100 protein-coding genes and 3 tRNA genes (1 of these 103 cut by a window edge) are annotated in these 107,708 nt (G+C 73.3%); 33 read left to right on the top strand and 70 right to left on the bottom strand.

Features of this window, described 5'->3' with window-relative positions; all coding sequences use genetic code 11:
* Positions 1–214: 214 nt before the first annotated feature.
* The 4 genes from ACILRH_RS10020 to ACILRH_RS10005 all read right to left on the bottom strand — a co-directional run bounded on the left by ACILRH_RS10020 (position 215) and on the right by ACILRH_RS10005 (position 2,563).
* A tRNA-Ile gene (locus ACILRH_RS10020) sits at positions 215–288 on the bottom strand.
* Positions 289–304: 16 nt separating this feature from the next.
* Positions 305–1,129, bottom strand: a complete 825-nt coding sequence (locus ACILRH_RS10015) for a DUF72 domain-containing protein (RefSeq protein ID WP_395692894.1) — start codon at positions 1,127–1,129, stop codon at positions 305–307.
* Between the two features lie 12 nt (positions 1,130–1,141).
* Positions 1,142–1,510 carry a hypothetical protein gene (locus ACILRH_RS10010; RefSeq protein WP_395692892.1) on the bottom strand — a complete coding sequence of 123 codons (369 nt, stop codon included), beginning with the start codon at positions 1,508–1,510 and terminating at the stop codon, positions 1,142–1,144.
* 51 nt (positions 1,511–1,561) lie between these two features.
* Entirely contained in the window at positions 1,562–2,563 is a 1,002-nt protein-coding gene (locus ACILRH_RS10005) for a hypothetical protein (RefSeq protein WP_395692891.1), read from the bottom strand.
* Positions 2,564–2,673: 110 nt separating this feature from the next.
* Here ACILRH_RS10005 and ACILRH_RS10000 point away from each other — a divergent pair, with 110 nt between their 5' ends.
* A complete protein-coding gene (locus ACILRH_RS10000; protein ID WP_395692889.1) occupies positions 2,674–3,360 on the top strand; it encodes a Type 1 glutamine amidotransferase-like domain-containing protein in 687 nt (228 codons plus the stop codon).
* Positions 3,361–3,451: 91 nt separating this feature from the next.
* Positions 3,452–3,865, top strand: a complete 414-nt coding sequence (locus ACILRH_RS09995; RefSeq protein ID WP_395692887.1) for an SPFH domain-containing protein — start codon at positions 3,452–3,454, stop codon at positions 3,863–3,865.
* A 75-nt stretch (positions 3,866–3,940) separates the two neighbouring features.
* On the opposite strand, the gene ACILRH_RS09990 is transcribed toward ACILRH_RS09995, so the two are convergent.
* The 5 genes from ACILRH_RS09990 to ACILRH_RS09970 all read right to left on the bottom strand — a co-directional run bounded on the left by ACILRH_RS09990 (position 3,941) and on the right by ACILRH_RS09970 (position 9,196).
* A tRNA-Asn gene (locus ACILRH_RS09990) sits at positions 3,941–4,013 on the bottom strand.
* Positions 4,014–4,069: 56 nt separating this feature from the next.
* Positions 4,070–4,585: a hypothetical protein gene (locus ACILRH_RS09985; RefSeq protein WP_395692885.1), complete on the bottom strand. Its 516-nt coding sequence runs from the start codon at positions 4,583–4,585 to the stop codon at positions 4,070–4,072.
* Positions 4,582–6,996, bottom strand: coding sequence for a DNA primase (gene dnaG / locus ACILRH_RS09980; RefSeq protein WP_395692883.1), 2,415 nt, complete (start codon positions 6,994–6,996; stop codon positions 4,582–4,584). Before dnaG ends, ACILRH_RS09985 begins: the two co-directional genes overlap by 4 nt.
* Positions 6,997–7,016: 20 nt before the next feature.
* Positions 7,017–7,943, bottom strand: coding sequence for a 2-hydroxyacid dehydrogenase (locus ACILRH_RS09975; RefSeq protein ID WP_395692882.1), 927 nt, complete (start codon positions 7,941–7,943; stop codon positions 7,017–7,019).
* Positions 7,940–9,196: a deoxyguanosinetriphosphate triphosphohydrolase gene (locus ACILRH_RS09970; RefSeq protein WP_395692881.1), complete on the bottom strand. Its 1,257-nt coding sequence runs from the start codon at positions 9,194–9,196 to the stop codon at positions 7,940–7,942. Before ACILRH_RS09970 ends, ACILRH_RS09975 begins: the two co-directional genes overlap by 4 nt.
* 74 nt (positions 9,197–9,270) lie before the next feature.
* Between ACILRH_RS09970 and ACILRH_RS09965 the strand changes: the two genes are divergently transcribed.
* Positions 9,271–9,957 (top strand): HEAT repeat domain-containing protein, encoded by a 687-nt coding sequence (locus tag ACILRH_RS09965; RefSeq protein ID WP_395692879.1) that lies wholly within the window; start codon positions 9,271–9,273, stop codon positions 9,955–9,957.
* Between the two features lie 99 nt (positions 9,958–10,056).
* On the opposite strand, the gene ACILRH_RS09960 is transcribed toward ACILRH_RS09965, so the two are convergent.
* From ACILRH_RS09960 to ACILRH_RS09940, 5 genes are all read right to left on the bottom strand, one after another.
* Positions 10,057–10,929, bottom strand: coding sequence for a mucin-2 protein (locus ACILRH_RS09960; RefSeq protein WP_395692877.1), 873 nt, complete (start codon positions 10,927–10,929; stop codon positions 10,057–10,059).
* Between the two features lie 156 nt (positions 10,930–11,085).
* Positions 11,086–12,228 carry a tRNA dihydrouridine synthase DusB gene (dusB, locus tag ACILRH_RS09955; protein ID WP_395692875.1) on the bottom strand — a complete coding sequence of 381 codons (1,143 nt, stop codon included), beginning with the start codon at positions 12,226–12,228 and terminating at the stop codon, positions 11,086–11,088.
* 12 nt (positions 12,229–12,240) lie between these two features.
* On the bottom strand, positions 12,241–12,930 hold the full coding sequence (locus tag ACILRH_RS09950) for a hypothetical protein (protein ID WP_395692874.1): 690 nt from the start codon (positions 12,928–12,930) through the stop codon (positions 12,241–12,243).
* Positions 12,931–12,956: 26 nt separating this feature from the next.
* Entirely contained in the window at positions 12,957–14,372 is a 1,416-nt protein-coding gene (locus ACILRH_RS09945; RefSeq protein ID WP_395692872.1) for a glycine--tRNA ligase, read from the bottom strand.
* A 54-nt stretch (positions 14,373–14,426) separates the two neighbouring features.
* Positions 14,427–14,747 carry an antibiotic biosynthesis monooxygenase family protein gene (locus ACILRH_RS09940; RefSeq protein ID WP_395692870.1) on the bottom strand — a complete coding sequence of 107 codons (321 nt, stop codon included), beginning with the start codon at positions 14,745–14,747 and terminating at the stop codon, positions 14,427–14,429.
* A gap of 63 nt (positions 14,748–14,810) precedes the next feature.
* Here ACILRH_RS09940 and ACILRH_RS09935 point away from each other — a divergent pair, with 63 nt between their 5' ends.
* The 5 genes from ACILRH_RS09935 to ACILRH_RS09915 are packed head-to-tail and all read left to right on the top strand — an operon-like array spanning position 14,811 to position 19,028.
* Positions 14,811–15,707 carry a metal ABC transporter substrate-binding protein gene (locus ACILRH_RS09935; RefSeq protein WP_395692868.1) on the top strand — a complete coding sequence of 299 codons (897 nt, stop codon included), beginning with the start codon at positions 14,811–14,813 and terminating at the stop codon, positions 15,705–15,707.
* On the top strand, positions 15,704–16,507 hold the full coding sequence (locus tag ACILRH_RS09930; protein ID WP_395692866.1) for a metal ABC transporter ATP-binding protein: 804 nt from the start codon (positions 15,704–15,706) through the stop codon (positions 16,505–16,507). The genes ACILRH_RS09935 and ACILRH_RS09930 overlap by 4 nt, the downstream gene beginning before the upstream one ends.
* A complete protein-coding gene (locus tag ACILRH_RS09925) occupies positions 16,504–17,511 on the top strand; it encodes a metal ABC transporter permease (RefSeq protein WP_395692865.1) in 1,008 nt (335 codons plus the stop codon). Before ACILRH_RS09930 ends, ACILRH_RS09925 begins: the two co-directional genes overlap by 4 nt.
* The gene (locus ACILRH_RS09920) at positions 17,498–17,911 is read left to right on the top strand and encodes a Fur family transcriptional regulator (RefSeq protein WP_395692863.1); all 414 of its coding nucleotides are present in this window, start codon (positions 17,498–17,500) and stop codon (positions 17,909–17,911) included. Before ACILRH_RS09925 ends, ACILRH_RS09920 begins: the two co-directional genes overlap by 14 nt.
* Positions 17,912–17,939: 28 nt before the next feature.
* Positions 17,940–19,028, top strand: a complete 1,089-nt coding sequence (locus ACILRH_RS09915) for a hypothetical protein (protein ID WP_395692862.1) — start codon at positions 17,940–17,942, stop codon at positions 19,026–19,028.
* A 4-nt stretch (positions 19,029–19,032) separates the two neighbouring features.
* Here the strand turns inward: ACILRH_RS09915 and ACILRH_RS09910 are convergent, their stop codons facing one another.
* Complete coding sequence (locus ACILRH_RS09910; RefSeq protein WP_395692861.1) at positions 19,033–19,323, bottom strand: YiaA/YiaB family inner membrane protein; 291 nt, start codon at positions 19,321–19,323, stop codon at positions 19,033–19,035.
* An 86-nt stretch (positions 19,324–19,409) separates the two neighbouring features.
* Between ACILRH_RS09910 and macS the strand changes: the two genes are divergently transcribed.
* Both macS and ACILRH_RS09900 read left to right on the top strand, forming a co-directional pair.
* Complete coding sequence (gene macS / locus ACILRH_RS09905) at positions 19,410–20,564, top strand: MacS family sensor histidine kinase (protein WP_395692859.1); 1,155 nt, start codon at positions 19,410–19,412, stop codon at positions 20,562–20,564.
* Complete coding sequence (locus tag ACILRH_RS09900) at positions 20,561–21,202, top strand: response regulator (protein ID WP_395692857.1); 642 nt, start codon at positions 20,561–20,563, stop codon at positions 21,200–21,202. Before macS ends, ACILRH_RS09900 begins: the two co-directional genes overlap by 4 nt.
* Positions 21,203–21,205: 3 nt before the next feature.
* On the opposite strand, the gene ACILRH_RS09895 is transcribed toward ACILRH_RS09900, so the two are convergent.
* From ACILRH_RS09895 to ACILRH_RS09885, 3 genes are read right to left on the bottom strand one after another with little or no spacing between them, the layout of a single operon-like run.
* Positions 21,206–21,976: an isoprenyl transferase gene (locus tag ACILRH_RS09895; RefSeq protein ID WP_395692856.1), complete on the bottom strand. Its 771-nt coding sequence runs from the start codon at positions 21,974–21,976 to the stop codon at positions 21,206–21,208.
* Positions 21,977–22,001: 25 nt separating this feature from the next.
* On the bottom strand, positions 22,002–22,727 hold the full coding sequence (gene recO, locus ACILRH_RS09890; RefSeq protein ID WP_395692854.1) for a DNA repair protein RecO: 726 nt from the start codon (positions 22,725–22,727) through the stop codon (positions 22,002–22,004).
* Between the two features lie 29 nt (positions 22,728–22,756).
* Complete coding sequence (locus tag ACILRH_RS09885; RefSeq protein WP_395692852.1) at positions 22,757–23,614, bottom strand: alpha/beta fold hydrolase; 858 nt, start codon at positions 23,612–23,614, stop codon at positions 22,757–22,759.
* A gap of 23 nt (positions 23,615–23,637) precedes the next feature.
* On the opposite strand from ACILRH_RS09885, the gene ACILRH_RS09880 reads away from it, so the two are divergent.
* The gene (locus tag ACILRH_RS09880; protein WP_395692850.1) at positions 23,638–26,382 is read left to right on the top strand and encodes an ATP-binding protein; all 2,745 of its coding nucleotides are present in this window, start codon (positions 23,638–23,640) and stop codon (positions 26,380–26,382) included.
* Here the strand turns inward: ACILRH_RS09880 and leuA are convergent.
* Together leuA and ACILRH_RS09870 are read right to left on the bottom strand one after the other, a co-directional pair.
* Positions 26,357–28,075, bottom strand: a complete 1,719-nt coding sequence (leuA, locus tag ACILRH_RS09875) for a 2-isopropylmalate synthase (RefSeq protein WP_395692848.1) — start codon at positions 28,073–28,075, stop codon at positions 26,357–26,359. The genes ACILRH_RS09880 and leuA overlap by 26 nt on opposite strands.
* 168 nt (positions 28,076–28,243) lie before the next feature.
* Positions 28,244–29,425, bottom strand: a complete 1,182-nt coding sequence (locus ACILRH_RS09870) for a zinc-dependent alcohol dehydrogenase (RefSeq protein ID WP_395692846.1) — start codon at positions 29,423–29,425, stop codon at positions 28,244–28,246.
* A gap of 230 nt (positions 29,426–29,655) precedes the next feature.
* Between ACILRH_RS09870 and ACILRH_RS09865 the strand changes: the two genes are divergently transcribed.
* The 3 genes from ACILRH_RS09865 to ACILRH_RS09855 are packed head-to-tail and all read left to right on the top strand — an operon-like array spanning position 29,656 to position 31,674.
* Complete coding sequence (locus tag ACILRH_RS09865) at positions 29,656–30,462, top strand: sigma-70 family RNA polymerase sigma factor (RefSeq protein WP_395692844.1); 807 nt, start codon at positions 29,656–29,658, stop codon at positions 30,460–30,462.
* Positions 30,459–31,160 (top strand): GAF and ANTAR domain-containing protein, encoded by a 702-nt coding sequence (locus ACILRH_RS09860; protein ID WP_395692843.1) that lies wholly within the window; start codon positions 30,459–30,461, stop codon positions 31,158–31,160. The genes ACILRH_RS09865 and ACILRH_RS09860 overlap by 4 nt, the downstream gene beginning before the upstream one ends.
* 13 nt (positions 31,161–31,173) lie before the next feature.
* Positions 31,174–31,674 (top strand): flavodoxin family protein, encoded by a 501-nt coding sequence (locus ACILRH_RS09855; RefSeq protein ID WP_395692841.1) that lies wholly within the window; start codon positions 31,174–31,176, stop codon positions 31,672–31,674.
* A gap of 30 nt (positions 31,675–31,704) precedes the next feature.
* Here ACILRH_RS09855 and ACILRH_RS09850 read toward each other — a convergent pair whose 3' ends face one another.
* Positions 31,705–32,931 (bottom strand): glucose-1-phosphate adenylyltransferase family protein, encoded by a 1,227-nt coding sequence (locus ACILRH_RS09850; RefSeq protein ID WP_395692839.1) that lies wholly within the window; start codon positions 32,929–32,931, stop codon positions 31,705–31,707.
* Positions 32,932–33,027: 96 nt separating this feature from the next.
* Between ACILRH_RS09850 and ACILRH_RS09845 the strand changes: the two genes are divergently transcribed.
* The 5 genes from ACILRH_RS09845 to ACILRH_RS09825 all read left to right on the top strand — a co-directional run bounded on the left by ACILRH_RS09845 (position 33,028) and on the right by ACILRH_RS09825 (position 38,418).
* Positions 33,028–33,795, top strand: a complete 768-nt coding sequence (locus ACILRH_RS09845; protein WP_395692837.1) for a septum formation family protein — start codon at positions 33,028–33,030, stop codon at positions 33,793–33,795.
* Positions 33,792–34,646, top strand: coding sequence for a septum formation family protein (locus ACILRH_RS09840; protein ID WP_395692836.1), 855 nt, complete (start codon positions 33,792–33,794; stop codon positions 34,644–34,646). Before ACILRH_RS09845 ends, ACILRH_RS09840 begins: the two co-directional genes overlap by 4 nt.
* Positions 34,647–34,668: 22 nt before the next feature.
* The gene (locus tag ACILRH_RS09835; RefSeq protein WP_395692834.1) at positions 34,669–35,562 is read left to right on the top strand and encodes a zinc-binding alcohol dehydrogenase family protein; all 894 of its coding nucleotides are present in this window, start codon (positions 34,669–34,671) and stop codon (positions 35,560–35,562) included.
* Positions 35,563–35,960: 398 nt separating this feature from the next.
* Complete coding sequence (locus tag ACILRH_RS09830; protein WP_407077014.1) at positions 35,961–37,037, top strand: IS30 family transposase; 1,077 nt, start codon at positions 35,961–35,963, stop codon at positions 37,035–37,037.
* A gap of 133 nt (positions 37,038–37,170) precedes the next feature.
* Positions 37,171–38,418 carry an HNH endonuclease signature motif containing protein gene (locus ACILRH_RS09825; RefSeq protein WP_395692830.1) on the top strand — a complete coding sequence of 416 codons (1,248 nt, stop codon included), beginning with the start codon at positions 37,171–37,173 and terminating at the stop codon, positions 38,416–38,418.
* A gap of 238 nt (positions 38,419–38,656) precedes the next feature.
* Here the strand turns inward: ACILRH_RS09825 and ACILRH_RS09820 are convergent, their stop codons facing one another.
* From ACILRH_RS09820 to ACILRH_RS09770, 11 genes are all read right to left on the bottom strand, one after another.
* On the bottom strand, positions 38,657–39,394 hold the full coding sequence (locus ACILRH_RS09820; protein WP_395692828.1) for an N-acetyltransferase: 738 nt from the start codon (positions 39,392–39,394) through the stop codon (positions 38,657–38,659).
* Between the two features lie 12 nt (positions 39,395–39,406).
* Positions 39,407–39,790 carry a nuclear transport factor 2 family protein gene (locus ACILRH_RS09815; RefSeq protein ID WP_395692826.1) on the bottom strand — a complete coding sequence of 128 codons (384 nt, stop codon included), beginning with the start codon at positions 39,788–39,790 and terminating at the stop codon, positions 39,407–39,409.
* The gene (gene era / locus ACILRH_RS09810) at positions 39,790–40,719 is read right to left on the bottom strand and encodes a GTPase Era (RefSeq protein ID WP_395692824.1); all 930 of its coding nucleotides are present in this window, start codon (positions 40,717–40,719) and stop codon (positions 39,790–39,792) included. Before era ends, ACILRH_RS09815 begins: the two co-directional genes overlap by 1 nt.
* The gene (locus ACILRH_RS09805) at positions 40,716–41,483 is read right to left on the bottom strand and encodes a siderophore-interacting protein (protein ID WP_395692822.1); all 768 of its coding nucleotides are present in this window, start codon (positions 41,481–41,483) and stop codon (positions 40,716–40,718) included. The genes era and ACILRH_RS09805 overlap by 4 nt, the downstream gene beginning before the upstream one ends.
* Before the next feature lie 139 nt (positions 41,484–41,622).
* Positions 41,623–42,885, bottom strand: a complete 1,263-nt coding sequence (locus ACILRH_RS09800) for a class I SAM-dependent methyltransferase (protein ID WP_395692820.1) — start codon at positions 42,883–42,885, stop codon at positions 41,623–41,625.
* Positions 42,886–42,887: 2 nt separating this feature from the next.
* The gene (locus ACILRH_RS09795) at positions 42,888–44,258 is read right to left on the bottom strand and encodes an FAD-binding oxidoreductase (protein ID WP_395692818.1); all 1,371 of its coding nucleotides are present in this window, start codon (positions 44,256–44,258) and stop codon (positions 42,888–42,890) included.
* Between the two features lie 35 nt (positions 44,259–44,293).
* On the bottom strand, positions 44,294–44,887 hold the full coding sequence (locus tag ACILRH_RS09790; protein WP_395692816.1) for a TMEM175 family protein: 594 nt from the start codon (positions 44,885–44,887) through the stop codon (positions 44,294–44,296).
* 38 nt (positions 44,888–44,925) lie between these two features.
* Positions 44,926–45,276, bottom strand: a complete 351-nt coding sequence (locus ACILRH_RS09785; RefSeq protein WP_395692814.1) for a cytidine deaminase — start codon at positions 45,274–45,276, stop codon at positions 44,926–44,928.
* On the bottom strand, positions 45,269–46,552 hold the full coding sequence (locus ACILRH_RS09780) for a hemolysin family protein (protein WP_395692812.1): 1,284 nt from the start codon (positions 46,550–46,552) through the stop codon (positions 45,269–45,271). Before ACILRH_RS09780 ends, ACILRH_RS09785 begins: the two co-directional genes overlap by 8 nt.
* Entirely contained in the window at positions 46,549–47,010 is a 462-nt protein-coding gene (gene ybeY / locus ACILRH_RS09775; protein WP_395692810.1) for an rRNA maturation RNase YbeY, read from the bottom strand. The genes ACILRH_RS09780 and ybeY overlap by 4 nt, the downstream gene beginning before the upstream one ends.
* 7 nt (positions 47,011–47,017) lie before the next feature.
* The gene (locus ACILRH_RS09770) at positions 47,018–48,028 is read right to left on the bottom strand and encodes a PhoH family protein (protein WP_395692808.1); all 1,011 of its coding nucleotides are present in this window, start codon (positions 48,026–48,028) and stop codon (positions 47,018–47,020) included.
* Between the two features lie 117 nt (positions 48,029–48,145).
* Between ACILRH_RS09770 and ACILRH_RS09765 the strand changes: the two genes are divergently transcribed.
* Positions 48,146–48,406, top strand: coding sequence for a hypothetical protein (locus ACILRH_RS09765; protein WP_395692807.1), 261 nt, complete (start codon positions 48,146–48,148; stop codon positions 48,404–48,406).
* A gap of 90 nt (positions 48,407–48,496) precedes the next feature.
* Here ACILRH_RS09765 and ACILRH_RS09760 read toward each other — a convergent pair whose 3' ends face one another.
* Positions 48,497–49,711: a hypothetical protein gene (locus tag ACILRH_RS09760; RefSeq protein WP_395692805.1), complete on the bottom strand. Its 1,215-nt coding sequence runs from the start codon at positions 49,709–49,711 to the stop codon at positions 48,497–48,499.
* On the bottom strand, positions 49,708–50,046 hold the full coding sequence (locus ACILRH_RS09755) for a histidine triad nucleotide-binding protein (protein ID WP_395692804.1): 339 nt from the start codon (positions 50,044–50,046) through the stop codon (positions 49,708–49,710). The genes ACILRH_RS09760 and ACILRH_RS09755 overlap by 4 nt, the downstream gene beginning before the upstream one ends.
* Before the next feature lie 135 nt (positions 50,047–50,181).
* Between ACILRH_RS09755 and ACILRH_RS09750 the strand changes: the two genes are divergently transcribed.
* Together ACILRH_RS09750 and ACILRH_RS09745 are read left to right on the top strand one after the other, a co-directional pair.
* On the top strand, positions 50,182–51,060 hold the full coding sequence (locus ACILRH_RS09750) for a Gmad2 immunoglobulin-like domain-containing protein (RefSeq protein ID WP_395692802.1): 879 nt from the start codon (positions 50,182–50,184) through the stop codon (positions 51,058–51,060).
* Positions 51,061–51,070: 10 nt separating this feature from the next.
* Positions 51,071–51,976 carry a winged helix DNA-binding domain-containing protein gene (locus ACILRH_RS09745; protein ID WP_395692800.1) on the top strand — a complete coding sequence of 302 codons (906 nt, stop codon included), beginning with the start codon at positions 51,071–51,073 and terminating at the stop codon, positions 51,974–51,976.
* Positions 51,977–52,053: 77 nt separating this feature from the next.
* On the opposite strand, the gene ACILRH_RS09740 is transcribed toward ACILRH_RS09745, so the two are convergent.
* From ACILRH_RS09740 to hrcA, 3 genes are all read right to left on the bottom strand, one after another.
* Complete coding sequence (locus ACILRH_RS09740) at positions 52,054–52,833, bottom strand: 16S rRNA (uracil(1498)-N(3))-methyltransferase (protein ID WP_395692799.1); 780 nt, start codon at positions 52,831–52,833, stop codon at positions 52,054–52,056.
* An 11-nt stretch (positions 52,834–52,844) separates the two neighbouring features.
* Positions 52,845–54,014, bottom strand: coding sequence for a molecular chaperone DnaJ (gene dnaJ / locus ACILRH_RS09735; RefSeq protein ID WP_395692798.1), 1,170 nt, complete (start codon positions 54,012–54,014; stop codon positions 52,845–52,847).
* Between the two features lie 69 nt (positions 54,015–54,083).
* Positions 54,084–55,112, bottom strand: coding sequence for a heat-inducible transcriptional repressor HrcA (gene hrcA / locus ACILRH_RS09730; RefSeq protein WP_395692796.1), 1,029 nt, complete (start codon positions 55,110–55,112; stop codon positions 54,084–54,086).
* 88 nt (positions 55,113–55,200) lie between these two features.
* Here hrcA and ACILRH_RS09725 point away from each other — a divergent pair, with 88 nt between their 5' ends.
* From ACILRH_RS09725 to ACILRH_RS09715, 3 genes are all read left to right on the top strand, one after another.
* Positions 55,201–56,049, top strand: a complete 849-nt coding sequence (locus ACILRH_RS09725; RefSeq protein WP_395692794.1) for an MBL fold metallo-hydrolase — start codon at positions 55,201–55,203, stop codon at positions 56,047–56,049.
* Positions 56,050–56,166: 117 nt separating this feature from the next.
* Entirely contained in the window at positions 56,167–56,364 is a 198-nt protein-coding gene (locus ACILRH_RS09720) for a hypothetical protein (RefSeq protein WP_395692793.1), read from the top strand.
* A gap of 48 nt (positions 56,365–56,412) precedes the next feature.
* On the top strand, positions 56,413–57,270 hold the full coding sequence (locus ACILRH_RS09715) for a DUF3097 domain-containing protein (protein ID WP_395692791.1): 858 nt from the start codon (positions 56,413–56,415) through the stop codon (positions 57,268–57,270).
* A 15-nt stretch (positions 57,271–57,285) separates the two neighbouring features.
* Here ACILRH_RS09715 and ACILRH_RS09710 read toward each other — a convergent pair whose 3' ends face one another.
* From ACILRH_RS09710 to ACILRH_RS09680, 7 genes are all read right to left on the bottom strand, one after another.
* A complete protein-coding gene (locus tag ACILRH_RS09710; RefSeq protein WP_395692789.1) occupies positions 57,286–57,747 on the bottom strand; it encodes a TM2 domain-containing protein in 462 nt (153 codons plus the stop codon).
* Between the two features lie 27 nt (positions 57,748–57,774).
* Positions 57,775–58,986, bottom strand: coding sequence for a radical SAM family heme chaperone HemW (gene hemW / locus ACILRH_RS09705; protein ID WP_395692787.1), 1,212 nt, complete (start codon positions 58,984–58,986; stop codon positions 57,775–57,777).
* Between the two features lie 29 nt (positions 58,987–59,015).
* Complete coding sequence (locus tag ACILRH_RS09700) at positions 59,016–62,423, bottom strand: error-prone DNA polymerase (RefSeq protein ID WP_395692786.1); 3,408 nt, start codon at positions 62,421–62,423, stop codon at positions 59,016–59,018.
* A gap of 96 nt (positions 62,424–62,519) precedes the next feature.
* Complete coding sequence (locus tag ACILRH_RS09695) at positions 62,520–64,052, bottom strand: DNA polymerase Y family protein (RefSeq protein WP_395692901.1); 1,533 nt, start codon at positions 64,050–64,052, stop codon at positions 62,520–62,522.
* A gap of 10 nt (positions 64,053–64,062) precedes the next feature.
* On the bottom strand, positions 64,063–64,731 hold the full coding sequence (locus ACILRH_RS09690; protein ID WP_395692784.1) for a hypothetical protein: 669 nt from the start codon (positions 64,729–64,731) through the stop codon (positions 64,063–64,065).
* A gap of 136 nt (positions 64,732–64,867) precedes the next feature.
* Entirely contained in the window at positions 64,868–66,703 is a 1,836-nt protein-coding gene (locus ACILRH_RS09685; RefSeq protein WP_395692782.1) for an AMP-dependent synthetase/ligase, read from the bottom strand.
* Between the two features lie 116 nt (positions 66,704–66,819).
* Positions 66,820–67,476 carry an MOSC domain-containing protein gene (locus ACILRH_RS09680; protein WP_395692780.1) on the bottom strand — a complete coding sequence of 219 codons (657 nt, stop codon included), beginning with the start codon at positions 67,474–67,476 and terminating at the stop codon, positions 66,820–66,822.
* A gap of 111 nt (positions 67,477–67,587) precedes the next feature.
* On the opposite strand from ACILRH_RS09680, the gene ACILRH_RS09675 reads away from it, so the two are divergent.
* The gene (locus ACILRH_RS09675) at positions 67,588–70,332 is read left to right on the top strand and encodes an exopolysaccharide biosynthesis polyprenyl glycosylphosphotransferase (protein WP_395692778.1); all 2,745 of its coding nucleotides are present in this window, start codon (positions 67,588–67,590) and stop codon (positions 70,330–70,332) included.
* Between the two features lie 233 nt (positions 70,333–70,565).
* On the opposite strand, the gene ACILRH_RS09670 is transcribed toward ACILRH_RS09675, so the two are convergent.
* From ACILRH_RS09670 to ACILRH_RS09645, 6 genes are all read right to left on the bottom strand, one after another.
* On the bottom strand, positions 70,566–71,834 hold the full coding sequence (locus ACILRH_RS09670) for a hypothetical protein (protein ID WP_395692776.1): 1,269 nt from the start codon (positions 71,832–71,834) through the stop codon (positions 70,566–70,568).
* A gap of 119 nt (positions 71,835–71,953) precedes the next feature.
* A complete protein-coding gene (locus ACILRH_RS09665; RefSeq protein WP_395692775.1) occupies positions 71,954–73,054 on the bottom strand; it encodes a glycosyltransferase in 1,101 nt (366 codons plus the stop codon).
* 3 nt (positions 73,055–73,057) lie between these two features.
* Positions 73,058–74,188, bottom strand: a complete 1,131-nt coding sequence (locus ACILRH_RS09660; protein ID WP_395692773.1) for a glycosyltransferase family 4 protein — start codon at positions 74,186–74,188, stop codon at positions 73,058–73,060.
* Positions 74,185–75,570, bottom strand: a complete 1,386-nt coding sequence (locus tag ACILRH_RS09655) for an O-antigen ligase family protein (RefSeq protein ID WP_395692771.1) — start codon at positions 75,568–75,570, stop codon at positions 74,185–74,187. The genes ACILRH_RS09660 and ACILRH_RS09655 overlap by 4 nt, the downstream gene beginning before the upstream one ends.
* Positions 75,564–76,385, bottom strand: a complete 822-nt coding sequence (locus tag ACILRH_RS09650; RefSeq protein WP_395692769.1) for a polysaccharide deacetylase family protein — start codon at positions 76,383–76,385, stop codon at positions 75,564–75,566. Before ACILRH_RS09650 ends, ACILRH_RS09655 begins: the two co-directional genes overlap by 7 nt.
* On the bottom strand, positions 76,382–79,258 hold the full coding sequence (locus ACILRH_RS09645; RefSeq protein ID WP_395692768.1) for an oligosaccharide flippase family protein: 2,877 nt from the start codon (positions 79,256–79,258) through the stop codon (positions 76,382–76,384). The genes ACILRH_RS09650 and ACILRH_RS09645 overlap by 4 nt, the downstream gene beginning before the upstream one ends.
* 80 nt (positions 79,259–79,338) lie before the next feature.
* Here ACILRH_RS09645 and ACILRH_RS09640 point away from each other — a divergent pair, with 80 nt between their 5' ends.
* Positions 79,339–80,085 (top strand): hypothetical protein, encoded by a 747-nt coding sequence (locus ACILRH_RS09640; RefSeq protein ID WP_395692767.1) that lies wholly within the window; start codon positions 79,339–79,341, stop codon positions 80,083–80,085.
* Between the two features lie 37 nt (positions 80,086–80,122).
* On the opposite strand, the gene ACILRH_RS09635 is transcribed toward ACILRH_RS09640, so the two are convergent.
* The gene (locus ACILRH_RS09635) at positions 80,123–80,968 is read right to left on the bottom strand and encodes a hypothetical protein (RefSeq protein WP_395692766.1); all 846 of its coding nucleotides are present in this window, start codon (positions 80,966–80,968) and stop codon (positions 80,123–80,125) included.
* A gap of 165 nt (positions 80,969–81,133) precedes the next feature.
* On the opposite strand from ACILRH_RS09635, the gene ACILRH_RS09630 reads away from it, so the two are divergent.
* On the top strand, positions 81,134–82,189 hold the full coding sequence (locus tag ACILRH_RS09630) for a GNAT family N-acetyltransferase (RefSeq protein ID WP_395692764.1): 1,056 nt from the start codon (positions 81,134–81,136) through the stop codon (positions 82,187–82,189).
* On the opposite strand, the gene ACILRH_RS09625 is transcribed toward ACILRH_RS09630, so the two are convergent.
* From ACILRH_RS09625 to lepA, 4 genes are all read right to left on the bottom strand, one after another.
* Positions 82,149–83,015 carry a JmjC domain-containing protein gene (locus tag ACILRH_RS09625; RefSeq protein WP_395692762.1) on the bottom strand — a complete coding sequence of 289 codons (867 nt, stop codon included), beginning with the start codon at positions 83,013–83,015 and terminating at the stop codon, positions 82,149–82,151. The genes ACILRH_RS09630 and ACILRH_RS09625 overlap by 41 nt on opposite strands.
* 76 nt (positions 83,016–83,091) lie before the next feature.
* Positions 83,092–84,012: an aminoglycoside phosphotransferase family protein gene (locus ACILRH_RS09620; protein WP_395692760.1), complete on the bottom strand. Its 921-nt coding sequence runs from the start codon at positions 84,010–84,012 to the stop codon at positions 83,092–83,094.
* A 59-nt stretch (positions 84,013–84,071) separates the two neighbouring features.
* Positions 84,072–85,274 (bottom strand): NAD(P)/FAD-dependent oxidoreductase, encoded by a 1,203-nt coding sequence (locus ACILRH_RS09615; protein ID WP_395692758.1) that lies wholly within the window; start codon positions 85,272–85,274, stop codon positions 84,072–84,074.
* Positions 85,275–85,647: 373 nt separating this feature from the next.
* Complete coding sequence (gene lepA, locus ACILRH_RS09610; RefSeq protein ID WP_395692756.1) at positions 85,648–87,513, bottom strand: translation elongation factor 4; 1,866 nt, start codon at positions 87,511–87,513, stop codon at positions 85,648–85,650.
* 237 nt (positions 87,514–87,750) lie between these two features.
* On the opposite strand from lepA, the gene ACILRH_RS09605 reads away from it, so the two are divergent.
* Both ACILRH_RS09605 and rpsT read left to right on the top strand, forming a co-directional pair.
* Positions 87,751–88,716, top strand: a complete 966-nt coding sequence (locus ACILRH_RS09605) for a phosphotransferase family protein (protein WP_395692754.1) — start codon at positions 87,751–87,753, stop codon at positions 88,714–88,716.
* A gap of 141 nt (positions 88,717–88,857) precedes the next feature.
* Positions 88,858–89,118 carry a 30S ribosomal protein S20 gene (gene rpsT, locus ACILRH_RS09600; protein WP_395692752.1) on the top strand — a complete coding sequence of 87 codons (261 nt, stop codon included), beginning with the start codon at positions 88,858–88,860 and terminating at the stop codon, positions 89,116–89,118.
* 170 nt (positions 89,119–89,288) lie between these two features.
* On the opposite strand, the gene holA is transcribed toward rpsT, so the two are convergent.
* The 5 genes from holA to leuS all read right to left on the bottom strand — a co-directional run bounded on the left by holA (position 89,289) and on the right by leuS (position 97,109).
* A complete protein-coding gene (gene holA, locus ACILRH_RS09595) occupies positions 89,289–90,281 on the bottom strand; it encodes a DNA polymerase III subunit delta (protein ID WP_395692750.1) in 993 nt (330 codons plus the stop codon).
* 12 nt (positions 90,282–90,293) lie between these two features.
* Positions 90,294–92,639 carry a ComEC/Rec2 family competence protein gene (locus tag ACILRH_RS09590; protein ID WP_395692748.1) on the bottom strand — a complete coding sequence of 782 codons (2,346 nt, stop codon included), beginning with the start codon at positions 92,637–92,639 and terminating at the stop codon, positions 90,294–90,296.
* Between the two features lie 5 nt (positions 92,640–92,644).
* Positions 92,645–93,658, bottom strand: coding sequence for a helix-hairpin-helix domain-containing protein (locus ACILRH_RS09585; protein ID WP_395692747.1), 1,014 nt, complete (start codon positions 93,656–93,658; stop codon positions 92,645–92,647).
* Positions 93,659–93,775: 117 nt separating this feature from the next.
* On the bottom strand, positions 93,776–94,630 hold the full coding sequence (locus ACILRH_RS09580; protein WP_395692745.1) for a DegV family protein: 855 nt from the start codon (positions 94,628–94,630) through the stop codon (positions 93,776–93,778).
* 19 nt (positions 94,631–94,649) lie between these two features.
* Positions 94,650–97,109 (bottom strand): leucine--tRNA ligase, encoded by a 2,460-nt coding sequence (gene leuS / locus ACILRH_RS09575; RefSeq protein ID WP_395692743.1) that lies wholly within the window; start codon positions 97,107–97,109, stop codon positions 94,650–94,652.
* A 184-nt stretch (positions 97,110–97,293) separates the two neighbouring features.
* Between leuS and ACILRH_RS09570 the strand changes: the two genes are divergently transcribed.
* The gene (locus tag ACILRH_RS09570) at positions 97,294–98,055 is read left to right on the top strand and encodes an SDR family NAD(P)-dependent oxidoreductase (RefSeq protein ID WP_395692741.1); all 762 of its coding nucleotides are present in this window, start codon (positions 97,294–97,296) and stop codon (positions 98,053–98,055) included.
* 136 nt (positions 98,056–98,191) lie between these two features.
* Here ACILRH_RS09570 and phoA read toward each other — a convergent pair whose 3' ends face one another.
* Positions 98,192–99,874, bottom strand: a complete 1,683-nt coding sequence (phoA, locus tag ACILRH_RS09565) for an alkaline phosphatase (protein WP_395692739.1) — start codon at positions 99,872–99,874, stop codon at positions 98,192–98,194.
* A gap of 137 nt (positions 99,875–100,011) precedes the next feature.
* Between phoA and ACILRH_RS09560 the strand changes: the two genes are divergently transcribed.
* Positions 100,012–101,484 carry a flavin-containing monooxygenase gene (locus ACILRH_RS09560; RefSeq protein ID WP_395692738.1) on the top strand — a complete coding sequence of 491 codons (1,473 nt, stop codon included), beginning with the start codon at positions 100,012–100,014 and terminating at the stop codon, positions 101,482–101,484.
* On the opposite strand, the gene ACILRH_RS09555 is transcribed toward ACILRH_RS09560, so the two are convergent.
* The 6 genes from ACILRH_RS09555 to ACILRH_RS09530 form a co-directional block, all read right to left on the bottom strand.
* Positions 101,453–101,875 carry a VOC family protein gene (locus tag ACILRH_RS09555; RefSeq protein WP_395692737.1) on the bottom strand — a complete coding sequence of 141 codons (423 nt, stop codon included), beginning with the start codon at positions 101,873–101,875 and terminating at the stop codon, positions 101,453–101,455. The two genes, ACILRH_RS09560 and ACILRH_RS09555, sit on opposite strands and share 32 nt — an antisense overlap.
* Before the next feature lie 61 nt (positions 101,876–101,936).
* Positions 101,937–102,611, bottom strand: coding sequence for an HAD family hydrolase (locus ACILRH_RS09550; protein ID WP_395692735.1), 675 nt, complete (start codon positions 102,609–102,611; stop codon positions 101,937–101,939).
* Positions 102,612–102,654: 43 nt separating this feature from the next.
* Positions 102,655–104,325 (bottom strand): acyl-CoA synthetase, encoded by a 1,671-nt coding sequence (locus ACILRH_RS09545; RefSeq protein WP_395692734.1) that lies wholly within the window; start codon positions 104,323–104,325, stop codon positions 102,655–102,657.
* 56 nt (positions 104,326–104,381) lie between these two features.
* Positions 104,382–104,762 carry a hypothetical protein gene (locus ACILRH_RS09540; RefSeq protein ID WP_395692732.1) on the bottom strand — a complete coding sequence of 127 codons (381 nt, stop codon included), beginning with the start codon at positions 104,760–104,762 and terminating at the stop codon, positions 104,382–104,384.
* A gap of 101 nt (positions 104,763–104,863) precedes the next feature.
* A complete protein-coding gene (locus ACILRH_RS09535; protein ID WP_395692730.1) occupies positions 104,864–105,058 on the bottom strand; it encodes a hypothetical protein in 195 nt (64 codons plus the stop codon).
* Positions 105,055–105,360 (bottom strand): hypothetical protein, encoded by a 306-nt coding sequence (locus ACILRH_RS09530; RefSeq protein ID WP_395692728.1) that lies wholly within the window; start codon positions 105,358–105,360, stop codon positions 105,055–105,057. The genes ACILRH_RS09535 and ACILRH_RS09530 overlap by 4 nt, the downstream gene beginning before the upstream one ends.
* Positions 105,361–105,618: 258 nt before the next feature.
* Between ACILRH_RS09530 and ACILRH_RS09525 the strand changes: the two genes are divergently transcribed.
* Positions 105,619–106,320 (top strand): ANTAR domain-containing protein, encoded by a 702-nt coding sequence (locus ACILRH_RS09525; RefSeq protein ID WP_395692726.1) that lies wholly within the window; start codon positions 105,619–105,621, stop codon positions 106,318–106,320.
* Positions 106,321–106,527: 207 nt separating this feature from the next.
* Here ACILRH_RS09525 and ACILRH_RS09520 read toward each other — a convergent pair.
* The 3 genes from ACILRH_RS09520 to rsfS form a co-directional block, all read right to left on the bottom strand.
* Positions 106,528–106,603: transfer RNA gene (locus ACILRH_RS09520), tRNA-Ala, on the bottom strand.
* A gap of 201 nt (positions 106,604–106,804) precedes the next feature.
* Entirely contained in the window at positions 106,805–107,437 is a 633-nt protein-coding gene (locus tag ACILRH_RS09515) for a histidine phosphatase family protein (protein WP_395692724.1), read from the bottom strand.
* Positions 107,427–107,708 carry the 3' portion of a ribosome silencing factor gene (rsfS, locus tag ACILRH_RS09510; protein ID WP_395692722.1) on the bottom strand. Its footprint extends 96 nt past the window's final position, so the window shows 282 of its 378 coding nt (coding positions 97–378); the start codon falls outside the window, past its right edge; it ends in the stop codon at positions 107,427–107,429. The genes ACILRH_RS09515 and rsfS overlap by 11 nt, the downstream gene beginning before the upstream one ends.

The raw sequence follows: 107,708 nt of genomic DNA, 5'->3' as shown, positions 1-107,708 counted from the left end.
ACACCCCACCGCTGAGCGACCTCACTGACCGACACACCATCAGCCAGCACCGCCAACACCGCTTGGTACTTCTGCTCCTGCACGCTGAGCTCCCTGATCATGAGGGAGTGTCAAGGAGGAACCGGAGCCACCGTCAAGCAACAACCGAACCCGTGTAAAGCAGGAGCCCGAGCCACTCCGTCAAGGAGGACCCGGGCTCTTACATGGGGCTGGGTGGGGCGGGTGGGGCTCGAACCCACGACCCAAGGATTATGAGTCCTCTGCTCTGACCGACTGAGCTACCGCCCCGCGTGCTCGGGACACCCTACTGACGCAGCCGACCCTGCAGACGCAGGGCGTCGTGGGGGGCGTGACCCAAAGCGTCATTGTCGAAGTAGACGACGACGTCCGCGGCCGTCGACCACTGCCAGCAGCGGTCGGCCCAGCGGTCGAGGGCGGCATCGGAGTAGCCGCTGGCGTAGAGCTCGGTGTCGCCGTGGAGGCGGACGTACACCAGGTCGCTGGTGACCGCGGTGGCCATCGGCCACCGCCCGGCGGTGTCGGCGACCACGCACGCGACGTCGTGCTCGCGCAGGAGCGCGAACGCCTCGTCCGTGCAGTACGACGGGCTGCGGAACTCCAGCGCGTGGCGGACCCGGTGCCCGGAGAGGCCCCGCGGACAGGTCGTGAGCGCGCGGTCGTCGGCGAGCTTGGCGTCGTGGCCGCGAGCGAGGGCGGCGACCTCACCCATCGTGCGCGGGAGCAGGTCGAAGAAGGACGCGAGCAGGCCGGCGTCGTACTCGAGCCGCTCCGGCAGCTGCCACAGCACCGGGCCGAGCTTGGGCCCGAGCGCGAGCACCCCGGAGGCGAAGAAGTTGGCCAGCGGCGCCTCGACGTCGCGCAGCCGCTTCATGTGGGTGACGAAGCGGCCGCCCTTGACCGCGAACACGAAGTCGTCCGGCGTCTGCTCGCGCCAGCTGCGGTAGGACGAGGGCCGCTGCAGCGAGTAGAACGAGCCGTTGACCTCGACGCTGCCCATCCGCTCGGCGGCGTACGCGAGCTCGCTGCGGTGCGGCAGGCCACGCGGGTAGAAGTCGCCGCGCCAGCCGGCGTAGGTCCAGCCAGAGATCCCGACGCGGATGTCACCCATCGGGCGTCCCGCCTAGCGCTCCCGGACGCTGTCGACCGCGAGGGCGAGCGCGTTGAGGCCGGCCCAGCCGAGGGTGACCGCCAGCACCTTGGTGCGGACCTCCTCGTCCTCGGTCCGGGTGGCCAGCAGCGCCGCGTCGCCGAGGTCCATCGCGACCCGCAGCAGCATCGCGGTCCGGATCGTCGCGGGCCGCCGCCCGAGCACACCCGCCGCGCTGATGGCCAGGTCGCGGATGCCGTAGGTCCGCGCGAGCAGCTCGAGACCCTCCCGGTCCTTGCGGTCGGCCCGCAGCGCCTGCCAGAGGTGGGCCGGCTGGGCGAGCGCGTAGCCGCCGTACGCGGCGGTGGCGGCCGACAGGAGCCGGCTCAGCGGGTAGCTCATGGCCGGCCCGTACCCGACCTCGCCCGCACTCACGCCGCACTCACGCCGCACTCACGCCGCACTCACGACCGGTGGGTGGGTCAGCGAGCCCAGCCAGTACGCCGCGGCATCGCCCCACTCGGCGAGCTCCGGCTCGGACATCGCGGCCGTGCAGCGCACCCACGACTCCACCCGCGCGAGCCGGGCCAGCTGCAGCGCCGCGGGCAGCGCGGCACGCAGGTCGGTCATCGAGGCATGCTCGCTCCAGACCTCCAAGGCGGCGTCCGCGACCCGGCGGAGCCGCTCGTCGTCGGGCCCCGCCTCCAGCCGGTGGGCGAGCAGGTTGAGCGGGATGAGCAGCGCCGCCAGCGGCTCCATCACGAGGGCGTCGGCGAAGTCGAAGAACCGCAGCTCGCCGCCGAGGTCGAAGACGTTGCCGCCGTGCAGGTCGTTGTGGCACAGCGTCAGGGGCAGTCCGAGCGCGGCGACCTCCTCGGCCCACCGCCCGACCTGCGGCAGCAGGGCGCGTACGGCGTCGCGCCGGTCCGGCGGCAGCGCCCGGGGGTCGCCGCCGGGGAGCCGGGCGAACGTGTCGAGCTGGTGCTCCACGTAGACCTGGCACTCGGCCGGCGCCAGGACGCTCAGGCCGGAGCCGACCAGCCGGCCGGCGTACCGGGCGACCTCGAGCTGGAGCTGGGCGCCCGCCGCTACCACCCGGCACCAGTCGTCCACCTCGCCGTCCCCGAGGGGCTCCCCGAGGTCCGGGGTGAGGAAGAAGCCGCGGCCAGGGTCGGCCGCGGTCAACGGCACGACGTGCCGGGCGGCGAGGTCGTTGAGCGTCGAGACCACCGCCGCCTCGTAGGACTGGGCCGCGCAGTTCTGCTTGGCGTAGAACACGCCCCCGTCGGTCTCCGCGCGCCACACCGTCGCCCACGGTCGCGTCTTGCGGACCTCGAGCACGCGCGGGTCGCCCACCGCCTCGGCCACCCAGCGGCGCAGCTCGGCCCGGAACGCGTCGCCGGCCCAGCGCTCGCTCGCCGAGGGCAGGCGCACGGTGATGTCGGCGTACGTCATGCCCGGCCCTCCATGTCCGCAGCCTGCCACGGCGGGCGATGAGTCCGGCTACGGTCACGGGTCTGTCGACTCATCCAGGACGACCCGACCACCCCACACACGGAGCCCGCATGAAGCTGCTGCTGACGTCTGCCGGCGTGACCAACCCGAGCATCGAGGACGCGCTGGTCGCGATGCTCGGCAAGCCGATCGCCGAGTCGAGCGCGCTGTGCATCCCCACGGCGCAGTACGGGCACCCGATGGTCGGCCCCGGCGAGAAGCCCTGGAGGTTCATCACGGGCACCGAGGGCCTGCCGATGGTCGACCTCGGCTGGCGGTCGATGGGGGTCCTCGAGCTCACCGCGCTGCCCAGCATCGACGACCACCTCTGGGTGCCGCTGGTGCGCGAGACCGACGCACTGCTGGTCGCGGGTGGGGATGCGCTCTACCTGTGCCACTGGATGCGCGAGTCCGGGCTCGCCGACCTGCTGCCGGAGCTCACCGACTCGGTCTGGGTGGGGCTCAGCGCCGGCAGCATGGTGCTGACCCCCGAGATCGGCGAGGACTTCATGCAGTGGCGCCCGCCGACCGGCGACCTGAGCACGCTCGGCGTCGTGGACTTCTCGATCTGCCCGCACCTCGCCCCCGACGGGATGCCGGGCAACTCGATGGCCGAGGCCGAGGCCTGGGCGGCCACGATCTCCTCCCCGGCGTACGTCATCGACGACCAGACGGCGATCACGGTCGTCGACGGGGCTGTCGAGGTCGTGTCCGAGGGGCAGTGGCGCCACCTGCCGGGCCCGCGCACCCGGGTCTGACGCGGGGGGCCGGGCCGCAGAGGGTCGGCGGCGCCGTCGCTGCCGACAGGCGACGGGGCTGGACGTCTCTCGAGTGGGAACGATGGCCGGCATGGGACTGTTCTCTCGCCACCCGACTCTGGCCGTCGACCTGCGTGACCGCGACTACCTGCTCCAGGGATGTCCCCTGGTGACCCAGGACGAGCTGGTCGTCATCGCCGACCTCGTCGTCCGCCTGGCCGTGCGCCGGCCCGCCGACGGGGAGACCCCCGTGCTGGGGTACCGATCCGCGGACGAGCCCGCGATGCACGCGGTCTGTGTCACCGTGCTGCGCCTGATGGCGGCGGGACTGTCGGCCGAGGAGCTGCTGGTCGGGCGCGCGGGCGTGACCGAGGCCGTCGAGCGGGCGCTCTCGTTCGCGCCGGTCGGCGCCGGTGTCGATGCCCACGTGCTCAGGGTCGAGGTCCGTCCCCACGACCCCACTCTGATGACCCTCGGACACGAGTTCCGGGTCGTCACCTCGTGAGGGGGAGTCGCTCGCGCTCCCCGGACGGCAAGAGGGCCCGACCCGCGTCCGGCGCGGGTCAGGCCCTCTTCTCTGCTCCCCCGGTTGGACTCGAACCAACAACCCTCCGGTTAACAGCCGAATGCTCTGCCAGTTGAGCTACAGGGGATCGGGTGCAGCCCGCACAGGTTAGCAATGCCGGTGCGGCAGGAAAAATTCGGATCGTCAGTCGATGCCGACGTCCGTGCGAGCCGTGGCCAGCGCGTCGTCGGCGGCGCGCTGCACCTCCGGGTCGTCGGGGTCGACGCCCTCGTCGTACTCGAACACCCAGGTGATCGGCTGGTCTCCGCGGGGGGCGCGCCGGGCGACGACCCGGACGCCCCGGCGGCCGCGGATCGGGACGTGGCGCTGCAGCACGACGCTCGCGGTGACCCGCTCGCGCACGAGCTCGAGGAGCCGACCCGGCTCCTCGAGGGTGAAGGTGTGGACCGGCCGGGCGATCCCCCACGATCCGACCTCGCTCACCCGCAGGGTCGAGGTCTCGGAGTCCCAGTCGGCCGCCTCCACCTCCTCCCAGGGGATGCGCTCGGTCTCGGCGAGCGACAGGGCGCCGCTGCCGAGCGGACGGACGACGTACAGCGCGTCGCGGGTGCCCCCGAGGTGGCCCTCGGCGGCGACCGCCTCGGCGAGGAGCCGCTCCCCGCGCTCCACGCGCACCGGCGAGCGGTGCCGGCGCCTCATGCCGGCCCCACGAGCTGGTCGAGCAGCGCTCGGCGGTGGTTCTCGAGGCGCGCGAGCTCACCGAACAGTGCGTTGAACGCGTCGGTGTCGGTGGGGTCCGCGCGCTGCAGGCGCGACCGGACGTCGGCGATCCGACGCGAGGTGGTCAGCTCCTGGAGACGGACCAGGTAGCCGGTGAAGTAGGCCGCGTCCGGCTGCTTCTTCAGCGGCGCCACCGCGAGCGCGCTGAGCGCCGCCGCGACGGCCGGGTCGGAGGCGGAGTCGCGCAGCCGAGCGGCCCAGCCCGGGTCACCGACGCCGGCAGCCACTCCCCCGGCCGCGGCCACGAGGTCCCAGACCGCCCGCAGCACGGGGTGGGTGAAGTCGTCGGCGCTCAGGTCGGCGCTGAGCCGGCCGATCGTCATCGGGTGCTGCACGACGATCATCAGGGTCTCGCGCTCCACCGCGAACCGCGGGTCGCCGATGCTCGGCACCTCCCGGGCGGGCGGCAGCGAGTGCGTCGTCGGCGTCGAGGTCGCGGGCTCGGCACCGTGCCGGCGGTGGGACGCCCGGCGCACCTCGGCCCGCGCCTCGTCCACGTCGAGGCCCACCATCCCGGCGAGCTCGCGGGAGAAGGCGTCGACCTTGGACCGGTCGCGGATGCTCGACACCAGCCGGGCCCCTTCGCGCAGGGCGTCGACCCGGCCGTCGGCGCGGTCGAGGTCGTACTTGCCGACCACGTTGGAGAGCACGAAGCGGTAGAGCGGCACCCGCCCCTCCACCAGGGACCGCACCGCCTCGTCGCCCTTCTTGATCCGCAGGTCGCACGGGTCGAGGCCGTCGGGCTCGACGGCGACGTAGGTCTGGGCGACGAAGTTCTGGTCGCCGCCGAAGGCGCGCAGGGCCGCCTTCTGCCCGGCGGCGTCGCCGTCGAAGGTGAAGATGACCTCGCCCCGGGAGCCGTCGTGGTCGTCGAGGAAGCGCCGCAGCACCCGCGCGTGGTCGTCGCCGAACGCCGTGCCGCAGGTCGCGACCGCCGTGGTGATGCCGGCCAGGTGGCAGGCCATCACGTCGGTGTAGCCCTCGACGATGACCGCCTGGGAGCTGCGGCCGATCTCGCGCCGGGCCAGGTCGATGCCGTAGAGCACCTGGCTCTTCTTGTAGATCCGCGTCTCGGGCGTGTTGAGGTACTTGGCCTCGATCCGGTCGTCGTCGAAGATCCGCCGCGCCCCGAACCCGATGGTGTCGCCACTGGCGTCACGGATCGGCCAGAGCAGCCGGCCGCGGAAGCGGTCGTACGCCGACCTGCCGACCGCCACGAGCCCGGCCTCGACGGCCTCCTCCTGGGTGAACCCGCGACCGCGGAGGTGCTTGAGCAGGGCCTCCCCGTCGCGCGGGGCGAACCCGATGCCGAAGTGGCTCGCCGCGGCCTGGTCGAACCCGCGCTCGGACAGGAACTGGCGGGCTGCCAAGGCGTCGGCCGTGGCCAGCTGCTCGGCGTAGTAGGCCTGGGCGACCTTGTGCGCCTCGACCAGCCGCGTGCGCTGCGGACCCTTCGGGCGCTCCTCACGACCGCGGCCGTCGTCCTCGCGGCGCAGCACCACCCCGGTCTTGTCGGCCAGCCGCTCGACCGCCTCGCCGAAGGTGAGCCCGTCGATCTTCATGAGGAAGGCGATGACGTCGCCACCCTCCCCGCAGCCGAAGCAGTTCCCCGTCAGGATGTTGTCCTCGAGTACGAACGCGTGCCCGTCCTCCACCTCTGCACAGAAGACTTCCTCGACGCGGTCGGTGGACTCGACGGACTGCACGACCCAGTCGACCACCGGGTCCGACGGCCGATCGAGCACGGCTGTGCGCTCGCCCGTGAACCGGTCGAGGCCCTGAGCCGATCGGGCCGGCGGAGAAATCGGAGTCTTCCCGGCACCTGGTGCCGACAGGACTCCGTTTTCTGCGGGGTGCTGCGAGACGAGGACGTCGCCGGTCTGGAGCTCCGCCGTCACCACCTCACGGCGGCTGCGACGGTCGCTGCCGGAGCGAAGGAACCAGCGATGCCCGTCGGTTGCGAAGATCTCCTTGCGCTGCCGGTCACGTGTCAGCACGATCCGGTGCAAGGTCTGGGTCCCGTAGGACTTGAACGGCGCATCTAGCCAGTCGCCACGGGCACCCAGGATGCGATGGGTCCCACCTACCAGCTCTCGGATCTCCCGCGGACCGTCCCAAGTCAGGACCCGCGTCTCACCGGCCAGGCAGTGGAAGAACCCCCGGCCCGGGTTGACGTTGAACGACGGCGACTTCTCGTCGTGGAAGGGGCACAGGCCCTTCAGCGAGCCCCCGCCGGCCTTGCGGAGGGTGACGTACTGCGAGACGACGTCGTCGATGCGCGCCTTCTCGCGCACCTCGGCGATGTCCTCCTCGCGGATCCGTCCGGCCACGTGCGGAGTCTAGGTGGACGCTAGTAGGGGCCGGACATGATGTTCACAAGGTCCTCGCCGGCGGCGTAGCGGTGCAGCTGGTCGCGCACGAGTCGGTGGGCGCGCGGCCACATCGCGCTGCTGGCGCCGCCGACGTGCGGGCTGACGAGCAGGTTCGGCGCGTCCCACAGCGGGTGGTCGGCGGGCAGCGGCTCCTCCGCCGCCACGTCGGTCGCGTAGTGCAGCCGGCCGGCGTGCAGGGCGGTGACCACCGCGTCGGTGTCGACGACCGCCCCGCGGGCGACGTTGACCAGCAGCGCCCCGTCCTTCATCGCCGCGAGGAACTCCGCGTCCACGAGCCCGCGGGTCTCGTCGGTGAGTGGCAGGGTGAGCACCACGACGTCGGCGTCCGGCAGCAGTCGCGGCAGGTCGGCGATCGGGTGGACGCCGTCGCGGGCGCGGCGCGCCACCCGCACGACCTCGACCTCGAACGGCACCAGGCGCCGTTCCACGGCCTCCCCCACGGCGCCGTACCCCACGACCAGCACCCGCCGGTCCGCGAGTGCCGGGTGCCATCCGGTGCGCCAGACGCGCCGGTCCTGGTCGCGCACGAAGCCGGGCACGCCCCGCAGGCTCGCGAGCACCAGGGTGAGCGCGAGCTCGGCGGTCGAGGTGTCGTGGATGCCGCGCCCGTTGCAGAGCAGGACGCCGTCGGGCACCCGGCCGCGCACGTTGTCGACGCCCGCGGTGAGCGTCTGCACGACCTCCAGGCTCGTCATCCGCGGCAGGACGTCCCCGACCCGCGGCCCGACCTGGTACGGCGGCACGTAGAACCGCACCTCGCCGACGCTGTCCGGCACGTGCTCGGTGGGGTCGACGACCTCGTAGCGCAGGTCGTCCGGCGGATCGCCCCCCTCATCACTGAGCTCGGCGGGATCGAAGGGCAGCCAGACCAGCCGGTCGCTCATGTCCGGCCCGTCAGGGCCGCGTGGCGGGCGACCGCGCTGCCGTCGGTCAGCGAGGCGACCTGGTCGACCACCACGCGGAGCCGGGCGGCGTCGTCGGGTGCGGCCGCCCAGTCGTCGGCGAACGGTCGCTCGAGGGCGTCGGGCCCGCGCTCGACGAGCACCGCGACCAGCTCGGCCAGCAGCTCGCGCTGCCTCTCCATCAGGGCGACCCGGTCGTCGGCCCGCATCACGTAGTGGGCGGCGATGCCCTTGAGCACGGCGATCTCGAGCCGGGTCTGCTCGGGCACCACGAGGTCCGCGGCATACCGGACGAACGGGCCGTCACCGGCCTCGAACGTCGCGTGCTGGACCGCGCCGCAGAACCGGCCGATCAGATCGCTGGTGAGGTTCTTCAGCGCCGCGAGCGACCGGCGGCTGCCGTCGTACGGCGCCTCCGGCCAGCCACCCACCGTGCGCAGCCGCGCCAGGGTCTTGTCGAGCACCTCGTCGTCGGCGTCGGGGAGGTACCAGTCGCGCACGGTCTGCCAGACCGCGGCCTGGTCCACCCGGATCAGGTCGACCCGCCCGGCCACCACCCCGTCCTCGACGTCGTGCACCGAGTAGGCCACGTCGTCGGCGAGGTCCATCACCTGCGCCTCGAGGCACCGGCGGGTGCCGTCGGCGCCCCGGCGCATCCAGTCGAACACCGGCCGGTCGTCGTCGTAGACCCCGAACTTCACGACGAAGCGGGGCGACCCGTCGGCGTGCACGCCGTGCGGGGCGTCGGCCGCGGACCGGGGCCAGGGGTACTTGGTGCAGGCATCGAGCGTCGCGCGGGTCAGGTTGAGCCCGGCACCGTCGGTCTTCGCCTCCAGGCGGGTGAGCAGCCGCAGGGTCTGCGCGTTGCCCTCGAACCCGCCGCACGACTCCCCCAGCTCCGCCAGCACCCGCTCGCCGTTGTGGCCGAAGGGCGGGTGGCCGAGGTCGTGCGCCAGCGCCGCGGTCTCGGCGATGTCCGGCTGGCTGCCCAGCGCCCGGGACAGGTCGCGCGCCACCTGCGCCACCTCGAGGCTGTGGGTCAGCCGGTTGCGCACGAAGTCGTCGGACTGGGGGCCCATCACCTGGGTCTTGGCCGCCAGCCGGCGCGAGGCGGCCGCATGCACCACGCGCGCCCGGTCGCGCTCGAACGGCGTGCGCACGGGCGCGTCCACCCGCTTGGGCGGCTCCTCGACGAGGCGCTCGCGGGCGGCGGCGTCGTACCGGTCCTCGGTCATCGGTGCCGACTCTAGGCGGGGCCCGGGACATTCGCCCCTGCCACCCGGCCACCGGGCGTCCTAGCGTGCTGGGAGTGGGCCGGGCCGAGGAGCACCGCGCAGCGCTGCAGGCGCTGGGGACCGACGCCTGGCCGGCGTACCTCGACGCGCACTCCGGACTGCCCGGTCCGCGCGGCAACATCGAGCTCGCGCTGGTCCTGGCCGACCTCGCGCCGGCGGCCCTGGCCGACGAGCTGATCGCGAGCGGCGACGAGTACCGCACGTTCTGCGGGGTGGTGGCCCTCGGGAGGCGCGCCCACGACCCGGCGGTGCTGGCGCGGTTGCACGCCCACGCTGCCGACGAGCGCTGGCGGGTGCGGGAAGCCGTCGCGATGGCCCTGCAGCGGCTCGGGGACGACGACCTGCCGGCCCTGCAGGACACCGTGCTCGCCTGGGCCGACGACCCGGACCCGCTCGTGCAGCGGGCCGCGGCCGCAGCGGTCTGCGAGCCGCGCCTGCTGCGTACGCCGGCAGCCGCCGCCGTCGCGGTCGAGGTGTGCCGGCGGGCGACCGCCGCGCTGGCCGCCCGGCCCGCCGACGCGCGCCGCCACGCCGACGTCCGCACCCTGCGGCAGGGGCTGGGCTACTGCTGGAGCGTCGCCGTCGCGGCCGACCCGGAGCCCGGTCTCGTGGCCTTCGAGGCCCTCGACGACTCCGACCCGGACGTGGCGTGGGTGGTGCGGGAGAACCTGCGCAAGAAGCGGCTCGCGCGGCTGGTGTGACTGCTCCCGCTCACCGTCCGCCCGAGCTCGCTCCGCTCACCGGGCTCGTGGGCGCGTCTCTCATTCCCTGGGACCGCCTCGTCAGCGCTGCGCGCTTCCTCAGTTGGTCGAGACGTGCACGTGGTCCATGTGGTCGGCCGTGGGGGAACCGTGGTTGCCGTAGTCGCGCCAGCCCTCGGAGGCGCGCTCGGGGGTCCAGATCCGGTCCCACCAGATGACGTCGTAGAGGTTGAGCTCGGAGGCGTGGGACTGCAGGAAGGACGCGATCGCGTCGCCCAGCGCCTTGTCGGTGGTCATGATGTCCAGCGCCTTGCCCGACGCGTGCTCGCCGTGGGCGTCCCAGCCGCCGTACGAGGTGATCTGCGGGAAGGCGTGGCACACCGAGCGGTAGACGTACACCGCGTCCTGCACCAGCCCGTCCTCCACGCCCGGGTCCGGGCACGGCGCCATCGAGAGGCCGGCAGCGGCGGCGACCGGCTTGTCCTCGGAGAGGTAACCGGAGGTGACCCAGCGCGACGCGCCGTCGACGACGACCTCGGTGCGGCCGGCGGCCTCCCGGCCGGTCACCAGGACCTGCTTGCCGGCGGCGATCTCACCGAGCTGCGTGGCGCTGTCGGCGGAGTCCGACCAGAGGTTGAGGTCCGTGGTCGTCCAGAGCTTGTCCTGCGCCTGCTTGACCGCGCGCTGCGTGGCCACCCGGGCCTCGTAGGCCCGGTCGGCCTTCGCCAGCCGGCGGGCGGGGAGCCGCTCGGAGCTCCGCGAGATCGTGGAGCGCTGGCGCACCCCGGTGAACGCGCCCCCGAGGTCGGCGGACGCGCCGGTCGCGACGATCGAGGTGGTGGCCGGGGAGGTGGCGAGCACGCCGACGGTCACGGCGGAAGCGGTCGCCAGGAGGGCCAGCGGGCCGGCCACCAGGGCGGCGCGGGGCTTGCGGCGGGCATCGGTGTCCCGCTTGTGGCGATGGTCTGCCACAGCGCTGATCCTTTGCTGTTGCGAGTCTGGGCGGTGCCGCACCCTCCGCGACCCGGTCCCCCGAGAAGGTCACGAAACGGCAACGACGAGCCCCCACTCAACCACACGGCCGTCACGAGCCCGAATCGAGCACCCCCGGGAGCGTCGTGTTCCCGGTCACCCTCCGGTGGTCTCGCCCGCGTCCTCGCGCAGGTGGCACCCGCTGCCGTCGGCGTCGTCGAGCCAGCCCTCGGGGACGACCACCCGGCCGCGCGGCGACCCCTGGCGACCGCGCGGCGCACCCAGCTCGGCGACGGGGAACGGCTCATCCGGGTCCAGCTCGGCCAGCAGCCGGTCGAGGGCGGCCAGGCTGTCGACCAGGCCCAGGGACCGGCGCATCTCGCCGCCGGCGGCGAACCCCTTGAGGTACCACGACACGTGCTTGCGGAACTCCTTGCAGCCCCGCTCCTCCCCCAGGTGCTGGCACAGGAGCTCGGCGTGGCGGCGCATCATCGCCGCCACCTCGCCCAGGGTCGGCAGCACGGCGACCTGCTCGCCGGCGAAGGCCGCTGCGAGGTCGCGGAAGAGCCACGGCCGCCCGAGGCAGCCCCGCCCGACCACGACACCGGCGGCGCCGGTCCGCTCGACCATGCGCACCGCGTCCGCGGCCTCCCAGATGTCCCCGTTGCCGAGCACCGGGATGTCGACGTGGTCGACCAGGGCCGCGATCGCGTCCCAGTCGGCCGCTCCGGAGTAGGCCTGGGCGACGGTGCGGCCGTGCAGCGCGATGGCCGCGCAGCCGGTCTCCTGCGCGATGCGGCCGGCGTCGAGGTAGGTCAGGTGGTCGTCGTCGATGCCCTTGCGGGTCTTCATCGTGACCGGCACGTCGTACGGCGCGGCCGCGGCCACGGCGTGCTCGAGGATCTCGGCCAGCAGCCCGCGCTTCCACGGCAGCACGCCGCCGCCGCCCTTGCGGGTCACCTTGGGGACCGGACAGCCGAAGTTGAGGTCGATGTGGGCCACGCCGTGCTCGGCGCACAGGATCTCGGCCGCCTTGCCGACGTAGACCGGGTCGGTGCCGTAGAGCTGGACCGAGCGCGTGGTCTCGAGCTCGTCGAAGACCAGCATGTCCAGGGTGTGCTGGTCACCTTCGACCAGGCCCCGGCTGGTGATCATCTCGCAGACGTAGAGACCGGCACCCTGCTCGGCGCACAGCCGGCGGTACGCCGCGTTGGTGATGCCCGCCATCGGCGCGAGGACGACGGGCGTGTCGACGCGCAGGGACCCCAGGGTGAGGCCGGACGGCAGCGGGGCGGACATGCCGCCCATTGTCTACTGGCCGTTGCCCTTCTTCGAATTCTTGGCCTTGCCGGACTTCGAGGGCTTGGGCGGCTTCGGCGCCTCGTAGGGCACCACGTCACCGGTCCAGGTGATCGGGTTGAAGGACTCGTCGGGCCGGAAGCTGACCGCGGTGAGCTGGCCGTGGTCCGGCGCGAGGTAGACCAGGCATGCCTTGGTCGACGCACCGGTCGGGAACTTGTCCGGCAGCGGGGTGCTCGGGCAGGGCTCGAAGGAGCTCGCGAAGGGCGTGGCCTCCAGCAGGACGTTCTTCTCGTTCACGACGTAGAGCGGGACCGGACGGCCACCGAGGTCGGTGTCGCCGACGTTCTTCACCGTCGCACGCACGTAGTAGGGCGTCGACGCCTTCTGCTCCGGCGAGAGCTGCCAGGCCGAGAGGTCCTTGACCGAGGCCTTCTGCAGCTCGGTGACCTGGAGGTCCAGGACGCCGACCTGGTCCTGCCGCGGGTGGTAGGCCACGACCGCGTGGTCGCCCACCGAGAGCTGGCTGCCCTGCTCGGTCAGCTCGACCCCGTCGGGCACCGGCAGGTACGGCGTCGCGCTGGTGCCCGACCCGCCGGAGCCGGAGCCCCCGTCGCTGGACCCGCCGGAGTCACTGCCGGAGCAGGCCGCGGTGCCGAGCAGGCCGGCGAGCGCGAGGGCGACGAGTGCGGTCCGCTTCATGGTCGAAGTGTGCACGAGCCCCACGGTCAGCAGCCGACGAAACGCTCGGCGAACCACGAGGTGACCGCGTCGAGCGAGATCCGCTCCTGACGCATCGTGTCGCGCTCGCGCACGGTGACCGCCTGGTCCTCGAGGGTCTCGAAGTCGACCGTGACGCAGTAGGGCGTGCCGATCTCGTCCTGACGGCGGTAGCGACGCCCGATCGCGCCCGAGTCGTCGAAGTCGACGTTCCACCCGGCTCGACGCAGCTCCATGGCGAGGTCGCGCGCCTTCGGCGACAGGTCGGCGTTGCGGCTCAGCGGCAGCACCGCGACCTTCACCGGCGCCAGCCGCGGGTCGAGCCGGAGCACCGTGCGCTTGTCGACCCCGCCCTTGGTGTTGGGCGCCTCGTCCTCGGTGTAGGCGTCGACGAGGAAGGTCATCAGGCTGCGGGACAGCCCGGCCGCCGGCTCGATGACGTAGGGCACGTGGCGCTCGTTGTTGGCCTGGTCGAAGTAGGACAGGTCCTGGCCGGAGTGCTTGGAGTGCGTGGTGAGATCGAAGTCGGTGCGGTTCGCGATGCCCTCGAGCTCGCCCCACTCCGAGCCGGCGAAGCGGAACCGGTACTCGATGTCGACGGTGCGGGTCGAGTAGTGGCTGAGCTTCTCCTGCGGGTGCTCGTAGTGGCGCAGGTTGTCGGGGTCGATGCCGAGGTCGACGTACCAGCGGGTGCGCTCGTCGATCCAGTACTGGTGCCACTCGGCGTCCTCGCCCGGCTTGACGAAGAACTCCATCTCCATCTGCTCGAACTCGCGGGTGCGGAAGATGAAGTTGCCCGGCGTGATCTCGTTGCGGAAGCTCTTGCCGATCTGGGCGATGCCGAACGGCGGCTTCTGCCGGCTCGAGGTGACGACGTTGGCGAAGTTGACGAAGATGCCCTGGGCGGTCTCGGGCCGCAGGTAGTGCAGGCCCTCCTCGTTCTCCAGGACACCGAGGTAGGTCTTGAGCAGGCCGGAGAACTGGCGCGGCTCGGTCCACGCACCGCGGGTGCCGCAGTTGGGGCACGGGACCGTGGCCAGGTCGATCGTGTCGGGGTCGACCTCGTGACCCTCGGACTTGGCCTTGCGCTCCGCGACCTCCTCCTGGAGGTGGTCGGCGCGGAAGCGCTTGTGGCACGACTGGCACTCGGTCAGCGGGTCGGTGAACGTGTCGACGTGGCCGCTGGCCTCCCACACCTGCCGGGGCAGGATGATCGAGGAGTCGAGGCCGACCATGTCGTCGCGCATGGTGACCATGGACTTCCACCACTGGCGCTTGATGTTCTCCTTCAGCTCCACGCCGAGCGGGCCGTAGTCCCAGGCCGAGCGGGTGCCGCCGTAGATCTCGCCGCAGGGGTAGACGAACCCCCGGCGCTTGGCGAGCGAGACGACGTTGTCGACGACGGTCGGCGGCGGCTTGGCCACGGTGGCTCCTATGGTCAGCGCTGGATCAGCGGTGCTGCGGGTGGGACGGAGGAATCAGCCTAACGACCTCGGCGCACCGGTATTGAGGGTGGTGCCGGGCTCGGCGGACTCGTAGGCCGACGGTTCCTCGAGGGCGCCCACCAGCACCGGCCAGGCATGCAGCTTCGCATCGTACGACGACAGCGCGCGACGGTAGCTGCCGACGTTCTCCCAGCGGGTGGTGAGCACCCACAGCTCGGGGTCGTCCACGTTGCGGCCGATCTCGCCGCCGACGTACCCCGGGCAGGCCGCGAGCACGTCTCGCGCGGCGGCGAGGCCGACCCGGAACGTCTCCCCCTCCTCGAGCGGGACGCGGAACCTGTTCACGACGAGCACGGACCCAGCCTAGAGGCCGGGTGGAGTTGACAACCATTCTCAAGTGAGGTGAGAATCGTTCTCATGAAGCGCGTCGCCCTCCCTGCCCTGCTGGTGAGCGCGTCGCTGGTGAGCGGCTGCGCGGCGTTCACCGACGACTCGGTCGGGCTGGACAACGGCGTGCAGGTCGCCGCGGCGTTCTACCCCCTCGCGTTCGTGGCGGAGCGGGTGGGCGGCGACCACGTGGAGGTCGAGAACCTGACCGCACCCGGCGGCGAGCCGCACGACCTCGAGCCGACGGTCCGGGAGACCGCCGAGGTGGCGCAGGCAGACCTGGTGCTCTACGAGCGCGGGTTCCAGCCGGCCGTCGACGACACCGTCGACGAGAACGCCGAGGGCGAGGTCCTCGACGCCGCCGACGTCGTCTCGCTCGTCCCGTTCCGCGAGCACGGGGTCGACTCCCCCGAGGACGACCCGCACTTCTGGCAGGACCCGCTCCTCCTGGCCGACGTCGCCGACGCGGTCGCCGAGCGGCTCGCCGACGTCGACCCGTCGAACGCGGCCGACTACCGGGCGAACGCCGCCGACCTGCGCGGCGACCTCGAGGCCCTCGACCGGTCGTACGCCTCGGGGCTGGCCGGCTGCGAGCGCGACACGGTCGTCGTGAGCCACGACGCGTTCGGCTACCTGCAGCGCTACGGGTTGCGGATGGAGACCATCCTCGGCCTCTCCCCGGACTCCGAGCCGACGCCGGCCGACCTCCAGCACCTGCAGGAGCTGATCCGCACCGAGGGGGTCACGACCGTGTTCTCCGAGTCCCTGGTCAGCCCGGCGGTCGCCGAGCAGCTGGCCCACGACACCGGGGCTCGCAGCGCCGTGCTCGACCCGATCGAGGGTCTGACCGACGAGACGGCCGACGAGGACTACCTCTCGCTGATGCGGGCGAACCTCGCGGCCCTGGAGGAGGCGAACGGCTGTTGACCGAGCACCCGAACGACCCGGTCGTGGAGATGACCAACGCGGCGGTGGCGATCGCCGGCCGGCCGGTCCTGCGCACCGTCGACCTCCGGGTCGACGCGGGCGAGTTCGTCGCGCTGATGGGCGCCAACGGTTCGGGCAAGTCCACGCTCGTGCGCGCGCTCACCGGGCTCCGCCCCCTCGCCACCGGCTCCGTCCGGCTCTTCGGCACCCCTCTCGCGGACTTCGACGACTGGCAGCGGGTGGGGTTCGTCCCGCAGCGCGGCGGCGCCGGGTCCGGCGTACCGGCCTCGGTGTGGGAGGTCGTCGCCTCCGGGCGGCTCCCCCGGCGCCGCCTGCTGCGCCCCCTGGGTCGCCAGGACCGGCGGGCGATCGACGCGGCCCTCGAGGTCGTCGGCCTCGCCGACCGGGCGCGTGACGGCGTCTCATCGCTCTCCGGCGGTCAGCAGCAGCGCGTGCTGATCGCCCGGGCGCTCGCCGGGGAGCCCGAGCTGTTCTTCCTCGACGAGCCGACCGCGGGCGTCGACCTCCCCAACCAACAGGTCCTGGCCGACACCCTGGCCACCCTCTCGTCGCGGGGCGCGACGATCGTGCTGGTCGCCCACGAGCTCGGCCCGATGGCGCCGCTGATCGACCGGGCCGTGGTCATGCGCGACGGTCGCGTGGCGTACGACGGGCCACCCCTGGCCAGCGAGGAGGTGGCGACCGCCCACCTCGACGGCCACCAGCACCACCACCCCGAGCCCGCGCGCCACGACCATGCGCCCCATATCGCGTCGGTCATCGAGGGGGACGGCCGATGAGCGACTACCTCGACCTGCTCCGGCTGCCCTTCATGCAGCGGGCCCTGCTCGCCGCGGTGTTCACCGGCATCGCCGCCCCCGCCGTCGGCACCTACCTGGTGCAGCGACGCCTGGCCCTGATGGGTGACGGGATCGGTCACGTGGCCGTGACCGGTGTCGCGATCGGCCTGCTCACCGGCCTCTCCCCCACCTGGACCGCGGTCGGGGTCGCCGTCGTGGGTGCCGTGGTGATCGAGGTGATCCGTGAGCGCGGCCACGCCAACGGCGACGTCGCGCTCGCCCTGCTCTTCTACGGCGGCCTGGCCGGGGGCGTGCTCATCACCGGCCTGGCCGGGCAGAGCGGGGCGCGGCTTCAGCAGTACCTCTTCGGCTCCATCACGACGATCTCCGCCAGCGACGTGGTCGTGACGATGGTGCTGGCCGCGGTCGTCGTGGTCGTCTGCGTCGGGCTGGCCCCGCAGCTCTTCGCGGTCGCGCACGACCAGGAGTTCGCCCAGGTCGCCGGGCTGCGGATCCGCGTCTACAACCTGCTGGTCGCGGTGCTCGCCGCGGTCAGCGTCACGGTCGCGATGCGTACGGTCGGCCTGCTGCTGGTCTCCGCGCTGATGGTCGTCCCCGTGGCGACCGCCCAGCAGGTGAGCCGGACGTTCCGCACGACGCTCGCTGCCGCGATGGTGCTGGGCACGCTGGCGTCCATCGGCGGGCTGCTGCTCTCGGCGGGAGCACCGGCCGGCACCCGCGTCGCACCGGGTCCGACCATCGTGCTGCTGGCGCTCGCCGGCTTCGTGGTGGCGTGGCCGCTCGGCGTGTGGCTGCGGTCGCGACGGCGGCTGCGGGAGCCGTTCCCGGTGGTCGACGCGGTCGCCCACCACGAGAGCGGCGACCACCCGCACCAGCACGGCGCCGACTGCGGCCACGTGGCCGTGCCGCACGGCGACCACGTCGACTACGTGCACGACGGGCACCGCCATGCCGAGCACGGGAGGCACTATGACGAGCACTGACCCCTCGTCCGCCGGCCCGGGCATGCGGCCCACCCGTCAGCGGCGCGCCGTCGCGGACGCGCTCGCGTCGTTCGACGACTTCCGGTCCGCCCAGGAGATCCACGACCTGCTCAGCCGCCGGGGCGACCCGGTCGGGCTCGCGACCGTCTACCGCACGCTCCAACGGCTCGCGGACGCCGGCGAGGTCGACGTCCTGCGCACCGAGGACGGCGAGGCGATCTACCGCCGCTGCTCCGACACGCACCACCACCACCTGGTCTGCCGCGGCTGCGGCCGCACCGTGGAGGTCGAGGGTCCGGCGGTCGAGCGCTGGACCCGCTCGATCGCCGCGGAGCACGGCTACGACGACGTCAGCCACACGCTGGAGATCTTCGGGACCTGCGCGGAGTGCCGGAGCTGACCGACCGACCTGCGCTAGCGTGCTGGACGTGCCGGCAGGCCCCACCGTCGTACGCCGTCGTCCGCGCGCCTCGATCCCGGTGCGGGCCGGCCTGGCCGCGCTCCTCACCGCCGTCCTCACCGTCGTCGCGATGCCGATCGGCCGGGCCGCCCCCGCACCGCCGCAGCAGCCACCGGCACCCACCAGCGGTCCCGGCGGCACCGCGACGCGCTACGCCGAGATGCGGGTCGGCCGGGGCGGTGCGGGGGTGGACGGGTTCTACGTCTTCGCCCCGGCCGGGTCCGAGCGCGGCCCGATGCCGCGCAGCCTCCCGCTGGTGATCGTGATGCACGGGTACTTCGAGTACTGGGGCTACCGGCAGCTGGCCGCGCTGGTCCGGCACACCGTGCTCGCCGGCAACGTGGTGATCTACCCGCGCTGGCAGACCGACGTCGCGACCCCGTGCCCGGGGCCCTACGACATCGCCCCCTGCCTGGACTCGGCGACCGCCGGGATCCGCGGCGGCCTGCGGTTCCTCGCGGCCCACCCGGCCTGGGTCCAGCCCCGGCTGGGCCAGGCGAGCTGGTTCGGCTTCTCCTTCGGCGGGATCATCACCGCGGACCTGGCGAACCGCTGGCGCGAGCTGTCCCTGCCGCGACCGCGGGCGATCTTCCTCGACGACCCGCACGACGGCGGGCTGGCCGGCGCGGGCGAGCCGGCCCTCGACGACGACCTCGCGGGCATCCCCCGCAGCACCCGGTTCGTGTGCCACTCCGGGGCCGACGGCGTCATCAGCGAGCCCGGCAAGGCCCGGTCCAGCTGCAACGCGGTGTTCCCGCGGCTGACGAGCATCCCCCGCGCGCAGAAGGTCCTGGTCCTCACCCGGACCGACACCCACGGCGCCCCGCTCCTGTCGTCGGCGCACGGGGTCTGCGCGGCCGGTCCGGGCCAGGCCGACGCCTACGACTGGAACTTCTGCTGGCGAGTGTGGGACGCGACCCGCTCCGACGCGCTCCACGGCACCCGGTCGCCCTGGGGACCCGCGCGGCTGGCCGGCCACCGCGGCCTGGGTCGCTGGAGCGACGGCGTGCCGGTCCTGCCGCTCGTCGTGCGGCACTCCGCCCCGATCGCGGGCTGAGCCGTCAGCCGGCCTGCTTCCAGGGGTCGTGGTCGGCGAGGATGCGGTCGACGCGCGCCTGGTCGAGCCGCGAGACGACGTACTGGCTCTCCTGGGCGTCGCGCACGCACTTGGCGAGACTGAACGCCGAGGTCGTGAGGAAGAGCGTGCCGAGGGCGAGGAACGCCTTGGGCCAGCCGTCGGCAGGCAGGTAGTAGATCGCGATCAGCAGCGTGAGCAGCGCGAGCCCGAAGGCGGCGGCGGACTGCGCGTAGAAGGCGGTCGTGGTCTTCGAGGTGGGAGCCTGGGATTCCATGCCTCGAGCCTCGGGGCTCGCGGACACGACGGCATCCGCACGCGTACTCAGGTGGTCGGTGCGGAGCGTTTGCGAGACTCCTCCTCGTGAGGCGGGAGCTGAGTCGGGGCATGGGCTCGTGGACCTCGCCCGCGTCGATCGCGATCAAGGACCAGCTCTTCCGTGCGCTGGCCGTCCTCCGCGTCGTCCTCCTGGTCAACGCGGTGGTGCTCACCGCCGTGCGGCACGAGGAGCTCGCGCGGCCCGCGGCCGCCGCGGGCTGCCTGGTGGTGATGGCCGTGTGGACCGGCGTCGCCACCTGGGCGTACGCCGACCAGCGGCGTCGTGGCCTGCCGCTGCTCGTCGCGGACCTGGCGGTCGCCGTGGCGCTGCTGGCCGTCACCCCGTGGGTCGCCGGCCCGGACGCGCCGAGCGTGCCCGGTTTCTGGGTGATGGGCGCCCTGTTCGCCTGGGCGGTGCAGTACCGGCTGCCGGGCGGGCTGGTCGCCGGCCTGATGCTCGCCGGCGCCGACCTGCAGCGCCAGAGCATCGACCCGTCGGACTACGGCAACGCGTTCCTCCTCGTCCTCGGCGGCTCGATCGTGGGCTTCATGTGCGACTCGCTGCAGCGGATGGCGACCGAGCGCGACGTCGCCGAGCGGGAGGCCGTGGCCGCCGCCGAGCGCGCCCGGCTGGCGAGGGTCGTCCACGACGGCGTGCTCCAGGTGCTGGCCCTGGTGCAGCGCCGCGGCCAGGAGCTGGGGGGTGACGCGGCCGAGCTCGGGCGCCTGGCCGGCGAGCAGGAGCGCGAGCTGCGCAGCCTGATCCGCGCCCAGGACGCGGTGACCGCCGACCCGGGGCCCTGGGTCGACCTCGGCGCGGAGCTCGCGCTCCTCGAGCACGGAGCCGTGACGGTGTCCGGGCCGGGTGCTCCGGTCCGGCTGCCGGCCGCGACCGCGCGGGAGGTCGTCGCCGCCACTCGCGCCTGCCTGGACAACGTCCGCCGGCACGTGGGAGAGGACGCGCCCGCCTGGGTGCTGCTCCAGGACCTGCCCGACCGCGTCGAGGTGTCCGTCCGCGACGAGGGGCCCGGGATCCCGGCCGGCCGGCTCACGGAGGCGCAGCGCCAGGGCCGGCTCGGCGTCGCGGAGTCCATCCGGGGCCGCATCCACGACCTGGGAGGCAGCGCCGAGCTCGTCAGCAGCACGGTCGGCACCGAGTGGGAGCTCGTCGTCCCGAAGACCGAGGAGGCACCGTCATGACCGAGCCGACCGGCGCGCCCGTCCGGGTCATGGTCGTCGACGACCACCCGATGTGGCGCGACGCCGTCGAGCGCGACCTGGCCGCCGCCGGCCTCGACGTCGTCGCCGTCGCCGCCACCGGGCGCGAGGCGCTGGTGCGCTTCACGGCCGCGCGCCCCCAGGTCGTGGTCCTCGACCTGCAGATCCCCGAGCCCGACGGGGTCGCGGTCACGGCCGCGATCGCCGAGCAGGACCCGGGAGCGCGGGTGCTGATCCTGTCGGCGTCGGGCGAGCAGGCCGACGTGCTGGCGGCGGTGAAGGCCGGCGCGACCGGCTACCTGGTGAAGTCCGCCTCGCGGGAGGAGCTGCTCGACGCCGTACGCCGGGTCGCTGCCGGCGACCCGGTCTTCACCCCGGGCCTCGCGGGGCTGGTGCTCGGGGAGTTCCAGCGCGAGCCCGACGAGCCACGGCTGACCGAGCGCGAGACCGAGGTGCTGCGGATGGTCGCCAAGGGCCTGTCGTACCGCCAGATCGCCGACCGGCTGGTGCTCTCCCACCGGACCGTCCAGAACCACGTGCAGAACACTTTGCGCAAGCTGCAGATGCACAATCGCGTGGAGCTGACGCGCTACGCGATCGAGCAGGGGCTGGACGAGTAGCGCTCAGACCTGGGCTCCGCCGTAGCGGCGGTCCCGGCGGGCGTAGCGGTCGATCGCGTCCCACAGGTGGCGGCGGTCGACGTCGGGCCAGAGCACGTCGGTGAAGACGAGCTCGGCGTACGCCGCCTGCCAGAGCATGAAGTTCGACAGCCGCTGCTCCCCCGAGGTGCGCCAGACCAGGTCGGCGTCGGCGACCTCGGGGACGTAGAGGTGGCGGGCGAAGGTCCGCTCGTCGACCTTCTCGGGGTCCAGCCGGCCCGCGGCGACCTCCCGGGCGATCGCGCGAGCGGTGTCGGCGATCTCGGCACGGCCGCCGTAGTTGACGCACATCGTCAGCGTGAGGACGTCGTTGTCGCGGGTCAGCTCCTCCGCGACCTGGAGCTCCTTGATGACCGACTTCCACAGCCGGGGCGCCCGGCCGGCCCAGCGGACGCGGACGCCGAGCTCGTGCATCTCGTCGCGTCGGCGCCGGATGACGTCGCGGTTGAAGCCCATGAGGAACCTGACCTCGTCGGGCGAGCGCGACCAGTTCTCGGTCGAGAACGCGTAGGCGGAGATGGCCTTGACGCCGATCTCGATCGCCCCCTCGACGACGTCGAAGAGCGAGTGCTCGCCCTGCTCGTGGCCCCTGGTGCGCGGCAGCCCGCGCTCCTTGGCCCAGCGACCGTTGCCGTCCATGACGATCGCGACGTGCCGGGGCACCAGCTCCTTCGGGACCGCCGGGGGGCGGGCGCCGGACGGGTGCGGGTCCGGGCGGCGTACGGCGCGTCTCACGGTGCTCGAGCCTAGTCCGGCCGGCTCAGCGCTCGACGTACGCCAGCGACTTCAGCCCGCGCTCGAGGTGCCACGCGAGGTAGGCGGCGACCAGGCCGCTGGCCTCCTTGAGCTGGCGCGGGTGGGCGCCGTCGACGACCGGCCAGTCACCGGCGAGGAGCGCGCCGAGGAGGGCGATCGTCTCCGGGGCGGGGCTCGCGGAGCCGGGGACCCGGCAGGTCGTGCAGATCACCCCGCCCATCGACGGGTTGAACCAGCGGTGCGGGCCCTCCAGCCCGCACCGGGCACAGTGGTCGAACGACGGCGCCCAGCCCGCGACCGCGAGCGAGCGCAACAGGTAGGAGTCGAGCACCTGGCCGGGCCCGTGCTCCTCGGCGACCATGGCGCGCAGGCCGCCCACGAGCAGCAGGAACTGCTGCACGGCCGGCTCGCGCTCGACCGGGACCAGCCGGTCAGCGGTCTCGAGCATCACGGTGCCGGCGGTGTAGCGGTCGTAGTCGAGGCCGAGGCCCTTGGAGAACGGCGTCAGCGTCTCGGCCTGGGTGATCGTGTCGAGGTTGCGACCCTCGGCCAGCTGCAGGTCCACGTGCGTGAACGGCTCGAGCCGCGACCCGAACCGCGAGGTCGTCCGGCGCACCCCGCGCGCGACCGCGCGCACCCGGCCGTGGGACCGGGTCAGCAGGGTGATGATGCGGTCGGCCTCCCCCAGCTTGTGGGTGCGCAGCACGATCGCCTCGTCGCGGTAGAGCACCGCCCCATTGTGCCCGGTCGGCGGTGGCGTCAGGCTCCGGCGCGGCGGCGGCGCCGTGAGCCTTTCCAGCAGCCGACCGCCAGGCCGACGGCGGCCCGGTCCAGGCGCTCGGGTCGCAGGCGCCACTCCAGGGCGCTGCGCGCCCGCACGAACGTGCCGTGGGGCAGCTCGTCGGCGAGCGCCACCGCGTCGGCCATCGGGCGGACGGGGTCGTAGGGGTGGCCGACGACCAGCGCGGGGACGGTGATCCGCCGCCGCTCCTTCGCCGGGGGCGCCGCGCGGCCGAAGAACAGTCCGTGGAGCAGCGCGGCGAGCGCACCGGCCCGCTGGTCGCAGGCGTCGAGCGCGACGCCCGCCCAGAACGGGACGATGCCCCGGGGCACCTGACGGGTCAGGACCCGCAGCGCGGCGACCGAGGCCGGGAGCAGCCGCGCGGTGAGCAGGAGGGGCGCGTAGACCGCGATGCTCGCCTCGACCCCGTGGTCGAGCACGGGCGCCTCGAGGATCAGCCCGCGCACCCGGGTGGGCGCGACCACGGCGACCTCGAGCGCCACGTTGGCGCCCAGGGAGGCACCGCCGACGACGGCCTGCGGCGCGCCCAGGTGGTCCAGCAGCGCCACCACCTGCTCGGCGAACTCGGTGACCGAGTAGGCGTGCGGGTCGGCCGGCCGGTCCGACCGGCCGTGCCCCAGCAGGTCCAGCGTCACCACGTGCAGGCCCTCGGCGGCGAGGGTGTGCGCCAGGGGCTGCAGCATCCGGCGAGGGGCGAGCTCGGCGGGCACCAGCACCACCCACGCGTCCCCGGCGCCGTACTCGGTGAACTCCAACCGGTCTCGACCACCGTCCGACGCGACGAAGAACTGGCCGATCCTCTCCGACACCAACATGGGATCACCCTAGGCTGCCCCGCATGTCGACGGTGGGCCGTGCCCGGATGTCGTGGCCCGCCGCAGGGTTGCTGCTGCTCGCCGTCCTGGTGAGCGGCGTCGCCGCCATCCGCTGGGCGCCGGTGGCCTCGGCCGCCGCGTCGTGGTGGCCGGGGGCCGGCATCGCGGTCGTCCTGCTCGGCCGCACCTCCCGCCGCTCCTGGTGGGTCTGGGTGCCCGCGATCGTGGCCGTCGGGCTGCTCGCGAACCTCCTCGGCGGCCGCCCGGCCGACCTGTCGGTCTGGTACGCCGTCGCGAACGCGGTCGAGGCGCTCGTCGTGGCCGCCTACCTGCTGCGCGACCGCGACACGCTGGACGAGCTCTCCACCATCGAGGCCTTCCTCCGGCTCCTCACCGGCGCCGTTCTCGGCGGGCTGACCATCGCCACCCTCGCGGCGACCGGCGCCCAGGTGCTCGGCGACGGGTCCTTCACCCAGACCTGGCGGGTCGTGGCCGCCTCGCACGCCACCGCGATCCTGGTGATCGTGCCGCTCGCCACGGCGCCTCGCGGCCGGGTCTGGCGGGAGGCCCCGTGGGAGCTGACCGCGCAGCTCGCCGCGCTGGTGGTCGCGACACTGGTGGTGTTCGGGCCGCACCAGACCCTCACGCTCGACTTCCTCCCGCTCCCCCTGCTGGTCTGGGCCGCCCTGCGCTTCGACGTGCGGGTCGTCGCCTGGGAGGTGGCCGGCTTCGGCGTCGCGGTGATGGTGACGAGCTTCCAGGACTGGGGGACGTTCGGGTTCGACCGCAGCCGGGGGGAGCTGACGTCGACCGGTCTCGGCTCCGAGGTGCAGGCGTACGTCGTGGCCGCGGCGCTGATGTCGCTCCCGCTCGCGATCGCCACGGAGCAGCGGCGGCGCTCCGAGCGGCTCTTCCGCCGCAACTTCACCGAGTCCGTCGTCGGCATGCTGCTGATCCGCGGTCACGACGGTGAGGGGCTCGAGGTCACCGACCTGAACGACGCGGCAGCGCGACTGCTCCCGGCCGACACGCTGGGACGCCGGCTCGACCAGGTGCTCGAGACGACCGAGCCCTTCGACCTGGTCGCTGCCCGCCTCGTGGCCGGTGAGCTCGACGGGTGGACGGCCCAGACCGGGGTGCGCGGTCGGCCGGGGACCCGGGTGGAGGTCGCCGTGTCGCTGCTCACGACCGACCCGGTCCCGACGTACGCCGCGCAGCTGCTCGACGTGACGGCCGAGGTGCAGGCCCGGCACCGGGTCGAGGCGGCCGAGAAGCTCACCAGCGCCACCCTCGACACGACGGCGGCGATGATCCTCGTGGCCGACCTGCACGGAGAGGTGCTGCGGGTCAACGGCGCCACCCTCGCCCTCACGGGCTTCGCCGAGGACGAGCTGGTCGGCACCGAGGTCTGGGACCTCCCCTTCGCGCCGCCGGGCTCCAGCGGCTACCCGGCGGGCCTGCCCGACGACGCCCACGCGCAGGTCAGCCGGGAGACCGACGTGGTCACCCGGACCGGTCGGCGTCGGCGCGTCCTGTGGAAGACGGGCTACGTCCGCGACGAGCGCGACCGTCCCACCCACGTGGTGCTCACCGGCACCGACCTCACCGCCGAGCGCGCCCACGCCGGCCTGAACCGGCACCTCCTCGAGGCCGCGGTCACCACGGCGCTGATCGGCATCGACCGGCGGGGCCTGATCACGGTCTTCAACGCAGGGGCGGTCAACCTGCTCGGCCTGGACGCCCAGGACACGGTCGGCAGGCCCTTCGTGGACCTGCTCGACCCCGAGGAGGTGGTCCGGCGCTGCGGTGGGAGGACCGGCGAGGAGGCGTTCGCCGCGCTCGTGGACGGGATCGAGCTGGGGGGCGGGACCGCCGAGCGCGACTGGACGTGGATCGGCGCCGAGGGCCGGCGGCACACCGTCGCGATGACCCTGAGCGTCGCGGCGGACCGGATCGCCGCCGCCGCCGGCTACCTGTGCGTGGGGCGCGACGTCGCGGAGGCGCGGGCCGGGCAGGAGATGCTGATCACCGCCCTGGAGAAGGAGCGCGAGGCGGTCCAGCGGATGCGCGAGGTGGACGCCGCCAAGAACGAGTTCGTCTCGACGGTCAGCCACGAGCTGCGGACCCCCGTGACGAGCATCGTCGGCTACACCGAGGTCCTCGAGGACGGCTCGGTCGTCGCGCCGGCCGAGGAGCAGCGGCCGCTCCTGGAGAGCATCGCCCGCAACGGCCACCGGCTGATCATGTTGTGCGACGACCTGCTCACCCTGGCCGGCCTGGACACCGCCACCACCGCCTGGGAGCACGACCCCCTCGACCTGCGCTCGGTGCTGCCGGCGGCGGAGGACGCCGTCCGCGCGCAGCTCGCCCGTCGCGACCTCACCCTCGACCTGCAGGCGCCCGACGACCCGGTCCTCGTGGCCGGCGACCGCGTGCAGCTCGAGCGGGCGCTGACGAACCTGCTCAGCAACGCGGTCAAGTTCACCGACGACGGCGGACGGATCACGGTGAGCCTCACCGTCGCGGACCGGGAGGCGTGCCTGTCGGTGACCGACACCGGCATCGGCATCCCTGTCGAGGAGCAGGATCGGCTCTTCGAGCGGTTCTTCCGGTCCAGCACCGCGCAGCAGCGCGCCATCCAGGGCACCGGCCTGGGCCTGTCCATCGTCGGCGCGATCGTGGCTGCCCACGGTGGGCGGATCGAGGTGCGGTCCGCCCACCTGGAGGGCACGACCGTGACGATCAGGCTCCCGCTGGTGCGCGGTTGACCGCGCTGATGACGGCCTTGAGCGACGCCGTGACGATGTTCGCGTCCACCCCGACGCCCCAGTAGGTCCGGTCGCGCACGAGGCACTCGACGTACGCCGCGGCGAGCGCGTCCCCGCCGGCGGACAGGGCGTGCTCGGCGTAGTCGAGGACGCGCACGTCGAATTCGTGCGGCAGCTCGTTGACCGCGTTGACGAACGCCGCGATCGGTCCGTTGCCCTCGCCGTGCAGCGACCGCAGCTCGCCGTCGACGTACACGTTGACGTCAAGGGCGTCCTTCTGGCCGGCCGCCGACGAGGTGTGGACGGAGTTCAGCTTCAGCGGCGCCTCACGGTCGAGGTACTCGGAGGAGAAGACCTCCCAGATCTCGTCGGCGGTCATCTCGCCGCCCTCCGCGTCGGTGCGCTCCTGGACCACGCGGCTGAACTCGATCTGCGCGCGCCGCGGCAGGTCCAGCTTGTGCTCGGCCTTGAGGATGTAGGCCACCCCGCCCTTGCCCGACTGGCTGTTGACCCGGATCACGGCCTCGTAGGTGCGACCGACGTCGTGGGGGTCGATGGGCAGGTACGGCGCCTCCCACGGCAGCGTGTGGACCGGCACCCCCTGCTCGGTGGCCTGCCGGTCGAGGTCCTCCAGACCCTTCTTGATCGCGTCCTGGTGGGAGCCGGAGAACGCCGTGTAGACCAGGTCGCCGGCGTACGGGTGCCGCGGGTGGACCGGCAGGTTGGTGCAGTACTCGACCGTGCGGCGGACCTCGTCGATGTCGGAGACGTCGACCATCGGGTCGACCCCCTGGCTGAACAGGTTCATCGCCAGCGTCACCAGGTCGACGTTGCCGGTGCGCTCGCCGTGGCCGAAGAGGCAGCCCTCGACCCGGTCCGCCCCGGCCATCATCGCCAGCTCGGTGGCCGCGACCGCGGTGCCGCGGTCGTTGTGCGGGTGCAGCGAGATGACGGTGTTCTGCCGGCGCGTGAGCTGCCGGCCGAACCACTCGATCTGGTCGGCGTACACGTTGGGCGTGGCGACCTCGACCGTGGCCGGCAGGTTCAGGATGATCTCGCGGCCGTCCTCGGGCTGCCAGACGTCGGAGACGGCCTCGCAGACCTCGACCGAGAACGGCAGCTCGGTGCTGGTGAAGATCTCCGGGCTGTACTCGTAGCCGATGACGGTCATGTCGAGGTGGGCGTCACCGTGCTTCATCACGAGCTCGGTGCCCCGCACGGCGATGTCCTTGACCTCGTCCCTGCTCGCACGGAACACCACGCGGCGGAACAGCGGCGCCAGCGCGTTGTAGAGGTGGATGTTGGCTCGGGGTACGCCGACCAGCGACTGCACGCTGCGCTCGATGAGGTCCTCGCGGGCCTGGGTGAGCACCGAGATCGTGACGTCGTCGGGGATGTGGTCGCCCTCGATGAGCTGGCGGACGAAGGAGAAGTCGGTCTCGCTCGCCGACGGGAAGCCGACCTCGATCTCCTTGTAGCCCATCCTCACGAGCAGCTCGAACATCTTCATCTTGCGCGCGGGGCTCATCGGGTCGATGAGCGCCTGGTTGCCGTCGCGCAGGTCGGTCGAGAGCCAGCGCGGCGCCTCGGTGATCACCGCGGACGGCCAGGTGCGGTCCGGCAGGTCGATCGGGGGGAACGGGCGGTAGCGCTCGTAAGGCATGCCGCTCGGCTTCTGCTGGGGAATCGTCATGGGTCCTGCTCCGTGCTCTCGGGTGCTCGTCGGGAGGCCGGCGCACACACTCACCCCGCAGCGAGGAGGTCCGGCTCTACGAGACCCCGCTGCGGCAGCGAAGGAGGAGGCTGCGCATCATGACGCGGCCTACCCTAGCGCACCGGCCACCCGACGTGCCGGGCCGGCTCAGGGCTGGAACAGCACCTTGACCATGCCGTCCTCCTTGTCCCGGAACTTCCGGTACGCCTCGGGGGCGGCGTCCAGCGGCAGCCGGTGGGTCGCGAAGTCCTCGACGCCCAGCACGTCCTCGTCCTTCTCCAGGACCCGCAGGATCTCGTCGGTCCACCGGCGCACGTTGGCCTGGCCCATGCGCAGCTGCAGCTGCTTGTCGAAGATCTGCATCATCGGGATCGGGTCGGCCGCCCCGCCGTACACGCCGGAGATCGACACCGTGCCGCCGCGCCGCACGGCCTCGAACGCCGTGTACAGCGCCTCGAGCCGCTCGACGCCCATGGTGGTCATCATCAGCTCCTGGACCTTCTTCGGCAGGAACCGCAGCGACTTCTGGGCGGTCTCGGCGACCGGTGAGCCGTGCGCCTCCATGCCGACCGCCTCGTGGACGGCGTCGGCCCCGCGCCCGCCGGTGAGGTCCCGGACGGCCGCCGGGACGTCGTCGACGGCCGAGAAGTCGATGGTCTCCGCGCCGCGCGCGGCGACCCGCGCCAGCCGCTCGGGCACCTGGTCCACGACGATGACCCGCGCGCCCTGGTGCAGGGCGATCCGGGCCGCCATGTCACCGACCGGGCCGGCGCCCAGCACCAGCAGGGTCCCGCCGTCGGGGACGTCGGCGTAGGCGACCCCCTGCCAGGCCGTGGGGAGCACGTCGGAGAGATAGACGAACCGGTCGTCGCTCGGGCCCTCGGGGACCTTGACCGGGAGGAAGTCGGCGAACGGCACCCGCAGGAGCTCCGCCTGGCCGCCTGGGACCTGCCCGTAGAGCTTGCTGTAGCCGAACAGGCTGGCGCCGGTGCCGTGGTCGCGGTTCTGGGTCGTCTCGCACTGGCTGTAGAGGTGCTGGTCACACATCCAGCACGAGCCGCAGCTGACGTTGAATGGCACCACCACCCGGTCGCCGGGCCGCAGCGCCGTGACCGCGGGACCGACCTCCTCGACGATCCCCATCGGCTCGTGACCCACGACGTCGCCGGGGGTCATGAACGGGGTCAGCGGGTCGTAGAGGTGCAGGTCGGACCCGCAGAGCCCGGTCGTGGTGATCCGCACGATCGCGTCGGTCGGCTCCTGGATCGCGGGGTCGGGGACCTCCTCGACGCGCATGTCCATCCGGCCCTGCCAGGTCACTGCCTTCACTGGTTTCCTCCCGTTGCACTCGTGGTCCGGTCACCGGGGAGGTATCCCCCGGTGGGTGGGAGAAACGGGTTAGGGAGCGGACGCGGCGGGTACGTCGAGGACACGGCCCGGTCTCGAGGGCCTTGCGTGGCCGGCGCTGCCGGGTAGCGTCGCAAGGGAGACACCGGACGACCCCTCCTTGCTGGAGAACACGGCAAGGCGCACCATCGCTCTCGGGATGGAGTCGCCATATGGTCACCCCCACGCCCAGATCCACCACCGACTACGACTGCGGGCTGACCCGCAGCGAGCGCTCGGAGCAGACCGCGGTCCTCCTCCGGGCGGCCCACCGCTGCGACGACCGCGAGGAGGCGGCCGCGCTGCGCGAGCAGGTCATCGTCATCAACCGTGGCGTCGCCGAGGCGGTCGCCTCCCGGTACCGCAACCGCGGCGTGCCGCTGGAGGACCTGCACCAGGTCGCGTTCGAGGGCCTGACCAAGGCGGTCAGCCGCTTCGACCCCACCCTGCGCAACGACCTGCTCACCTACGCCGTCCCCACCATCCGCGGCGAGCTGCAGCGCTACTTCCGTGACCAGGGCTGGACGGTCCGCCCGCCCCGCCGGGTCCAGGAGACCCAGTGGCGGGTCAACCAGGCCGTCGACCGGCTCAGCATGAGCCTTGGCCGCGACCCGGAGCCCGAGGAGATCGCCGCGGACATCGACGTGCCGGTCGAGGAGTACCGCGAGGCGGTGGCGGCATTCGGCTGCTTCCAGCCGGCGTCGCTCGACCAGCCGGTCGGCGACGGCGCCGCGGCCGCGGTGGGCGACCTGATCGCCGACGACGACCACGACGTCCACGCCAGCGAGGCCCGCGTGACGCTCGCCCCCGTCGTGCGCCGCCTGTCCGAGCGCGACCGGAGGATCCTCTACCTCCGGTTCTTCGAGGACCGCACCCAGGAGGAGATCGGCCGCGACCTCGGGGTGACCCAGATGCAGGTCTCGCGACTGCTCACCCGGATCCTGGGCTCGTTGCGCGAGGAGTTGCAGGAGGCCGGATGACCCAGGAGAGAGAGCTCGCCGCCCAGTTCGCCCACGTCAGCGGCGAGCTGCTCAGCGAGTCCAGTGAGGAGCTCACGTTCGAGGCGGTGGTCAAGCGAGCCGTATCGATGGTGCCCGGGTGCGTGCATGCCGGGATCACCCTGCGCCGCCGGCGAGGACGCGCGGAGACGGTCGCGGCGACCGACCAGCTCGTGGAGCGGCTCGACACCGTGCAGTACGCCCTCGGTGCGGGCCCGTGCCTGGACGCAGCCTTCGAGCGCGAGAACGTCGTCGTCGTCGACGACACCGGCACCGACCGGCGCTGGCCACGGTGGTCGGACGAGGCGCGTGCGCTCGGCGTGGCGTCCGTCATGGCCGTGCGGCTGTCGACCGGGGAGGAGACCCTCGGGGCGCTCAACCTCTACTCCGAGAAGCCGGACAACTTCGCGGGAGAGGCCGGCGTCATCGCATCGATCTTCGCCTCCCACGCCACTGAGGCGATGAGCAAGGCCCGGCTCGTCACCGGGTTGCGGGCCGCCCTCGAGTCGCGGCACCTCATCGGCATCGCCCAGGGCGTGCTGGCGGCGCAGTACGACGTCTCCTACGAGCGCGCGTTCGAGGTGCTGCACCGCTACTCCAACGACCGCAACCTCAAGCTCCGCGACGTCGCCCGGGCCGTCGCCGAGACCCGCCGGCTGCCGCTCGACGACCTGGGATGACAGCCTGGGCACCATGGCGACGTCGGCGGCCCGGCTCCTCGTGGTGCACCACTCCCCCACGACCTCGCTGCGGACGCTGACCGACGCGGTGCTCGCGGGCACCCGGGACGAGGTGATCGAGGGTGTCGAGGTGGTCGTCCGGCCAGCCCTGGAGGCGTCGGCCGAGGACGTCCTCGCGGCCGACGGCTACCTGCTCGGCACCCCCGCCAACTTCGGCTACATGAGCGGTGCTCTCAAGCACTTCTTCGACACCGTCTTCCTGCAGGCCGGTGGGGCGCTCTCCGACGACGGGTCGGCGGCGGAGGGTCCGGCCGGCGGCCGGCGGCCCTTCGGCCTGTGGGTGCACGGGCGCTACGACACTACGGGCGCGGTGCGCTCGGTGCTCACCATCGCCGGTGCGCTGCCGTGGACCCGGGCCGCCGACGTCCTGGAGGTCGTCGGCGATGTCGACGACGCGCACGAGGCGGCGGCGTACGAGCTCGGTGCGACGCTGGCCGCCCTGCTCATGCCCTGACGAGGACCGGCCCGAGCTCAGGCCTGAGCATCACGCCGTCGTCCCCGGCTCGAGCCGGGACCCGCCGGGCACCACCACCCCGGGCGCGACCCGGGACCCGCGGCCGACCATCGTGATCGCGTCGGGGTCGTCGAGGTCGGTGTCCGGCGAACCGACCCGGGCCCCCGCCCCGACCACGCAGTCGCGGTCGACCAGGGCCCGGTCGACCACCGCGCCCTCGTCCACCACGGTCGCCTCGAAGACGACGCTGTCGCGCACGACCGCCCCCGGCCGGACCACGACGTCGGGCCCGATGACGCTGCGCTCCACGGTGCCGTGCACGGTCGAGCCCGGGCTCAGCAGGCTGTCGGCGACGCGGGCACCGTCGCGCACCCGGGCCGCCGGACGCTGGACGTGGTTGCCGACGATCGGCCACCCCGGGTCACCCAGCACCCCGACGTCGTCGGTGAGGACGTCGCGGTGCGCGGCGAGGTACTTGTGCGGCTGGCCCAGGTCCTTCCAGTAGCCACCGATCGGATGCGCGACGACCCGCCCCCGCTCCACCAGGTGCGGCAGCAGGTGGTCGCCGTAGTCGCCGAGGCCGGTGTCACCGGCCGGCGCGTCCGCCCCGAGCTCCTGGTGCAGCTCCTCGAGGACGGCGACCAGGACCGCGGGGTCGTAGACGAAGATCTCGGCCGCCACGGTGCCGGTGGTCGGCTCGTCGGGCTTGTAGGCGAACCCGGTCACCCGACCATCCGCGTCGGTCTCGACGGTCGCGTGGTCGCCGGCCTGCTCGACCGGCACCTCGGCGGTCACCACGGTGCACTCCGCACCCGCGCGGCGGTGGGTCTCGAGCGCCTCGTTCACGTCGAAGCGGTAGACGTGGTCGGCGCTGCAGACCACGAGCAGCTCCGGGCCGTCGGCCAGCACCTGGTCGCGGATCCGGTAGAGCTCGTCGGCGTTGCCGTGCGCGAACCCCTCGTCGTCGGCTGTGCCGGTCCCCTGCTCGGGCATCAGCAGCCGCAGCCCGCCCCGGTTGCGGTCGAGGTCCCAGGGGCGGCCGTTGGAGACCTGCTCCTCGAGCGCGGCACCCTGGTACTGCACCGACAGCCAGACGTCGGAGATCCCGCTGTTGGCCAGGTTGGACAGCGGGACGTCGAGCAACCGGAAGACGCCGGCGAACGGGAGCGTCGGCTTGGCCCGCTCCCGGGTCAGGACGTCCATGCGGCCACCCGACCCCCCGGCCTGGACGACGGCGAGCACGTGGGGACGGACCATGGCGGGCACGGTGCCCCGCCGGGCAGGGCTCCACACCCGGCGGCGGTACGATCGCGCCGACCGCACCGCGGAGTGGCCGACCAGGGAGGGGACAGCGTGCGCCTCGTCGTACTCGCGGTCGTGGCGACGCTCCTGCTCGGCGGCTGCGGCGACGACCCGGCCCCCACCGACGTCCAGGCCCCTGCCCTGGGTGCCTGCCGGGTGCTCGAGCCCGCCGACGTCGCCCAGGACTCCAACGACAGCGACGTCGTGGACTGCACCGCGGACCACACCGCCGAGACCTACGCGGTCGGTGAGCTGCCGGACCGGTTCGACGACGCCGACCGCGACGACCGCGACGTCGGGGCCTGGGCGTACGAGACCTGCTCGGCGGCCTTCGCGGACTTCCTCGGGGCGGACGAGAGCCTGGTGATGCGCACGGTCGTGAGCTGGGCGTGGTTCCGCCCGTCGAAGGCGGCCTGGGACGAGGGCGCGCGGTGGTACCGCTGCGACGTCGTCGGCGGTGGCGAGCAGAGCAAGGAGTACGTCGACCTGCCCACGACCGCCAAGGGCCTGCTGCTGGGGCGGCCCAAGGACGCCTGGCTGGTGTGCGCCGACGGGCCCACGGTCGCCGGCTCGGTGAAGGTCCCCTGCTCGCAACCGCACCAGTGGCGCGCCGTGACGACGATCTCGCTCGGTGACGAGGGCGACCCCTACCCCGGGGACCGGGTCGTCGAGGTGACGACGCGCGACTTCTGCTCCAAGTCGGTCGGCGCGTGGTTGAACTACCCCGTGGACTACGACTACGGGTACACGTGGTTCCACCAGGCCGAGTGGGACGCCGGCAACCGGCGCTCGGTGTGCTGGGCGAGGACGGACCGGTGAGGCGGCCCGCCGCGACCGTCGTCGCGGTCGTCGTCGCCGCGGTCCTCGGTCCGGTGCTGGCCGGCTGCAGCGGGGGGAGCGACGAGCCGTCCGCCGGCGCGACGTCCACCTCGCCGAGCACCACCACGCCCTCACCGTCCGCGCCGCCGACCGCCACGGTCCCCCGCCCCCCGCGCGAGCGCGCGTGCTACGACCTCACCTACGCCGAGGCGATCGCGCCCACCACCTCGGCGCGGCACGTGTCGTGCAAGGACACCCACACCGCTGCGACGTACGCCGTCGGCACCGTCGACGACCTCGTCGACGGACACCTCCTCGCCGTCGACTCGGACCGGGTGCAGGCCGAGGTAGCGAAGACCTGCCCGGAGAAGTTCGCGCGCGTCGTCGGCGGCACCGAGGAGGACCGGCGGCTCAGCATGCTGCGGCCGGTGTGGTTCACGCCCACGGTCGAGGAGTCCGACGCCGGCGCGGACTGGTACCGCTGCGACGCGGTGGCGATCGCCGCCGACGAGGAGCTGGCGCCGCTGACCACCGCGGTCCAGGGAGCGCTGGACAGCGAGGAGGGCCGGGACCGCTACGGGATGTGCGGCACGGCCCAGCCGGGGACCGCGCACTTCGAGCGGGTCATCTGCACCGCCGACCACTCGTGGCGCGCGGTCGCCGTGGTCCCGTTCGTCGGTGGGAGCTATCCCGGCGTCGCGAAGGTCAAGGCCGCCGGGCAGACGCCCTGCCAGGACGCGGGTGCGGCCGCGGCCTCGGACTCCCTGGACTACCAGTGGGGGTACGAGTGGCCGACGGCCGAGCAGTGGGCCACCGGTCAGACCTTCGGCCGCTGCTGGGCGCCGGACTGAGCACGGCCGCTACGGTCGAAGCATGGCGCAGCGCTGGGTGGCGACGGGTCCGTCGAGCTTCGAGCTCGAGCCGTGGCAGGCGCCACCTCCCGCACCGGGCGAGGTGACGATCGACGTCCGGGCCGCGGGCGTGAACCCGGCCGACGTCAAGCACCCGCAGCGGGCCTCGTCGTTCCCGGTCCCGGTCGGCTACGAGGTCGCGGGCGTCGTGTCGGCGGTGGGCACGGACGCGCCCTTCTCGGTCGGCGAGGAGGTGCTCGCGTTCCGGGTGTCGGGCGGCTGGGCGTCCGCGGTCACCGTGCCGGCGCGGGACGTGTTCGCCAAGCCGGCGACCCTGTCCTTCCCGCAGGCCGCGAACCTGCTGCTCGCCGGCTGCACCGCCGCGGAGATGCTGCACGTGGTGGGCGCCGCGGCCGGGGAGACGGTGCTGGTCCACGGCGCCTCCGGCGCGGTCGGGGTCAGCGTGCTGCAGCAGGCCGCCGAGCTCGGCGTGCAGGTGGTGGGGACCGCGAGCCCGGGGCGCTTCGACGTCGTGCGGCGGTACGGTGGGTCGCCCGTCGCCCACGGCGACGGCCTGCGCTCGCGCCTGGCCCCGTGGGCCGTCGCGGCCGCACTGGACTGCGTCGGCACCGAGGAGGCGGTCTCGACCTCGCTCGCGCTGGTCGCCGACCGCTCCCGCATCGTCACCATCGCGGCGGCACCGCGCGCCGAGGCCGACGGCTTCCGCGCGATCGCCGGCGCGATGCCCGCCTCGCAGGCCTACCGCGACGCGGTCCGGCCGGCGCTGGTCGCCCTCGCCGCCGCCGGTCGCCTCGAGGTCCCCGTCGCCCGCACGTTCCCCCTCGCCGACGCCCCCGCCGCCATCGACCTCATCCGCTCCGGCCACCCCGGCGGCAAGCTCGCGCTGGTCCCGTAGCCGGACCCCGATGGTCGAGGAAGGCGCTCTGCGCCTGTCGTCCCGGTGGTCGAGCTTGTCGAGACCCCCGCACCCGGGCTGATGCCTTCACCCTGCGGGTCTGCTGGGGTTGCGACCGTCGGGCTGGCTACGCGGGTAAGGCGGGCGCCGGGTTGCGGCTGCTTCCCGGCTCCCCGCGGGGTTCGGTGGTTGAGGAAGGCGCTCCTTGAGCTCAGGCGGGAGTGCAACGCCTTGATCTGATCGAGGTGTTCTTGATGGGTCGTCCTCCTTGGCCGCGTGAGAAGCAGAGGGAGTTCTGGAAGCAGATCGCTGCCGGGTTGTCGACCGAGAACGCGGCGCTTGCTGTCGGCGTGTCACGACCTGTGGGCTACCGGTGGTTCGCAGCATCGGGAGGCGTGATGCCCCCTCGAACGGACCGCGAGCAGCTATCGTCCTCGAAGACCGGGCACGGTCGTCGGTTGACTCAGGCCGACCGCGAGGAGATCGCTCACCTCAAGCGCCTGGGTAAATCGATGACCGTGATCGCCACGGCGATCGGTTTCGACAAGTCGACGATCAGCCGCGAGCTGGCACGCAACACCACCGGTGGCCAGTACCGGGCCACCACCGCCCAGGCAGAGTCCGACAAGCGGACCCGTGCCGCGCAGGCCAAGCCCGCGAAGCTGGCGGTGAACAGCCGCCTGCGCGCTGAGGTAGAAAGGCGGCTGGAGCTGAAGCAGAGTCCCGAGCAGATCGCGAACCGGTTGCCGCTGGACTTCCCCGACGACCCGGAGATGCGCGTGTCCCACGAGACGATCTACACCTCCCTCTACGTCCAGGGCCGCGGGGCGCTGCGCAAGGACCTGGCCGGGCATCTGCGCACCGGGCGCGCGGTCCGCAAGCCGCGCGCGCAGGCCCGGACACGTGGCGATGGCAGGACCCACCCGTTGCGCAACGTGGTCTCGATCAGCGAGCGGCCTCCCTGCGTGGAGGATCGTGCCGTGCCCGGTCACTGGGAGGGCGACCTGATCATGGGTGCCGGCAATGCCTCGGCGATCGGGACCCTCGTCGAACGCGCCACCGGGTTCTTGTGTCTGCTCCACCTACCCGGCGACCACACCGCCCCCACGGTCGCCGCGGCGATGTGCGAGCAGATGGCCAAGCTGCCCGAGACACTGCGCCTGACCCTGACCTGGGACCGTGGCAGCGAGATGACCAACCACGCCCAGATCGCCTCCGCGACCGGCCTGGACATCTACTTCGCCGACCCCGGCTCACCCTGGCAGCGGGGCTCCAACGAGAACACCAACGGCCTCCTGCGCCAGTACTTCCCCAAGAGCACGGACCTGTCCTTCTGGGGGCCGGGCTACCTCGAGCAAGTCGCCATCGAGATGAACAACCGCCCCCGCAAACGCCTCGGATGGCGCACCCCCGCCGAAGCCCTCGACCAGCTACTGTCCGAACACGACAAGCCCGGCGCTGCACTCACCGGTTGAATCCACCCTCTGCGCCTGTCTCGAAACCACCTCGCGCGAGGGTCCTGAGAGGCTCGTCGATCGTGACCAGGACCCCTGTGGAGCATGGGGATTCTCGGGTCGGACTGTCGGTGGCGGGTGCTTGAGTAGACCCATGACCACCCCCGCCAGCGCCCCGGCCGACACGCCGGTCGGCACGCCGACGGCGGAGTCGGTGCTGGCGGTGGCGTCGATGGCGGCCGAGGCGATCGCGGACCTCGAGGTCACCGTGCTGGTCCACGCCGCCGACTGGGTCGCGCTGCACCCGGGCGAGCAGGTCGACACCTCGATCGAGTTCGGGATGCGGGACCTGCAGATCGCCGGCGACGGCGCCCCCACGATCGACGAGGCAGCGGTCGCGGAGTTCGCGCTCGCGGTCGGACGGTCCACCGATGCCGGCCGGATCCTGCTCGGTGACGCGGTCGAGCTCCAGCACCGTCTCCCCCGCCTCTGGAAGCGCGTGGTGGCCGGGGAGGTCGCGGTGTGGAAGGCCCGCAAGGTCGCCCAAGCCACGACCAGCCTTCCCATGGACGCTGCGGCAGCGGTCGACGCGCGGTTGGCGTGGTGCGCACACCGGTGCTCGTTCGCCGAGATCGACCGCCAGGTCGCCAAGGCCCGCGCCGAGCACGACCCCGAGGCTGCCGAGGCCGCCCGAGTCGAGGCGCTGGAGAACCGACACTTCGACATCAACCTGCGCCAGGTCTCCTCCGACGGACTCGTCCACGTCGACGCCGACCTCGACCTCGCCGACGCCCTCGCCCTCGAAGAGGCCATCGCCGCCAAGGCCAAGACGCTGGACCCCCAGCTCCCCCTCGACGTGCGCCGCTCCATGGCCGCCGGGCTGCTCGGCACCAGCGACGGCGCCAGTGACGGTGGGCAGTCCCGGGCGGTGGTGGTGTACGCCCACCTCCGGGCCGAGCAGGCAACCGTGGACGTCGACAACACCCGCTCCACCGTCACCGTCGAGCACCTGCGGGACTGGTGCACCCGGGCCGGCACCAAGGTCACGATCCGGCCGGTCGTCGACCTCGGCGAAGAGCTGGCCACCGACTGCTACCGGCCCACCGACGCCATGAGCGAACAGGTCCGCCTCCGTGACCGGCAGTGCTGCTTCCCCGACTGCACCCGCCCCGCCAGGGACGGCGACGCCGACCACATCGTCGAGTGGCCCACAGGCAAGACCCGGTCATCCAACCTCTCCGCGCTGTGCCGCACCCACCACCGCCTCAAGACCCACACGCCCTGGACCTACACCCGGATCCCCGGAGTCGGGCACGTGTGGACCAGCCCCCAGGGCCGGGTCTACGTCAGCAGCGTCGTCACCGAACCGCCAACCGAACCACCGGCACGACATACCGCCTGACCCGGACCCCGCCCGACACCCACAGACGGCCACGGCGGGGCCACAGTCATGTCCGGACGCGGACCCTGGCTGTTCTTGGAGCGGTGACCACGACGGTCGACCCCAGCGGACCGCGAGCCGATCGGCCGCCGCAGGTTCATCACGGTCTGTCGGCAAGCCTGCACTTCCCATCGTCTGCCCGCCGTGGGAAGCGCAGCTTCACCTGCATCCCGTAGTGAAACTCCCCTCGCCGCGGCGGTCAGCGACCGGTCCGGTGCACCACCCAGACGTTGGGCTCGACGTACGTCGCGACGCCGTGCTCGAGGTCGCAGTGCACGGGAGCCAGGGCGCCGGGCACGTGCACCGGGCCGGACCGGTCGAAGGGCAGCCCGGTCCACTCGCGCCACTCCTCGAGCGTGCCGGGGACGACCATCGAGCGGGGTGCCACCCCCTCGATGCGGCCGCCGGCCCGGACGTGCACGCGGAGCCACGGGTCGACCGGGAGCCCGTCGGGCCGGACGCGGGCGGCGTACGACGTCATCGGCTCGTGGGGGTCGGCCTTGCCGTTCGGACGGACCGGTGCGACGAGCTCGGCGAAGCCGTGGCGGGCGGCGTTGGCCCGCATCGCGTCGAGCACCTGCCGGGAGAGGCCGGCACCCTGCCGGTCGGGACGCACGGAGATCTCGACCGCGGACAGCGCGTCGGGCGTCGCCCCGCGGACGTTCGCGAGCACCCCGTTGCGGATCACGAAGTCCCAGCCGTGGACCGGGAGGGCGTCGCCGCCGCGGACGAACGGGATCGAGTAGGCCACGGCGACCACCTCGCCCGCGTCGTCCTGGGCGACGAGGACGAAGTCGGCGAACCGGGACTCGACGTTGTTGTAGAAGAGCCCGCCGATCGGGTCGTGGCGCATGAACTCCGGCCACGAGCTCGGCATGTCCCACATGGCGCCGGCGAGCTCCGGCCGATCGGCCAGGACGGAGATCGCGAGGCTCATCGGGACACCGGTTCAGCCGAACAGCTCGGCGGCCATCAGCTCGATCAGCTTCTGCAGGCCCTTGAACGGCCGCACCATCACGGTGAAGTCGGTCAGCCGGCCGTCGGGGCCCCAGGTCAGCATGTCGATGCCGTGCACGGTCAGCCCGTCCAGGTCAGCGCGGAACTCCAGCACGGCCGAGTCGTCGGCGTACCACTCTCGGACGTAGGTGAGCGTCGGGCCGAGCACGACCATGGCGGCGGTGAGGTACGCCGTCGTCAGCTCCTTGCCCTCCTGCGGGGTGTGCACGGCGGGCGACCGGAAGGTCACGTCGTCGGCGAGCAGGGCGTCGAGCCGGGCCGAGTCGCGGGTGGCGGCGACCTCGTGCCACGCGGCGACGGGTGCGGGACGCTCCATCAGAACCCCAGCTTCCTGAGCTGGCGCGGGTCCCGCTGCCAGTCCTTGGCGACCTTGACGTGGAGATCGAGGTAGACCGGCGTGCCGAGCAGCGCCTGGATCTGCTGGCGGGCGTTGGTGCCGATCGTGCGCAGCCGCGAGCCCTTCGGCCCGATGATGATGCCCTTCTGGGAGTCGCGCTCGACGTAGACGTTGGCGTGGACGTCGAGCAGCGGCTTGTCCTCGGGCCGCCCCTCCCGCAGGCCCATCTCCTCGACGACGACCGCGACCGAGTGCGGGAGCTCGTCGCGCAGCCCGTCGAGGGCCGCCTCGCGGACCAGCTCGGCGACGAGGACCTCCTCGGGCGCGTCGGTGAGGTCGCCGTCGGGGTAGAGCGGCGGGCCCTCGGGCAGCAGCGCGACCAGGAGGTCCTGCAGCAGGCTCACCTGGCTCTGCCGCTCGTCGGCCGACCGCGCCGAGACCGGCACGATCTCGGCCCACTCGACGCCGATCTCGGTGCCGAGCCTGGCGATGTCCAGCAGGTGCTCAGCGATGCGCTCCGGGGACGCCAGGTCCGTCTTGGTGGCGACGGCGACCTTCTTCGTGCGCTTGACCTTCGCCATCTCGCTCGCGATGAACCGGTCGCCGGGCCCGATCCTCTCGTTGGCCGGGAAGCAGACCGCGACGACGTCGACCTCGGCGAGCGTGGTCGTCACGAGGTCGTTGAGCCGCTCACCGAGCAGCGTGCGCGGCCGGTGCAGCCCCGGGGTGTCGACCAGGATCAGCTGGGCGTCCGGGCGGTGCACGATCCCGCGCACCACGGTCCGGGTGGTCTGCGGCTTGTCGGACGTGATCACGATCTTCTGCCCGACCAGCGCGTTGGTCAGCGTCGACTTGCCCGCGTTGGGCCGGCCGACGAACGACACGAAGCCGCTCCTGTGCTCGCTCATGCGCGCTCGCCCGCCTCGTCGTAGTCGGCCCAGATCTCAGCGTCGGACCGGCCGGCCGCCTTCCCCGCCCGCCACAACGGTCCCGGGTCCACCGCGCGCGGCTGGCGAGCCGTCACGCCCCGCCAGTAGCCCATCACGTCGTACGCCGCCGACGGCAGGTGCCGCTCCCGCATCAGGTGCTTGCGGATGGCACGCATCTGCGCCGACTCGCCGGCCATCCAGAAGTACCCGTCGCCGGCCGGCCACTCGATGCCCTCGACGACCTCGGCGAGCCGGCTCTGCCCGGGCCCAGGCGGCTCGAGCCAGGTCACCTCACCGGGGAGGTACGACGTCAGCTCGTCGGGCACCTCGGCCCAGGTCCTGGTGGGCACGTCCACGCTCGACGCGATGCGGGCCATGGCGGGCAGGGCCGTGAGGTCGCCGACGAGCAGCAGCCACCTGGCTCCGGCCGGCATCGCGAACGACCCCTTGGGGTCGGTCACCGTGACGGTCTGGCCGGTCACGTCACGCTGCGCCCACTCGGTCACCAGGCCGACCTCGTGCACGACCACGTCGAGCACCAGCTCGCGGCCGTCCCACGACCGCACCGTGTAGTAGCGGCTCTGGAACTGCCCGGGCACGACCAGCCCGACCCACTCGTCCGGCACGCCGGTCGAGGTGAACGACGCCAGCCCGGGCCCGCCGAGCACCAGGCGCACCAGGTGGTCGGAGAGCTGCTCGCGGCGCAGCACCTCGGCGGTGTGGTGCTGGGCCCTCGTGCTCACCCAGCCACCCTATCGATCGCGACATCGACTGGTTTCGAGACGCGTCGCGCGTACAGCGCTCCGCGCCGTCCGCGCCGACGCTCCTCAACCTGGCACCGGGCTCCCGGCCTTCGCGAGCTCAGGCCGGGCGGTGCGCAGCTCAGAACGTGTGCCGCAGCGGGTAGCCGCTGGCGCCGTTGGCGTCGGTCTTGGTCGCGAGCACGTGGTGGAGCTGGATCTCGTTGCGCTCGAACGCCAGCCGCGAGCCGGCCATGTAGAGACCCCACACCTTGGCGGTCCCGATGCCGACCTCGTCGACGCAGGCGTCCCAGTTCTCCTGCAGGTTGCGGCACCAGCCGGCGAGGGTCTTGGCGTAGTGGACCCGGATGTTCTCCTGGTGCTGCACCTCCAGGCCGCAGTCCTCGACGGCCGTCACGATCGTGCCCGACCCGGCGAGCTCGCCGTCGGGGAAGACGTAGCGGTCGATGAACGCGCCCGCGCTGGCCGACTGGGTGTTGTCGTTGCGGGTGATGCAGTGGTTGAGCAACCGGCCCTGCGGCTTGAGGTGGTCGCGGATCCACGAGAAGTACGACGGGTAGTTCTTCAGGCCGATGTGCTCGGTCAGGCCGATCGAGGAGATCGCGTCGAAGCCGGTCTCCTCGACGTGCCGGTAGTCCATGAACCGCACCTCGGCGAGGTGGTCCAGGCCCTCCTCCTTGATCCGGTGCTGAGCCCACGACGCCTGCTCGCGCGAGAGCGTCACGCCGATCACGTTGACGCCGTACTCCTTGGCGGCGTGCCGGACCATGCCGCCCCACCCGCAGCCCAGGTCGAGCAGCCGCTGACCCGGCTGCAGGTCGAGCTTGCGGGCCACCAGGTCGTACTTGGTCTCCTGGGCCACCTCGAGCGAGGCGTCCTCGGTCGGGAACACCGCGCAGGTGTAGGTCATCGACGGGCCGAGGACGTACTCGTAGAACGTGTTGGAGACGTCGTAGTGGTGGTGGATGGCTTCGGCGTCACGGCCCTCGGAGTGCCGCAGGCCCTCCATCATCCGGCGCCACCGCGGCAGCGCCTCCTGGGGCGGCGGGGCGGGCGGCCGCAGGGTGGAGAGGCCGACGGAGCGCAGCATGTCGATCGCCTCGGCGGCCGACGGGCGGCGCAGCTTCAGGCCCTTCTGCAGCAGCCGCATCGCCTCGTAGGGGTCGCCGGGGTGCACGCCCTCGATCTCGAGGTCACCGGAGATGTAGGCACGGGCCAGGCCGAGGTCACCCGGTGCCGTCAGTAGGTAGGACAACCCGCGCGGGGTGCGCAGGTGGAACTGGAACGGCGCGTCCTCCGGACCGCTCGCACTGCCGTCGTACGCCGTGAAGCGCAACGGCAGCGGCTCCACCAGGAGCATGTCGAAGGCCTGCGCGATGGTCATCGTCACTGTCTCTTCACCGCCTTGTCGTAGAGGCTGGTCAGCCGGTCCTCGGGGTCGTAGCGCCCCTTCACGGCGGCGAGGTTGGCGCCGTCGTAGAGATCGTCGAAGGTGTCGCGGTCGTAGAACGCCTCGCTGTAGAGCGACTTGTGCCCGCCGAGCTCGTGCACCGTGGCCTCGATCGCGCGGTTGCGCGGTCCGTCGAGGGCGTCCGGGCCCACGTGCACGGTGCCCCAGAACCCGGCGTTCACGTACAGATGGTCCTTCTCGAGCGGGTACGTCGGCCAGTCGCGCAGCGCCTTGCACGGGCAGAGCCACACCGGGCGCATGCCGACCGCTTCGTCGAACCACTCCAGGAAGTCGGGCAGTCGCTCGACGGGCACCTCGATGTCCTGGATGACCCGCTCGCGCAGCGGCTTGCCCTGGCGCCGGTCGAGCCAGTCGGCGAACCCGATCCTGCGGTCCAGGCCGATGAGCTTGTGGTAGACGTCCGAGCGCCGCCAGCGCTTGGGCCACAGCCGCCGCACCCGCGGGTTCTGCACCCCGAACGCGCCCGAGCACCAGAACCAGTCCGTGTCCCAGCGCCACAGGTAGTCGTACATCGTGAGCAGGTCGGTCTCCCGGCCCTGGATGCTGCGGTAGTAGATGTCCATGCCGGTGTAGTCGCTGGTCGGCCCACCCTCGTCGGACCAGCGCGCGAGCGAGAGGTAGTACTCCCCCGGCTCGAAGGCGACGCCGTCGAACGCGTCGACCCGCTCGCCGTCGTACAGCGAGGTCTCGGCGATCTCGGCGATCGTCTTCGACAGCAGCCCCAGGTCGTCGAACCGCACGTGCCGCAGTGCGACGTGGCCCGGCACCGGCTCCAGCGCGATCCGCAACCGGGTCGCGTAGCCCAGCGAGCCGTAGGAGTTCGGGAACGCGTCGAACAGGTCGCTGTGCTCGCCGTCGGGGCCGGGGCTGCACGTGACGACCTCCCCCGCTCCGGTGAACACGTCCATCTCGAGCACGGACTCGTGCGGCAGGCCGTTGCGGAAGCTGGTCGACTCGATGCCGAGGCCGGTCACGGCGCCGCCCAGGGTGATCGTGCGCAGCTGGGGGACGACGTAGGGGATGAGCCCGTGCGGGAGCGTCGCGTCGACGAGGTCCTCGTAGGTGCACATCCCTTGGACGTCGGCGGTCCGCGCGACCGGGTCGATCGCGATCACGCCGTCGAGCCCCGAGACGTCCAGACCAGGAGCGCTGGTGGCGGCGCGCGGCCGGAACAGGTTCGAGGTCTTCTTGGCCAGCCGGACCGGCGCGCCGGCCGGGATCGCGGCGTACGACGCCCGCAGCCGCTCGACGGCCGCTCCGTGCGCTCCCCAGCCTCGCAGATCCACGGACGGCAACTTACTCGTCACGGAGCCCGGTGTCCTCAGACCCCCGTGCCGTGCTCGGCGACGAAGGACTCCATCCGCCGGTCGGGCACCAGCCACATCGCGGCCACCGCGGCGTAGCAGACGATCGCGGCCCACTCGGCGAACCACAGCGCGAGCGCGATGCCGAGCAGGTAGATCGCGATCGAGGCCTTCGCCTTGAGGTCGCGGCCGAGCGCCTCGCGCAGCACCCCGTCCTCCCCCTCGGCCCGCAGGATGGTCAGCTCCAGGACGTAGTAGGCCGCCCCGGCGGCGAGCAGGTTGACGCCGTAGACCACGACCGGCGTCCGGGCCAGGCCGGTCTCGTCCATCCACGCCGTCGTGAACGGGTAGAGCGAGAGCCAGAACAGCAGGTTCAGGTTGGCCCACAGGACCGCGCCGTTGACGCGGTGGACCAGCTGGAACATGTGGTGGTGGTTGCTCCAGTAGATGCCGATGTAGACGAAGCTCAGCAGGTAGGTGAGGAAACCGGTGCTGACGTCGCCGAGGTCCTCGAGCGACGGGCCCTCGGGCGGTCGCAGCTCGAGCACCATGATCGTGATGATGATGGCCAGGACGCCGTCGCTGAACGCCTCGAGCCTGCTGGTCGGCATGGCGGCATCCTGCCGCAGCCCTCCTGCGGTGGCGAGCGTCAGGTGGCGCGGGTGTCCACGACCGTGCCGCGGCCGTCGCCGCGGTGGACGACGACCCCGCGGCCGCCGAGGTCGCGCAGGGCGGCCAGGTCCGCGTCGGCGACCGCCCCGGCGTCGGTGAGCAGGACCGCGGCCTCCAGGCCACGGGCGCCGGACGCGACGGCCATCGCCACGCACACCCCGAGCGCCGAGACCTGGAGGGACGGCAGGTCGACCGTCGCGGCAGCGTACGTGCGCCCGTCGGCGTCGCGGACCGCGGCGCCCTCCGCCGCGCGCGTCCGCGCCCGGGTCGCCCGGGCCAGCGTCACGAGCTTGGCGTCCTCGGCGCTCAGCTCGGGGGTCTCAGTCATCGTCGTGCTCCTCCTCGTCGGGCGTGACCGTCGCGATCCGCACCGTGCCGATCTTGTTCCGCCGCCCGGAGGCCGCCTCGGCCTCGAACCGCAGCCCGTGCGCCTCGACGGTCGACCCCGGGATCGGCACCAGACCCAGGTGCTTGGCCATCAGGCCGCCCACGCTGTCGACGTCCTCCTCCTCGACGTCGAAGCCGAAGAGCTCCTCGAGGTCGTCGACGGGGTAGCGGGAGGACACGCGCACCGAGCCGTCGCCGAGGTGCTCGACGTCGACCGTCTCCGCGTCGTACTCGTCCGTGATCTCGCCGACGATCTCCTCCAGTACGTCCTCGATCGTGACGAGGCCGGCCGTGCCGCCGTACTCGTCGACGACGACGGCGATGTGCTGGCGCATCGCCTGCATCTCCGAGAGCAGCGCGTCGACCGGCTTGGAGTCCGGCACGAAGTGCGCGGGCCGCATGACCTCCTCGATGCGCTGGGTGAACTCGACGTCCGGCGCCTCGAAGTCACGGCGCACGATGTCCTTGAGGTAGGCGATGCCGACGACCTCGTCGAGGTTCTCGCCGATCACCGGAACCCGGGAGAACCCGCTGCGCAGGAAGAGCGACAGCGTCTGGCGCAGGTTCTTGTAGCGCTCGATGAACACGACGTCGTTGCGCGGGACCATCACCTCGCGCGCCGTCGTGTCACCGAGCTCGAAGACGGAGTGGATCATCTTGCGCTCACCGGACTCGATGACCGCGGACGCCTCGGCGAGGTCGACCAGCTCGCGCAGCTCGGTCTCGGTGGAGAACGGGCCCTCCCGGAAGCCCTTGCCCGGGGTGAGCGCGTTGCCGACCAGGATCAGCAGCCGCGGGATCGGGCCGAGCACGGCCGTGACGGCCGCGACGGGCGCCGCCGAGGCGAGCGCGACCCGGTCGGCGTGCTGGCGGCCCAGCGTCCGGGGCGCGACGCCGATCGCCACGAAGGAGACCACCAGCATCACGCCGATCGTGGTCAGCACGGTCGGGCCCCAGGCGTCGTACGCCGTCTGCAGCTCCAGGGTCACCAGCACGATCGCGGAGATCTCGCACAGCAGCCGCAGCAGGAGCGCGGTGTTGAGGTAGCGCGGCAGGTCGTCCAGCAGCACGACCAGCCGGGTGGCACCGGCGCGGCCCTCCGCCCGCAGCTCCTCGGCCCGTGCCCGGGAGAACGACGACAGCGCGGCGTCGGCCGCGGAGAAGAGGCCCGCCAGGACGACGAGGGCCGCCGCGGCGAGCAGCAGCCAGGCATTCACCGGAGGGGCTTCTCGGCCCGCCAGGCGGCCAGCAGCTCGTCCTGCAGCCCGAACATCACGCGGTGCTCCTCGGGCTCGGCGTGGTCGTAGCCGAGCAGGTGGAGGATCCCGTGCACCGTCAGCAGCTCCACCTCCGCCTCGGTCCCGTGGCCGGCCGCCTCGCCCTGGCGGGCCGCGACGTCGGGGCAGAGCACCAGGTCGCCCAGCACGCCCTCCTCGGGGTCCTCGTCGACCAGGCCGGGCCGCAGCTCGTCCATGGGGAAGGCCAGGACGTCGGTCGGCCCCTCCTTCTCCATCCAGCGCTGGTTGAGCTCGGCGATGGTCGGCTCGTCGACGGCCTTGATGCACAGCTCGGCGAGAGGGTGCACCCGCATCCGGTCCAGGACGAACCGGCTCAGGGCGGCCAGTCGCCGCTCGTCCAGCTCGCGGCCGGACTCGTTGAGGATCTCGATCGTCATCGCCGTGTCACCGCGTGCTCGTGAGCCCCGAGCGCGCGTCGTGCTCGTCGTAGGCGGCCACGATCTTGCCGACCAGCTTGTGGCGCACGACGTCGTGGCTGGTCAGCCGGTTGAAGGAGATGTCGTCGATGTCGTCCAGGATGCCCTCGACCGCACGCAGTCCGGACTTCTGGCCGCTCGGGAGGTCGGTCTGGGTGACGTCGCCGGTGACGACGATCTTGGACCCGAAGCCCAGTCGGGTGAGGAACATCTTCATCTGCTCCGGCGTGGTGTTCTGCGCCTCGTCGAGGATGATGAAGGAGTCGTTGAGCGACCGGCCCCGCAGGAACGCCAGCGGAGCGACCTCGATGGTGCCCGCGGCGAGGAGCTTGGGGATCGTCTCGGGGTCCAGCATGTCGTGCAGGGCGTCGTACAACGGCCGCAGGTAGGGGTCGATCTTCTCGGTCAGCGTGCCGGGCAGGAACCCGAGCCGCTCCCCGGCCTCCACCGCCGGACGGCTGAGGATGATCCGGTTCACGTTCTTCGACTGCAGCGCCTGCACGGCCTTCGCGACGGCGAGGTAGGTCTTGCCGGTGCCGGCCGGGCCGATGCCGAAGGTGATCGTGTGCTTGTCGATGGAGTCGACGTAGCGCTTCTGGTTCAGCGTCTTGGGCCGGATCGACCGACCCCGGTTGCTCAGGATGTTGAGGCTGAGCACGTCGGCCGGGCGCTCGGTCGTCTCGGCGCGCAGCATGCCGAGCACGCGCTCGACGGTCTCGGCGGTGACGCCCTGGCCGGTGCGGATGATCGCGACCAGCTCGTCGAGGAGCCGCTCGGCCAGCGCCACCTCTCCCGGCTCGCCGTGCAGGGTGATCCGGTTGCCGCGCACGTGCACGTCGGCGTCGAAGGCACGCTCGATGAGGCCGAGGTGCTCGTCGCCGGGCCCGAGGAGGCTGACCATGTTGATGCTGTTGGGGACCACCACCGTGTGGCGGGTGGCGTTGGCGGCACGGGTCCCGTGGTGGCTGGTGTCAGTCATGGATGCCCGGCTGGGCTGCTCCTTCAGGTCGGTCGAGCGGTGCTCCGTGCCGTCCATGCTACGGGCTGCGGCCTGAGCAGGCCCACCGAGAATGCGCCGGCGAGTAGCGTTCAGCCCATGCGTGAGGTCGAGGAGTGGGAGGACCCCGCCGACGACCACGACGACGACACGCCGCCGTCCTGGTTCGCCGGGCAGCACCTGCCCGAGCACGCCCGCCAGCTCGGGCTCAGCCACCACGTGCCGGACGGTGCGCTGCTGGACTTCGCCGGCCGCCTGGACAGCACCAAGCCCGTGCACCGCATCACCGCCTGGGCGATGCTGGTCGTCTTCGGGCTGCCGGTGGTGTTCGCGCTGATGCGCCTGTTCTACCTGCTGTGAGCGTCACCCGGCCTGAGCTCGCGAAGGCAGGGATCCCGACGCCAGGTCGAGTAGCCGCCGCGGCCGAGGCACGACGCCGCGTACCGAGACCTAGCTGCCGTCGTCGAACGCGGCCTGCAGGATGCCCAGGCACATCTCGTCGGTGCTGCCCTCGCCCCAGATCACGTAGCGCTCCTGCTGGCCCTGGAACGCCGGCAGCCGGTCGCGCAGCCACTGCTGGTGCGTGCAGGTGATCCGGATCGTGTCGAGGGGGTCCAGGTGGACCGGCGGGATCGGCTTGGTGCCCTGGTTGTCGAAGTCCCACACCGGGATGTCCAGGATCGTCCGGGCCTCGGGGGTGCCCGGATTCGTCTCGATCTTGATCTTGCGCCCGAGCAGGTGCATGTGGCCGGCCACGCCGATGATCGTCATCCCGCGCGGGATGTGCCGGTCGCACGTCTGGGTGTTGCCGGGCTTCACCTCGGTGCCGCACAGCAGGTGCAGCAGCCCGTTGGTGTTGCCGGCGGCGCCGAACCGGTGCAGTACGTCGGCCACCGCGGCGTCGCGGTCGCACAGGGGGCCGTCGTCGTGGCCGGGCCGGCAGGGCAGCTCGACCGGGGCCGGGAGCAGCACCGTGTGCAGCGGGGTCAGGTCGCGCTGGGCCGGCATCCACCGCAGCTGGGTGCTCGACGCGTCGGGCGACGCCCCCTTGAGCAGGTTGTAGTGCACCTGCATCACGATCTGGGAGCCCTTCGCCATCTTGACCCCGTAGCCGTCGTGCACCTTGGTCTCGTCGCCTCCCGGGGCCCAGGCGGCCAGCCAGTTGGCGTCGTCGACGTTGGAGAAGTCGCCGGAGAGGCCGGTCCCGCCGAAGCAGGTCCACCCCTCGCCGTCCTCGCCGGCGTCCTTGGCCTGCGCCTCCGCGACCTTCTCCGGCGGCACCCGGAACAAGATGACGTGGTGCACGACCAGCGGGTTGCCGGGCAGCACGTTGCTGCCGGTGAGCCAGACGTCCTTCTTCAGGTGCGGGTCGAGCAGGAAGCATCGGTAGTCGTCGGTGCCTCCCTCTGTCGGCGGCGACGGGGTGTAGGCCTCCGGCATGGTGAGCGTCATCCGGTGCTCACCGGCGCGCAGCGGCAGGGTCCTGCCCTGGGGGATGCTCGCGAGCTGGCTCGCCACGACGTCCGGCGGCTCGGCGGGCTTGAGCACCTCCGACGGCGAGCCCGTGCGGCGGTCCTGGCCCTCCTGGACGCAGCCGGCCATGGCCAGGGCCGAGGCGAGCACCAGGGCGAGCGCCGGTGCCAGGTGGCGCAGCCGCCGGCTCATCCGGGCGGCCAGGTCATCGGGCGCCCGGCGAGCAGGTGCAGGTGGGTGTGGAACACGGTCTGGCCGACCCCGGCCCCGGTGTTGAACACCAGCCGGTAGTCGTCGTGGCCCTCGTCGGCGGCGACCGCGGCCGCCGTGGTGAGGAGCTCGGCCGACGCCTCGGGGTCGCCGGCCGCGAGCTCGGCGGCGTTCGCGAAGTGCCGGCGCGGCACGACGAGCACGTGCGTGGGCGCCTGCGGGTTCAGGTCGCGGAACGCGACCGTCCGCTCGGTGGCGTGCACGACCTCGCCGGGGATCTCCCCGGCGACGATCTTGCAGAAGATGCAGTCCTCCACGAAACCCCTCCCGGGGTGAGCGTAGTCGGCCCGTGGTCGCTCTGCGTCCGGTTGTCGAGACATCCGGGCGGGACCGGGCCGCGACACGCGCGCGATCACCGGCCGGGAGTGCCGCGTCCTCGGGAGGATGGGGGCATGAACCGCCGTGCGCTCGCCGCTGCCCTGGTCACCGCCGCCGTCCTGGGGACGGCCGGGTGCGGGAGCGACACGTCGGCGGGTGACCAGGAGCCGGCGAGCGGCCCGACCCGCCACCACGGCTCGCCCTCGGGACCGTCGTCGCCGTCGTCGTCCGCACCCGCCGACCAGGTCACCGTGCCGGTGTACTTCGTCGGCCAGACCCCGCAGGGTCCCCGGCTCTACCGCGAGTTCCGCCGCGTCGACGCGGCCGACCCGCTCGGCGCGGCCCTCACGCTCGCGGCCTCGGGCGAGGCGCTCGACCCCGACTACGGCACCGTGCTGCCCGCCGGGAGCTTCCGGACCTCGGGCGACGCGGCCATCCCCCTGCCCGACGACTCGTGGCAGAAGCTGCCGGCCGGGATGGCGGAGGCCGACGCCCAGCTCGCCATCCAGCAGCTGGTCTACACCGCCCAGGGAGTGCTGCAGTCACGCGACCCCATCACGTTCACCGACGCCGACGGCAACCCCACCCAGATCTTCTACACCGCCTCCGAGGACGGCTTCCGGGCCGCCGACCCGATCAAGACCCTCGCCCTGGTCAGCGTGACGACGCCGGAGTCGAACGCGACGGTGAGCGGCAGCTTCACGGCGAGCGGGGTCTCCAGCTCCTTCGAGGCGACGACGCCCTGGGAGATCCGCGATGCGTCCGACCAGGTCGTGAAGAAGGGGTCGGCGACCGCCGAGGGCTGGATGGACAAGCTCTACCCGTGGCAGACCGAGATCGACGTCTCGGGGCTCGAGCCCGGCGTCTACACCTTCGTGGCCATGACCGACGACCCGTCCGGCGGCGAGGGGGGCGGCCCGACGGTCGACACCAAGACCATCATCGTGAAGTGATCCCCCGTCCGTGATCCTCAGCAGGCAGCGGCTCAACCGCACCCTGCTGCGCCGCCAGCACCTCCTCGAGCGCGCCGACCTCGACCCGGCCGACCTGGTCACGCACCTGGTCGGCCTGCAGTCGCAGGAGTCGCTGTCGCCGTACCTCTCGCTGGCCGCGCGGCTCGCGTCGTTCGACCCGTACGCCGTCACCCGTGACCTCGAGGGCCACCGGCTCGTCCGGGTGCTCGCGATGCGCGGCACCATCCACCTGCTCGCCGCCGACGACGCCCTCGAGCTGCGGCCCTGGGTGCAGCCGGCCCTCGACCGGGTGCAGCGCAACCACGCCGAGCCGCTCCCCCAGCTGGAGCGACCCCTCGTCCAGGCTCCGCCGCGCGGCACGTGGAAGGGCTCCGGTGGCGTCGACTACCGGCCCCTGGAGGAGTGGGCCGGCGCGCCGCTGCGCGAGCCGGACGTCCCCGGGGTCGTGCGCCGCTACCTGAGTGCCTTCGGGCCGGCGTCGGCCGCGGACGTCACCGCGTGGTCGGGCGTCACCCGGCTCGGGCCGGTGCTGGCCGGCATGGACGACCTGGTGCGGCACGAGGACGAGCGCGGCCGGGTCCTCCTCGACCTGCCCGACGGCGTGGTCGAGGACGGGGACCACCCCGCCCCGGTGCGGCTGCTCGGCACCTACGACAACCTGTGGCTCTCGCACGCCGCTCGCGACCGCGTCACCCACCCCGCGGACCGGGCCCGGTGGACCGGCCCCAACGGCGGGGTCGCCTGCACCGTCTTCGTCGGCGGCTGGCTGACCGGGCTCTGGCGGGTCGTGGACGGCCGGGCGCAGGTCGTCGAGCTCTTCCGCGAGCTCACCCGGGGCGAGCGGGCCGAGCTCGACGCCGAGGTCGCCCGGGTGGACGAGCTGCTGGCGCGGTAGCTCGGCCGGGGAGGTGGATGAATCCCCGGTCAGCCGGGGAAACCAGACGTTGTCGGGGGTTGCAACGCCTGACAACGTCATGAAGAGCCTGACAACCCCTGGTGTTCCGGCCCGTGGTGCCGCCAGCGTGGCGTGCGGGAGAGCAGGGCGGAGACGGCGGCGACGCCCGCGGTCGAGGTGCGCAGCACCTCGGCACCGAGCCGGACGGAGACTGCCCCGACGGCCTCGAGCGTCGCGACCTCCTCCGGGGTGAGACCGCCCTCGGGCCCGACGACGACCACGACCGTGCCCGTGGCGGGCACGTCGACGGTCGTCAGCGACGCGCTCGCCTCCTCGTGCAGGACGACCGCCAGGTCGGCGTCGCCGACCAGCGCCGCGACGGCGGGCGTCGTCGCCGGCTCGGCGACCTCAGGGAACCAGGACCGGCGCGCCTGCTTGGCCGCCTCGCGGGCGGTCGAGCGCCAGCGCGCCAGCGACTTCGCGGCCCGCTCCCCCTTCCAGATCGCGACGCTGCGCGCCGCGGCCCATGGCACGACCCGGGCGACGCCGATCTCCGTCAGCACCTCGACGGCGAGCTCGCCACGGTCGCCCTTGGGGATCGCCTGCACCACGACCACCTCCGGCGCGGGCCGCTCCCGGCGGGTGACCTCCTCGACGATCGCGGTGAGCGTCCGCTTGCCGGTGTCCGACACCACCGCCCGCACCGACGTGCCCGCTCCGTCGGTCAGCACCAGGTGCTCCCCGACCCGCAGGCGGCGTACGGCGACGGCGTGGTGCGCCTCGTCGCCCTCGACCGTGACCTCGGCACCCACGCCGACCCCGGCGAGGGTCGGCACGAGGTGCACCGGCAGCGACACAGCGACCGCCGTCAGTGCCCGTTGAACGCGTCGCGTAGCCGGCCGAACATGCCCTTGTGGGTCGCCCGGACCTGACCGGACGGCGCCTCCTCGCCACGGATCGCGGCGAGCTCCCGCAGCAGCTCCTCCTGCCGGGCGTCGAGCCGCGTCGGCGTCTCGACGACCAGCGTGACCACCAGGTCGCCGCGCCCGCCACGCAGGCCCGGGACGCCCCGACCGCGCAGCACCTGCTCCGAGCCGGACTGGGTGCCGGGCCGGACGTCGAGGTCGAAGCTGGTCTCCAGACCGGAGTCGGTGTCCTCACCGGTGACCACGTCGGCCTCGAGCGTCGGCAGCGTCAGGGTCGTGCCGAGCGCGGCGGCGCTCATCGGCAGGGAGACGGTGCAGTGCAGGTCGCTGCCGTTGCGGGTGAACGTCGGGTGCGGGGCGACGTGGATCTCGACGTACAGGTCGCCGGCCGGGCCACCGCCCGGCCCGATCTCACCCTCGCCGGCCAGCTGGACGCGCGTGCCGTCGTCGACGCCCGCAGGGATCTTCACCGTGAGGGTGCGGCGCGACCGCACCCGGCCGTCCCCGCCGCACTCGCGGCACGGGTCCGGGATGATCGTGCCGTAGCCGCGGCAGGCCGCGCAGGGGCGCAGCGTCCGGATCTCGCCGAGGAAGGACCGCTGGACGTGGGCCACCTCGCCGGCGCCCCGGCAGGTCTCGCAGGGCACCGGCTTGCTGCCGGGGGTCGCGCCCGAGCCGTGGCAGGTCGTGCAGAGCACCGCGGTGTCGACCTTGATCTCACGGGTGACGCCGAAGGCCGCGTCGGCGAGCTGCACCTCGAGCCGGATCAGCGCGTCCTGGCCGCGCCGCTCACGCGGACGCGGCCCCCGGCCGCCGGTGGCCCCGGCACCGCCGAAGAAGGCGTCCATGATGTCGGTGAACGAGAACCCGGCGCCCTGGCCGAAGCCCGCCGCACCGCCGAACGGGTCACCACCGCGGTCGTACGACGCCCGCTTGGCCGGGTCGGACAGCACCTCGTAGGCGCGCGAGACCTCCTTGAAGTGCTCCTGCGCCGACGGGTCGGGGTTCACGTCGGGGTGGTACTGCCGCGCGAGCCGCCGGTAGGCCTTCTTGATGGTGTCGCCGTCCGCGTCGCGGTCGACACCGAGAAGCTCGTACAGGTCCTGGCTCAACGTCTCTCTTCCTTCGTGGATGTGCTGGGGGTGTGGCGGGGGTGGCGGTGCGGTGCGGGCGTCAGCGGCTCAGGCCTCGTCGAGGATGCGCGAGACGTAGCGGGCGACCGCGCGGACGGCGGCCATCGAGCCGGGGTAGTCCATGCGCGTGGGGCCCACGATGCCGAGCCGGGCGAACGCCTCGTCGCCGGGACCGTAGCCGGTGGCGACGACGCTGGTGGAGGCGAGCTCCTGGTAGGGGCCCTCGTGGCCGATGCGGACGGTGAGGACGCCGCCGTCGGTGGTCTCCCCCAGCAGCTTGAGCAGCACGACGTGCTCCTCCAGCGCCTCGAGCAGCGGGCGCACCGCGGAGTCGAAGCTGTCGCCGAAGCGCGCCAGGTTCGCCGCGCCGCCGACGGCGATCCGCTCGTCGGACCGGTGGTCGGACATGGCGTCGACCAGGGCGTCGACGACCGCGGCGGTCAGCGGACCTGCCGGCTCGGTCGCGTCCTGGGCCGGCACCAGGCCGCGCAGCGCGGTGACCGCGTCGGCGATGACCTCGCCCACGGCCGCCTGGAGGAGGAGCGAGCGCAGGTCCGCGAGGTCGTCCTCGCCCACCTCGGTCGCCAGCTCGACCAGCCGCTGCTCGACCCGCCCGGTGCTCAGGATCAGGACCAGGAGCAGCCGGGTCGGTGACAGACCGACCAGCTCGACGTGCCGGACGGTGGAGCGCGAGAGCGTGGGGTACTGCACCACCGCGACCTGGCGGGTCAGCTGGGAGAGCAGGCGCACCGAGCGCTGCACCACGTCGTCGAGGTCGACCGCCCCGTCGAGGAAGGTCGCGATCGCGCGCTTCTCCGCGGCGCTCATCGGCTTGACCGTGGTCAGCCGGTCGACGAAGAGCCGGTAGCCCTTGTCGGTCGGCACCCGCCCCGCGCTCGTGTGCGGCTGGGTGATGTAGCCCTCGTCCTCCAGCGCCGCCATGTCGTTGCGCACGGTGGCCGGCGAGACGCCGAGCCGGTGCCGCTCGACCAGCGCCTTGGAGCCGACCGGCTCCTCGGTCGAGACGTAGTCCTCCACGATCGCGCGGAGCACGGCCAGCCTGCGCTCCTCCTGCACAGCCGCCTCCTCACTCCCGCTCGAGCCGGCCCCGAGCCTGGCACTCGGGTCCACGGAGTGCCAATGCTACTAGGCCTACAGTGGCCCGGTGGGGTTCACCGAGGTCGCCGACCGGGTCTGGGTGGCCCGCTACCCGTGGTTCGACGTCAACGTCACCCTGGTGGGTGGCGGGTCCGGCCTGCTGGTCGTCGACACGCACGCCTCCGGGCTGGCCGCGCAGGAGGTCGTCGAGGACGTCCGCCGACTCGGCGCGGGCGACGTCGTCGGCGTCGTCAACACCCACGAGCACTTCGACCACACCTTCGGCAACGCCACGCTGCGGACGGCGTACGGCCCGGTGCCGATCCACGCCCACGAGACCGCCGCCGAGCGGACCGTCGCGGCCGGCGAGCGCGTGCAGGCGTTGTACGCCGCCGACCGCGACGACCCGCACCGCGACGAGGTGCTGGCGACCGAGGTGGTGCCCGCCGACCGCAGGTTCTCCTCCGCCCTGGCCCTCGACCTCGGCGGCCGGCTGGTCGAGCTGGTCCACCCGGGGCGCGGCCACACCGCGGGTGACCTGGTCGTGCGGGTCCCTGACGCCGACGTGCTCCTGGCCGGAGACCTGGTCGAGGAGTCGGCACCGCCGTCGTACGGCGAGGACAGCTGGCCGATGGACTGGCCGCTCGCCCTCGACGTGGCGCTCGGGCTCACCACGCCCGCGAGCGTGGTCATCCCCGGGCACGGCGCGGTGGTCGACCGCGACTTCGTCGAGGAGCAGCGCAACACGATCGGGATCGTGGCCGAGACGATCCGCGACCTCGCGGGTCGCGGCGTCCCCGCCGACCAGGCCCTGGCGACCGGCGAGTGGCCGTGGCCGGCGGCGGGCCTCGCCCAGGCCGTGCGGCGCGGCTACGAGCAGCTGCCGCGCAGCCAGAGGCGGTTGCCGCTGATCTGAGCGCGCATCGTCCGAGCCTGCGAGGACGAGGAGATCCGCGGCAGGTCGAGTAGCCGCGCGAGCGACGAAGGAGCTCGCGACCGGCGTACCGAGACCTCGAGCGGGTACGCCTCCGGCATGAGCGAGAACCCGAACGCGATCGACGACGAGGACCTCCCCGAGGACCTGCAGCCCACCGAGGACAACCCGCTGGCCCAGGACCTCGACCCCGACGAGGCGAAGTCCCGCGACGAGCTGGACGTGCTCGGCGGCAAGACGCCGGAGCAGTCCGACGCCGGCGCCGACGAGGGTGAGGAAGCCGACTCCGGCTCCTGACGGCGCGCCCTGCTCGGCGCTGTCGGTGGTGGCCCCTACGGTCATCGGGTGACTCCTTCCGACCGCTACGGCACCGACGTCCTGGCCGGCGACTGGCGCGCGCCCAAGCGCGGGCGCGCGGTGGAGGCGCCCGCCGAGATCGGGGCCGTCGTGGAGGAGGTGACGACCGACTGGTGCGGGGAGATCGTGGCCGTCGACCGCGACCTCCACACCGTGACGCTGGAGGACCGGCGCCGGCGCCGGCGCACCTTCCCGCTCGGCCCCGGCTTCCTGCTGGAGGGCCGGCCGGTGATCCTCACCGCCCCGCTGCGTCGGGCCACGCCGGCTCGGCCGACGCGCACCGCGTCGGGGTCGGTCGCGGTCCACGACGCCCCGGCCCGGGTCGCGCGGGCCAGCCGGATCTTCGTCGAGGGCCGCCACGACGCCGAGCTGGTCGAGAAGGTGTGGGGCGACGACCTGCGGGTGGAGGGCGTCGTGGTCGAGCTGCTGGACGGGGTCGACGACCTGGTCGACCAGCTGCGCGCGTTCGGCCCCGGCCCGCAGCGCAAGGTCGGCGTCCTCGTCGACCACCTGGTCCCGGGGTCCAAGGAGAGCCGGATCGCCGCCGCGGTGGCCGACTCGCCGGTGGGCCCGCACGTGCTGGTGGTCGGCCACCCGTTCATCGACATCTGGGCGGCGGTCAAGCCCGAGCGTCTCGGCCTGCAGCGCTGGCCCGACGTGCCGCGTCAGGAGGAGTGGAAGAAGGGGGTGTGCCGCCGGCTCGGCTGGCCGCACGCCGACCAGGCCGACGTCGCCCGCGCGTGGAAGCAGATCCTCGGCCGGGTCTCCACCTACCACGACCTCGACCCGGCCCTGCTGGGCCGGGTCGAGGAGCTGATCGACTTCGTCACCGCCTCACCGGGGTGAAGCGGGAGCACGCGATCAGTTCGGCCGCAGCGGACGCCCCGCGGAGTCGGTGACGTTGTCGGTCGCCAGCATGATGATGCCGTCGACCAGGCCCCAGATCGAGCCGATGCCGCAGGTCACCAGGGTGACCACGATCTGCCAGATGCCGGTCTTGGTGTCGCCGATGTAGAACCGGCCGATGCCGAGGCCGCCGAGGAAGATCTGCAGCAGGCCGGCGATCAGCTTGCTCTTGTCGGAGTAGGGGACGCCGGTCACCGGGTGGACGCCGTACGGCGCGGCCGGGCTGGCGCCGTACGGGATGCCCCCGGGCGGCGGCGGAGCCGGCTGGCCGTAGGGCGGCGGCGGGACCTGCTGGTCGGCGGGCGGCGGGACCTGGCCGCCGTACGGCGGGGGCACCGGCTCACCGGCGGACGGAGGCGGGACCGGCTCACCCTCCGGGGTCGGGTTCTGATCGGGCGTCTCGGGACCTTGCGTCATGGCCACAACCTAGTCCCGATGCCGCCGCTACGGCAGCAGGTCGCGGACCAGCGCGTCGGCCAGCAGCCGCCCGGTCCGGGTGGGCACCAGGAGGGTGCCCTCCTCGACCAGCAGGCCACGCTCGACCAGGTCCGGGACAGCGGCGCGACCCGCCTCGTCGAGCACCTCGACCGGCAGCCCGTCGCGCAGGCGCAGCTCCAGCAGCACCCGCTCGACGCGACGGCTCTCCGCGTCGAGCACCTCCCGGGCGTGGGCCGGGCTCCGGCCGGCGGCGAGACGGTCGGCGTACGCCGCCGGGTGCTTGACGTTCCACCACCGCACGCCACCGACGTGGCTGTGCGCACCCGGTCCGATGCCCCACCAGTCACCGCCGGTCCAGTAGAGCAGGTTGTGGCGGCAGCGGTCGGCGTCGTCGCGCGCCCAGTTGGAGACCTCGTACCAGCGCAGCCCGGCCTGGGCGAGCCGCTCGTCGACCAGCAGGTACTTGTCGGCCAGGTCGTCCTCGTCGGGCATCGGGAGCTCCCCGCGGGTGACCCGCCGGGCGAGCGCGGTCCCGTCCTCGACGATGAGTGAGTAGGCGGAGATGTGGTCGGGCCCGCAGGACAGCGCCGCCTCGACGGTGGTCTCCCAGTCCGCAAGCGTCTCCCCCGGCGTCCCGTAGATCAGGTCCAGGCTGACGTGCTCGAACCCGGCGTCACGGGCCCACGCCGTGACCTGAGGGACCCGGAGCGGGTCGTGGGTGCGGTCGAGGGTGGCGAGCACGTGCGGCACGGCCGACTGCATGCCGAAGGAGACCCGGGTGAACCCGGCCTCGCGCAGCCGGGCCAGGTCGGCCGCGTCGACGCTGTCCGGGTTGGCCTCGGTGGTGACCTCCGCGCCGGGCGCGAGACCGAGCTCGTCGTCGATCGCGGCGAGGATGCGCCCGAGCTCGTCGGGCGCGAGCAGGGTCGGGGTGCCGCCGCCGACGAAGACGGTGCTGACCGGGACGTCGCGGTCACCGAGCACGGACCGGGCCAGCCGCACCTCCGCGACCGCCGTGCCGGCGTACGACGACCGCCCGGCCCCGGGCCCGAGCTCGTCGGCGGTGTAGGTGTTGAAGTCGCAGTAGCCGCAGCGGACCCGGCAGAACGGGACGTGCACGTAGACGCCGAAGGGTCGCTCGCCGACGCCCGTCAGGGCTGCCGAGGGAAGTGCCCCGTCGTCCGGGACCGGCTCACCGGCGGGCAGGGTCGAGGGCACGCGCTCCAGTCTCCCACCCGCGTCCTCGTTCAGTGGAAGTCGCGGGAGCGGTGCCGGGCGCGCAGCGCCTGGCCGGCCTCGGCGTGCACCGACTCGATCGGGTCGAGCCGGTCGGCGACCAGGTTGGTGACGCCGTCCTCGCGCTCGAGGATGCCGCGGATCACCATGCCCGCCGCGCTGCCGGCGACCGTGCGGTAGCGCCGCCACACCCCGACGGTGCAGATGACGTTGAGCATGCCGGTCTCGTCCTCGAGGTTGAGGAAGGTGACCCCGCCCGCGGTGCCGGGTCGCTGCCGGTGGGTGACCAGGCCCCCGACGTGCACGCGGCGACCGGGCTCGGCCTCGAAGCAGTCCGCGACCGACCTGATCCCCGCGGCACGCAACCGGTCGCGCAGGTGCTCGAAGGGATGTCCCCCCGGCGTGATGCCGGTGGCCCACAGGTCCGCCATGGTGATCTCGACCTCGTCCATGTCCGGCAGGGTCGGCGCCGGCCCGGCCACCCGGATGCCCTCGAGATGCTCGTCGGTCTCGGTCCAGCCCGCGTTCCAGAGCGCCTGTCGCCGCGAGAGGTGCCCGGCGGCGAACGCGTCGTCGAACGCACCCGCCGTCGCCAGCGCCTCCAGCTGCCGCGCGTCGAGCCCGGCCCGTCGGGACAGGTCCGCCTGGTCGGCGAACGGCCGCTCCTCGCGGGCGGCGACGATCCGCTGCGCCACCTCCGTGCTGATGCCGCGCACCGCGTCCAGACCGAGCCGGACGGCGTACGACGTGTCGCGCCGGTGCACCGGCGTCGGGTCGGGCGTGCCCGGGACCCACTCGGCCCGCTCGCCGTCGTGGAGGCACGCGTCGAGCCCCGTGGGACCAGGTGTGCCACCGGCGGCGAGCTCGAGGTCGGCGGTGGCGGCCGAGAGCGCCAGGTCGGGGCGCAACACCTCCACGCCGTGCCGCCGTGCGTCGTGCACCAGCGACTGCGGGGAGTAGAACCCCATCGGCTGCGCGCGCAGCAGCGCGGCGAGGAACGCGCCCGGGTAGTGCAGCTTGCACCAGGAGCTGGCGTAGACGAGCTTGGCGAAGGACAGCGCGTGGCTCTCGGCGAAGCCGAAGTTCGCGAACGAGAGGATCTGCAGGTAGATCGCGTCGGCCCGCTCGCCGGAGATGCCCTTGGCGGCCATGCCGGACATCAGCTTCTCCTTGACCGACTCGATCCGCTCCACCCCGCGCTTGGAGCCCATCGCGCGGCGCAGCAGGTCGGCCTCGTCGCGGTTGCAGTCGCCGAGGGTGCGCGCCATGTCCATCAGCTGCTCCTGGAACAGCGGCACCCCCTTGGTGCGCTCGAGCACCGGGATCAGCAGCGGGTGGGCGTACTCGACGGGGTCGCGGCCGGTCGCGCGGCGCACGTAGGGGTGGACCGCGCCGCCCTGGATGGGTCCGGGGCGGATCAGCGCGATCTCGATCGCGAGGTCGTAGAACTCGCGCGGCTGCAGCCGTGGCAGCGTGCCGATCTGCGCGCGGCTCTCGACCTGGAAGACGCCGACCGAGTCGGCGCGGCAGAGCATGTCGTAGACCGCCGGCTCCTCCTTGGGGATCGACGCGAGCGTCCACTGCTCACCGAGGTGCGTCGCGACGATCGACATCATGTGGTCGAGCGCGCTGATCATCCCGAGCCCGAGCAGGTCGAACTTGACCAGCCCCATGAACTCGCAGGCGTCCTTGTCCCACTGCAGCACCGTCCGCTTGTCCATCCGGGCGCGCTCGATCGGCACCACCTCGCCGATCGGCCGCTCGGTCAGCACCATGCCGCCGGAGTGGATGCCGAGGTGGCGCGGGGCGCCGAGGAAGCCGTTGGCGAGGTCGACGACGGACACCGGTACGTCGTGCTCGCCTCCCTCGCGCGGCTGCACTGCAGTCCAGGAGGTGATCTGCTTCGACCACGCGTCCTGCTGGCCGGGTGAGTGGCCGAGCGCCTTCGCCGCGTCGCGCACCGCCATCTTGGGGCGGTAGCCGACGACGTTCGCGACCTGCGCGGCGTTGTGGCGGCCGTACTTGTCGTAGACCCACTGGATCACCCGCTCACGCTTGCCTGCGTCGAAGTCGACATCGATGTCGGGCTCCTCCTCGCGGTGCTGGGAGATGAACCGCTCGAAGGGGAGCCGGTAGAACACCGGGTCGATCGCGGTGATGCCGAGCGCGTAGCAGACCGCGGAGCTGGCCGCGGATCCCCGGCCCTGGCACAAGATGCCCTGCGAGCGTGCGAACGCGACGATGTCGTGGACGATCACGAAGTAGCCGTCGAAGTCCTTCTGCGCGATCACCCCGAGCTCGTGCTCGACCCGCTCGCGCGCCTCGCGGGCGTGCGGCTCGTGGGCGTAGCGCTCGGCGAACCCGCGCTCGGTCAGCTCGCGCAGCCACCCCGACGGCGTCCACCCGTCGGGCACGAACTTCGGCAGCCGGGGGCTGGCCTTCTGCAGGTCGAAGGCGACCTCGTCGGCGAGCTCGACGCTGCGGGCGACCGCACCGGGGTAGCGCGCGAAGCGGTGTGCCATCTCCGCGCCCGACCGCAGGCTCGCCAGTCCCGACGCCGGCAGCCACCCGTCCATCTCGGCCAGGCTGCGCCGCGCCCGCACGGCGGCCATCGCGTCCGCGACCCGGTGCTGCTCGGGCCGGGCGTAGTGGACGTTGTTGGTCGCCACGACCGGCAGCCCGTGGTCACGGGCGAGCGCGGCGAGCAGGTCGTTGGTGACGGAGTCGCCAGGGAAGCCGTGGTCGACCAGCTCGACCGCGACGTGCTCGTGCCCGAACAGCGCGGTCAGCCGGTCGAGCTCCTCGGCGGCGTACGCCGGACCGCGCTCGAGCGCCTGGCGGACCATCCCCTTGCGGCAGCCGGTGAGCACCAGCCAGTGGCCTCGACCGCGCTCGGCGAGCTCGCGCAGGTCGTAGACCGGCCTGCCCTTCTCGTCGCCCCGCAGCTGGGCGTCGGTGATCGCCCCGGCCAGCCGGTGGTAGCCCTCCACCCCCCGGGCGAGCACGAGCAGGTGGCTGCCCTCGGGGTCGGCGACGCCGTTCTGCGGCTTGGTCAGGCCGAGCGAGAGCTCGGCGCCGTAGATCGTCGCGAGTCCGCCGTGCAGCTGCGCGGTCTCGGCGAACAGCGGCGCACCGTAGAACCCGTCGTGGTCGGTGATCGCGAGCCCGTGCAGCCCCAGCCGCAGCGCCTCGAGGACCAGCTGGTCGGGCCCGCTGGCGCCGTCGAGGAAGCTGAAGCTGGAGTGGCAGTGCAGCTCGGCGTACGGCGTCACCTCGCCGCCGGGTCGCTCGACGTCGACCTTGACCCGCTTGCGCTTGCGCTGCGAGATCGGCGCCTCGGGGTCCTCGGGCGTGACGACGCGGCCGGAGAGCCGCTTCTCCAGCTCACCCCAGGACATTTTCGGGTTGTTCCAGCCCATCAGTCGTCCCCTGGTCTCGACACGCCGGTCGCGGCTTCGTGCCTCAGCCGCGCGGCTCGCTCGACCACCATCAGCAGGTCCGCTGCCGCGTCCCTGCTAGTCATAGGCAGCCTCGGTCCACCACACGCCGGAGTCCCAGGTCATCAGCCAGGCGCGACCGTCGACGCCGACGACCTGGAAGCGGGCGACCCGCCGGGAGGGCCTCTCCCACCACAGCTCCTCGACCGGCCAGGGGCCGGCCCAGGCGCCGACCGGCTGCCAGCCGTCGCCCGGACCGGGGCGGAACCGCTCGGGCGGGCAGGTGACGGCGCCCCGCTCGTCGACGTCGACGGACCGACCGCCCCCGCCGACGACCTCGGCAGCCCAGGGGCTGCTCAGCACCCGGGCGGGGGCCGGCGCCGGGATGCTGCCGGGCCACGGCGGGCCCCCCTGATCGGCACGGGGGCGCAGGCCGGTCGGCCGTTCGCCCCACGGCACCAGCGCCTGCCGGTCGCGAGGTGAGCGGCCACCCTGGAGCACCGGGCGGACGACCGCCTCGTGGCCGAGCAGCCCCTGCACGCGGGCGATGCCGCGCTCGACCCGCTCGTCCGTGCCGCCCCACAGCCCGTCGGCGTGCACGGCGTCGGGGACGACGGTGACCGGGACGAAGGTGACCCGGTCGACCGGTGCCCGCACCTCGCCGGACCGGCCCAGGGCGCCCTGCAGCTGCCAGTGCAGCCGGTCGACCAGGTCGGCGGCGGTGAACCAGCGCGGGTGCAGCCAGAGCCGGGACGACGCCGGCTCGACCTCCCCCTCGCACCGCGCCTCGACCAGCACCTCGGTGCACACCAGGCCCTGCCCGGCCAGGCCCCCCACGAACGCGTCCGCGGTCCGCCGGACGCTGAAGCTGATCGTCTCGGCGTTGTCCAGCGGCGGCTCGAAGTCGACGTGCCGGGTGTGCTCGGGGGGCGGGGTGCGCGTGGCGAGGAGGACGGCTCCGTCGCCCCCGACGACGCGGTGCACCCAGGCGACGTGCGGCCCGAACCGGTCGCGCACGTCGGTCGCCGAGAGGTCCGCGAGGTCGCCGAGGGAGCGCAGCCCGAGCCGCTTCATCAGGCTGACCGCGTCGAGGTCGTCCAGGGTCTCCACCGGCAGTGCCCGCAGGAACGTCCGCGACTCCCCCGGCTCGACGACGTGGCATTCCTGAGGTGCTGCCCGGCGGGCGGCCTGCTCGGCGGTGAACAGCTCGTCGGCGACCCCGAACCGGCAGTCCCAGACACCGTGCCCGACCAACCGCTCGGCGAGGAGCGCCGCCCCGCTCTCCTCACCGCCGTGGAAGCGCGCGGGAGCCCGCAGCGCCAGCAGCCCCGGCCGGAGCGGCGCCACCCCCGGCCGCAGCTCCTCGACCGCGGCGAGCACCGGCTCGAACGCCCGGGCGTCCCGGTCGGGGCTGGCCTGGTGCACCTGCAGCCCGGGGCACCGCGACTGGGCGTCGCGGCGACGCATCCCCCGGCGTACGCCGGCAGTCCGGGCGCCGCCGTTGCAGGCCTGCACGACGTTCGCGCTGAACACCGCCGCCGGCAGGTGGGTGGGCAGTCCCTCCTCGGCCAGGGCGGCGACCACCGGCCAGTCCGGGCACCACACCGCCATCACGCGCACGTCAGCTCGCCACCTCCACGGCGGGTGCGGAGCCCTCGAACGCCTGCTCGGCGCGCCGGTGGGTCCGGTCGTCGGCGGGGAGCCACAGGGCACCGCGGCGCGGTGGCGCGGAGCCCCGCTGCGCCTCGACCAGGATCCGGCGGGACCGCAGGTGGCCGTGGCCCTCGCCGACGCCGCTCCACGCCAGCTCCCGGGTGGTCAGCCGCACCTCCGCCCGCGGCCAGTCGCCCCGGACGACCAGGGCGGCGGAGCGCTTGCGCAACCGGGCGCCGAGCCGCTCCGCCACCTGCTCGGGCACCCTGCCCTGCGGCTGGACCAGGACGACGGTCGCGACGTCGACCAGGGCTGCGGTGACCTCGAGCCACCGGTCCCCCGGGTCGGGCACCAGGACCGTCCGGTCGAGGTCGAGGCCGAGCTCCCGGGCGGCCTCGGCACCGAAGTCGGCGATCCCGACCGCCGCGCACCAGTGACCGGCACCCGACGGGCCGGCCAGCAGGGTCAGCGCCAGCGCGGCGCTGTCGACCGCGTAGCTCCCCCCGGCCCGCAGCTGGACCAGCCCGGCGAGCGCCGGGTGGGTCTCCAGCGGGAGGCGGGGCATGCCGTCCTGCATGCCCGCCATCCGGCTGCGCAGCTGCGCGATCGTGTCAGGGGTGCTGGCGGTGCTGGCCACGCCCCATCTTCGAACATGTGTTCGAAGACGTCAACCGCCACCGGCCGGATGCTTGTCAGGGGAAATGTGCAGGACACGCCGATCCCCATCGGCGTGTCCTGCACATTTCACCGGTCGACCGGCGAAACGAACGACCTCAGCCCGAGTACATGCTGTCGATCAGCGACTTGTTGTTCTCCTCGACCACGTTGCGCTTGACCTTCATCGAGGGCGTGAGCTCACCCGACTCGACGGTGAGGTCGTGGTCGAGCAGCTTCCACTTCTTGATCGTCTCCCAGCGGTTGAGCTGGGAGTTGAGCTCCTCGACGTAGCCCTTGACCATCTCCTGGACCGGCTCCGAGGCGACGATGTCGCCGTACGACGCACCCTCCATGCCGTTCTCCTTGGCCCAGTCCGCCATCGCGTCGGGATCCAGGGTGACCAGGGCGACGACGTAGTTGCGCTCGTTGCCGAACACCAGGAACTGGCTGGCGTAGGGACAGATGGCCTTGAACTTGGACTCGATCGCCGACGGGGCGACGTACTTGCCGCCGGAGGTCTTGAACAGGTCCTTGATCCGCCCGGTGATGGTGAGGAAGCCCTCGGCGTCGATGCTGCCCTTGTCGCCGGTGCGCAGCCAGCCGTCCTCGGTGAGCGTCTTGGCGGTCTCCTCGGGGAGGTTGTGGTAGCCGGCCATGACGTGCGGCCCGCGCAGCATCACCTCGTCGTCGTCGCCGATCTGGATCTCGCTGCCCGGGAGGGCGGGTCCCACGGTGCCGATCTTGTACGACGACGGCAGGTTGACCGTCGCGCCCGCGGCGTTCTCGGTCATGCCGTAGCCCTCGAGGATGAGGATGCCGGCGGCGTTGAACCACTCGGCGATCTCGGCGTTGAGCGCGGCGGAGCCGGAGATGAAGAACCGCACCCGGCCGCCGAACCGCTCGCGGACCTTGCTGAACACCAGCTTGTCGAACAGCCCGTGTTGGACGCCCAGCAGGAACGGCACCGACTTGCCCTCGCGCTTGAGCCGGCCGACCTTGAGCCCGGTGTCGAAGGCGCGCAGGAACAGCTTCTCCTTGATGCCGCCCTCGGCCGCCTGCATCGTCACGATCCGCCCGTGCGCCTTCTCGAAGATGCGCGGCGCGGCACCCATGAACGTCGGCTTGACCACGCCGAGGTTGTCGACGATCTTGTCGACCCGCCCGTCGATGGCCGTCGGGAACCCGCAGGCCAGCTGCGCCGAGAGCAGCACCTTGCCGAACGAGTGCGCCATCGGCAGCCACAGGAACTGCAGGTCGCTCTCGTCGAGGATGTCCTGGACCTGGATGGCCGTGCCCTCGTAGACCCAGGCGCGGTGCAGCAGCCGCACCCCCTTGGGGCGCCCGGTGGTCCCGGAGGTGTAGATCAGCGTCGCGAGCTGGTCGGCGGGGATCGCCCTGGCCGTCTCCTCGACGATCCCCGGGTGCTCGGCGAGGTAGGCGTCGCCCAGCTTCGCCAGGTCGTCCAGGCCGATGATCCAGTCGCCGTCGGTGGTGCCGTCGAAGGTGACGACCTTCGCCAGGTGCGGCAGGTCGCCGCGGTGCTCCGTGAGCTTGGCGATCTGGTCGTCGTCCTCGGCGAAGACGACCTGGCACTCGGAGTCACCGAGGATGTACGCCGTGTCCTCGCTGTTGGTCGACGGGTAGACCGTCGTCGTGGCCCCTGCCGCGCACATCACGGCGAGGTCCGCGAGGATCCACTCGTAGCGGGTCGAGGAGGCGATGCCGACGCGCTGCTCGGGTTGGAGACCCAGCGAGAGCAGGCCGGCGGCGAGCCGTGTCACCAGGTCGCCAGCCTGGCGCCAGGTGACCGACTCCCATGCCTCCCCTCGCGGGTAGCGGTAGGCCTCGCGGTCACCCGAGGCCGCGACGCGGTCGAGGAACTGCAGGGCGAAGTTCTGGGTCAGGTTGTCGACGAAGCCGGGATCGACGCTGGGGCTGGCCTGGGCGGTCATCTCACTCCTGATGGCGGCCGAGAGGGACAGGGATGCGACGTAACCTAGATCACTTTGCCTACCGACAGGTAGGGAACAACGTCACACCCGTGGCGTGGCGGGCGCGGTCCGCGGCCTCAGGAGCGCGCGTCGACGTACCGCTGCGCCGCGCGGCGTGCCTCGTCGACCAGGTCCTCGACGACCAGGAGTCGAGGCAGCAGGTCCGCGTCGGTGGTCAGCGCCCGGAACATGGTGCTCACGCTCACCCCGTGCCCGGGGCGGTGCACCACCGTCAGGTCGTCGCCGGGTCGTACGTCGCCCTCCTCGAGCACCCGGAGGTAGGGGCCGGGCCGGCCGACCTGGGCGAACCGCTTCACCCATGCCCGGTTGTCGTAGCCGCCGAGCCCCATCCAGTTCTTGAAGTCGTTGCACGGGATCCGCACGCTCGCGACCTCGAGCAGCGGCCCCTGCGCGCCGCCGATCCGCCACCGCTCCCCGACCTCGGCCTCGTTCACGTCGATGCCGGCCGTGGTCAGGTTCTCCGCGAACATCCCGTCGCGCAGGTCCTGACCGAGCTCGGCGGCCCACCAGTCGAGATCCTCGCGAGCGAAGACGTAGACGGCCTGGTCGACGCCGCCGTGGTGCTGGGTGTCGCCGACCTGGTCGCCGTCCAGGCCGCGGGCACGGACCCGCACCGGACCGGGGACCGGGCGCTTGTCCATCGCGGTGGAGCCGATGCCCGCCCACTCGGCGGGTCGCGGCATGCCGACGTTGACGGACACGAGGCTGGGCACGCGCAGATCCTCTCAGTCCCCGCCGCCGCGTGCCGAGGGTTTTCCCGCCGCCCGCCCCGGGAACAGGACTGGTGAAGGTCCGTGAGGACCCGGGGGAAGCAGGGGGAAGCAGTGCGTGGTGGTCTGATCGATGCCCTGCCCTGGCTGCGCAGCATCCGGCCGCTGCTGACGGCGGTCGACCCGTTCGCGGTGCTGCTGGCAGGGGCGCTCGTCCGCGAGCAGGTCACGGTGGGGGCCGCGGTCGCCGCGGCGGTCGCCGCGATGCTGGTGTGCCGCGGAGCCGAGCTCCACCGGTCGCGCCTGGTGCTGTCGGTGGTGGAGGACCTGCCCCGTCTGGCCCTCGCGGCCGGGGTGGCGGGGCTCACCCTGGCCGCCCTCACCCCGGCTCCGTCGGACCACCTGCCGTGGCGGGTGCTGCTCGTCTTCACCGGCGCCACGTTCCTGCTGCAGGTGCTCCTCCGGTCGACCGTGTACGCCGTCGTGCACGCGCGCCGCCGCTCCGGGCGCAGCTCCCACCCGGTGATCGTCGTCGGCGCGGGCACCGTCGGGCAGCGCCTGGTCACCACGTTCCTGCGCCGCCCCGAGCTGGGCCTGCACCCGGTGGGGGTCGTGGACACCGCTCCCGACCTCACGGCCCGGTCGGTACCGGTGCCCCTCCTCGGCGGCGTCGACGACCTGGAGCAGGCGATGGCCGACCTCCGCGTCGACGACGTCGTGTTCGCCTTCCCCGACCCGCCCGACGGCCGCACGATCGACGTCGTCCGCCAGTGCGTGCAGGCCGACCACCAGGTCTTCGTGGTCCCCCGCTTCTTCGAGATGATGGGCCTGGACCACCACCGCCGCACCGAGGTCGTCGGTGACGTCGCGGTGATGCGGCTGCGCCGGTGGGGGCTCCGGCCGCACACCCTGCTGCTGAAGCGGCTCCTCGACGTCGTGCTGTCCGCCGTTGCGCTGCTGGCGCTCTCCCCCGTGCTCCTCGGCTGCGCGATCGCCGTCCGGCTGGAGACCGGTCCGGGCGTGATCTTCCGTCAGGTCCGGGTGGGCCGCGGCGGCCGCACCTTCACGCTCTACAAGTTCCGCTCACTCAAGCCCGTCGACGAGGTCGAGAGCATGACCCAGTGGTCGATCGACCACGACGCGCGCCTGGGTCCGGTCGGCCGCTTCCTGCGACGGACCAGCCTCGACGAGCTGCCCCAGCTGGTCAACGTGCTGCGCGGCGACATGAGCCTGGTCGGCCCCCGGCCCGAGCGGCCGTTCTTCGTCCGCGAGTTCGCCCGCACCGAGCTCCGCTACGACGACCGGCACCGGGTGCAGACGGGCCTCACCGGATACGCCCAGGTGCACGACCTGCGTGGCGACACCCCGATCGACGCCCGGGTCCGCTTCGACAACTACTACATCGAGAACTGGTCGCTGTGGTCGGACATCAAGATCATGGCGCGCACCGTGCGCGCGGTCTTCCGCAGCGAGCCCGAGGTCCGCGGCATCGACCTCAGCGCCGCCGCGGCCACCCGGGACCGGGAGAGGCCCCGGCCACGCCGCCGCCGGCCGGCCGTGCCCTCGGGCCGGCCACGCGTCGTGCACGTGTCGGTGCCCACCACCGAAGGCGTCGCGAACGTGCTGATGGGCTATGTCCGCGACCAGGTCGCCCGGGGCTGGAGCGTGACCGTCGTCTGCCCGTCCGAGGGCTGGCTCGGACCGTCGGCGCGCAGCGCCGGAGCACAGTTCGTCCCCTGGGAGGCCGGCCGCAACCCCGGTCCGGCGGTCCTGGGTGAGACCCGGCGGTTGCGCCGCATCCTCGACGACGTCGACCCCGACGTCGTCCACCTGCACAGCTCCAAGGCCGGCATGGCCGGGCGGCTCGCGGTCCGCGGTCGGCGACCCACCGTCTTCCAGCCGCACGCCTGGTCGTTCGACGCGGTGCGCGGACCCGTCCGTGCCGCGAGCATCCGGTGGGAGCGCTGGGCGCAGCGCTGGACGACCGAGCTGGTCTGCGTGAGCCGCAGCGAGCGCCAGGTCGGCGAGCAGCACGGCATCCTCGGGGCCACGACGCTCGCCGTCAACGGTGTCGACCTGCACCGCTTCGTCGTCGCGACCGACGCCGAGCGGCGCCACGCGCGCGAGCGACTGGACCTGCGGGACGTGCCGACCGCGGTGTGCGTGGGTCGGCTCACCGAGCAGAAGGGGCAGCGCGACCTGCTCGACGCCTGGGAGCAGGTCGTCGCCCGGGTCCCGGACGCACAGCTCGTGCTCATCGGCGACGGACCCGACCGCGGTGAGCTCGAGATGCGGGCCGCGTCCCTCCGCGGCGTGCTGCTGACCGGCGCCCGGTCCGACGTACGCCAGTGGCTCGCGGCCGCGGACCTCGTCGTCGCGCCGTCCCGGTGGGAGGGCATGGCGGTCGCCCCGCTGGAGGCGATGGCCGCCGGCCGCAGCGTGGTGGCCACCCGCGCGAGCGGGATGGCGGAGAGCATCCCGCGCGGCGCGGGGACGCTCGTGCCCGTCGGTGATGTCGGCCGGCTCACCGAGGCCCTGGTCCGCCGCCTCGACGACCCCGCGCTCGCCGCCGCCGAGGGGCGTCTGGGTCGCCTGCACGTCGAGGAGCGCCACGACGCGGACGCGTCGGCGGAGCACGTCGCGCGGGTCACCCTGCGGCAGTTCTGGCGCTCCCACGGGCACGGCGACGCGCTCACCGCCCTGTGGCCGCTCGCCCCGACGACCACTCCCGACGCCCAGGAGAGCGTCGACCTGGTCCCGGTCCTCACCGCCACCCCGGTCGAGCCGGACGCGGGTCCCCGGGTGCCGGCCCCGCGGTCGGGCGAGGTCGTCGTCGTCCGGTCCACCCCGCTGCCCTGAGGCCGTCGCCGAGGCGCGGTCCCCGTGCGCACGCGGGTCGGCGCTCCCTTCAGTTTCATCATGGTTTGTCGGTGAACCTGCACTCCCCACGACGTGCCCACCGTGGGAAGTGCAGGTTCGCCTGCATCCCGTGATGAAGCTGCGAGAGCCGGTGCCGACGCTCCCGCCGCCCGCCCGGTGCGCGAGCGGACGGCGCAACGGCGGACGCGCCGGTGGGGCCCGGGGGGACGGGGTCAGCTGGCGACGCGGTCGGTGCGCTTGGTGACCAGCACGACGCCGAGCAGGCGCACCCCGATGGCGCGCACCCGGGCGAGGTGGCGCTGCAGCTCGCCCTGGGCGACCCCGGCGTCGGGGACGGCCAGCAGCATCGAGCCGCCGGCAGCCATCACCCGGGCGTCGTCGCAGACGTCGAGGGGTGGCGCCAGCACGATGATGATGTCGAAGCGGCGGGCCGCCTCCTCCATCGCCGGGGCGAACCGGGTCTCGAGCAGCGTCTCCGCAGGCTCGCCGCCCCACTGCCCGGCGGGAAGCACCGAGAGGTCGGCGACCGGGCCCGGGCTGAGCGCGGCGTCGAGGTCCTCCCCGACGAGCACGTCGTAGAGGCCAGCGGTGTCGGGCCCGGCGGCGACCGGGCCGCCCTCCTGGTCACCGATCCGGCCGTCCACGAGCAGCACCCGCCGGTTGACGTGCGCCAACGACACGGCGAGGTTCGCTCCGAGCCAGACGTGGACGTCGCTGGATCGGACCCCGGTGACGACCACGCGGGTCACCGGCTCGCGGCTCGCCTCGGCCTCCAGCGCGATCCGCAGCTCGCGGAAGACGTCGGCGGCTGCCGTGCCCGGGTAGAGCGCGGGCAGCGTGGTGGGGTCGCGCGGCGGCGACATCAATGCGAGCACCGGCGCGTCGGCGAGCTCCTCGACCTCGTCGGCGTCGCCGACCTCGACGACCTTGCGGTCGCGCAGCAGCGCCCCGCAGATCCCCAGCACGACCGCGAGCACGACGCCGACCACGCCGGCGAGCAGCAGGCTGGGGCTCGAGAACGTCGCCGCGGGCTCCGCCGGGTTGCTGCGCGTGTAGGTGAACGCCCCGCGGCTGGGGTCGACGGTCGGCAGCGCCGCCGCGGCGGTGTTGGCGATCGCGGCCGCCACGCGCGGGTCGGAGTCGCTCACGGTGATCTGCACCAGGACGGTGCCCTGCACCCACTTCGCCTCGATGGACTGGCGCAGCTCCTCGGTGGTGCGGTCGACGTCCAGCCGGGAGGTGATCTCGCGCAGCATCGCCTGCGAGTTCGCCAGCTCGGCCACGCTGCCGCGCAGCGCGTCGAGGTCCTCCTGCGTGCCGGACGCCCGCGGCGAGGCGGTCACCGCCACCGTCGCGGTCGACTCGTAGGTCTTCGGCGCCCGCCAGAGCCCGACGCCGACGGCCGACAGGGTGATCGCGACGATCACCACCACCAGCAGCCGGTGCCTCCAGACCGCGCGCGCTAGGTCCTTCCCTTCCATGCTCCCCCGCTTTGCTCGTCACCCGGCGTCCGAGGGATCTCCCCGGCACCGTCCCCGCGTCCCGAGCCGCGGTGGGGGGCGCGGGTGCGCGCCGCCTCCACCGGACATCGGGACCAACGTCAGCCACTCGACTTGGTTACGACCGTTTCCGCCCTCCCCACCACGTTCTGGTACACGGATCGGTAGTCGTCCACCATCCGCACCGACGAGAAGCGCCGTTCGACCACCGCCCGCGCCGCCGCCCCGGTCCGCGCTCGCCGCGCCGGGTCGGCGAGCAGCGCGCGTACGGCGGCGGCGAGCGCGCCGGCGTCACCGGGCGGCACCAGCTCCAGGCACCCGGTGCCGGCCAGCGCCGGGAGCCCGCCGACCGCGGACGCGACGACCGGCCGACCGGCCGCCATCGCCTCGAGCACGACCATCGGCAGGCCCTCGCGGTCGCTGGCGAGCACCACCACGTCCGCGGCCGCCAGGAGCCTCCCGACATCGGCGCGGTCACCGAGGAAGGTGATCCGAGGCCGCGCGGCCGAGCGCGCGGCACGGGCCTCGAGAGCGGGACGGTCGGGCCCGTCGCCCGCCACGAGGAGGTGGGCCGCGGCCGGCACCTCGGGCCACGCGTCGACGAGCAGGTCGACCCGCTTGGGCGCAGCGAGTCGAGCCGCGCACACCACGAGGGGTGTGCCGGGCAGCAGGCCGAGCTCCGCGCGCACGTCACCGGTGGCCGGACCGGGCGGGGGCACCGCGTTCTCGATGACGGCGACCCGGCCCGGGTCCAGGCCGGCCTGCAGCAGCCGGTCACGGACGTCCGGCGAGACCGCGACGACGAGGTCGCTGCAGCGGCGAAGCAGGCGGGCCGCCGCGGCATACCGGTCGTCGGCCAGGCCGTGCACGGTCGACACGACCGGGACCCGGCGGCGGCCGACCTGCGCGAGGCGCGCGGCGAGGCTCGCCCGCACGTTGTGTGCGTGCACGACGTCGGGCCGCCACGTCGCCAGCAGGCGGCGGACCGCCGCGGCGGAGCGTTCGAGGGCGACCGGACCGGGGTCGCGCAGGGGCACCCGACGGATGGTGACGCCGGCGGCGGCGAGGGCGTCGGCCCGCCACCCTCCGTCGCTGGCGACGAGCACCTCGTCCCCGTGCTCCGGCAACCGCAGGGCGAGGTCGTGGACGACGGCCTCGGCTCCCCCGGACCCCATCTCGGCGACCACGCCCAGCACCCGCACGGCTCAGCCCTCCCGGCTCGCGTCGTAGCTGACGAGGAGCCGGTCGAGGCAGTGCTCGAGCGTGTAGCCGTCGAGGATGCGGCGGCGGGCGCTGGCCCCGAGCCGGGCGCGCAGGCCGGCGTCATCGGCCAGGGTGCGCAGCGCGGCCGTCAGCGCCGTCGGGTCGTCCGCGGGCACCAGCAGCCCGTCGACACCGTCGCGCACGACCTCGGGAACGCCGCCGACGGCGGTGCTGAGGACGGGGAGGCCGCTGGCCATCGCCTCCAGGAGCGCGATCGGGCAGTTCTCGGCTGCGGAGGTGAGCACGAAGACGTCCGCGTCGGCGAGGCAGGTCGCGGGTTCGGCCACCCACCCGGTCAGCTCGACCCGGTCGGCGAGGTCGGGACGGGCGCAGCGGTCCGCGACCTCGTCGCGCAGCGGCCCGTCTCCGACCACGCGCAACCGCACCTGCGGGACCTCGGCCACGGCGTCGAGCAGCAGACCGACGCGCTTGACGGGAGCGAGCACGCCGACCCAGACCGCCCGCGGCGGGACCCCGTCGGGACGGGCGCGGGCGTACCGCTCGGCGACGACGCCGTTGGGCACGACGTCCACCACGCCGGGCGGGAGACCGACCTGCTCGACGGCGTAGCGCGCCACGGCACGGCTGGGCACCACCACCCGGCAGCGGCCCCACCGGCTGACCAGACGCTCACCGGTCAGGTAGAGCGCGCGGTCGCGGCGCCGCCGGACCCCCGCACGCGCGTTGCCCGCCACCAGGTCCGAGAGCCCGTCGGCGACCCCGTGCAGCGTGTAGACCACGCCGACGCCGGAGCGCCGCGACCGCAGCGCCGGGGCGAGGCCACGGCCCAGCCAGCCGGCCCGGCGGTCCTGCAGGTGCACGACGTCGGGCCGCAGGGCGAGCAGCCGCCGACCGGCCCGGGCTGCTCCGCGGACGTCGCGCTTGGAGGCGACCTCGAGCTCGTGCCAGGTCACCCCGGCCTCGCGGGCCGTCTCGGTGCGGGGCGTCCAGGGACCCAGGACGTGGCTGTCGAGACCACGGCCGGCCAGGCCCACGGCGACGTCGACCGCGTGGTCGACCGGGCCGCCTGCGTCCTGGGTGAGGACCTGCACCACCCGCTGCCCGCCGCTCACCGTCGGCCCGCCCGGTCCACGGCCACCAGGGCGCCACCGGTCGACCGACTCCGCGCGCCGACACCCACTGCGAGGGCGGCGAGCAGCCAGAACGGCAGGTAGTACTGCTCGGACACGAAGGTGGCGGCGAGCGTCGTGCCGACCAGGGCGGCGCAGACGGCGGCCGCGACCGGGTCGCCCCGGCGCCGCCAGGCCCCCCAGGCCTCGACGAAGGCGAGCACGAGGACGGCGACGAACGCGGTCAGGCCGGCGAGCCCCAGCTCGCTGGCCGCCTCGAGCCAGGTGTTGTGGGCGACGTCGAGCGGGTGGTTGACGTCGTCGGGCAGGGCGGTGCTGTAGTCCTGGTGGTGCAGGGCGAACGCGCCGGGGCCCAGCCCGAGCAGCGGGTGCTCGACGGTCATCCGCCCGGCGGCCGCCCACAGGTCCAGGCGCTCGGAGACGTTCTGGTCAGCGACCACGCCCTTCTGGTGCAGGCTGACCGACACCAGGCCGGGCAGGGCGACCACGACGACGAGGACCGCGACGCTCGCGGCAGCGCACAGCCCGGCGAGCACGCGGGCGCGCACCATCCCGGACAGCAGGACGAGCAGCAGCATGCCGGCCAGACCGACCAGGGCACCGCGCGACAGCGTGCCGACGATCGCGACGACCACGACCAGGGCCCCGGCGTCCCAGAACCGCCTCCCCCGTCCCTCGCCGCGCACCGCGGGTGCGAGCGCGACGGCCGGCAGGAGGAAGAACGCGAGGTCGTTGGGGTCGCCGATCGGTCCGCCGACGCGCCGGTCCTGCGCCAGCGCGAAGGTCGCGAGCCCGCACAGCGACGCCGCGACACACGCCACGACGTACCACCGAGCGACCTGCCGAGGCGAGAGTCGGTCGCGCAGGACGTCGGAGAGCACCAGGAAGACCCCGAGGAAGCCGGCGTAGCGCAGCGCGACGGCCAACCCCGCGTCGCCGTTGTTGTGGACGACGGCGGCCGCGGCGAGCACGCCGGCGAACGCCAGGGCGGCCAGGCGCACCCGGCTGCCGCCGGCCACCTGGCGACGCGTCGAGCACCGCCAGACCACCCAGGAGACCACCAGGACGGCGGCGAGCAGCTTGCTGATCCGCGGGTCGACCGCCATCAGGTAGTCGTCGAAGAGCGCGGCGCCCACGACCGCCATCGCCGCCCACTCCAGGTGCAGCAGCAGCCCGGCGGTCACGGCGGCGGCGACCATGGCGAGGGCCAGGGGGCCGGGCACCACCCCCGCCGCGAGCCCGAGGACGACTCCCGCACCCACCGGCAGGACCGCGCTCCAGGCCCGCCCCGGCCCGGACCGCGACCGGTCCGGGGGACGCGGGAGGGCGGACCGCGTGAGCAACGACTCGTGACCGGTCACCACGACGGCCCCCTCCGGCGACGCCACGTGTCCAGCGGCCGCAGCAGCGTGTACGCCCCGTCGAGGACGAGCCGCAGGTCGGCGGCCTCGGTCGGCGCGAACGACCGTCGCAGCGACAGGCGGGGGATCCGCACCGTGTTCAGGCCGCGGTCGACCGTCACGCCGATCCGGTAGCCGGCGTCGGCCGCCGCCGCCCGCACCACCGGCGACCAGCCACCGGTGGGGTAGGCGATCTGGTCGACCGGGCGACCGAGCAGCTCCTCCATCGCCGTGCGCGACTCGACCAGCTCACGCTTGAGCTCGTCGGGGTCCAGCCGAGGCAGCCACGGGTGGGTCACGGTGTGGGAGCCGAGGTCGAGACCCTCCCCGGCAGCGGCGAGCAGCTCGTCCGCGGACGCCAGGCGGTGGCGGTCGTGCTCCGGCTCCGCGCGGTCCCACGCGAACCGGCCGGCGCCGGACAGGTAGCCGGTGACCACGAACAGCGTGGCGGTCAGGCCGCGCTCACGCAGGATCGGCCAGGCGGTCTCGACGACGCTGGCGTAGCCGTCGTCGAAGGTGAGGCTCACCGCTCGCTCCGGCAGCACGCCCTCGTCGAGCGCGGCGACCGCTGCCCCGAGCGGGAGGACCGTGGCGCCCCAGTCCTCGAGCACGTCGAGGTTGCGCCGGAAGTCGTCGACCCCCGTGGAGAGCCCGTCGCTGCTCGCGCCGTCGACCCGGTGCCAGCCGATGACGGTCAGCCCCGGCTCCCGGCTGAGCCGGCGCGCGGTCGTCGCCACCGGCCGTGCCATCGACCCGAGCGCCCGCACCGGCCCCCTCACGGTGCCCTCCGCACCAGCCGCGCGGCGTCGCGCAGCCGCTCGCGGTCGACGACCCAGACCGTGGCCAGGTAGGCCACCAGGCCGGCGGTGCCCGCGACGACGAGTCCGACGAGCGACGGCGGTTCGGGCTCGAGCACCGGGCGCAGCACCAGCACCGTCACGGTCATCGCCAGCGTCGCGACGGCGGCCGCGCGCAAGGACCCCGCGAGACGGCGCAGCGAGAAGCCGGGGACGTGGAGGCGGGCCACCGTGAGCGCGAGCAGCGACACCGCCGTCGCGGCGAGCACCTGGCCGACCGCCACCGCGGTGATGCCGTGGTGGACCGCGACCAGCAGCGTGACCACGAGCAGCAGCAGGTGACACAGCCGCAGCAGCATGGACAGGGTGGGCCGGCCCGCGGCGTTGAGCGCCGTCTGCACGAGCTGTCCGACGCTGAGCAGCACGGCGTACGCCGCCAGCCAGGCCACGACGGGAACGCCTGGCGACCACTTGTCCCCGAGCAGCACCAGGTCGTCGGCGAACAGTCCGATCCCCAGGCAGATGGGTGCGACCAGGGTCAGGGTCGCCCCCATCACGGTGACGGCCGCGCGGCCCAGGTCGGTGCCGCGCTGGCGGCACAGGTAGGGGAACGCGGCCCCTGCGGTCACGACGACGATCATCAGGTAGGGCATGAAGGCGAGCCGGAACGCCAGCGAGTACTGGCCGAGCGCCTCCGCACCGAGGACCCAGGAGACGATCAGGTAGTCGACGTTGAGCTGGACCAGCTCGAGCAGGTTCGCGCCGGCGTACGGCCCGCCGTAGGAGAGCAGGCCGCGGGCGTCGTCGAGGTTCCAGCCGGGAGCGACCGGCGGGTGCACGACCCAGGCCAGCAGCATGGTCAGCACGGCCTGGACGACCTGACCGACCACGAGCGCCATGACGCCGTGCCCGCCGAGGGCGAGCGCGACCGCGACCACGGCGCCGACGACCGAGGACACCGTGTCGGGGATGATCCGGCGGGCGAAGGCCAGGCGCCGGCGCAGCAGCTCGTTGGTGACGGCCGCGACCGCGAGGCACGGCAGCGTGACGGTGAGGCCGCGGATGACGGTCGCGCCACCGTCCTCGGCGTTGAGCATCGCGGCCAGCGCCGGCGCCGCGATCCACAGGGCCGCAGTGAGCAGCCCACCGGTCAGGACACCGATGGTGACGGCGGTCCGCGCGGCACGGTGGACGTCGCCGCGCCAGTAGACCAGGGCGCTGGCCGTGCCGAGGCTGCTGACGATCGCCGACACGTTGGCCACCAGGGTGCCCAGCGCGACCAGGCCCAGTGCGGACGGCGCGAGCATCGCGGCCAGCGTCAGCAGCACCACGGTCTGCGAGGCCTTGACGACCACGCCGTTGGTGGCCAGCCACAGCGCGCCGCGCGCGGTCCGCCCGGCCTCGGGGTCGATGCCGGCGAGCGGGTCCGGCTCGGGGTCGACCGGGCCGCCCGCGAGCACGCGGGACACGGCGTCCAGGTGCCGGTCGAGCTCGGCGTGCCCGAGGTCGTGCAGCGAGCGGTTGCGCAGGTAGAGCACCACCGCGGCGAGCGCGAGGGCCACGCGGTCGCCACGGTCGTGCTCGCCCCACGCGCGGCCGGCGACCGTCACGGCCGCGAGCGGTGCCGGGTCGACGGCGAGGTCCATCAGCGCGGCGCTGACCGGACGGTCGGAGCCCTCGACGGCCCGCATCGCCCGCAGGAGCACCAGGTCCAGGCCCTGCGGGGCGTCGTCGGAGGCGTTGTCCCAGTCGATGACGGTCGCCCGCGGGCCGTCGACCAGGACGTTCCCGGGCCAGAGGTCGCCGTGGCACCAGGTGGTCGGGACCGCCCGGTCGAGCACCGCCAGCTCGGCGGCCCAGCGCGCCCGGACGTCCGCGGGGAGCACGTGGGCGCCCCCGACCCAGCCGTCGGCCCAGCCCGGGGCGGTCTGGCCGACCACCTGCCCCGAGAGCACCTCGGCCAGCTGCTCGGCCGCCTCCCACCTCCGCGCCGCCGGGACCCACGGCCAGGCACCTCGGCGGCGGCCCGGCACCCAACGGGACACGAGCCAGGGTCGTCCGGCGGTGCGCCCCTCGGCGACGACGACCGGCAGGTACGGCGCGGCGGCCGGGACGTCTGCGAGGACGCGCGAGGAGACGTCGACCAGCCGGTCCACGTCGGTGACCGACAGGCGCACGGCGAGGTCGCCGTCATCGTGACGGACCCGCAGCACCACGTGCCCGCCGGTGACCAGGCCGACCAGGCGGCCGCGTCCTCCGGTCGCCGCGTCCACGTCCTGCAGCACGCCGTCGACCAGCGACGCACCGGGCCCGTCGACCCGCAGGTGCGGCACCGCGGCACCCCGGCCGATCCGCAGCCCCAGGCTGCGGCGCAGCCAGGGGACCGGCCCGGCGGGCACCTCGACCGGCCAGCCGCGGCGCCACAGCAGCTCGGGGTGCTCCAGGGTCGGGTAGATCCGGTAGGGACCCTCCGGCCCGATCCGGGCCAGGACGCCGTCGGGAGCGACCAGCCGGGCCGCGGTGCCGACGTCACGGGTGCGGGTGTCGGCGATCACCAGCGCCGCGGAGCCGGCGGGGACCGGCGGCCGCTCACCGTCCCAGCGGACCACGCGCGACCCCGTCGGCCAGGCGACCTCGTCCCGCTGGGAGGGCTGCTCGCTGAGCACGAGCGCGTCCGGGTAGACGGTGAGCAGGTGGCGCGCCAGGTCGTCACCCACCATCAGCACCACGGTCCCCGACGGCTCCGGGGGGAGCAGCGCCGTGAAGGCGGCGAGGCGGTCGCCGACGGTCCAGTGCGGCTCCTCGAGGACCTCGACCAGGTCACCGGTGTGCGAGGCAGTGCGCTCGGCCGTCACGACGCCCCGCCGTTTGTCGCACCCGATCCCGGGTATGCATTTGAGTGGACGGATGTACCGACGCGACCGCAGGGGGACCGGTGGCACGAAAGATCTCCGTCGCCGTGGCGACGCTCGTCGTGACGCTGCTCGGCAGCAGCTGCTCGACGATCCACGACCAGCTCCAGGGCACGCAGGTGCCGGCCGACCGGGCGCCGGCGAGCTCGCGCGCCCCCGGACCGATCCTGGAGACGACCAGCTGGGGGCTGGTCGACGGGATGCTCTCGGTGGTGGTGCGCAACACCACCCACCGGACCCTGCGCTTCGCCGATGCGGTGGTGACCGCCCGGACGGCAGACGACCAGCTCGTCGCCAGCTCCTTGGAGTACGACGAGCGCGCCTGCTGCGAGGTGCACCAGCTCGACCCCGGCCAGCAGTACGGGCTCTACGTCGACGTCGGCCCCAACGGCAGCCGGATCGCGCAGGTCGACGTGGCCTACCGCAACGTCACCTGGGGCCGGACCACGACCGGCGAGCAGCTGGCCGTGACGGCACGTCCGGTCGGGCTGCACGCCGGCGAGCGCGGGACCGTGGTCCTCGCCGACCTCACCAGCCGCGGACCGGAGGCCCGGGTCGTCGCCCAGGCCTTCCTCACCGATCGCGCCGGTGACCTGGTCGCGGTCGTCTCGGGGCGCTGGATCTGCCTGCGACCGGGTCGGCAGCAGCTGCGCATGCAGCTGTTCCACCCGGTGCCCGCGGGCACCCAGGTGCACCGGGTGCTGGTGCACCCGGTGGGCGGAGACCCGGAGCATCCGGCACCGCGGTGCGGCTCGGCGCCGGCCGCCTGACCCCCCCGGGTCGTCGGCCTCGGAGAACACCGCGGCCTCAGCCCTGACCGTTGCGGAACAGCCATCCCAGCGGGCGGGCGTCGTCCGTGCCGTCGCCCGTGCCGTCGAGGGGGGCGTCGAGGGGGGCGTTCCCGTCACGCGGCGCCGGCGGCGCGGCGCCGGGGTGCTCCCCCGCGGCGACCTCCTGCGGTCCGGCCGGGACGTGAACGACGCCATCGGCCGCGCCTGTCCCCGCCTCGCCGGCCGCCGCCTCGCCGGCCGCCGCCTCGCCGGCCGCCGCCTCGCCGGTGTCGCCGGCGCGGAGCCCGTCGAGCGTGCCGAGCACGTCGACGAGCGTGGCGCCGGCACCGGTCAGGGTCGGGGCGAGCACACGGAGCGCGTCGCGCACGTCGGCGAGGACCGCCTCGACGCGCGCCCACTCGGCCGCCAGCTCCGCTCGCGCCTCGGCGGCGACCTCCTCGCGCATCCGGGCCCGCTCCGCATCGGCATCGGTGTGCAGGCGGTCGGACTCCGCGCGGGCCCGACCCACCATCTCGTCGGCGTGGTGCTGGGCGTCCCGGAGCAGCAGCTCGGCCTGCTCACGCGCCTCCGCGACGAGCTCGCCGGCCATCGACTCCGCCTCGGCCACCATCGACTCGGCGTCGGCGGCGGCGAGCTGCCTGAGCTGGCTGGCCTCGGTGACCAGCGCCTCTGCCTGCTGGCGCACACCGAGAGCCGCTCGCAGCTCATGGGCTCGCTCCAGGCTGGTCGACCGCCCCGGCTCGAGCGCCTCCGGGCTGCGCGACCCGTTGCGCGCGACCACGGACTTGCCGGCGGACGCCTTGGCGCGCCCCTTCGCGGAGTTCCCCGCGGGTCGACGAGTCGACCCGTTGTCGTTCGACATGACCGTTCATCCCCCTGTGTCACCTGTCGACACCCACCACCCCGGTCCCCGTGTTCCCGTCCGGAGGGCGCTCTGCCAAGGACCGTGCCCGGTCCGAGGTCTTCCAAAACCGTCCGTCTCAACGGCGGACCCGGCCGAGCGTCACGCCCGGCCTATCCTGCGCAGGTGCCCGTGCCGAGAGTTCTGGAGCGGGTCGATCTCGGGCGGTGGGCCACCGGCTGGGACGACCTGGTGCTGCGACAACCCGTCCCCTCGCCGTTCCAGCGCACCTGGTGGCTCGACGCCGTCGGTGACCATGACGTGCCGACCACCTGGCTCCTGGTCACCGACGGCGAGCAGCTGCTCGGTGGCCTCGCGGTCGGCGTGCGACGCCGCGGCCCGACCCAGCGGTTCGGGGCACCGGGACCGACGGTGCTGTGCCCCGACCACCTCGACGTCCTCGTGGAGCCCGGCCGCGAGCACGCCGTGGCGGCTGCCCTGGCCGACTGGTTCGGCGGTTCCGGCCAGCGGCTGCTCGACCTGCGCGGCGCCGTGGCCGACTCGCTGCTGGCGAGGGCACTCGGTGCCCGGCACGAGCCGCACGACGAGGCGCCGTACGACGTGGTGGAGGCCGGCGGCGACTGGCTGGCCACGCGATCGTCGTCGTTCCGGCGAAACGTCCGTCGTGGTCGCAACCGGCTCGAGGCCGCCGGGTTCACGCACCGGCGGCTCGGGCCCGACGACGTCCGCACCGGTCTGGCCGAGCTGCGGCGCCTCCACGAGGACCGACCGGGGCGCGAGGCGCTCCTGGCCGAGCTGCCCCGGCTGACCGCCGCCGTCGCGGCGGGCGCGGCGCGCGACGAGGCCCGCGTCGACCTGCTGGCCGGACCGGGAGGCGCGGTCGCCGCCACCGTCTCGTTCGTCGTGGCCGGTCGCATCTGCCTCTACCAGGTCGCCCGCTCGACCGCCCGCGAGCACGGCAGCGCCGGCACCGTGCTGCTCGCCGACGTGGTCCAGGACGCCGTGGCCGGCGGCTGTCACGAGGTCGACCTCCTGCGTGGGGCCGAGGACTACAAGGGGTCCTTCGCCGACCGCTCCAGGCCGCTGGAGCGGGTGCGGGTCGCGCACGGAGCGTGGGCGTCCGCGCAGCTGGCGGGTGAGGACGCGGCCCGGTGGCTCCGGGCCCGGGCGAGGGACGGCGTCAGTGCGACGCGGAGGTCTCCGGACGGACGCGACGCTTGACGCCGCCGTAGACCCGCATGAACGCCACCTTCCCGCGGTCGCGCCAGGGCGAGTCGCCGTAGGTCACGGGCCGCAGACCGAGTCGGTGCAGCTTCTCGTTGAACGCCTGCACCATCGACTCGTCGGCGTTGGAGCGGTCGAAGAAGGTCACGGTGAGCGAGAGCGACGTGGTGTCGCCGTTGCGCAGCCAGTGCGGCGTGTAGGGCGGGATGTAGGCGCCCTGGCCGGGGCCGATCGCCATCTCCTCGGTCTGCTCCGGCATCGTGTCCAGCCGCCCGAAGGAGCCGTTCCAGTAGCGGTGCACCTCCCGCTCGCGGTCCTCCTGGTCCGCGAACCTGCCGAAGCCCAGGGTCCGGTTGCCCTGCAGCTGCAGCAGGAAGCTGTGCTCGATGTCGAAGTGGGCAGCGGTCACCGATCCCGGCGAGCTGGCGAAGACGAAGCCCATCCGGCGCTTCATCGTGCGGCCGTCGACGCCCGCCCCGCGGGCGATGCCGTCGAGGACCTGGTCGACCAGGCCGGCGTACGCCGGAGCGCGCTCGATGTTGAGGAGCGTGAACCAGGAGTTGTTGGCGGCCAGGCCGAGGATCTGGTCCGAGACGCTCTCCACCTGCAGGGCCGACCCCTGCCCGGCGTCCTCGGAGACCAGCGGCTTGGCTGCCCGTTCCGCCGAGATGGCGTCGGGTCCGAGCTCGTCGCCGAGGCGCGCGATCGCCGGCAGGGTGAGGCGGCCGTCGCCGACGAGGCCGTGCCGGAACGGCGTCGGCGTGCGGTTGGCCAGCCGGTCCGCGAACGAACGGTCCAGGTCCGGCCAGGGTGTGGTGGTCATCGTCTCCCCCGGGTCGTCGTGCGTCTGGAATTTCTCCAGCCACAGGTCCCGTGAAACCTCCGCGTCCGCCCTGCGGTCAGTCCTGGACCGCCTTGGCGACCGTCACGCACCGGGTCAGGTACTCCCCTGTCGGCGTGGTCCGACGCGCCGACGGCGGGTCCTGGAGTCGCCACAGGGCGTTGCACAGCATCCGGACCACGACCCAGTCACGCGCCCGGCCCTCGTCGAGACCGGCAACGTCGACCAGGGTGTGGAAGCGCAGCCGGATGCCGTCGCGGACCCCGCGGGGCGCGGACGCGAGCCCGTCCCAGCGGTTCCACAGCATCGGCGCGACCTCGTAGTGCGGGTCGCCGCTCAGCGGCTTGGGGTCGATGGCGAGCCAGGGCTCCCGGTCACCGGCGAGCACGTTCTCGTAGTGCAGGTCGGTGTGGACCAGCGTCCCGTCGGTCCGGCCGTCGCCGGCCAGGTCGCGGCCGAGCGCGACGGCCTGCTCGACCAGGCGTCGGGGCACCGGGGCGTCACGCGGCAGCGCGGCCAGCTCGGCGGACCACCGCTGCACGCAGGACGAGAGCGTCACCAGCTGGGGTGGGGCCGGGACGTGCAGCCGGCTGTAGAGCTCACCGACCCGCTCACACGCCTCGACGTCCCAGACCTCGCTGAGGTCCTCGCTGTGCAGCCGCTCGAGCAGGAGCGCGAGGCGCCGCGGGTCCGCTCGGAGGAGCTGCACCGCCCCCCGGCCGTGCCAGTGCTGCAGGGCGAGGTGCTCGAGCTCGGCCTCCCAGTGCGGCCAGCTCACCTTGAGCACCGCGGGCCGGCCCGCCGCCGTCCGCACCGGCACGACGAGCGCCGCGTAGCCGTGCATCGCCGGACCGTCCTCGACCAGCTCCCACTCCTCCAGCAGGCCGGCCGTCAGCGCCGGCAGCCGGTCGAGCCACTCGGCCCACGCCGGCCCGCGCGCGGCGTACCCCAGGAACGACGCGGGGACGACGACGGGCACCTCACCGACTGTGCCAGAGGCACGGTCGGTGGGTGCTCGTCATCGCCAGCGGTCCGGGATCAGGGCAGCTGGACGTACCCGTGCTCCATCTTCCAGAGGAAGTACTTCTCGAAGCCCAGCTTCATCAGGTGCGCCTGCGGTCCCGGGATCAGCACGCCGTGCTTGCGCGGGGGCAGCATCTTGTCGGCCAGGATGATGACGCCGTTGTTGCCGGCATCCATCACGCAGACCGCCTTGATGTCCTCGAACTTCTTCTGCGCGCTCGGGACCTCACCCTTGATCTGCGCGGCGATGTTCGTGGCGGCGACGTGCGCCATCTGCTCGGTCGGGAAGCCCGTCTTCGGGATGCCGACCGGGGTCGGCGTCGTCCACGGGACGTCGACGGCCGCGGCCACGCCGACCGCGTAGATGTCGTCGTACTTGTCGGTCTGGTAGGTGTCGCGGACCTTCAGGTAGCCCTTCTCGTCCGCCAGGTCGGGGTGCTCGGTCAGGAACTCCTGGCCGAGGAACGGCGGAACAACCATCGCGTAGGAGAACGGCAGCTGGGTGCCGTCGGCCAGCTGCATCGCACCGTCGTCGATGTGGTCGAGGCCGACCGACACGTGCGCCTCGATGCCCTCCTTCTTGAGGAACATGCCGAGGAGCTTCTCGCCGTTGGGCAGGCCGCCGATGCCGAAGTGGCCGAGGAACGGCTCCGCGGTCACGTAGTGGAGCTTGACCCGGTCCTTCAGGCCGGCCTTCTTCAGCTGGTAGGACGTGTTGAAGAGGAACTCGTAGGCCGCTCCGAAGCAGCCCGCGCCCTGGGTGGCGGCGATGACGATGTCGCCCGGACTGTCGAGGTAGCGCTTCCATCCCGCCCCGGCGCGCTCGGCTTGCTCCAGGGTGGTGATGGTGAAGGCGTTCTCCTCGAAGCCCGGGACGACATCGGTCTTGTTCCGGTAGCCGGTGGCGACCACCAGGTAGTCGTAGTCGAGCGTGCGGCCGTCGGCGAGGCTCACCTGGTGCCCCGCGGGATCGATCCCGGCGGCGGCGGCGTGCTCGAAGGAGATGCCGTGCGACTCGAGCGTCGGCGCGACCGGGAAGGTGATGTCGGCACGGTCCCGCTTGCCGAACGGCAGCCAGATCAGGCTCGGGTTGAACAGGAAGTGGTCACTCGGCGAGACGACCGTGACGTCGACGTCGCCGTGCAGCTCGTGCTTCACCGCCAACGCGGCCGTCAACCCACCGAAGTTCGCTCCCAGTACCACCACGTGCTTGCGCATCGCGCACCTCCAGATCCCGTTTCACTTGCCTGTCCCTGTATACCCCCAGGGGTATACAGGAAGACAGGGACGAAGGTCCCGAGACGAGCCGGCTCAGGGGCCCCGGTCGGCTGCCCGCCGGCCGAACGAGCCCTCGACGCCACCCGAGGCCGCGGGCGGGGACGTCATACGAGCCGGTCGCGCCGGCAGCCACGTCGTATGACGTCCGGCGCCGCGGACGGGAACGTCATGCGAGTCGGTCGTCCCGGCAGCCACGTCGTATGACGTCCGGCGCGGTGGGTTGGGGAGGTCATACGGGCCGGTCGCGCCGGCAGCCACCCCGCATGACGTCCCGGGGACGGGACCGGGCAGTGGTCGACGACGCCGGAGCGACCTACTTCTTGCCGCTCTTCTCCGCGGGTTGCGTGGTGGAGAGCGCGGCGACGAAGGCCTCCTGGGGGACCTCGACGCGGCCGACCATCTTCATCCGCTTCTTGCCCTCCTTCTGCTTCTCCAGCAGCTTGCGCTTGCGGGTGATGTCACCGCCGTAGCACTTGGCGAGCACGTCCTTGCGGATCGCCCGGATGTTCTCCCGGGCGATCACGCGAGCACCGATCGCGGCCTGGATGGGCACCTCGAACTGCTGGCGCGGGATGAGCTCCTTGAGCTTGCCGGCCATCATCACGCCGTAGGAGTACGCGGCGTCGCGGTGCACGATCGCCGAGAAGGCGTCCACCGGCTCGCCCTGCAGCAGGATGTCGACCTTGACCAGGTCGGCGGTCTGCTCGCCCGAGCGCTCGTAGTCGAGCGAGGCGTAGCCCTTGGTGCGCGACTTCAGCTGGTCGAAGAAGTCGAAGACGATCTCGCCCATCGGCAGCGTGTAGCGCATCTCGACCCGGTCCTCGGACAGGTAGTCCATCCCCAGCAGCGTGCCGCGCTTGGCCTGGCACAGCTCCATGATCGTGCCGATGTAGTCGGACGGGCTGAGGATGGTGGCACGCACCACCGGCTCGCGGACCTCGGCGATCTTGCCCTCGGGGAACTCGCTGGGGTTGGTCACCTCGTGCTCGGTGCCGTCCTCCATGACGACCTGGTAGACGACGTTGGGCGCCGTCGAGATCAGGTCGAGGCCGAACTCGCGCTCGAGACGGTCACGGGTGATCTCCATGTGCAGCAGGCCGAGGAAGCCGCACCGGAACCCGAAGCCGAGCGCACCGGAGGTCTCCGGCTCGTAGCTCAGCGCGGCGTCGTTCAGCTCGAGCTTCTCCAGGGCCTCCCGCAGGTCGCCGAACCGGTCGCCGTCGATCGGGTAGAGACCGGCGTAGACCATCGGGTTGGGGTGCTTGTAGCCGCCGAGCGCCTCGCCGGCGCCGTGGTGCTGGGTGGTGACCGTGTCGCCGACGCGGGACTGGCGGACGTCCTTCACGCCGGTGATGAGGTAACCCACCTCCCCCACCCCGAGCTCACCGGCCTTGACCTGCTCGGGGCTGATCACGCCGAGCTCCAGGAGCTCGTGGGTGGCACCGGTCGACATCATCTTGATCCGGTCGCGGTGCGTGAGGCTGCCATCGACGACCCGGACGTAGGTGACGACGCCCCGGTAGGTGTCGTAGACCGAGTCGAAGATCAGCGCCCGGGCGGGCCGGTCGGCGGCGCCGCCCGGCGGCGGGGTCTGCTTGACGATCTCGTTGAGGAGGGCGGGTACGCCGAGGCCGGTCTTGGCGCTGACCCGCAGCACCTCCTCGGGGTCGCAGCCGACCAGGCCGGCGAGCTCTGCGGCGTACTTGTCGGGGTTGGCGCCCGGCAGGTCGATCTTGTTGAGCACCGGGATGATGTGCAGGTCCGCACCCATCGCCAGGTAGAGGTTGGCCAGGGTCTGCGCCTCGATGCCCTGGGCCGCGTCCACCAGGAGGATCGCCGCCTCGCACGCCTCGAGGGACCGGGACACCTCGTAGGTGAAGTCGACGTGACCCGGGGTGTCGATCATGTTGAGCACGTAGGTGCCCGGCTCGGTGCCCTGCTCGTTGTCGTCCTCCACCGTCCAGGGCATCCGGACGGCCTGGCTCTTGATGGTGATGCCGCGCTCGCGCTCGATGTCCATCCGGTCGAGGTACTGGGCGCGCGCGCTGCGCTCGTCGACCACGCCGGTCAGCTGCAGCATCCGGTCGGCCAGGGTGGACTTGCCGTGGTCGATGTGCGCGATGATGCAGAAGTTGCGGATGATCGCCGGGTCGGTGTGGCCGGGCAGCGGTGCAGTCATGATGGGCTCATTGTTCCATCGCGGCCCACGAAACCCGCACTCGCGGCGCAGGCCGTTCCGTGGCTCCCCTCGGCGGTTCAGCCCGTGCTGCCCGTGGTGGCGATCCCCCCATGATCTACCGCTGGGCGATCTGCCGCGGGGCTGCGAGATCGTCGCACCGCGCCCTCGGACGTCGTCGTGCCGCTGCCGAGCCCTCGCGATGCGGCACAGGAGGAGGTGGTCGGCGAGGATGGCCCGGTGACCGAGGTCCGCCTGCCGACGACGATCCCGCACGGCCGCACGGCGCGGCGGCTGGAGTGGGCCCACCTGCCCCCCTGGCTCCGGGCGCTGGTCGAGGAGCGCTGCGGCTCGCCGGTGGTCTCCGCGGCCTCGCAGGGGGCGGGCTTCACCCCCGGGTTCGCGTCCGTGCTCACCTGCGCCGACGGCAGCCGGCACTTCGTGAAGGCGGCGTCGCAGAAGGCGCAGCGGATGTTCGCCGAGTCCTACCGCGAGGAGGCGCGCAAGCTCGCGGCGCTGCCACCGGACACCCCCGCACCGCGGCTGCTGTGGACCCACGACGCGGACGACTGGATGGTGCTGGCCACCGAGCACGTCGCCTCCCGGCCACCGGCCCGGCCGTGGCGCGAGGAGGACCTCGCCCGCTGCGTCGCGATGATGGCAGACCTGGCGTCCCTGCTGACACCTCCCCCGGATGGCCTGGGGCTCGACGAGTTCGCCGTCGAGTACGCCGACTGGCCCGGGTTCTGGGACCGGCTGGCGACCGCTCCGCCGGCGGTCCCGGGCTTCGCGGAGCACGTGGGCGAGGCCACCCGCCTCGCGGCCGCGTTCGGGCCGGCCGCGGCCGGGTCCACCCTGGTGCACACCGATGTCCGGGACGACAACCTGCTGCTGGCCGACGACGGCCGGGTGCTGCTGTGCGACTGGAACTGGCCCGTCGTGGGTGCCGCGTGGCTGGACACGGTGCTGCTGATGATCGGTCCGCGCGGCGACGGCCTGGACGTCGACGCCCTGCTCGCCTCCTCCCCGCTGACCCGCGACGTCCCGGCCCAGGACATCGACTCGGTGCTGGCGCTGGTCACGGGCTACTTCCTCTTCTCGGCCGCCCAGCCGATCCCTCCGACCTCACCCCACATGCGCGCGGCGCAGCGCTGGCAGGGCGAGGTGTGCTGGGACTGGCTCGGCGAGCGCCGCGGCTGGCGCTGAGCGGCGCTTCGGCGACCCGGTGCCCGATTGGGCCGTTCCGCGCTCCGCTGCTAGCCTTGTTCGTCGCGTGTCCCGGCTGTCCACACGCCGATCCGCACCACCGACCTCATCCCCATCCCACCGACGACGAAGGCGCATGCAGTGGCGAACATCAAGTCCCAGATCAAGCGGAACAAGCAGAACGAGAAGCGCCACGAGCGCAACAAGGCCGTCAAGTCCGGCCTGAAGACCGCGGTCCGCAAGTTCCGCGAGGCCGCCGACGCCGGCGACAAGGAGACCGCGGTCACCCTGGGCCGCGAGGCGTCGAAGAAGCTCGACAAGGCCGCCTCCAAGGGCGTCATCCACAAGAACCAGGCCGCGAACCGCAAGGCCGCCATCGCGAAGAAGGCCGCCGCCCTCTGATCCACGGACCCGGCGGGAGCCGGGTGCGCGGGAGGTGAGGTCCCTGTCGACCCGTCAGACGATGTCTGGCGGGTCGATCTGCATTTCCTCGGACCTGCCCGTCGCCGACCGCCCGGGGCCGGGTCGGGGTGCCGTCACCCGTGCCGTCACCCGTGCCGTCACCGGGGCCGTCACCGGGGGGCCCGCAGGTCGGTCACGGTGAGCACCAGGCGCTCCAGCGTGTACGACGCGTCGCCGGCCGCGCCCTTGACGTCGGCGTCGGCCTGGGCGATCGCCCTGATCGCGCGAGCGATCCCGCCGTCGGTCCAGCCCCGGGACTGGTCGCGGATGGTGCGCAGCTTCCACGGCGGCACCCCCACCTCCCGGGCCAGGTCGGCCTCGCGCATGCCGCGCGGCGCGGCGAGGTAACGGGCGACGCCGCGCGCCCCGCCGGCGAACGCCGAGGTCACCAGGACCGGCGCCGTCCCTCCGTCCAGCGCCCAGCGCAGCTCCTCGAGCGCGACCGTGCGTCGTCCCCAGAAGGCCGCGTCGGCGACCGCGAAGGACTTGGCCTCGGCACGCCCGCCGAAGTACTGCTTGACCCGCTCGGCGGTGATCGGCTCGCCCGGGAAGTCACCGGCCAGCTGGTCGGCGGCCGCCGCCAGTGAACGGAGGTCCTGGCCGACCGCCTGCACGAGGGCGTCCGCAGCGTCGGGGTCGACTCGGGAGCCGTGGGACCGCACCTCGGCCGCGACGAAGCCCGGGAACTCCGAGGGGCGCAGCTCGCCGGACTTGGCCTCGGTGACCGACGCCAGCTTCCGCAGCTTGGTCAGGGTGCCGCTGCCGCGCGGACCGCCGCCGTGCACCAGCACCAGCGCGACGTCCTCGGCCGGCGAGGACGCGTAGTCGACGAGGCCGGCGACCGACTCCTCGGGCAGGTTCTCCAGCCCCCGGACCACGACGCAGCGGATGCTCGAGAACAGCGACGGGGCCGACAGCTCGCCGAGCGTCGCGAGCGTGAGGTCGGCGGCCGAGGTCTCCGACAGCTCCGCCTCGTGGTCGTGGTGGCGGACGGCGGCCCGGACGGCCGCGACGGTGCGCTCGTTGAGGAACTCCTCCTTGCCGGTCACCAGCGTGACGTGGCCGAGGACGTCGGACGCGCGGGGGTGGGTGGGGCCAGCCATGGTGGGCCCAGGCTAGGGCATCGCACCCCCACCACCACGGGTCGCCACCGCGAGGCCGTCGCCGTCCATGACGACGGCGATGCTGCCGTCCCGGTCGGTGCGCCGCACGTCCGTCCCGGCGTCGCTCAGGGGCTCCAGCGTGGAGGCTGCTGGGTGGCCGTAGTCGTTGTCGGCGCCCACCGAGACGACCGCGATCCGCGACCCCAGCGAGAGCAGCCACGGCTCGTCCTGGTAGCGGCTGCCGTGGTGTGGCACCTTGAGCACGTCGACGGTGAGACCGGGCAGGGCGGCGGCCAGCGCGGCCTGCCCCTCCGGCTCCACGTCACCGGTGAGCAGCATCCGCACGCCGCGCACCTGCGCCAGCAGGACCACGCTGGCCTCGTTGGCGGTGCTGCCGTCTCCCGGGCCCACCGTGGGCGAGTCCGGCGCCGGCCAGAGGGTCTGGAGGGTGACGTCACCGACCTGCCGGGTCACCCCGAAGGGCGACGGGCCCGGGGTGAGCCCGGCGCCCGCGGCGGCGGCCGCGACCCCGGCGACCCCGGCCGGCGGGTCGAGGAGGCGGGTGGTGTCGAGCTCTCCCACGTGGCGACCGTCGAGCACCCCGCTCACGCCGTCGACGTGGTCGGCGTGGAAGTGGGTCAGCACCAGCAGCGGCACCTCGGTCACCCCGAGGTCGTCCAGGCAGCGGTCCACGGCCCGCGGGTCCGGCCCGGCATCGACCACCACGGCACTGTGCGGGCCCGCTCGCAGCGCCAGGGCGTCGCCCTGCCCCACGTCGCACGCGACCAGGACCCAGCCGGTGGGCGGCCACCCGGGGCTCGGGACCCGGACCAGCACCGTGGCTAGGAGGAGAGCGGTGCACGCCAGGCCGGTCCCCGGTCGGCGCAGGAGCAGGGGCCCGACGACGACGACCGCCGCGACCAGGACGGTGAGGCCGGCCAACGCCGGCGCGCCGGTCCCCCACCCCACCGCGGCGGTCGGCAGGTCCGCCGCTCGGGTGGCCACCAGGACCAGCCAGGCGACGCACCAGCCGGCCAGCGTGCCGAGGACGCGACCGGCCGCGCCCCACACCAGCCCGACCAGCCCGCCGGCGAGTCCCAGCACGGTGGCCGGACCCACCACGGGTGCGGCCAGCAGGTTGGCCACGACCGCGACCAGGCTCACCTGGCCCGACAGGCCCGCGACGACCGGCGTGCACGCCAGCTGGGCCGCGGCCGGCACCGCCACGGCCTCGGCGACCGAGCGGGGCAGCCACCGCGCCAGTGCGTCCCGCCAGGCCGGGGCGAGCAGGACGATCCCGGCCGTGGCCAGGACCGACAGCGCGAAGCCGGGTGACACGGCGAGGCCGGGCTGCACCAGCAGCAGCGCCAGCACGGCCACGCCGAGCGCCCGAGAGCCCCGGCGCCGGCCCGCGGTGCCCATCGCGAAGAGCCCCACCGTTCCCATGACCGCGGCCCGCAGCACGCTCGGCTCGGTGCGGGCGAGCAGGACGAAGCCCACGATCCCGACCGCACCCACGACATGGAGCCAGCGCCCCCGGACGCCGGCCCACCGGGCGAGCAGGAGCAGGAACCCGACCACCAGGGTGAGGTTCGTGCCCGACACCGCCAGCAGGTGCGTGAGCCCGGTCGTCCGGAAGTCGGCTGCCAGTCCCTGGTCGACCCCGGCGTCGTCACCGTCGACCAGCGCCGGCACGAGCGCGCGCTCGGCGGCCGGCCGGTGCGCGACCGAGGCGCGGATCGACTCCCGGACCGCTGCCGCGCCGTCCCACCAGACGTCCGGCTCGCCCGTCACGACCGGCGGCCCGCGTGCTCCCAGGACGGCGGCGAGGTCCGCGCCCTGGGCCGGCGACAGCCGGCCGCCGACCTCGACCGTGCTGCCCAGGGCGACGTCCGCCCAGTCGTCGTCACCGAGCACGAGCACGGGCGCCCGCAGCGCATAGGTCACGCCCCGCCCGGTGACCCCGGTGACGGCCAGCCGGGTGACGAGGACGTCGCCGTAGGGGCCGGTCGTCCGCCGTGGGTCGCTGGTGACCGTGCCGGTGACCCGCACCGCCGCCCCGTCACGGGCGAGCGCGGCGACCGGGCTGGTCGCGACCTGCTCGGCCCGGAGGGCGGCCACGCTGCTCGTCCCCGCCAGCGCCAGCACGACGGCCGTCGCGGTGCCGACGGACCGGCCGCCGCGCCGCGACCAGGCCGCGACCAGCCCCCCGATGGCCACCCCGAGCGCGACCGCCCACCAGCCCAGCCCGGTCGCGGCCAGGGCCCCTGCCCATCCGGCCGCCCCGAGGAGCACCATGCGCAGGTCGGTCTCCGCGCGGGGCCGGTCGCCGGACCGGTCACCGACGGCCTCGACCATTCTCGTCACACCGTCACGAACGGCGCGAGCTGGCTCAGGGTCGCGTCACCGATCCCGTCCACCTCGAGCAGCTCGTCGACCGAGGTGAAGCCGCCGTGCTCGTCGCGCCACGCCATGATGGCCTGGGCGGTCACCGGGCCGACCTCCGGCAGCTCCTCCAGCTGGCTCTGGGTGGCGGTGTTGAGGTTGACCAGCGGACCGCCGGTCGAGCCGGCGGACGGAACGGCTGCGGCGGCCACGCCCGGTGCCTGCGGCACGCCGACCAGCACCTGCTCACCGTCGACCAGCGGCCGGGCCAGGTTGAGGGAGGACAGGTCGACCCCGGGTCGGGCGCCGCCGGCGGCCTCGAGGGCGTCGACCACGCGGGCGCCGGCATCGAGGACGGCGATGCCAGGATGCCGGACCTTCCCCGCGACGTCCACGGTCACGCTGGCCGTGCCGCTGGCGGTCCCGCCGACCGCTGCGGGGCTCGCGCCGGTGACGGCGACCGGACTCGGGTCCGCGGGGAGGGTGGTGAGCGCCGCCGGCGCCGGTGCGACGGGAGGGGACTCCACGCGCTCGGGGCTGCCGCGCAGCACCCACCAGCAGGTGACGACGAGGCCGGTCGCCACCAGCACCGCCACGACGGCCAGCTGTCCTGGACCGACCCCGACCCGGCCGCGCAGCGACTCGGGCACCAGCGACGCGAGGGACGGCCGGCGACGGGCGGCGTGCCGACCCGGCACCGGGACGGCCACCGCACCGGCGCCGGTCCCGGGGCCTGGCACCGGGACCGGCGCAGGCCCGCGCGCCGCCCGGACCCGCGTGTGCTCCCCGGTCCAGGGGTCGGGACCTGCCCACGGTGCGTGGACGTCGTGGACGTCGTGGACGTCGTGGACGTCGCGGTCGTCGCGGACGTCGTGGACGTCGTGGTCGTCGCCGGGCCCGGCGTCGCCGCGCTGCGCCGCCAGCTCGGCGCTGAGCAGCGCGAGCCGGCGGGCGACGGCGTCCTGGTGCTCGGAGGTCGGTCGACGGGCCATGCGACGACGCTAGGCACCACGGGGGACCCGACCGACCGCACGGCGGCCGTCCTGGGGAGAACGGGTCTGCGCCGCGAGCCTGTGGACGGAGAGCGGGCCGGGCCGCCGGGGTGATGCTCAGGCGCGAGGGCTGACGCAGACCGCGATCATCCCGGGCCCGACGTGCGCGCCAAGCACCGCTCCGAGCTCACCGCACCACACCTCACGGTCCTCGAGGTTGGCCTCGAGGCGCCGGCGTAGGGCGTCGGCGAGCAGCTCGGCCCGCTCCGGGTTCGCCAGGTGCGCCACCCCGAGGTCCACCGGCAGGTCACCGGCGGCCTGGACGGCGAGCTCCTCGAGGCGCGCGAGGGCTCGCGCGGAGGTGCGCACGCGCTCGAGGGACGCCACTCGACCGTCCTCGATCTGCAGCAGCGGCTTGACCGCGAGGGCGCCACCGAGCAGCGCGGCGGCGGCGCCGATCCGCCCGCCGCGCCGCAGGTACTCCAGGGTGTCGACGTAGAACAGCGAGGAGGTCGCCTCTCCGCGGGCCCGGGCCGCGGCCGCGGCGTCGTCGACCGTCCCCCCGGCCGCGACGACGTCCGCACCGGCGAGCGTCGCGAACCCGGTGCCGACGCCGACCTGCCGGGAGTCGACGGTCACCACCCGGACGGATGCGTCGCGGGCGGCCAGCTGCGCCGACTCGAAGGTGCCGCTCATCTCCCCCGACAGGTGGACCGAGAGGATCTCGGTGGCTCCGTCCGCCGCCGCCTTCTCGTAGACCTCGAGCAGGGCGGCAGGGCTCGGCCGGGAGGTGCTCACCGGCTTCCACTCGCGCAGCGCCGCCGCCACCATCTCGGGGGTGGCGCCGTCCGCGCCCTCGTCGTACACGGTGGCGCCGAGCACGACCTGCAGCGGGACGACCACGATGCCGCGCTCGGCCGCCACCTCCGCGGGGAGGCTGGCGGTCGAGTCCGTGACGATCGCGACCGGCATGCCGGAGAGGGTAGCGACCTCAGACCACGACGTTGACCAGCTTGGGCGCACGCACGACGACCTTGCGCACCTCGCGGCCGTCGATCGCCCTCACCACGGCCGGGTCGGCCATCGCCAGCGCCTCCAGCTCGGCCGGGCTGATGTCGGGCGACACCTCCAGGCGCGCGCGGACCTTGCCCTGGATCTGGACGACGGCCGTGACCGACTCCTCGACCAGCAGGGCCGGGTCGACGGCCGGCCAGCCGGCGCGAGCCACGGTCGGCTCGTGCCCCAGGCGCTCCCACATCTCCTCCGCCGTGTACGGCGCCACCAGCGACAGCAGGACGGCGACCGCCTCGGCGGCCTCGCGCACGGCCGGATCGGCCGGGCCCGCCCCGGTGTCGATGGTCTTGCGGGTCGCGTTCACCAGCTCCATCACTCGCGCGACCATCACGTTGAAGCGGTAGGACTCGATCAGCTCGGCCGCGTCGTGCACGGTGCGCGCCGTAGCGCGGCGCAGCGTGACGTCGCCACCGTCGGCCGGGGTGCCCGGTGCCGACGTGACGTCACCGGACAACCGCCAGGCACGCTGCAGGAAGCGCAGCGACCCCGCCGGGGACACGTCGGCCCAGTCGATGTCGTCCTCGGGCGGGCCGGCGAAGACCAGGGTCAGCCGGACCGCGTCCACCCCGTAGGCCGCAAGTTGGTCCCCCAGACTGACGCCGTTGCCCAGCGACTTGCTCATCTTCTTGCCCTGGTTGATGACGATGCCCTGGTTCAGCTGCGCGGCGAACGGCTCACCGACGTCCAGCATCCCCATGTCCCGCAGCACCTTGGTGAAGAAGCGCGCGTACAGCAGGTGCAGCACCGCGTGCTCGACCCCGCCGACGTAGATGTCGGCCGGCATCCAGGCCCGGGCCTTCTCGACGTCGAACGGCCCGTCGGTGTAGTCCGGTGAGCAGTAGCGCAGGAAGTACCACGACGAGTCGACGAAGGTGTCCATCGTGTCGCTGTCTCGTCGCGCCGGGCCACCGCACGTGGGGCACGCGACGTTCACCCACTCCTCCGCAGCGGCCAGCGGCGAGACGCCCTTGGGCTTCAGGTCGGTCCCGCGCAGCGCCGGCAGCTCCAGCGGCAGCTGGTCGTAGGGGACGGCGACCTCCCCGTCCTTCTCGCAGTGGATGATCGGGATCGGCACGCCCCAGTAGCGCTGCCGGCTCAGCAGCCAGTCGCGCAGCCGGAAGTTCACCGTGCCGGAGCCGGTGCCGTCGGCCTCCAGGCGCTCGATGATCGTGCGGATCCCGGTCGCCTTGTCGGTGATCCCGTCCAGCGGGCCGGAGCTCACGTAGGCGCCGTCCCCGGTGGTCGCGACGTAGGTCTCCTCCGGGTTCGGCTCGCCGGTGTCCACCACCGTGCGGACCGGCAGGTCGAACCGCCTCGCGAAGTCCAGGTCGCGCTGGTCGTGCGCGGGCACCGCCATGATCGCGCCGGTGCCGTAGTCGGCCAGCACGTAGTCCGCCGCCCACACCGGGACCTGCTCGCCGTTGACCGGGTTGACCGCGTGGACGCCCAGGAAGACGCCGGTCTTGGGACGGTCGGTCGACAGGCGGTCGATCTCGGACGCCTTGCGGACCTCGTCCAGGTAGGCCTCGTACGCCGCCCGCTGCTCGTCGGTCACCAGCTCCGCGGCCAGCTTCGCGTCGGCGGCCACGACCATGAACGTCGCGCCGTACAACGTGTCGGGCCGCGTGGTGTAGACGGTGATCGGCTCGTCCCGACCCTCGACCCGGAAGTCGACGTGCGCGCCTTCGGACCGCCCGATCCAGTTGCGCTGGGCCGTGACGACCCGGGCGGGCCAGGTCGGCTCCAGGTCGTCCAGGCAGTCCAGCAGCTCCTGGGCGTACTCGGTGATCTTGAAGTACCACTGGGTCAGCTCGCGCTTGGTGACCTCGGCGCCGCACCGCTCGCAGCGGCCGTCGACCACCTGCTCGTTGGCCAGCACGGTCTGGTCGTTCGGGCACCAGTTCACCGGCGAGGACTTGCGGTAGGCCAGGCCCCGCTCGCGGAACTTCAGGAACAGCCACTGGGTCCAGCGGTAGTACCCCGGGTCCGAGGTGTGCAGCCGGCGCGACCAGTCGAAGGAGACGGCGTAGCGCTGGAAGGACTCGAACTGCGTCTCGATGTTGGCATAGGTGTACGTCGCCGGGTGCTCGTCGTTGCGGATCGCCGCGTTCTCGGCCGGCAGGCCGAAGGAGTCCCAGCCCATCGGGTTCATCACCTCGTAGCCACGCTGCCACCAGTAGCGCGCGACCACGTCGTGCAGGGCGGTCACCTCGGCGTGCCCCATGTGCAGGTCACCGCTCGGGTAGGGGAACATCGTCAGCGCGTACTTCTTCTCGCGCGGCGAGTCGTCGTCGGCTCGGAACGGCTGCAGCTCCTGCCAGACCGGCAGCCACTTGTCCTGGACCGCCGCGATGTCGTACTGCTCCTGCTCGCTCATCTCGTCTCTCTCATGCGTCTGGTGATGGTGGTGCTCCGGGCACAAAAAAGCCCCTCGGGCACGAGGGGCAGCCGCGTCGGTGTGGTGCGTGTCGACGCGGCTAGGTAAGGAGCAGGGACCTTCGCATGCGGTCATGGTACCGCGCCGCGGCATGACCCCGACACCGCCTGACACCATGGGCGCCATGACCCTCACCGATCTCTTCCGCCTCGACGGCAAGGTCGCCGTCGTCACCGGCGCCTCCAGCGGCCTCGGCGTCGCCTTCGCCCAGGGCCTCGCCGAGGCGGGCGCCGACCTCGCCCTCGGGGCCCGACGGCTCGACCGTCTGGGCGAGACCGCCGGGCTGGTGGAGGCCGCCGGCCGCCGAGCACTGACCGTCGCGACCGACGTCGCCGACCCGGACTCGTGCACGAACCTGGTGGCCCTCGCCATGGAGGAGTTCGGCCGGGTCGACGTGCTCGTCAACAACGCCGGCATCGGGACGGCCGTTCCGGCGACCCGCGAGACCCCGGAGCAGTTCCGCCAGGTGATCGACGTCAACCTCAACGGCTGCTACTGGATGGCCCAGGCCTGCGGCCGGGTGATGCAGCCGGGGTCGAGCATCATCAACATCAGCTCGGTGCTCGGCCTCACCACGGCCGGGCTCCCGCAGGCCGCCTACGCCGCGTCCAAGGCCGGCCTCATCGGTCTCACCCGGGACCTGGCGCAGCAGTGGACGGGTCGCAAGGGCATCCGCGTCAACGCCCTCGCCCCGGGCTTCTTCGCCTCGGAGATGACCGACCAGTACCCGCCGGGCTACCTGGAGTCCCAGCAGCAGCGCATCCCCGCCGGCCGCAAGGGCGAGCCCGTCGAGCTCGCTGCCACGGTCGTGTTCCTCGCCTCCGACGCGTCGGCGTACGTCACCGGCCAGACGCTCGCCGTGGACGGCGGGATGACGATCACCTGAGGCGGGTTCGTTTCACCGGTCGACCGGTGAAGCGTGCACGACACGCCGGGCGGCACCGGCGTGTCGTGCACGGTTTCCCTGACCACCCCGGCCGGACCTCGGCCGGACCTCGGCCGGACCTCGGTCAGGGGCGGCCTCAGCGGACCCGGAAGGTGTCCGTCGCGGTGTGACCGGTCGTCGCGCCGGTGACCGTGACGGTGTAGCTGCCCTTCTTGCGCGGCGTGACGACCGCCTTGGTGACGCCGCCCGACAGCTCGCGGTCCACCGACGCGGAGTCCGGCCCGGTGACCGCGACGGTGACCGAGCGGTCGCCGTCGAAGCCGCGGACGAGGACGGTGACGTGCTTGCCGGCCTTGACCGATGCCGGAGCCGCCCTCACCGTGCCGTCGTCGCTGCCGTGCACCGGGTCGTCGGTGAGGTTGAGGGCGTCCCGGATCGTGAAGTAGAGGTCGGTCTGGTCGGTGAGGCCCACGATGTTGGCCGCGCCCGGCCCGTAGCCGGCGATCCGCACCTGCGAACCGGTGTGCTGCTGCGATCCGCCCTGCGGGGCGGTTCCGTAGTTGACCGCCATCGGCGCCCCGTCGGCGGTGGTGAGCGTGACGCTCAGGCCGGGGCTGGTGCTGCCGACCTCGATGATCTGGCTGGAGTGGGCGTGGTCGGCGGTCACGAAGATCGTGGTGTCACCGTGCTCCTTCGCGTAGTCCATCGCGACCTGCACGGCCTCGTCGAGGTCGACGGTCTCCCCGATCTGGCCACACGCGTTGGCCGCGTGGTCCTGCTTGTCGATGCTCGCGCCCTCGACCTGCAGGAAGAACCCGTGCGGGTTGTCGAGCAGGTCGATCGCCTTCTCGGTCATCTGCGCCAGCGACGGCTGGGAGTCGGGCAGGGCCGGATTGGGGGTGCACTCCTGCGCCGCCAGCTTGGAGCCGCCGACCGTCGCCGCCGGACCGGTGTAGCGCACCGGGAGGTTGCCGCCGGCGAAGAGGCCGAGCAGCGGCGCGTCCTGGTCCGCGTGGGTCACCTTGGCCAGGCTCGCCTTGCTGTAGACCATCCGGTAGCCGCGCTGGACGGCCTGCTCGGTGAGGGTCCGGCCCGCCCAGTCCCCGGCCTTCGCCTTCTGCGCGAAGGTGGCGGCACCGCCGCCGAGCGTCACGTCGGGCCGGGTGTCGAGCAGCTGCTCGGTGATCGAGCCGAGGCCGCCGTTCTCCAGCGCCGCCTCCGGGCAGGTGGTCGACGTCTGGTCGGGTCCGTAGCAGGACCGCGCCGAGATGTGGGAGACCTGCACCGCGGGGGTCGCGTCCTGGATCTCCGAGGTGGTGACGTCCCCGGTCTTGAGGCCGTTGGCCTTGGCGAGCTCCAGCAGGGTCTGCTGCGGCTGCCCGGCGAGGTTGACCGAGACGGCGTTGTCGTAGGTCTTCGTGCCGGTCGACCAGGCCGACCCGGTGGCGGCGGAGTCGGGCACGTAGTCGGGCAGGCCCGTGTCCTTGGACAGCGAGTACGTCGTGTACTGGCCCGTGAGCGGCAGGGCGTCGATCCCGGCGAACCGGCCGGCCGCGCCCTCGGCGTAGTTGCGCGCGACGGTGATCTCCGAGTCGCCCATGCCGTCGCCGATGAAGAGGATCACGTTCCTGGCGTGGCCGCCCACGACGGCGTCGCGGACTGCGGAGGTCTGGTCGCCGTCCAGGCGGGTGGCCCCGCCGTGCTCGGCGAGGTCGGACGGTGCCGCGGTCGCGTACGCGAGGCCCGCGGAGGCGGCCAGGGCGGTGACCGCCACGGCACCGGCCGCGACGCGGCGCGGCCGGGTGAGTCGTGCGTGCATGCTGGTGTGGTCCTTCCGAAGGGTGTCGGGCCGGGTCGACCCGGCTGCACCCCATCGGCTCCGGGTGAACCCTCGAGGCGTCTCGCGTGACGCCGTCGCCAACACCGGACGGCGTACTCCCGGTATGTTCTGACGCCATGTCGACGCGTGTGGTCGTGATCGGTGCCGGGTTCGGCGGACTGGGCGTCGCGCACGCCCTGCGGCAGGCGGGCGTCGCCGACGTCACCGTGCTGGAGCGGGCGGACGAGGTGGGTGGCGTCTGGCGGGACAACACCTACCCCGGCGCCGCCTGCGACGTCCCGTCACCGCTCTACTCCTGGTCCTGGGCCACGAACCCGACGTGGGGCCGCCGCTACTCCGCGCAGCCCGAGATCCTCGACTACATCCGACGCACCGCCGAGGCGGACGGGCTGCGCCCCCTGGTGCGCACCGGCACCGAGGTCACCGGCCTGGCACACGACGGTCGGGCCTGGCAGGTGACGACGAACGACGGGGTGCTCGAGGCCGACGTCGTCGTCCCCGCGACCGGGCAGCTGTCCAACCCGGTGGTGCCGGCGATCCCCGGTCGGGACACCTTCGCAGGACCCGCCTTCCACTCGGCGCAGTGGCGCCACGACGTGGACCTCACCGGCCGCCGCGTCGCCGTGGTCGGCACCGGCGCCAGCGCGATCCAGCTCGTGCCGGCCATCGTGGACCGGGTCGGGTCGATGACGGTGTTCCAGCGGTCCGCGCCGTACGTCGTCCCGAAGCCGGACCGCGCGTACACCGACGGCCACCACCGGGTCTTCGAGCGACACCCCGGCGTGCCGGCCGGCGAGCGCCGCCTGACCTACTGGATCACCGAACGCTTCAACGGCGCGCTCGAGGGCACCTCGCCGATCACCCGCCCGCTGATGGGTGCGATCCGGGCGGCGTGGCGACTGCAGCTGCGCCGGCAGGTTCCCGACCCGGCGCTGCGCGAGCGGCTGGTGCCCGACTACGAGCTGGGCTGCAAGCGGTTGCTCTTCTCCAACGACTGGTACCCCGCCCTGGCGCGCGACCACGTCGAGCTCGTGACCGAGCGGATCGAGGCGGTCGAGCCCGGCGGCGTCCGCACCGGCGACGGTCGGCTGCACGAGGCCGACGTCCTGATCTGGGGCACCGGCTTCGCCGCCACCGCGTTCCTGGGCGGGGTCGACGTCACCGGCCCCGACGGCTCGTCGCTGCACGAGGTGTGCGCCGACGGCGCCCGCGCTCACCTCGGCATGACCGTGCCCGGGTTCCCGAACCTGTTCGTCGTCTACGGCCCCAACACCAACCTCGGCGGCAGCTCGATCATCGGCATGCTCGAGGCACAGGCCGGGTGGATCGCCCAGGTGGTCCGCCGGATCGACGACGGCGAGGTCGCCCAGGTGGCGGTCCGACGCCGCGCCTGGGAGGCGTACGACGCCGAGATGCAGGCGCGCCTGGGCAGCAGCATCTGGGCCGGCTGCGACAGCTGGTACCGCGACGGCCGTCGGATCACCACCAACTGGCCCGGCCTCGTCGCCGAGTACCGGCAGCGCACCGCCGCCGTCGACTGGTCCGAGCTCGAGGACGTCAGCCCGCGGCCGGCGACCCGGAGGCGTTGACCATCCAGCTCACCCCGTGCTTGTCGGTGACCTGGCCGAACCAGTCGCCCCAGGGTGCCTTCTCGAGCGGGACGTCGACGGTGCCGCCCTCCTGCAGGCCGTCGAACCAGCGGCGCAGCGTGTCGACGTCGTCGCCGCTGAGGGCGAGGCCTCCCGAGGGGAAGTCGCCCTCCATGTGCCGAGGGACGTCGGCCCCCATCAGGAGGACCGACTCCGAGACCGTCAGCGCGGAGTGCATGACCAGGTGGGTCTCGTCGTCGGCGACGCCCATCCCACCCATGTCGGCGAACGTCATCACCTCCAGCGTGCCGCCGAACACGGACTGGTAGAAGGTCATCGCCTCGCGGGCCTCGCCGCGGAAGTTGAGGTAGGGGCACAGGTAGGTCGACATCGTCTCTCCTCGGATGTGGGGTCGTCGGCTCACCGTGACAGACCGCGCCGACACCCCGGACTCATCGGCGCCGCGACCGCGTCCCGAACGCCTCGTCGAAGTGCGCGAGCAGGTCCCGCGGGTCGGCGTACACGGCGAGCGCCCCGGCCTCGAGCAGCTCCTCCCGGCCGTAGCCGCCGGTCAGCAGCGCGATCGTCGGCAGGTCGCGCCGGTTGGCGGCCTCGACGTCCCAGACCGCGTCGCCGACGACGACCGCACGCCCGCCGCCGACCTTGTCCAGCGCCCGGTCGAGCAGCTCCGGCGCCGGCTTGGACTCCTCCGCGTCCTCGCTGGTCGTCCAGGCGTCCGCGTGCTCGACGGCGTGCAGCAGGTGCAGCGGGCGCTGGGCGTGCTTGGGGATGCTGGAGCTGGCCAGCACGACGTCGAGCCCGGCCTCCCCGACCGCGACCAGCAGGTCGTGGGCGCCGTCGAGGAGCTGCGTCTCCCCCGAGACCTGGTCGTACTCGCTCTCCCAGCGGTCCCGCAGCCGGTCACCGTGCTCGTCCTCGACGTCGTCGCCGGCGACCGCTGCGACCAGCCGGTCACCACCCATCCCGATCGCGCGGTGGATCGCCGCCACCGGCACGTGCCGGTCGAGGACCGCGTCGAAGGCGCGCGACCACGCCAGGGCATGGTGGTAGTTGGAGTCCAGGAGGGTGCCGTCGATGTCGAAGACGGCCGTGTCGAAGGCAGGCATGCGACCCGGGTACCCCGGCCCGCGCGGGTGCTACACCTGGTCGCTACGCCCCGTCGGCCGGGGGCACCGCCTGCGACCTCGCCCAGCGGTAGTCGGCCTTGCCCGACGGGGACCGCTGCACCTGGGGCACCCGGATGACCGCCTTGGGCACCTTGTAGCGGGCCACGTGCCGGCCCGCCTCCGCCAGCAGGTCGTCGTCGGTGGCGGTGCTGCCGGCCTCGATCTGTACGACGGCCACGCACTCACTCCCCCACCGCTCGGACGGGCGGCCGACGACGACCACGTCGCGCACCGCCGGATGGGCGGCCAGGGCCCGCTCCACCTCCTCGACGAAGATCTTCTCCCCGCCGGAGTTGATGGTGACGCCGTCCCGCCCGAGGAGCAGCACCTGGCCGTCCTCGGTGAGCAGGGCCCGGTCACCGGGGATCGAGAACCGCACTCCGTCGATGACCGGGAACGTCCGCGCGGTCTTCGCCTCGTCGCCGAGGTAGCCGAGCGGCACCCGGCCGCGCTGCGCGAGCCAGCCCTCGCCCTCACCGGGCTCCAGCACCCGAGAGAACAGGTTGTCGACCACGGTCGTCGACGGGACCGGCGCGAACGTCGCCGTACCGGCCGTCATGCCCTTGAGCGACAGGGAGCTCATCTGCAGCCCGGTCTCCGAGGCGCCGGCGGCGTCGAGCACCAGGATGTGCGGCAGTGCCTCGAGCAGCCGATCCCGCACACCGGGCGTGAGCGGGGCGCCGCCGTTGTTGAACGCGGCGAGGCCCGAGAGGTCGTGGTCGCCGCGCTCGATCTCCTCGATCAGCGGGAGGGCGACGGCGTCCCCGACCACGGGAATGCTCAGCACCTGCTCGGCGACCGCGGTCCGCAGGGCACCGGCGGGGTCGAGCGTGTGGACGTCGTCGGGCAGCACGATCTTGCCGCCACCGGTGATCGTGTGGAACGCCGACCACTGGGCGGCGCCGTGCATGAACGGCGGGATCATCAGCAGCCGCATCCCGCCGCCGGCGGCGGCCGCCGCCTCCGCGATCGCGTCGTACGACGTGTAGGGCTCCGTCGTGCCGAACGGCGTCCCACCCATCGAGGTGACGTAGATGTCGTCGTTGCGCCACAGCACGCCCTTGGGCATCCCGGTGGTGCCGCCGGTGTAGAGGATGAAGAGGTCGTCACCGCTCGGCACCGGCATCCCGCCGGCCGGGGTCGGGGTCAGCACCGCCTGCTCGTGGTCGATCGCTCCCGGCAGCAGCTCGTTGCCGGAGTCGTCGGCCACCTGGACGAGGACCTCGAGGTCGGGGAGCCGGTCACGGACCGCGGCGACCTGGGGGGCGAACTCGGCGTGGTAGACCAGCGCCCGCGTCCGCGCGTCGGTGAGGAGGTAGAGCAGCTCCTCCTCGACATACCGGAAGTTCACGTTGAACGGCGCCACCCGGGCGCGGTAGCCCGCGACCATGCCCTCGAGGTACTCGTTGCCGTTGCGCAGGTAGAGCCCGACGTGGTCCTGGCCGGACTCGTGGCCGGCCAGCCCGGCGCGCTCGGTGTGGCACCCGAGCCCGCGCTCGACGAACAGGTGGGCGAGCCCGTCGGCCCGCTCGTTCATCGCGCGGTAGGTCAACCGCCGGTCCCGCCAGACCAGGACCTCCTGCTCGGGCACCGCCCTCGCGACCGTGTCGAACACGGTGGCCAGGTTGAATCCGTCCGGGCCGAGCTCGGGCATGCGCACCGCCTAGGTAGAACGCGTTCTCGATGCGGGCGATGCTAGCGGGTGGGCCGTCAGGTGGTGCGGACCGCGCGCACCACCCTGCTCGTCGCCGCCTTGCAGGACGGCGTCGCCCTCAGGCGCGCGTAGAAGCGGCCCTCGGTCCCGGTGTTGCCCGTGGACCAGGTGTACTGGCCACCCTGCAGGTCGGTGGTGTCGGAGGCGAACCGGAGGTCGTCGCCGCCACCCGGCGTGCCGACCACCTTGAAGACCACGACGGTCCGGTCGGCCGCGCACAGGCGCGGCCGGGTGCTCTTGACGACGCCGGAGAGGTCGGTGCCCTCCGCGGTGATCGTGACCGTGACGTCGGCGCGGGACGACGCGTGCGCGACGGCCGGGACCAGTCCGGCTCCGCACGCCACCAGCGCCGAGGACGCAGCAAGAAGTGCTCGCATGGTGTGCCCTTCCGGGGCGACCCTCGCCCCTCCTGATGGAGGGACCGTAGGCACGCCAGCTGCCCGGGCGCATGACGCGTCCGGGGGGCACGGGCGGGCGCTCAGGACGGCGTACGCCGAGCGCCCGCCCCGCCTCCCCCCGGCGTCGCACCGGCGGCGGGCCACCGGGCGGCGCAGAGGCCGTCGAGCCGGTCCAGGACCCGGGCGGCTCGGACGGCGGTGTGGCGTCGCCACGCGAAGACCCGGGCGGTCCGCGGGCGCGCGGCCCGTCGCGGGGCGGCGCTGCGGGTGCTCACGCTCCGGCCCCGACCGGCGTGGCGACGGAGACGAGCAGGGGTGCGGCGGCGGTGACCGGTGTGGCGGCGAGGGCGGCGTCGACGATGGCGAGCGCCCGCTCGCCGAGGCTGCTGCTGCGCTCGGCGACGGCCGCGACGACCCGCGCGCGGACCCGCCGGAGCAGGAGCTCGTCCGGCACCTGCTGGCGCAGCTCGTGGCCCGCGGCACCGACGGTGACCGCGTCGTCACAGACCAGCCGCACCAGCGGCAGCATGGCCAGGTCGACCCGGCCGGCGCGACGTCGTCGTTCGCTGTCCCTCATCCGAGACCATCCCTCTCGCCGGCTACCCGGCATCTGCTGTCGACCGCCGGTCAGCGGCGGTCCGGGCTCCGCCGGGTGGCTGGGACGGAGAGAGCCGTGCTCTCGGCGGCAACCGTAATTCCTCCGCAGCCGGGAGGAACACCCCCCGTTGGACCCCTTCTGGGCGGGACCAAAGTCCCGGGACCTCCGGCCCGATGAGCACTCCGCAGTCACGGACGGACTTCCTAGGATCGACGTACGCGCAGGTCAGGAGGCACGATGCCGGACCGTTCACTGCTGGTCGACGAGCTCTCGCGGTTCGCGCGGACGCTGGTGACCGACTACCCCGTCAGCGACGCCCTGCACGACCTGGTGGAGTCGACCACCGCCATCCTCGGCATCCACGGGGCCGGCACGTCGATCGCCCGGGCAGGCACCCTCACGTTCGTCACGGCCGCGCCGGAGGACATCGCCGCGATCGAGGAGGTGCAGGAGCGCCACCAGGTCGGCCCGTGCATCGACGTCTACCGCAGCGGCGAGCCCGTCTGCGTGGCCGACGTGACCGCCGAGCGCGACCGCTACCCGGCGCTCGCCGCGGCCGCGTCCAGTCGCGGGATCGTCGCCATCGCCGCCGTACCCCTGCAGCTCAACGCGGCCCGGCTCGGCGCGCTCGACCTCTACGACACCCGGCCGCACGAGTGGACCGAGGAGGAGATCCACACGGCGGGACTGCTGGCGTCGATGGCGACCGGCTACATCGCGAACGCCTCCCAGCTCGACCAGGCGCGGCAGACCGCCGAGCAGCTCCAGGAGGCGCTGGACAGCCGGGTGATCATCGAGCAGGCCAAGGGCGTCATCGCCGGGGAGCGCGGGATCACCGTCGACCAGGCCTTCCAGGTCCTGCGGGCGCACGCCCGCCGCAACAGCGCCCCGCTGCGCGACGTCGCGAACGCGGTGGTCCACCTCGGCCTGCGCCCCTGACCGGTACGTCCGGACCAGCCCCTGCGTGACCAGGGACCCCGGAGCCGGAGCACTGGGACCCTCCGGCGCTGCCGCGTCCACGGGTGAGGGTGGGGGCAGACGGCCCGTCGGGCTTCCCGAGGACCCGGCGGGCCGTCCCTCCACGTCACGACCGGGCGTCATTCACGACGAGGGCCCGGCGCGCTGCGCCGGGCCCCTCGGTGTCTCTGGTGGAGCTGAGGGGACTCGAACCCCTGACCCTCTGCATGCCATGCAGATGCGCTACCAGCTGCGCCACAGCCCCAGATCCGTCACCCTCCCCGCTGGGACGGCAACTCGCGGAATACTAGCCAACCGCTCCCGGCGACGCGAATCCGGGGAGGTGTGCCGGCTCGCCGCCCGGACTTGTCGGCCAAAACCGTTGCTTGTCGGCCGAAGTTCTGGCCGACAAGCAACGGTTTACCCGGTCGACCGGGTAAACCAGCAGGCGGCCGACCCGCCGGCATCAGGACCCCAGGACGACCCGGTTGTAGGCGACCAGCCGGCATGGGGCGGCCGGGTCGGGCTGGTCGAGCTCGACCCACGCGCAGTTCGACAGGCCGTGGAGGGCGACCCGCTGCTCGACCCGGCCTCCCAGCAGGACCGGCACGGTGTCGCGGATGGCCGCGCCGTGCGAGACGGCCACCGCGAGCTCGCCGGGTGCCAGCAGACCGAGGAGCTCGGTGAGGGCCGTGACCATCCGCGCGGCGACGACGGCCGCGCTCTCGCCGCCGGGCACCACGTCGAAGTTGCCCCGGACGAACTCGGCGAACTCGGCCGGGGCCAGCTCGGCGTACTCGTCGTGGGTCAGCCCCTCCCGCTCGGCGAGGAAGTGCTCGCGCAGGCGCGCGTCGTACGTCGGCTCCAGGCCGCTCTCCTTGGCCAGGTACGCCGCGGTCTGCCGGGCCCGAGCGCTGTCGGAGGACCACAGCGCCGACGGGCCGAGCGCCGCGAGCACCGGCGCGACCGCCGCGGCCTGGGCGTGGCCGGTGTCGTCCAGCTCGACCTCGCGCTGCCCCTGGATCCGGCGCGCGGCGTTGTAGGCGGTCCGGCCGTGCCGGAGGAGGACCAGCCGCCGCGGCGCCGGGTCAGCGGTCATGGGAGACGACGTCGGCGGGCAGCTGGATGGACGGGCAGTCCCGCCAGAGCCGCTCGAGCGCGTAGAACTGGCGCTCCTCCTCGTGCTGCACGTGGACGACGATCTCGCCGTAGTCCAGCAGCACCCAGCGGCCGTCGCGCTCCCCCTCGCGGCGGATCGGCTTCGACCCGATCTCGCGCAGCTTGTCCTCGACCTCCTCGACGATGGCCTTGACCTGGCGGTCGTTGGTCGCGGAGGCCAGCAGGAACGCGTCGGTGATCGCGAGCTGGTC

This window comes from Nocardioides sp., from assembly GCF_044226765.1.
Lineage (GTDB): Bacteria > Actinomycetota > Actinomycetes > Propionibacteriales > Nocardioidaceae > Nocardioides.
The sequence above is the reverse complement of the archived record's forward strand: the minus strand, read 5'-3'. Positions and strand labels throughout refer to the sequence as shown.

What these genes read in the sequence shown, in the direction of transcription:
- ACILRH_RS10015 (WP_395692894.1), bottom strand. Translation starts at nt 1,129, where the DNA reads ATGGGTGACATCCGCGTCGGGATCTCTGGCTGGACCTACGCCGGCTGG.
- ACILRH_RS10010 (WP_395692892.1), bottom strand. Translation starts at nt 1,510, where the DNA reads ATGAGCTACCCGCTGAGCCGGCTCCTGTCGGCCGCCACCGCCGCGTAC.
- ACILRH_RS10005 (WP_395692891.1), bottom strand. Translation starts at nt 2,563, where the DNA reads ATGACGTACGCCGACATCACCGTGCGCCTGCCCTCGGCGAGCGAGCGC.
- ACILRH_RS10000 (WP_395692889.1), top strand. Translation starts at nt 2,674, where the DNA reads ATGAAGCTGCTGCTGACGTCTGCCGGCGTGACCAACCCGAGCATCGAG.
- ACILRH_RS09995 (WP_395692887.1), top strand. Translation starts at nt 3,452, where the DNA reads ATGGGACTGTTCTCTCGCCACCCGACTCTGGCCGTCGACCTGCGTGAC.
- ACILRH_RS09985 (WP_395692885.1), bottom strand. Translation starts at nt 4,585, where the DNA reads ATGAGGCGCCGGCACCGCTCGCCGGTGCGCGTGGAGCGCGGGGAGCGG.
- ACILRH_RS09975 (WP_395692882.1), bottom strand. Translation starts at nt 7,943, where the DNA reads ATGAGCGACCGGCTGGTCTGGCTGCCCTTCGATCCCGCCGAGCTCAGT.
- ACILRH_RS09970 (WP_395692881.1), bottom strand. Translation starts at nt 9,196, where the DNA reads ATGACCGAGGACCGGTACGACGCCGCCGCCCGCGAGCGCCTCGTCGAG.
- dusB (WP_395692875.1), bottom strand. Translation starts at nt 12,228, where the DNA reads ATGTCCGCCCCGCTGCCGTCCGGCCTCACCCTGGGGTCCCTGCGCGTC.
- ACILRH_RS09950 (WP_395692874.1), bottom strand. Translation starts at nt 12,930, where the DNA reads ATGAAGCGGACCGCACTCGTCGCCCTCGCGCTCGCCGGCCTGCTCGGC.
- ACILRH_RS09935 (WP_395692868.1), top strand. Translation starts at nt 14,811, where the DNA reads ATGAAGCGCGTCGCCCTCCCTGCCCTGCTGGTGAGCGCGTCGCTGGTG.
- ACILRH_RS09925 (WP_395692865.1), top strand. Translation starts at nt 16,504, where the DNA reads ATGAGCGACTACCTCGACCTGCTCCGGCTGCCCTTCATGCAGCGGGCC.
- ACILRH_RS09920 (WP_395692863.1), top strand. Translation starts at nt 17,498, where the DNA reads ATGACGAGCACTGACCCCTCGTCCGCCGGCCCGGGCATGCGGCCCACC.
- ACILRH_RS09910 (WP_395692861.1), bottom strand. Translation starts at nt 19,323, where the DNA reads ATGGAATCCCAGGCTCCCACCTCGAAGACCACGACCGCCTTCTACGCG.
- ACILRH_RS09900 (WP_395692857.1), top strand. Translation starts at nt 20,561, where the DNA reads ATGACCGAGCCGACCGGCGCGCCCGTCCGGGTCATGGTCGTCGACGAC.
- ACILRH_RS09885 (WP_395692852.1), bottom strand. Translation starts at nt 23,614, where the DNA reads ATGTTGGTGTCGGAGAGGATCGGCCAGTTCTTCGTCGCGTCGGACGGT.
- ACILRH_RS09880 (WP_395692850.1), top strand. Translation starts at nt 23,638, where the DNA reads ATGTCGACGGTGGGCCGTGCCCGGATGTCGTGGCCCGCCGCAGGGTTG.
- leuA (WP_395692848.1), bottom strand. Translation starts at nt 28,075, where the DNA reads ATGACGATTCCCCAGCAGAAGCCGAGCGGCATGCCTTACGAGCGCTAC.
- ACILRH_RS09865 (WP_395692844.1), top strand. Translation starts at nt 29,656, where the DNA reads ATGGTCACCCCCACGCCCAGATCCACCACCGACTACGACTGCGGGCTG.
- ACILRH_RS09860 (WP_395692843.1), top strand. Translation starts at nt 30,459, where the DNA reads ATGACCCAGGAGAGAGAGCTCGCCGCCCAGTTCGCCCACGTCAGCGGC.
- ACILRH_RS09855 (WP_395692841.1), top strand. Translation starts at nt 31,174, where the DNA reads ATGGCGACGTCGGCGGCCCGGCTCCTCGTGGTGCACCACTCCCCCACG.
- ACILRH_RS09850 (WP_395692839.1), bottom strand. Translation starts at nt 32,931, where the DNA reads ATGGTCCGTCCCCACGTGCTCGCCGTCGTCCAGGCCGGGGGGTCGGGT.
- ACILRH_RS09835 (WP_395692834.1), top strand. Translation starts at nt 34,669, where the DNA reads ATGGCGCAGCGCTGGGTGGCGACGGGTCCGTCGAGCTTCGAGCTCGAG.
- ACILRH_RS09830 (WP_407077014.1), top strand. Translation starts at nt 35,961, where the DNA reads ATGCCCCCTCGAACGGACCGCGAGCAGCTATCGTCCTCGAAGACCGGG.
- ACILRH_RS09825 (WP_395692830.1), top strand. Translation starts at nt 37,171, where the DNA reads ATGACCACCCCCGCCAGCGCCCCGGCCGACACGCCGGTCGGCACGCCG.
- ACILRH_RS09820 (WP_395692828.1), bottom strand. Translation starts at nt 39,394, where the DNA reads ATGAGCCTCGCGATCTCCGTCCTGGCCGATCGGCCGGAGCTCGCCGGC.
- ACILRH_RS09815 (WP_395692826.1), bottom strand. Translation starts at nt 39,790, where the DNA reads ATGGAGCGTCCCGCACCCGTCGCCGCGTGGCACGAGGTCGCCGCCACC.
- era (WP_395692824.1), bottom strand. Translation starts at nt 40,719, where the DNA reads ATGAGCGAGCACAGGAGCGGCTTCGTGTCGTTCGTCGGCCGGCCCAAC.
- ACILRH_RS09800 (WP_395692820.1), bottom strand. Translation starts at nt 42,885, where the DNA reads ATGACCATCGCGCAGGCCTTCGACATGCTCCTGGTGGAGCCGCTGCCG.
- ACILRH_RS09790 (WP_395692816.1), bottom strand. Translation starts at nt 44,887, where the DNA reads ATGCCGACCAGCAGGCTCGAGGCGTTCAGCGACGGCGTCCTGGCCATC.
- ACILRH_RS09785 (WP_395692814.1), bottom strand. Translation starts at nt 45,276, where the DNA reads ATGACTGAGACCCCCGAGCTGAGCGCCGAGGACGCCAAGCTCGTGACG.
- ybeY (WP_395692810.1), bottom strand. Translation starts at nt 47,010, where the DNA reads ATGACGATCGAGATCCTCAACGAGTCCGGCCGCGAGCTGGACGAGCGG.
- ACILRH_RS09770 (WP_395692808.1), bottom strand. Translation starts at nt 48,028, where the DNA reads ATGACTGACACCAGCCACCACGGGACCCGTGCCGCCAACGCCACCCGC.
- ACILRH_RS09765 (WP_395692807.1), top strand. Translation starts at nt 48,146, where the DNA reads ATGCGTGAGGTCGAGGAGTGGGAGGACCCCGCCGACGACCACGACGAC.
- ACILRH_RS09760 (WP_395692805.1), bottom strand. Translation starts at nt 49,711, where the DNA reads ATGAGCCGGCGGCTGCGCCACCTGGCACCGGCGCTCGCCCTGGTGCTC.
- ACILRH_RS09750 (WP_395692802.1), top strand. Translation starts at nt 50,182, where the DNA reads ATGAACCGCCGTGCGCTCGCCGCTGCCCTGGTCACCGCCGCCGTCCTG.
- ACILRH_RS09720 (WP_395692793.1), top strand. Translation starts at nt 56,167, where the DNA reads ATGAGCGAGAACCCGAACGCGATCGACGACGAGGACCTCCCCGAGGAC.
- ACILRH_RS09710 (WP_395692789.1), bottom strand. Translation starts at nt 57,747, where the DNA reads ATGACGCAAGGTCCCGAGACGCCCGATCAGAACCCGACCCCGGAGGGT.
- ACILRH_RS09700 (WP_395692786.1), bottom strand. Translation starts at nt 62,423, where the DNA reads ATGGGCTGGAACAACCCGAAAATGTCCTGGGGTGAGCTGGAGAAGCGG.
- ACILRH_RS09695 (WP_395692901.1), bottom strand. Translation starts at nt 64,052, where the DNA reads ATGGCGGTGTGGTGCCCGGACTGGCCGGTGGTCGCCGCCCTGGCCGAG.
- ACILRH_RS09685 (WP_395692782.1), bottom strand. Translation starts at nt 66,703, where the DNA reads ATGACCGCCCAGGCCAGCCCCAGCGTCGATCCCGGCTTCGTCGACAAC.
- ACILRH_RS09670 (WP_395692776.1), bottom strand. Translation starts at nt 71,834, where the DNA reads ATGGAAGGGAAGGACCTAGCGCGCGCGGTCTGGAGGCACCGGCTGCTG.
- ACILRH_RS09635 (WP_395692766.1), bottom strand. Translation starts at nt 80,968, where the DNA reads ATGTCGAACGACAACGGGTCGACTCGTCGACCCGCGGGGAACTCCGCG.
- ACILRH_RS09625 (WP_395692762.1), bottom strand. Translation starts at nt 83,015, where the DNA reads ATGACCACCACACCCTGGCCGGACCTGGACCGTTCGTTCGCGGACCGG.
- ACILRH_RS09615 (WP_395692758.1), bottom strand. Translation starts at nt 85,274, where the DNA reads ATGCGCAAGCACGTGGTGGTACTGGGAGCGAACTTCGGTGGGTTGACG.
- lepA (WP_395692756.1), bottom strand. Translation starts at nt 87,513, where the DNA reads ATGACTGCACCGCTGCCCGGCCACACCGACCCGGCGATCATCCGCAAC.
- holA (WP_395692750.1), bottom strand. Translation starts at nt 90,281, where the DNA reads ATGGCTGGCCCCACCCACCCCCGCGCGTCCGACGTCCTCGGCCACGTC.
- ACILRH_RS09590 (WP_395692748.1), bottom strand. Translation starts at nt 92,639, where the DNA reads ATGGTCGAGGCCGTCGGTGACCGGTCCGGCGACCGGCCCCGCGCGGAG.
- ACILRH_RS09585 (WP_395692747.1), bottom strand. Translation starts at nt 93,658, where the DNA reads ATGGCCCGTCGACCGACCTCCGAGCACCAGGACGCCGTCGCCCGCCGG.
- ACILRH_RS09580 (WP_395692745.1), bottom strand. Translation starts at nt 94,630, where the DNA reads ATGCCGGTCGCGATCGTCACGGACTCGACCGCCAGCCTCCCCGCGGAG.
- leuS (WP_395692743.1), bottom strand. Translation starts at nt 97,109, where the DNA reads ATGAGCGAGCAGGAGCAGTACGACATCGCGGCGGTCCAGGACAAGTGG.
- ACILRH_RS09570 (WP_395692741.1), top strand. Translation starts at nt 97,294, where the DNA reads ATGACCCTCACCGATCTCTTCCGCCTCGACGGCAAGGTCGCCGTCGTC.
- phoA (WP_395692739.1), bottom strand. Translation starts at nt 99,874, where the DNA reads ATGCACGCACGACTCACCCGGCCGCGCCGCGTCGCGGCCGGTGCCGTG.
- ACILRH_RS09560 (WP_395692738.1), top strand. Translation starts at nt 100,012, where the DNA reads ATGTCGACGCGTGTGGTCGTGATCGGTGCCGGGTTCGGCGGACTGGGC.
- ACILRH_RS09555 (WP_395692737.1), bottom strand. Translation starts at nt 101,875, where the DNA reads ATGTCGACCTACCTGTGCCCCTACCTCAACTTCCGCGGCGAGGCCCGC.
- ACILRH_RS09550 (WP_395692735.1), bottom strand. Translation starts at nt 102,611, where the DNA reads ATGCCTGCCTTCGACACGGCCGTCTTCGACATCGACGGCACCCTCCTG.
- ACILRH_RS09545 (WP_395692734.1), bottom strand. Translation starts at nt 104,325, where the DNA reads ATGCCCGAGCTCGGCCCGGACGGATTCAACCTGGCCACCGTGTTCGAC.
- ACILRH_RS09540 (WP_395692732.1), bottom strand. Translation starts at nt 104,762, where the DNA reads ATGCGAGCACTTCTTGCTGCGTCCTCGGCGCTGGTGGCGTGCGGAGCC.
- ACILRH_RS09530 (WP_395692728.1), bottom strand. Translation starts at nt 105,360, where the DNA reads ATGAGGGACAGCGAACGACGACGTCGCGCCGGCCGGGTCGACCTGGCC.
- ACILRH_RS09525 (WP_395692726.1), top strand. Translation starts at nt 105,619, where the DNA reads ATGCCGGACCGTTCACTGCTGGTCGACGAGCTCTCGCGGTTCGCGCGG.
- ACILRH_RS09515 (WP_395692724.1), bottom strand. Translation starts at nt 107,437, where the DNA reads ATGACCGCTGACCCGGCGCCGCGGCGGCTGGTCCTCCTCCGGCACGGC.